109 protein-coding genes, 1 tRNA gene and 1 pseudogene (1 of these 111 running past the window's edge) are annotated in these 115,343 nt (G+C 37.8%); 39 read left to right on the plus strand and 72 right to left on the minus strand.

What is annotated here, in order from left to right:
• The first annotated feature begins 280 nt into the window (after positions 1–280).
• Positions 281–1,471, plus strand: coding sequence for a multidrug effflux MFS transporter (locus tag HCB45_RS05545; protein ID WP_185560808.1), 1,191 nt, complete (start codon positions 281–283; stop codon positions 1,469–1,471).
• Between the two features lie 61 nt (positions 1,472–1,532).
• On the opposite strand, the gene HCB45_RS05550 is transcribed toward HCB45_RS05545, so the two are convergent.
• From HCB45_RS05550 to mnmE, 31 genes and pseudogenes are all read right to left on the minus strand, one after another.
• Entirely contained in the window at positions 1,533–1,964 is a 432-nt protein-coding gene (locus HCB45_RS05550) for a hypothetical protein (protein WP_185314743.1), read from the minus strand.
• 91 nt (positions 1,965–2,055) lie between these two features.
• The gene (locus HCB45_RS05555; protein ID WP_185314742.1) at positions 2,056–2,565 is read right to left on the minus strand and encodes a hypothetical protein; all 510 of its coding nucleotides are present in this window, start codon (positions 2,563–2,565) and stop codon (positions 2,056–2,058) included.
• Between the two features lie 293 nt (positions 2,566–2,858).
• A complete protein-coding gene (gene ychF / locus HCB45_RS05560) occupies positions 2,859–3,959 on the minus strand; it encodes a redox-regulated ATPase YchF (RefSeq protein WP_003722138.1) in 1,101 nt (366 codons plus the stop codon).
• Between the two features lie 149 nt (positions 3,960–4,108).
• On the minus strand, positions 4,109–4,417 hold the full coding sequence (locus HCB45_RS05565) for a PTS sugar transporter subunit IIA (RefSeq protein ID WP_185319676.1): 309 nt from the start codon (positions 4,415–4,417) through the stop codon (positions 4,109–4,111).
• 6 nt (positions 4,418–4,423) lie between these two features.
• Positions 4,424–6,694 (minus strand): glycoside hydrolase family 3 N-terminal domain-containing protein, encoded by a 2,271-nt coding sequence (locus HCB45_RS05570; RefSeq protein ID WP_185619164.1) that lies wholly within the window; start codon positions 6,692–6,694, stop codon positions 4,424–4,426.
• 32 nt (positions 6,695–6,726) lie between these two features.
• Positions 6,727–7,026 carry a PTS sugar transporter subunit IIB gene (locus HCB45_RS05575; protein WP_185319674.1) on the minus strand — a complete coding sequence of 100 codons (300 nt, stop codon included), beginning with the start codon at positions 7,024–7,026 and terminating at the stop codon, positions 6,727–6,729.
• A 14-nt stretch (positions 7,027–7,040) separates the two neighbouring features.
• Positions 7,041–8,336: a PTS sugar transporter subunit IIC gene (locus HCB45_RS05580; protein ID WP_003768711.1), complete on the minus strand. Its 1,296-nt coding sequence runs from the start codon at positions 8,334–8,336 to the stop codon at positions 7,041–7,043.
• A 146-nt stretch (positions 8,337–8,482) separates the two neighbouring features.
• Positions 8,483–10,399 carry a BglG family transcription antiterminator gene (locus HCB45_RS05585; RefSeq protein WP_185619175.1) on the minus strand — a complete coding sequence of 639 codons (1,917 nt, stop codon included), beginning with the start codon at positions 10,397–10,399 and terminating at the stop codon, positions 8,483–8,485.
• Between the two features lie 178 nt (positions 10,400–10,577).
• A complete protein-coding gene (locus HCB45_RS05590) occupies positions 10,578–12,044 on the minus strand; it encodes a catalase (protein WP_185607941.1) in 1,467 nt (488 codons plus the stop codon).
• Between the two features lie 147 nt (positions 12,045–12,191).
• Positions 12,192–12,395 (minus strand): DUF951 domain-containing protein, encoded by a 204-nt coding sequence (locus tag HCB45_RS05595; RefSeq protein ID WP_077904843.1) that lies wholly within the window; start codon positions 12,393–12,395, stop codon positions 12,192–12,194.
• A 6-nt stretch (positions 12,396–12,401) separates the two neighbouring features.
• On the minus strand, positions 12,402–13,253 hold the full coding sequence (locus HCB45_RS05600) for a ParB/RepB/Spo0J family partition protein (protein WP_185619177.1): 852 nt from the start codon (positions 13,251–13,253) through the stop codon (positions 12,402–12,404).
• Entirely contained in the window at positions 13,246–14,007 is a 762-nt protein-coding gene (locus tag HCB45_RS05605; RefSeq protein ID WP_003722150.1) for a ParA family protein, read from the minus strand. Before HCB45_RS05605 ends, HCB45_RS05600 begins: the two co-directional genes overlap by 8 nt.
• A 223-nt stretch (positions 14,008–14,230) precedes the next feature.
• On the minus strand, positions 14,231–14,989 hold the full coding sequence (locus HCB45_RS05610; protein ID WP_185619179.1) for a helix-turn-helix domain-containing protein: 759 nt from the start codon (positions 14,987–14,989) through the stop codon (positions 14,231–14,233).
• 165 nt (positions 14,990–15,154) lie between these two features.
• The gene (locus tag HCB45_RS05615) at positions 15,155–15,454 is read right to left on the minus strand and encodes a hypothetical protein (protein WP_003725338.1); all 300 of its coding nucleotides are present in this window, start codon (positions 15,452–15,454) and stop codon (positions 15,155–15,157) included.
• A gap of 11 nt (positions 15,455–15,465) precedes the next feature.
• Positions 15,466–16,320, minus strand: a complete 855-nt coding sequence (gene noc / locus HCB45_RS05620) for a nucleoid occlusion protein (protein ID WP_185319669.1) — start codon at positions 16,318–16,320, stop codon at positions 15,466–15,468.
• 180 nt (positions 16,321–16,500) lie between these two features.
• The gene (locus tag HCB45_RS05625) at positions 16,501–17,307 is read right to left on the minus strand and encodes a MurR/RpiR family transcriptional regulator (RefSeq protein WP_003772775.1); all 807 of its coding nucleotides are present in this window, start codon (positions 17,305–17,307) and stop codon (positions 16,501–16,503) included.
• A complete protein-coding gene (locus tag HCB45_RS05630) occupies positions 17,291–18,196 on the minus strand; it encodes an ROK family protein (RefSeq protein ID WP_185619181.1) in 906 nt (301 codons plus the stop codon). Before HCB45_RS05630 ends, HCB45_RS05625 begins: the two co-directional genes overlap by 17 nt.
• Before the next feature lie 24 nt (positions 18,197–18,220).
• Positions 18,221–18,667, minus strand: coding sequence for a PTS sugar transporter subunit IIA (locus tag HCB45_RS05635; RefSeq protein WP_185319667.1), 447 nt, complete (start codon positions 18,665–18,667; stop codon positions 18,221–18,223).
• A gap of 12 nt (positions 18,668–18,679) precedes the next feature.
• Entirely contained in the window at positions 18,680–19,336 is a 657-nt protein-coding gene (locus tag HCB45_RS05640; protein WP_185619184.1) for an HAD family hydrolase, read from the minus strand.
• A 63-nt stretch (positions 19,337–19,399) separates the two neighbouring features.
• Positions 19,400–20,806 carry a PTS mannitol transporter subunit IIBC gene (locus tag HCB45_RS05645; protein WP_010991455.1) on the minus strand — a complete coding sequence of 469 codons (1,407 nt, stop codon included), beginning with the start codon at positions 20,804–20,806 and terminating at the stop codon, positions 19,400–19,402.
• Between the two features lie 33 nt (positions 20,807–20,839).
• Positions 20,840–21,841: a Gfo/Idh/MocA family protein gene (locus tag HCB45_RS05650; protein ID WP_070778494.1), complete on the minus strand. Its 1,002-nt coding sequence runs from the start codon at positions 21,839–21,841 to the stop codon at positions 20,840–20,842.
• 19 nt (positions 21,842–21,860) lie between these two features.
• Positions 21,861–22,556: an N-acetylmannosamine-6-phosphate 2-epimerase gene (locus HCB45_RS05655; protein WP_070024037.1), complete on the minus strand. Its 696-nt coding sequence runs from the start codon at positions 22,554–22,556 to the stop codon at positions 21,861–21,863.
• A gap of 201 nt (positions 22,557–22,757) precedes the next feature.
• Positions 22,758–23,474, minus strand: a complete 717-nt coding sequence (gene rsmG / locus HCB45_RS05660) for a 16S rRNA (guanine(527)-N(7))-methyltransferase RsmG (protein WP_185619186.1) — start codon at positions 23,472–23,474, stop codon at positions 22,758–22,760.
• Positions 23,475–23,626: 152 nt separating this feature from the next.
• Positions 23,627–23,893 carry a hypothetical protein gene (locus tag HCB45_RS05665; protein WP_003764445.1) on the minus strand — a complete coding sequence of 89 codons (267 nt, stop codon included), beginning with the start codon at positions 23,891–23,893 and terminating at the stop codon, positions 23,627–23,629.
• A 1-nt stretch (position 23,894) separates the two neighbouring features.
• Positions 23,895–24,260, minus strand: a complete 366-nt coding sequence (locus tag HCB45_RS05670; RefSeq protein WP_185619188.1) for a hypothetical protein — start codon at positions 24,258–24,260, stop codon at positions 23,895–23,897.
• Positions 24,253–25,536 (minus strand): Mbeg1-like protein, encoded by a 1,284-nt coding sequence (locus HCB45_RS05675; RefSeq protein ID WP_185619190.1) that lies wholly within the window; start codon positions 25,534–25,536, stop codon positions 24,253–24,255. Before HCB45_RS05675 ends, HCB45_RS05670 begins: the two co-directional genes overlap by 8 nt.
• Entirely contained in the window at positions 25,533–25,925 is a 393-nt protein-coding gene (locus tag HCB45_RS05680; protein ID WP_185319662.1) for a DUF1310 family protein, read from the minus strand. The genes HCB45_RS05675 and HCB45_RS05680 overlap by 4 nt, the downstream gene beginning before the upstream one ends.
• Positions 25,926–26,053: 128 nt before the next feature.
• Positions 26,054–26,443, minus strand: a complete 390-nt coding sequence (locus HCB45_RS05685) for a DUF1310 domain-containing protein (RefSeq protein ID WP_185319661.1) — start codon at positions 26,441–26,443, stop codon at positions 26,054–26,056.
• Between the two features lie 24 nt (positions 26,444–26,467).
• Positions 26,468–26,847: pseudogene (locus tag HCB45_RS05690) on the minus strand (DUF1310 domain-containing protein).
• A gap of 158 nt (positions 26,848–27,005) precedes the next feature.
• On the minus strand, positions 27,006–28,895 hold the full coding sequence (gene mnmG / locus HCB45_RS05695; RefSeq protein WP_185319660.1) for a tRNA uridine-5-carboxymethylaminomethyl(34) synthesis enzyme MnmG: 1,890 nt from the start codon (positions 28,893–28,895) through the stop codon (positions 27,006–27,008).
• 24 nt (positions 28,896–28,919) lie between these two features.
• Positions 28,920–30,293 carry a tRNA uridine-5-carboxymethylaminomethyl(34) synthesis GTPase MnmE gene (gene mnmE / locus HCB45_RS05700; protein ID WP_185319659.1) on the minus strand — a complete coding sequence of 458 codons (1,374 nt, stop codon included), beginning with the start codon at positions 30,291–30,293 and terminating at the stop codon, positions 28,920–28,922.
• A gap of 357 nt (positions 30,294–30,650) precedes the next feature.
• On the opposite strand from mnmE, the gene HCB45_RS05705 reads away from it, so the two are divergent.
• Positions 30,651–31,469, plus strand: a complete 819-nt coding sequence (locus HCB45_RS05705; RefSeq protein WP_185319658.1) for a D-alanyl-D-alanine carboxypeptidase PBPD2 — start codon at positions 30,651–30,653, stop codon at positions 31,467–31,469.
• A gap of 55 nt (positions 31,470–31,524) precedes the next feature.
• On the opposite strand, the gene HCB45_RS05710 is transcribed toward HCB45_RS05705, so the two are convergent.
• On the minus strand, positions 31,525–32,232 hold the full coding sequence (locus tag HCB45_RS05710; protein WP_185607946.1) for an SMUG2 DNA glycosylase family protein: 708 nt from the start codon (positions 32,230–32,232) through the stop codon (positions 31,525–31,527).
• A 19-nt stretch (positions 32,233–32,251) separates the two neighbouring features.
• Positions 32,252–32,779 (minus strand): TetR/AcrR family transcriptional regulator, encoded by a 528-nt coding sequence (locus HCB45_RS05715; protein WP_185319656.1) that lies wholly within the window; start codon positions 32,777–32,779, stop codon positions 32,252–32,254.
• A gap of 152 nt (positions 32,780–32,931) precedes the next feature.
• On the opposite strand from HCB45_RS05715, the gene HCB45_RS05720 reads away from it, so the two are divergent.
• Positions 32,932–33,663, plus strand: coding sequence for a 3-oxoacyl-ACP reductase family protein (locus tag HCB45_RS05720; RefSeq protein ID WP_185319655.1), 732 nt, complete (start codon positions 32,932–32,934; stop codon positions 33,661–33,663).
• A 46-nt stretch (positions 33,664–33,709) separates the two neighbouring features.
• Here the strand turns inward: HCB45_RS05720 and HCB45_RS05725 are convergent, their stop codons facing one another.
• From HCB45_RS05725 to HCB45_RS05780, 12 genes are all read right to left on the minus strand, one after another.
• Positions 33,710–34,915, minus strand: a complete 1,206-nt coding sequence (locus HCB45_RS05725; protein ID WP_185319654.1) for an MFS transporter — start codon at positions 34,913–34,915, stop codon at positions 33,710–33,712.
• Between the two features lie 88 nt (positions 34,916–35,003).
• The gene (locus HCB45_RS05730) at positions 35,004–36,194 is read right to left on the minus strand and encodes an amidohydrolase (protein WP_185319653.1); all 1,191 of its coding nucleotides are present in this window, start codon (positions 36,192–36,194) and stop codon (positions 35,004–35,006) included.
• Positions 36,195–36,209: 15 nt separating this feature from the next.
• Positions 36,210–37,610 (minus strand): MFS transporter, encoded by a 1,401-nt coding sequence (locus HCB45_RS05735; protein WP_185619192.1) that lies wholly within the window; start codon positions 37,608–37,610, stop codon positions 36,210–36,212.
• Positions 37,610–38,812: a M20 family metallopeptidase gene (locus HCB45_RS05740; RefSeq protein WP_185319651.1), complete on the minus strand. Its 1,203-nt coding sequence runs from the start codon at positions 38,810–38,812 to the stop codon at positions 37,610–37,612. Before HCB45_RS05740 ends, HCB45_RS05735 begins: the two co-directional genes overlap by 1 nt.
• Before the next feature lie 194 nt (positions 38,813–39,006).
• Positions 39,007–41,349: a helix-turn-helix domain-containing protein gene (locus HCB45_RS05745; RefSeq protein ID WP_185619194.1), complete on the minus strand. Its 2,343-nt coding sequence runs from the start codon at positions 41,347–41,349 to the stop codon at positions 39,007–39,009.
• Positions 41,350–41,527: 178 nt separating this feature from the next.
• A complete protein-coding gene (locus HCB45_RS05750) occupies positions 41,528–41,851 on the minus strand; it encodes a hypothetical protein (RefSeq protein ID WP_185619196.1) in 324 nt (107 codons plus the stop codon).
• A gap of 7 nt (positions 41,852–41,858) precedes the next feature.
• Entirely contained in the window at positions 41,859–43,100 is a 1,242-nt protein-coding gene (locus HCB45_RS05755; protein ID WP_185619198.1) for a DUF1015 domain-containing protein, read from the minus strand.
• Between the two features lie 88 nt (positions 43,101–43,188).
• Positions 43,189–44,376 carry a phosphoglycerate dehydrogenase gene (locus tag HCB45_RS05760; protein ID WP_185319647.1) on the minus strand — a complete coding sequence of 396 codons (1,188 nt, stop codon included), beginning with the start codon at positions 44,374–44,376 and terminating at the stop codon, positions 43,189–43,191.
• Entirely contained in the window at positions 44,369–45,460 is a 1,092-nt protein-coding gene (serC, locus tag HCB45_RS05765; protein WP_185319646.1) for a 3-phosphoserine/phosphohydroxythreonine transaminase, read from the minus strand. The genes HCB45_RS05760 and serC overlap by 8 nt, the downstream gene beginning before the upstream one ends.
• Before the next feature lie 371 nt (positions 45,461–45,831).
• Entirely contained in the window at positions 45,832–46,980 is a 1,149-nt protein-coding gene (locus tag HCB45_RS05770; RefSeq protein ID WP_185319645.1) for a lmo2826 family MFS transporter, read from the minus strand.
• Positions 46,981–46,993: 13 nt separating this feature from the next.
• Positions 46,994–47,416 carry a MarR family winged helix-turn-helix transcriptional regulator gene (locus HCB45_RS05775; protein ID WP_185319644.1) on the minus strand — a complete coding sequence of 141 codons (423 nt, stop codon included), beginning with the start codon at positions 47,414–47,416 and terminating at the stop codon, positions 46,994–46,996.
• Positions 47,417–47,517: 101 nt separating this feature from the next.
• The gene (locus HCB45_RS05780; protein ID WP_185319643.1) at positions 47,518–47,871 is read right to left on the minus strand and encodes a hypothetical protein; all 354 of its coding nucleotides are present in this window, start codon (positions 47,869–47,871) and stop codon (positions 47,518–47,520) included.
• Positions 47,872–48,064: 193 nt separating this feature from the next.
• Here HCB45_RS05780 and HCB45_RS05785 point away from each other — a divergent pair, with 193 nt between their 5' ends.
• A complete protein-coding gene (locus tag HCB45_RS05785) occupies positions 48,065–48,664 on the plus strand; it encodes a nitroreductase family protein (RefSeq protein ID WP_185607949.1) in 600 nt (199 codons plus the stop codon).
• Positions 48,665–48,721: 57 nt separating this feature from the next.
• Here HCB45_RS05785 and HCB45_RS05790 read toward each other — a convergent pair whose 3' ends face one another.
• The 11 genes from HCB45_RS05790 to HCB45_RS05840 form a co-directional block, all read right to left on the minus strand.
• Positions 48,722–49,042 (minus strand): thioredoxin family protein, encoded by a 321-nt coding sequence (locus HCB45_RS05790; protein ID WP_003727589.1) that lies wholly within the window; start codon positions 49,040–49,042, stop codon positions 48,722–48,724.
• A gap of 122 nt (positions 49,043–49,164) precedes the next feature.
• Positions 49,165–49,827 (minus strand): beta-phosphoglucomutase, encoded by a 663-nt coding sequence (gene pgmB / locus HCB45_RS05795; protein WP_185319641.1) that lies wholly within the window; start codon positions 49,825–49,827, stop codon positions 49,165–49,167.
• Positions 49,824–50,945 (minus strand): glycerate kinase, encoded by a 1,122-nt coding sequence (locus HCB45_RS05800; RefSeq protein ID WP_185619200.1) that lies wholly within the window; start codon positions 50,943–50,945, stop codon positions 49,824–49,826. Before HCB45_RS05800 ends, pgmB begins: the two co-directional genes overlap by 4 nt.
• Positions 50,942–53,119, minus strand: coding sequence for a glycoside hydrolase family 65 protein (locus tag HCB45_RS05805; protein WP_185619202.1), 2,178 nt, complete (start codon positions 53,117–53,119; stop codon positions 50,942–50,944). Before HCB45_RS05805 ends, HCB45_RS05800 begins: the two co-directional genes overlap by 4 nt.
• Positions 53,116–54,147 carry a Gfo/Idh/MocA family protein gene (locus HCB45_RS05810; protein WP_185319638.1) on the minus strand — a complete coding sequence of 344 codons (1,032 nt, stop codon included), beginning with the start codon at positions 54,145–54,147 and terminating at the stop codon, positions 53,116–53,118. Before HCB45_RS05810 ends, HCB45_RS05805 begins: the two co-directional genes overlap by 4 nt.
• Positions 54,148–54,203: 56 nt before the next feature.
• The gene (locus tag HCB45_RS05815) at positions 54,204–54,998 is read right to left on the minus strand and encodes a sugar phosphate isomerase/epimerase family protein (protein ID WP_185319637.1); all 795 of its coding nucleotides are present in this window, start codon (positions 54,996–54,998) and stop codon (positions 54,204–54,206) included.
• 12 nt (positions 54,999–55,010) lie between these two features.
• Positions 55,011–56,063 carry a zinc-dependent alcohol dehydrogenase gene (locus HCB45_RS05820; RefSeq protein ID WP_185319636.1) on the minus strand — a complete coding sequence of 351 codons (1,053 nt, stop codon included), beginning with the start codon at positions 56,061–56,063 and terminating at the stop codon, positions 55,011–55,013.
• A gap of 18 nt (positions 56,064–56,081) precedes the next feature.
• Positions 56,082–56,933, minus strand: coding sequence for a carbohydrate ABC transporter permease (locus tag HCB45_RS05825; RefSeq protein ID WP_185309442.1), 852 nt, complete (start codon positions 56,931–56,933; stop codon positions 56,082–56,084).
• The gene (locus HCB45_RS05830) at positions 56,920–57,801 is read right to left on the minus strand and encodes a carbohydrate ABC transporter permease (RefSeq protein WP_185319635.1); all 882 of its coding nucleotides are present in this window, start codon (positions 57,799–57,801) and stop codon (positions 56,920–56,922) included. Before HCB45_RS05830 ends, HCB45_RS05825 begins: the two co-directional genes overlap by 14 nt.
• A gap of 77 nt (positions 57,802–57,878) precedes the next feature.
• Positions 57,879–59,171, minus strand: a complete 1,293-nt coding sequence (locus HCB45_RS05835) for an ABC transporter substrate-binding protein (protein ID WP_185319634.1) — start codon at positions 59,169–59,171, stop codon at positions 57,879–57,881.
• Positions 59,168–60,868 (minus strand): sugar phosphorylase, encoded by a 1,701-nt coding sequence (locus HCB45_RS05840; RefSeq protein ID WP_185619204.1) that lies wholly within the window; start codon positions 60,866–60,868, stop codon positions 59,168–59,170. Before HCB45_RS05840 ends, HCB45_RS05835 begins: the two co-directional genes overlap by 4 nt.
• A 222-nt stretch (positions 60,869–61,090) precedes the next feature.
• On the opposite strand from HCB45_RS05840, the gene HCB45_RS05845 reads away from it, so the two are divergent.
• Entirely contained in the window at positions 61,091–62,116 is a 1,026-nt protein-coding gene (locus HCB45_RS05845) for a LacI family DNA-binding transcriptional regulator (protein ID WP_003764667.1), read from the plus strand.
• A 21-nt stretch (positions 62,117–62,137) separates the two neighbouring features.
• A tRNA-Val gene (locus tag HCB45_RS05850) sits at positions 62,138–62,210 on the plus strand.
• A 48-nt stretch (positions 62,211–62,258) separates the two neighbouring features.
• On the opposite strand, the gene HCB45_RS05855 is transcribed toward HCB45_RS05850, so the two are convergent.
• Positions 62,259–64,253: a DUF3857 domain-containing protein gene (locus HCB45_RS05855; protein ID WP_185619206.1), complete on the minus strand. Its 1,995-nt coding sequence runs from the start codon at positions 64,251–64,253 to the stop codon at positions 62,259–62,261.
• Between the two features lie 135 nt (positions 64,254–64,388).
• On the minus strand, positions 64,389–64,928 hold the full coding sequence (locus HCB45_RS05860; protein WP_185619208.1) for a GNAT family N-acetyltransferase: 540 nt from the start codon (positions 64,926–64,928) through the stop codon (positions 64,389–64,391).
• Between the two features lie 154 nt (positions 64,929–65,082).
• Between HCB45_RS05860 and HCB45_RS05865 the strand changes: the two genes are divergently transcribed.
• Positions 65,083–66,495 carry an MFS transporter gene (locus HCB45_RS05865; protein ID WP_185319630.1) on the plus strand — a complete coding sequence of 471 codons (1,413 nt, stop codon included), beginning with the start codon at positions 65,083–65,085 and terminating at the stop codon, positions 66,493–66,495.
• A 39-nt stretch (positions 66,496–66,534) separates the two neighbouring features.
• Here the strand turns inward: HCB45_RS05865 and rhaM are convergent, their stop codons facing one another.
• The 5 genes from rhaM to HCB45_RS05890 are packed head-to-tail and all read right to left on the minus strand — an operon-like array spanning position 66,535 to position 71,709.
• Positions 66,535–66,849, minus strand: coding sequence for an L-rhamnose mutarotase (gene rhaM, locus HCB45_RS05870; RefSeq protein WP_185619210.1), 315 nt, complete (start codon positions 66,847–66,849; stop codon positions 66,535–66,537).
• A gap of 12 nt (positions 66,850–66,861) precedes the next feature.
• On the minus strand, positions 66,862–67,683 hold the full coding sequence (gene rhaD / locus HCB45_RS05875) for a rhamnulose-1-phosphate aldolase (RefSeq protein WP_185619212.1): 822 nt from the start codon (positions 67,681–67,683) through the stop codon (positions 66,862–66,864).
• Between the two features lie 12 nt (positions 67,684–67,695).
• On the minus strand, positions 67,696–68,958 hold the full coding sequence (gene rhaA / locus HCB45_RS05880) for an L-rhamnose isomerase (protein WP_185619214.1): 1,263 nt from the start codon (positions 68,956–68,958) through the stop codon (positions 67,696–67,698).
• A 12-nt stretch (positions 68,959–68,970) separates the two neighbouring features.
• A complete protein-coding gene (rhaB, locus tag HCB45_RS05885; RefSeq protein ID WP_185619216.1) occupies positions 68,971–70,422 on the minus strand; it encodes a rhamnulokinase in 1,452 nt (483 codons plus the stop codon).
• Between the two features lie 18 nt (positions 70,423–70,440).
• Positions 70,441–71,709, minus strand: coding sequence for an MFS transporter (locus HCB45_RS05890; RefSeq protein ID WP_185319625.1), 1,269 nt, complete (start codon positions 71,707–71,709; stop codon positions 70,441–70,443).
• Positions 71,710–71,831: 122 nt separating this feature from the next.
• Here HCB45_RS05890 and HCB45_RS05895 point away from each other — a divergent pair, with 122 nt between their 5' ends.
• Positions 71,832–72,812: a helix-turn-helix domain-containing protein gene (locus HCB45_RS05895; RefSeq protein ID WP_185619218.1), complete on the plus strand. Its 981-nt coding sequence runs from the start codon at positions 71,832–71,834 to the stop codon at positions 72,810–72,812.
• Positions 72,813–72,862: 50 nt separating this feature from the next.
• Here the strand turns inward: HCB45_RS05895 and HCB45_RS05900 are convergent, their stop codons facing one another.
• From HCB45_RS05900 to HCB45_RS05925, 6 genes are all read right to left on the minus strand, one after another.
• Positions 72,863–73,324 carry an ASCH domain-containing protein gene (locus tag HCB45_RS05900; RefSeq protein ID WP_185607957.1) on the minus strand — a complete coding sequence of 154 codons (462 nt, stop codon included), beginning with the start codon at positions 73,322–73,324 and terminating at the stop codon, positions 72,863–72,865.
• Positions 73,325–73,378: 54 nt separating this feature from the next.
• Positions 73,379–73,999: an RNA-binding cell elongation regulator Jag/EloR gene (jag, locus tag HCB45_RS05905; RefSeq protein ID WP_185319622.1), complete on the minus strand. Its 621-nt coding sequence runs from the start codon at positions 73,997–73,999 to the stop codon at positions 73,379–73,381.
• Entirely contained in the window at positions 73,996–74,859 is an 864-nt protein-coding gene (gene yidC, locus HCB45_RS05910; RefSeq protein ID WP_185319621.1) for a membrane protein insertase YidC, read from the minus strand. The genes jag and yidC overlap by 4 nt, the downstream gene beginning before the upstream one ends.
• A 40-nt stretch (positions 74,860–74,899) precedes the next feature.
• Complete coding sequence (rnpA, locus tag HCB45_RS05915; RefSeq protein WP_185607958.1) at positions 74,900–75,259, minus strand: ribonuclease P protein component; 360 nt, start codon at positions 75,257–75,259, stop codon at positions 74,900–74,902.
• A gap of 89 nt (positions 75,260–75,348) precedes the next feature.
• Positions 75,349–75,483 carry a 50S ribosomal protein L34 gene (rpmH, locus tag HCB45_RS05920; RefSeq protein WP_003718062.1) on the minus strand — a complete coding sequence of 45 codons (135 nt, stop codon included), beginning with the start codon at positions 75,481–75,483 and terminating at the stop codon, positions 75,349–75,351.
• A 167-nt stretch (positions 75,484–75,650) separates the two neighbouring features.
• The gene (locus tag HCB45_RS05925) at positions 75,651–76,121 is read right to left on the minus strand and encodes a hypothetical protein (RefSeq protein WP_185319619.1); all 471 of its coding nucleotides are present in this window, start codon (positions 76,119–76,121) and stop codon (positions 75,651–75,653) included.
• A gap of 504 nt (positions 76,122–76,625) precedes the next feature.
• Here HCB45_RS05925 and dnaA point away from each other — a divergent pair.
• From dnaA to HCB45_RS06010, 17 genes are all read left to right on the plus strand, one after another.
• Positions 76,626–77,981, plus strand: coding sequence for a chromosomal replication initiator protein DnaA (gene dnaA, locus HCB45_RS05930; protein WP_003759425.1), 1,356 nt, complete (start codon positions 76,626–76,628; stop codon positions 77,979–77,981).
• A 193-nt stretch (positions 77,982–78,174) separates the two neighbouring features.
• On the plus strand, positions 78,175–79,320 hold the full coding sequence (gene dnaN / locus HCB45_RS05935; protein WP_185319618.1) for a DNA polymerase III subunit beta: 1,146 nt from the start codon (positions 78,175–78,177) through the stop codon (positions 79,318–79,320).
• Between the two features lie 108 nt (positions 79,321–79,428).
• Positions 79,429–80,772: an MATE family efflux transporter gene (locus HCB45_RS05940; RefSeq protein ID WP_185319617.1), complete on the plus strand. Its 1,344-nt coding sequence runs from the start codon at positions 79,429–79,431 to the stop codon at positions 80,770–80,772.
• 179 nt (positions 80,773–80,951) lie between these two features.
• The gene (gene yaaA / locus HCB45_RS05945) at positions 80,952–81,170 is read left to right on the plus strand and encodes a S4 domain-containing protein YaaA (protein ID WP_185319616.1); all 219 of its coding nucleotides are present in this window, start codon (positions 80,952–80,954) and stop codon (positions 81,168–81,170) included.
• 6 nt (positions 81,171–81,176) lie between these two features.
• The gene (gene recF / locus HCB45_RS05950; protein ID WP_185619220.1) at positions 81,177–82,289 is read left to right on the plus strand and encodes a DNA replication/repair protein RecF; all 1,113 of its coding nucleotides are present in this window, start codon (positions 81,177–81,179) and stop codon (positions 82,287–82,289) included.
• Between the two features lie 48 nt (positions 82,290–82,337).
• Complete coding sequence (gene gyrB / locus HCB45_RS05955) at positions 82,338–84,278, plus strand: DNA topoisomerase (ATP-hydrolyzing) subunit B (protein WP_185319614.1); 1,941 nt, start codon at positions 82,338–82,340, stop codon at positions 84,276–84,278.
• A gap of 94 nt (positions 84,279–84,372) precedes the next feature.
• Positions 84,373–86,901, plus strand: coding sequence for a DNA gyrase subunit A (gene gyrA / locus HCB45_RS05960; protein WP_185319613.1), 2,529 nt, complete (start codon positions 84,373–84,375; stop codon positions 86,899–86,901).
• Positions 86,902–87,034: 133 nt separating this feature from the next.
• The gene (gene cls, locus HCB45_RS05965; RefSeq protein ID WP_185619222.1) at positions 87,035–88,549 is read left to right on the plus strand and encodes a cardiolipin synthase; all 1,515 of its coding nucleotides are present in this window, start codon (positions 87,035–87,037) and stop codon (positions 88,547–88,549) included.
• Between the two features lie 15 nt (positions 88,550–88,564).
• Positions 88,565–89,083 carry a spermidine N1-acetyltransferase gene (speG, locus tag HCB45_RS05970; RefSeq protein WP_185319611.1) on the plus strand — a complete coding sequence of 173 codons (519 nt, stop codon included), beginning with the start codon at positions 88,565–88,567 and terminating at the stop codon, positions 89,081–89,083.
• 141 nt (positions 89,084–89,224) lie between these two features.
• The gene (gene mvk / locus HCB45_RS05975) at positions 89,225–90,193 is read left to right on the plus strand and encodes a mevalonate kinase (protein WP_185619224.1); all 969 of its coding nucleotides are present in this window, start codon (positions 89,225–89,227) and stop codon (positions 90,191–90,193) included.
• Positions 90,150–91,121 (plus strand): diphosphomevalonate decarboxylase, encoded by a 972-nt coding sequence (gene mvaD / locus HCB45_RS05980; protein ID WP_185619226.1) that lies wholly within the window; start codon positions 90,150–90,152, stop codon positions 91,119–91,121. The genes mvk and mvaD overlap by 44 nt, the downstream gene beginning before the upstream one ends.
• The gene (locus HCB45_RS05985) at positions 91,102–92,181 is read left to right on the plus strand and encodes a phosphomevalonate kinase (protein WP_185319608.1); all 1,080 of its coding nucleotides are present in this window, start codon (positions 91,102–91,104) and stop codon (positions 92,179–92,181) included. The genes mvaD and HCB45_RS05985 overlap by 20 nt, the downstream gene beginning before the upstream one ends.
• Positions 92,182–92,524: 343 nt before the next feature.
• Positions 92,525–93,631 carry a cytochrome aa3 quinol oxidase subunit II gene (gene qoxA, locus HCB45_RS05990; protein ID WP_185619228.1) on the plus strand — a complete coding sequence of 369 codons (1,107 nt, stop codon included), beginning with the start codon at positions 92,525–92,527 and terminating at the stop codon, positions 93,629–93,631.
• A 16-nt stretch (positions 93,632–93,647) separates the two neighbouring features.
• Positions 93,648–95,627 carry a cytochrome aa3 quinol oxidase subunit I gene (qoxB, locus tag HCB45_RS05995; RefSeq protein WP_185319606.1) on the plus strand — a complete coding sequence of 660 codons (1,980 nt, stop codon included), beginning with the start codon at positions 93,648–93,650 and terminating at the stop codon, positions 95,625–95,627.
• On the plus strand, positions 95,615–96,226 hold the full coding sequence (gene qoxC / locus HCB45_RS06000; protein ID WP_185619230.1) for a cytochrome aa3 quinol oxidase subunit III: 612 nt from the start codon (positions 95,615–95,617) through the stop codon (positions 96,224–96,226). The genes qoxB and qoxC overlap by 13 nt, the downstream gene beginning before the upstream one ends.
• 1 nt (position 96,227) lies before the next feature.
• Positions 96,228–96,560, plus strand: a complete 333-nt coding sequence (gene qoxD, locus HCB45_RS06005; protein WP_185619232.1) for a cytochrome aa3 quinol oxidase subunit IV — start codon at positions 96,228–96,230, stop codon at positions 96,558–96,560.
• A gap of 163 nt (positions 96,561–96,723) precedes the next feature.
• The gene (locus HCB45_RS06010) at positions 96,724–98,157 is read left to right on the plus strand and encodes a 6-phospho-beta-glucosidase (protein ID WP_185319603.1); all 1,434 of its coding nucleotides are present in this window, start codon (positions 96,724–96,726) and stop codon (positions 98,155–98,157) included.
• 46 nt (positions 98,158–98,203) lie between these two features.
• Here the strand turns inward: HCB45_RS06010 and HCB45_RS06015 are convergent, their stop codons facing one another.
• Positions 98,204–99,025 (minus strand): C39 family peptidase, encoded by an 822-nt coding sequence (locus tag HCB45_RS06015; protein WP_185319602.1) that lies wholly within the window; start codon positions 99,023–99,025, stop codon positions 98,204–98,206.
• A gap of 243 nt (positions 99,026–99,268) precedes the next feature.
• Between HCB45_RS06015 and HCB45_RS06020 the strand changes: the two genes are divergently transcribed.
• From HCB45_RS06020 to HCB45_RS06065, 10 genes are all read left to right on the plus strand, one after another.
• Positions 99,269–100,009: a GntR family transcriptional regulator gene (locus tag HCB45_RS06020; RefSeq protein ID WP_185319601.1), complete on the plus strand. Its 741-nt coding sequence runs from the start codon at positions 99,269–99,271 to the stop codon at positions 100,007–100,009.
• A gap of 15 nt (positions 100,010–100,024) precedes the next feature.
• The gene (locus HCB45_RS06025) at positions 100,025–100,426 is read left to right on the plus strand and encodes a PTS sugar transporter subunit IIA (protein WP_185619234.1); all 402 of its coding nucleotides are present in this window, start codon (positions 100,025–100,027) and stop codon (positions 100,424–100,426) included.
• Positions 100,426–100,917, plus strand: a complete 492-nt coding sequence (locus HCB45_RS06030) for a PTS sugar transporter subunit IIB (protein WP_185319599.1) — start codon at positions 100,426–100,428, stop codon at positions 100,915–100,917. The genes HCB45_RS06025 and HCB45_RS06030 overlap by 1 nt, the downstream gene beginning before the upstream one ends.
• An 18-nt stretch (positions 100,918–100,935) precedes the next feature.
• Positions 100,936–101,739, plus strand: a complete 804-nt coding sequence (locus tag HCB45_RS06035; RefSeq protein WP_185319598.1) for a PTS mannose/fructose/sorbose/N-acetylgalactosamine transporter subunit IIC — start codon at positions 100,936–100,938, stop codon at positions 101,737–101,739.
• Positions 101,714–102,541 carry a PTS system mannose/fructose/sorbose family transporter subunit IID gene (locus HCB45_RS06040; protein ID WP_185319597.1) on the plus strand — a complete coding sequence of 276 codons (828 nt, stop codon included), beginning with the start codon at positions 101,714–101,716 and terminating at the stop codon, positions 102,539–102,541. Before HCB45_RS06035 ends, HCB45_RS06040 begins: the two co-directional genes overlap by 26 nt.
• A 27-nt stretch (positions 102,542–102,568) precedes the next feature.
• The gene (locus HCB45_RS06045; protein WP_185619235.1) at positions 102,569–103,273 is read left to right on the plus strand and encodes an SIS domain-containing protein; all 705 of its coding nucleotides are present in this window, start codon (positions 102,569–102,571) and stop codon (positions 103,271–103,273) included.
• Positions 103,274–103,326: 53 nt separating this feature from the next.
• Entirely contained in the window at positions 103,327–103,968 is a 642-nt protein-coding gene (locus HCB45_RS06050) for a copper homeostasis protein CutC (RefSeq protein ID WP_185619237.1), read from the plus strand.
• Positions 103,969–104,172: 204 nt separating this feature from the next.
• The gene (locus HCB45_RS06055) at positions 104,173–106,074 is read left to right on the plus strand and encodes a beta-glucoside-specific PTS transporter subunit IIABC (RefSeq protein WP_185319594.1); all 1,902 of its coding nucleotides are present in this window, start codon (positions 104,173–104,175) and stop codon (positions 106,072–106,074) included.
• Positions 106,075–106,154: 80 nt separating this feature from the next.
• Positions 106,155–107,030: a S66 family peptidase gene (locus HCB45_RS06060; protein WP_185619239.1), complete on the plus strand. Its 876-nt coding sequence runs from the start codon at positions 106,155–106,157 to the stop codon at positions 107,028–107,030.
• Positions 107,031–107,263: 233 nt separating this feature from the next.
• Complete coding sequence (locus HCB45_RS06065; RefSeq protein ID WP_185319592.1) at positions 107,264–107,602, plus strand: DUF4064 domain-containing protein; 339 nt, start codon at positions 107,264–107,266, stop codon at positions 107,600–107,602.
• A gap of 36 nt (positions 107,603–107,638) precedes the next feature.
• On the opposite strand, the gene HCB45_RS06070 is transcribed toward HCB45_RS06065, so the two are convergent.
• Both HCB45_RS06070 and HCB45_RS06075 read right to left on the minus strand, forming a co-directional pair.
• A complete protein-coding gene (locus HCB45_RS06070; protein ID WP_185319591.1) occupies positions 107,639–108,448 on the minus strand; it encodes a Cof-type HAD-IIB family hydrolase in 810 nt (269 codons plus the stop codon).
• 16 nt (positions 108,449–108,464) lie between these two features.
• Positions 108,465–109,520 (minus strand): LacI family DNA-binding transcriptional regulator, encoded by a 1,056-nt coding sequence (locus tag HCB45_RS06075; RefSeq protein ID WP_185619241.1) that lies wholly within the window; start codon positions 109,518–109,520, stop codon positions 108,465–108,467.
• A 201-nt stretch (positions 109,521–109,721) separates the two neighbouring features.
• Between HCB45_RS06075 and HCB45_RS06080 the strand changes: the two genes are divergently transcribed.
• The 4 genes in view from HCB45_RS06080 to HCB45_RS06095 are tightly spaced (at most 12 nt apart) and all read left to right on the plus strand, a layout consistent with a single transcriptional unit that may run on beyond the window.
• On the plus strand, positions 109,722–110,687 hold the full coding sequence (locus HCB45_RS06080) for an ROK family protein (protein ID WP_185607962.1): 966 nt from the start codon (positions 109,722–109,724) through the stop codon (positions 110,685–110,687).
• Positions 110,684–113,086 (plus strand): glycoside hydrolase family 9 protein, encoded by a 2,403-nt coding sequence (locus tag HCB45_RS06085; protein ID WP_185619243.1) that lies wholly within the window; start codon positions 110,684–110,686, stop codon positions 113,084–113,086. The genes HCB45_RS06080 and HCB45_RS06085 overlap by 4 nt, the downstream gene beginning before the upstream one ends.
• 12 nt (positions 113,087–113,098) lie before the next feature.
• Positions 113,099–114,457: a PTS sugar transporter subunit IIC gene (locus HCB45_RS06090; protein WP_185619245.1), complete on the plus strand. Its 1,359-nt coding sequence runs from the start codon at positions 113,099–113,101 to the stop codon at positions 114,455–114,457.
• 1 nt (position 114,458) lies between these two features.
• On the plus strand, positions 114,459–115,343 hold the 5' portion of the coding sequence (locus tag HCB45_RS06095; protein WP_185619247.1) for a glutamine--fructose-6-phosphate aminotransferase. Its footprint extends 201 nt past the window's final position; the window shows 885 of its 1,086 coding nt (coding positions 1–885); its start codon is at positions 114,459–114,461; the stop codon falls past the right edge of the window.

Raw genomic sequence — 115,343 nt, forward strand, 5'->3', positions numbered from 1 at the left:
TTAGATACCTTTAAACTAGGATTAAATTTAATTTTTTAACATAATAACTTATATTTTGTTAATTTCCATGTATATTTATCCAAAATATCAATCATCCCTTTATCTTTCTTCCCATCTATACTACAATAACCTTTAAAGGATAAACGGAACTATTCTCCGTTTAAAATAGAAAGGGGTGACTGCATGCTTTTTTATGAGCGTATAAAAATCATGGTCCCACCATTTCCCTGTGAAGGATGTTTTTTTCCCAGATAAATAAATCATACAGGAGAGATTTTTTATGGAAAAAAACATCGAGACAAAGAAAATCAATTTGGCATTACTTGTTTGCCTTGTAGGGTTTCCGCAAATTAGTGAAACTATTTATACACCTTCTTTAACCGAAATTGCTGAGGGCTACGGGGTATCGTTAAATCTGGCTCAGATGACTTTAAGCATTTACTTTCTTGCTTTTGCAGTTGGCGTGTTCTTTTGGGGTGTTAGTTCGGATTATTTAGGGCGACGTAAAGCAATGAATTTTGGGATATTCATCTATATTCTTGGTTGCCTAGTTTGCCTTCTTTCAAATAATATTACTATGCTCTTTATCGGACGATTTGTTCAAGCATTCGGGGCAAGCACGGGTTCCGTTACAACACAGACAATTTTGCGTGACAACTACCACGGCAATGATCGCCACCATTTATTTGCAAAAATATCAGCCGCTTTGGCATTTTCACCGGCAATTGGGCCATTAATTGGTGGATTTATCGGACAATATTACGGCTTTCGTGTGGTATTTTTATTTTTAGTAGTTATGGGAATGGTATTGCTGTTCTGGAGTTTAAAACGACTACCAGAAACAAGAACAGCGAATTCGACCTCCTTTAGCGTGCAGAAAATGGTAGTAATTGGTAAAAAAATGATATTTGATCGCTATACAATTGCTTTTGGGGCGTTAATTGGTATTTTTAATGGAATATTGTTTAGTTACTACTCTGAAGCTCCCACTATTTTTATTGAGAGGTTTCATTTTAATCAGAGTCAGTATGGCTTTATGGGGTGCGCAGTGGCTACGGCAACTATTTTAGGGGCTTGGCTATCTAACTGGCGCTTAAAACATAAGTCGCCACATAAAATTATTAAAGAAGGGATATTGTTAGCTCTTATTAGCACTTTATTTCTTAGCACCGTTGCCCTATTCCCGCTCACTATCCAAGTTATATTCTACATCTTCTTCATTTCTATTATCTTAGTAGGAATTGGCATGGCCTTGCCAAATTGTTTAAGCTTAGCATTAGTAAAATTTCAAGAAGTCGCAGGTACGGCTGGGGCCTTTTTAAGCTTAGGTTATTATGTAATTGTCAGTATTTGTACGTTTTTAATTGGGGTTTTGCATACAGGCTCAATGCTAGTATTTCCAATGTTTTGCACAATACTTCTTCTGATTGCGCTTGTTTGTATAAAATTAGCAACTCGAAAAAATAGCTAACAAAAACAGGAAACTTCTTTTAGCCTCCGTTTTCGCAAATGGCTATAAATAGTTTCCTGTTTTAGATCAAACTTAGACTAGTTGGATTATTTACATCTATTCTCACCTTAAAGTTTGCACTTGATTCTGCGACTACAATATTCTCGTACTCTTCCGTAATACGCACAAACGGATTCGATGCTTCCGAATATAGAACCCAAAGTAAATTCTTATCCGCATCAAGGTAAGCAACAAATCCTTCCGAACCATGGCTTCCCTCTCCTATACAACAATAACAACCACTTGCTAACTCCATTTCATTAAAAATATCTATATGTGTAACATTTGTATAATCCTTTTTATAGACTTCTAAAAAATCAAAATAACTGCCTATCTTGATACTTGGAGTAGGATAATAGTTAATATCAACTTCTAACCCCGTCCCACTTGAAAAATGAATACCGTTTTTAATCAGTAGCTCTTCTCTATCCCATAAATTACTTATCCGTTCCATTAAAATTTCTCCTCTCCTTATATTTCCCGGGTAATAATCTCCTGTAATAACAAAAAAGCATCAAACTCCTGAGAGCTTAATACTTATTTGGTTATGCTAATTGTTCGTTCATACTTTCCATTTGAGCAAGGAAGGCTTTTTGCCATTTTTTCTCGTTTAGGAATTCAATTGGAAACTGAGGGTCGATTGTAGTTAGGATTTTAGCCCATGCATCTGTACGTAATGAAGATGCTTGACGAATCGCGATAACAAACATTACTATTGTCCCAGCAATCAAAAATAAAATTAAAATAATACCTACAATGATTGCAGCTGTGATATTTTGGTTTATTGCAAAAAAGTACGTTAGATAACCTAAAATAAATGCTATTACAAAGAAACTACCGATAAAAATAAAGGTTTTCTTACGGCTACCTCTATAAGTAGAAATACCTAGTGCTGCTTCCAGTAATGCCATTTGACGAACAGGATTATTCTTCTTTGCAACTTGAATACCATATTTATCAATTAGTAAATGCGCTGCTTTTCTTTCCTCTTTGTTATTTTTTGGCATAATTACTAGAAGAACAACAAAAAATGCTATAACCATTAATTGTATCAAAAAAAACACTCCTATAATAAAATTTATAATTAATTATAGCATTATTGCACTCTCTGCAAATTGTATATTTTGTGAATTAATTAGCAAAGGCAATTTAACCAAATTCGTTTATATATTGACAAAACCGCTTCATATGGTACTTGTTTCACTTGAAATGCATTTATTATCATCCTCGATTAATATATTCAAAATATAAATCTCCTCAAATACTAGCTTGATACTTTTTGAATTAACTTAAAAAAACAATCTTTTGACACCCTTGCTCGTCAAAAGATTGTTTCACGTGAAACATATTAAACGTTAAAGCGGAAATGAACGACATCCCCATCTTTCATTTCGTATTCTTTACCTTCTAAGCGTACTTTACCAGCTTCTTTTGCTGCTTGCTCTGAACCATATTCAAGCAATGCGTCATAGGCAACAACTTCAGCGCGAATGAATCCACGTTCAAAATCAGTATGGATAATTCCGGCACATTGTGGTGCTTTCATGCCTTTGATAAAAGTCCAAGCGCGAACTTCTTGAACACCTGCTGTGAAGTAAGTTGCTAAGCCAAGTAATGTATACGCGGAACGAATTAATTGGTCTAAGCCGGATTCTTCAATTCCAAGCGCTTCTAAAAACTCGAGCTTATCTTCATCTTCTAACTCAGCAATTTCTTCTTCGGCACGAGCACAAACAACGATAACTTCGGAGTTTTCACTCGCAGCGAATTCACGCACTTGTTGGACATATTTGTTATCGTCCGGGCTAGAAACGTCTTCTTCACTTACGTTAGCTACATATAAAACAGGCTTTCTTGTAAGCAAGAAAAGATTGCGAACGATTTTTTCTTCTTCTTCGTTAAATTCAATTGCACGAGCTGGCTTGTCATTTTCGAAAGCCTCGCGTAATTTAACTAAAACATTATATTCAGCGACTGCATCTTTATCTTTTTGTTTAGAAAGCTTCTCCACACGCCCAATACGCTTCTCTACGGTTTCCAAATCTGCTAAGATAAGTTCTAAGTTGATTGTAGAAATATCGTCTAGCGGGTCTACTCGGCCTTCTACGTGAGTAATGTTTTCGTCATCAAAACAACGAGTTACATGGCAAATCGCATCTACTTGGCGAATATGGGATAAGAATTTGTTTCCAAGTCCTTCGCCTTTACTAGCACCTTTTACAATTCCAGCGATATCTGTAAATTCAAAAGTTGTTGGAACGGTTTTTTTCGGTTTTACAAGTTCCGTTAGTTTGTTTAATCTGTGGTCAGGAACTTCAACAATTCCTACGTTCGGGTCAATCGTCGCAAACGGATAATTCGCAGCCTCTGCTCCTGCTTTTGTGATTGCATTAAAAAGTGTCGATTTCCCAACATTAGGAAGCCCGACAATACCAGCTGTAAGTGCCATTATATATAAACTCCTTTTCATTAACTTCATTTTGAAACGCCCGTTAAATGGACATTTTTTCACTAACGTATATTATAAAGGTTTTTCAAATAAAAAGCCACCCACCAAAAAACGAAAACCCTTTAATCAGTAAAGGGTTTTCGTTTTCATTATTTCATTTCTTTCCAAATAGCAATCATCTCATAAGCTACATCGCGTAATGTATAGGTCGTCATAAATTGATCTTCCGCGTGCATGAAGAGGATGGAAATTTGTACGTCTCCGCCATCTGCCTCTTTTTGAATAAGCTGTACATGGTTTTTGTGACCTTCACTAAGAAATTCATTGGCTTCGTCTATTTTTTTATATGCCTCTGTAAAATTTCTTTGTCTTCCCAATTTCATTGCCTCAATAATACAACTTCTTGCGGCGCCAACAGAACTAATTATTTGAAATGATGCGAGTTCCATTCCTTCCATTTTTGCTTAACCTCCTATGATTGAAACTCGCCCTACTAACTTAGTATCAGAACTTCCACCCACGAAAATTTCTATACCACCGGGCTCCACCTCATATTTGTTGTTAATCGACCATATTTCAAAGGCTGATTTATCCAACTTAAATGTGACTGAAGTTGTTTCATTCTCTCTAATTCGAACCTTTTTAAAAGCTTTTAGTTCTTTTTTCCTTCTAGTAATGCTTGCTTCCATATCATGGATGTAAAGCTGAATTACTTCCTCACCGACCAAATCGGAAGTATTTTTCACATTTACTGTTACCTCGACGTTTTGTCCGCTAAGTAGTTCCGATATTTTTATCGTATTTTGTTTTATTTGTAAGTCTTGATATTCAAAAATGCTATAACTTAAGCCATAACCAAACGGATAAAGTGGCTTACCAGTTAAATCAAAATAATCTTCTTTGTACTCCACTGCCTTTTGATTATAGTAAATTGGTATCTGCCCAGATGACCTTGGTATACTGACAGGCAATTTACCCGAGGGATTGTAGTGACCAAAAAGAACTTCAGCAACTGCCGTCCCGCCCATGCTTCCTGGATACCAAGCAGTAAGAATGGCATCTGCTTGTTGATCAATTTCGGGGATAGCAATTGATCTTCCTTGAATCATAACAACAATTACTGGTTTTCCAGTGCGTTTCATCGCGGAAAATAAATCTAGTTGGGCTTTCGGGAGAGTAATATCAGAAACATCGACATTTTCACCAGCATCCATGTTAGGCCCTTTAGAGCTAACCGCACCATTATTTAAAAATTCCATATCAAAATTTCGTGCACTTGAACCGCCAAGAACCATAACAATCGCATCAGCATCTTTAGCAATTATCTCTGCTTTTTGAACCCCACCATCAAGTTCTTCGCGAATTTCAGCACCTTTTTCAGAAAGAATTTCCCAATTTTTTGGAAGTAATTTTTTCATTCCTTCTAAGACTGTGACACATGCAGATTCATTTTGCGGAGCTGTATAGTCACCTAATTGGTTATAAAGGGCATCTATGCTAGGCCCGACAACAGCTAATTTTTTTCGTTCACCAACAAGCGGTAAAGTAGCAAAGTCATTTTTCAAAAGACAAATACCTTCTCTAGCTGCTTGTAAATTTAGTTGTCTCCAATCAAACTTCGGTTCTTGAATGTCTTCTTCCACAAATGGTTGTTCAAATAGACCTAATTGGAATTTCACTTGGAGCACTCGCCTTACAGCGTCATCAACAATCTTTTCATCAAGGATTCCTTTTTCCACGCTTTCTTCAAGAAATGGAAACACTTCATCCCACAAACTCAAATCCACACCGGCTTCAAGAGCCATTTTTGCGGCTTTTTTTGGATCAGGATTTAGTTTTAATAATCTATCAAGTGCACAGCCATCTGCCATAACAATTCCGGAAAAACCCATTTCTTCTCGCAAAATAGTTGTTAAAAGCTCTTTGTTCGCGTGGCATGGCACTCCGTCAATCTCGTTGTAAGCTGCCATGACGCCAAGAGCGCCACTTCTAATCCCTGCTCGCATTGGATCCAAGAAAATTTCTCTAAGTTCCCGCATGCCAATAGAAACTGGTCCAGAATTATGCCCACCAATAGGCTCTCCTTGTGCTGCAAAATGTTTTAAAATAACAGCAATTTTCCCGCTCGCTTGAAATCCTTCTGTAATTGCCGCTGTTAATTCCGCTGCAAGGTATGGATCTTCACCGTAACACTCTTCAGCGCGTCCCCAACGTGGGTCTCGAAGTATGTCTAATGCTGAAGCGAGCGCTAGATGAACTCCCTTTTCGGAAATTTCTTCAGCAATCGCACAAGCGACCTGTTTTTGCAACTCTGGATTAAAAGAAGCAGCTCGAGCTAAATTTACCGGATAAGACTCGCTATCTAAGGCTTGATGTCCATGTGGAACTTCTTCAGCCAATAAAACCGGAATCCCCAGACGCGTATTTTCCATCACATAACGCTGGATTTTATTGGCTACTTTACCAGCATTTTTCCGACTTACTCCTGTATCTTTATTCATTTTCGACCATGAATCAGCACGAAACAGTCCGTATAGAGCACCTATTCCTTCAAAACGAGCCACTTCATCTTTAAACTTTTCTGTGAGTTGAAATGTTTCACCATCGCGCAAGAAAGCTTCCCAGCCATACATACGCTGGTTTAATTGACCACATTTTTCCGCCAGAGTCATTTTGGAAAGTAAGTCTTCTACCCGCTCTGAAACAGATTTAGTCTTATCCAAATAAATCACCATTTTTTCTCCTCCTTGCTAAAAAACTAGGATTTTTATAGTAAACTAATTGCTAAATCTAATACTTTTTCCCCGTTCATACGACCATAATCGACTATATCAATAACTGCTACTGATACATTATCACCAACTGTGTCTATGACCTTATCTTTCATATAATTCACTTGAGGTCCAAGTAAAATCGCATCTGCTTTCCGCCAATTTTTTTCAAAATCTGTTTCTGAAATGGCCCAAATAGTTAATTCTAAATGACGTTCTTCTACAACGCGTTCCATTTTTCTTACTAAAACGCTTGTAGACATTCCCGCGTTACACATCAGCATAATATTTTTCATGAAAACTCCTCCAATTAGGCTTTAATTCGATCATTGGCTTTTAAGAATGGCAGGTAAAGAAGTACGCAGACGCCAATCAAGAAAATTTGGAATACTGCAGCGCGCCAGTCCCCACCTGTCGCAAGGAATCCCGAAGCAACAACAGGTGTCGTCCATGGAACCATTACGACTACTTCTGAAATCATATGCAGTTTTGTCGCGAAGTAGGCTAAACATAAGCAAAGCGGTGTTGAAATAATGAACGGAATCATTAAACTCAAGTTATATACAATCGGAAGGCCAAATACGACAGGTTCATTGATATTAAACAGACCCGGAGCCGCAGATAAAGTAGCTATTTCGCGATAATCTTTTCGTTTTGACCAAATAAAAATTGCTATTAATAGCGCAATGGTATTTCCGCCCCCTCCCATTACACCAAACACATCACGGAAAGTAGTGTTAATGATATGCGGAATTTCTGTATGATTTGCAAATGCTGTCATATTTTCTTGCATATTTGCCAAAAGAACTGGGTCCATAATTGGTCCTAAAATCCCACTCCCAGCAATACCGATAGAATAAAGCATTTGTGATATCGTCATTAACGTTAGGAACCCTGGAACACTTGTAACAAGGAACGTTAACGGCTTTTGAATAATTGCGCTGATCAAAGAATATAGATTCAAGTTGAATAATGTCACGACTAAGAATGAAATAAACGCAAAAATAAGTATTGTTAACATTGTCGGAATAAGCACATTGAACGATTTAATTACTGCTGGCGGCACGCTATCCCCAGAAATATGAATTTTCATTTTTTCACTCTTAGAAAGACGAATAAATACTTCTGTTGAAAGTAGTGCTGTTACAATCCCAACAAACATCCCCGCCGAACCCATTAAAGCTATTGGCAAGACTCCTGTAACTTCAACAGATTTTTCTGCACCAATAGGAATCACGTCTGTCACTGCCGGAATAAAAATAACAATCAGGGCGATCGTCATTAGAGCTGGGGCAAAAGGATTTTCAAACTTCCGGTTTTGCGCTAAAAAGTAAGCAACCGAAGCTCCAATCAAAATAGTAATAATTCCTAAAGTCCCGTTCACAATACTGTTACCTAGCCCCTGCCAAGTCGTAAGTGTTTCAGAACTAATAATTGCGGACATAAAACCATCCGGCTTGATAATAACGTTATTAATTAAAACCATAAATCCTGCTAACATAATAAAAGGTAAGATAGTAGCAAATGCATCACGCATAGACTTTAAATGAATTTGATTTCCAAGTTTCTGCGATAACCAACTTAATTTCTCGATGAATTTTTTCAATTTATTATACCTCCTTTGATATTACAATAAGTGTAGCGCTTTCTTTTTATTAAATAAATCTAGTCTTTTTCCGCATCTATATATTATATGCGGAAATAAAAAAGACTCGCCAACTTTTTATCAAAAAAGTTTAACGAGCCTCTTTGTCATAACGTTTGTAACACGCGCATAAATTCATCAAATTGAGTTACACGTTTTAGCTCTCCCATCGCTTTTGGACTTTCCACTAAATTACTAATAAGCTCATAGACTGTTGCAAGCTGTTCTTGTTGTTTATTTTTCACCGCCAACATAAAAACAACTTGTGCCTTATCTTCCTCATTCCACTCGACTCCTCCACCATTACAAATGCAAACTGCAATAACTGTTTCTTCTACATTCGCTTCAATGGGATGTGGTGCCGCAAGCCCATTACCTAAATAAGTCGGCACAATTTCCTCCCGCTCCAAAAGTGATGGTAAATAATCTTCGCCAACTATTTTATTTTCCAACAAAAGATTCGCTAAATCAATCACTACTTGTTCTTTATTCTTCTTATCACTAATTAAAAAAAGCGATTCCTTAAAAACCTTATCCACTTCAAATTGGTCCTTTGCCTCACTTTGTTTCATTAATACAGTAATATTACGAATATCTGCTTTCGTCAAAAATGGTGAAACTTGGATAAAAGGATGTAACTTCTTTCGCAGTGGCACTGTAGAGATAACAAAATCACATGCCACTTTGCTCTGTTCATATTCTTTAAAGGAGTATACACCAACTATTTCAAGCGTATTCTCAAACTCTTTTCGAACTTTAGATTCCAAAAGTTGCGACGTCCCTAAACCAGAAGCGCATACAATTAACACTTTTTGCTTCTCCGTCTCTATTTCTTTATCTAAGCCATATAAAAAATGAATAGCTAAATATCCTACTTCGGCTTCGTCCACGTTTGTTTTCAACTCTTGCTCAAGCACTTCCTTTGCAACCAATCCGAGTTCAAAAGCTAACGGATAATTAGCCTTTAGATTCTTCAAATAAGGGTTTTGTATATTCATATTAAATTTAATTCGATTAATAGCCGGTTTTAAATGCAGTGCAATATTTGAAATCATTTTTTGATCTTGCCTGAAATCATAACCATAAAGCTCTTTAATTTTCGCCAAGATTTTATCAACAACGATATATTCTCGGTAATTATTAAAATCACTTTTTCTATTTTTAGAACTAAGATGTAATAGCATATAGGAAATTTCGCTTTCCGGAAAACAAATGCCTTCTGAGCGATCAATTTCTTTTATAATACCTTGAGCCGCTCGTAATTCCGGCATACTAAACTCAACATCTTCCAAATCTGTAGCAGTCACATAACAATTATCTTTCACGCGACATACCGCAATGGCAATGTGTATAATCAAATTTTTAACGGAAATATCCGTCATATGAATATTGTATTTCGCTATATTAGAAAAAACAATTTGTTCAATCATTTCTAAATTAACTTCTTCAAAAAACTTCTTTTCCGTTTCTGTAATAAGTGGACTTGTAGACTCCACTAACAAATATTTGGAAAAACAAAAACGAATAGCAAGCTCCGCGCCAGTGATTCTAATTCCATAGCCAGCTCGTTTTTCTAATTTGAGCTGGTTATCTTTTAGTTTTCGTTTCACTTCTAAAATATCTAGATTTATCGTAGACTTACTAACAAACAATTCGTCTGACAACGTTTCTAGTTTTACATAGTCATTTTTTAATAATAGATATCGAATAATGTAATCTGCTCTATCCTCTGCAAACATCGGCACAATATTCATGTTAGCTCTTCCCACCGACTCATCCAAAAGGGTCTCTCTAAGTGTTTTTTCATCACTAAGAACCAGTCGATACCCTACACCGGGAAGTGATTCAATCTGATTTCCACCTGAAGCTAGTATTTGATTAATTGCTTTAATATCATTTCTAATTGTCCGAGGATTAACAGTTAAAGCTTCTCCTAATTCTCTTCCGCTAATAAATTCCATCTTTAAGTAAAGCATATGAACTATCTGTTTCCACCTTGGTAATGATAACTTTGAAGCACTCACGCAGCTCCACTCCTCACGGCAATTAATTTAAGCTATATAATTCTGATTATAAGCCTATTGCCCAAGAACAACAAGCTTTCCAAAAAAAATACAGATACAATTAAGTTATTAGCTTAAAATGTTTCACGTGAAACACTAAAAAACGAAAACCCTAAAAGGATTTTCGTTTTAATTTTACTTATTTTAAATCTACCACATGTTCTTCAAGATCAATACCCGTTCCAGCAGCCACTCGACTAGCGAATTCTGGCTCTATTTGATAAAAGTTTCGTAAGTTACGAATTTTAATATCATCGCGCACACCAGACCAATCGTCGACAATATTTTTCACAAGAGCTGTACGTTCCGCATCTGAATAGCGATCCCACACTTCTTTTGCATGACCAAAGTTATTTGGTTTTTCAGCAATAAGTCGCCCAGAAATATCACCGCGAATGTCTTGTTCTTGTTCAATAAAAGCTGGATTTTCTTTTGGTTCAGTCTCATAACTATTTGGCTCGTAATTAATTGAACTCGTTTGTTGTTTAAACGGCATATTACCATCACGTTGGTTGTTTGCAACAGGTGTTTTCGGGCTGTTAATAGGCAGTTGCAAGTAGTTAGGGCCTACGCGGTGTCTTTGGGTGTCGGAATAAGAGAACAATCTTCCTTGCAGTAAACGGTCTTCAGAAGGAAGCATACCGCGAACAAGTACCCCTGGATTAAATCCAACCGATTCAGTCTCTGCAAAAATATTATCTGGATTCCGATTAAGCGTCATTGTCCCTACAAGTTCATACGGGAAAACGTCCTCAAACCAATCTTTTGTTGCATCTAGTGGGTTAAAGTCAAAGCTGTCTAAGTCTTTCGGGTCTAACACTTGCACATATAAATCCCATTCAGGATAGTCTCCATTTTCAATTGCTTCATACAAGTCGCGACTCGCATGGTTAAATTCTTTTGCTTGAATTTGCGCAGCTTGTTCGGTTGAAAGGTTTACAATTCCTGCTTTTGGTACCCAGCGCAATTTTACGTAAACCGTTTTCCCCTCTTCATTAATCCATTTAAACGCATGAACACTTGAACCACGGATTTCACGATACGAAGCCGGAGTTCCTTCATCACTAAATAAATACATAATCATGGTAGTAGCTTCAGGACTTAAACTAAAGAAATCCCAGTAGCGGTTACCATCTTGAATATTCGTGCGTGGGTCAGGTTTTAAAGAATGAATAACATCCGGAAACTTAATCGCGTCACGAATAAAGAATACCGGCAAGTTATTTCCAACAAAGTCATAATTTCCCTCTTCCGTATAAAACTTAACTGAGAAGCCACGCGGATCACGCAAAGTTTCTGGTGAATGCTGACCATGAATTACCGTTGAAAAGCGAGCAAAAACCTCTGTTTCTGCCCCTTCTTCTTGTAAAAAATTAGCGATAGTATATTTTTTCATACTTTTTTTAGTAACAAATTTCCCATGAGCACCAGCACCTCGAGCATGCACAACTCGCTCTGGTACACGTTCTCTATCAAAATGCGCTAATTTCTCAATTAGCACATAATCTTCTAATAAAGTTGGTCCCTTAAGTCCCGCAGTCATCGAATTTTGGTTATCGCCAACCGGTGTACCTTGGTTTGTTGTTAAATTTTTTCTCTCTGTCATATGTAAATACCTCCATTAGAATACTATATCATTTTATTTATAATTATTATCAAATGATACTATTTATATTCTAAAGAAGAGGACGATAAACTTCAACTAAAAGGCTTAAAAAAAGAACAGACGACTTTATTCATCGTCTGTTCTCTATTATTCTTCAGCCTTAACTAAAATTTTCTTTACTTTTCGTTCAAATTCACGCCGAGGAATCATGACGCTATGGCCGCAACCTTCGCACTTAATCCGAATATCCATCCCCATCCGAATAATCTTAAATCGATTGGTACCACACGGATGAGGCTTTTTCATTTCTACTATATCATTTAAATCGAAATGCTTTTTTTCCATAAACATCACAACCTATTCATCATCAAACTGAATATCTAAAATTTCTAAAATACGGTCTAAATCATCGTCTGATAAAAATTCAATTTCAATTTTACCTTTTTTATCACGACGTTTAATCGAGACAGCCGTACCAAATTTATCTCTTAACTGGCTTTCACTCTCACGAATAAACAGAGGAATTCTAGCTGGCTTGATTGTTTCACGTGAAACATTTTCGTTTAAGTTATTCACAACATCTTCCAATTGGCGAACTGTTAAACCTTGAGTTGCAGCCTTTTTAGCGGTCGGGATGATGTTTTTCTTAAGTTTCAAACCTAGCAACACGCGGCCATGTCCGGCTGACAATGATCCATCGCGTAACATTACTTGAACTTCTTCAGGCAATGTCAAAAGACGAACAAAGTTAGCGATATATGGTCTGCTTTTCCCAACTCGTTCTGCTAATTTGGCTTGCGTTAAGCCTAATTTTTTCATAAGGAACTGATATGATTCAGCTTCTTCAAGTGGAGATAAATCTTCACGTTGTAAGTTTTCAATGACGGAAAGCTCCATCATTTCTTCTTCAGTTAAGTCACGAACAACTGCTGGAATTTCTTTTAATTTAGCTTCTTTTGCTGCACGGAATCTACGTTCACCTACAACAATTTCATATCCTTTTTCAGCATTTCTTAAAATAATTGGCTGTAAAACTCCGTGAATTTTAATGGAATCACGTAATTCATTGATTGCTTTCGTATCAAAAATTTTACGTGGTTGATATGGATTTGGCTTAATTTCTTTGATAGCGATATTTTGTACTGTTTCTTCATTCGTATCGACATTGTTAAATAGCGCATTAATTCCTTTACCTAGACCTTTAGCCATGTGCAACCACTTCCTTTGCTAATTCTAAATAAACTTCTGCCCCTTTTGATTTTGCATCGTACAACAAAATCGGCTTTCCGTGGCTAGGTGCTTCACTTAAACGAACATTACGTGGAATAATTGTATTAAATACTTTGTTTTGGAAGTATTTTTTCACTTCTTCTATTACTTGAATACCTAGATTTGTTCTAGCATCAAGCATTGTTAGTAAAACACCTTCAATTTGTAAATCTTCATTAAGATGCTTTTGGACGATTCTTATTGTATTTAGTAACTGGCTTAAACCTTCTAACGCGTAATACTCACATTGAACAGGAATTAAAACAGAATCTGCGGCTGTTAAAGCATTTAAAGTCAAAAGCCCAAGTGATGGCGGACAATCAATAATTACATAGTCATAATCATCACGAATTGAGTCGATTGCTTTTTTCAATCTGATTTCACGTGAGATAGCTGGAACTAGCTCTACTTCAGCCCCTGCAAGTTGAATTGTAGCTGGGATAACATTTAGATTATCTAAATCTGTTTTTTGTAACACATCTTGAATCGCCACATCATCAACCAATACATCATAAATGCAGTGTTCGATTTCACCTTTATTTACACCAACACCACTTGACGCATTTCCTTGTGGGTCAATATCTACTAGTAATACTTTTTTACCTAAAAAAGCTAGGCTAGAGCTTAAATTAACGGATGATGTCGTTTTACCAACCCCACCTTTTTGGTTTGCTAGTGCAATCACTTTGCTCAATCTTTTTCACCAACCCTTATTTTGTACCGAGATTTCCGGTTCTTTTATCTTCTATTCTACCAAAAGATTTTCATTTAGTCTTACAAAAAGTAAAAATAAATTAAAATTCATATTTTGAAAGCTTAAAAATGGTGAAAATGATATTCTTAAAACCTAGAAATGTTTCACGTGAAACATTTTAAATAAAAAAAGCAACCAACCTAAGCTGATTACTTTTCAATCTTCATTCTACGGAGAATGTTGTCTTAACACCTAGAACCGTGCAGACTTTTTGATACATTCGCAGAGTCAAATCTGGATCCCCTGCTTCTAAACGCCCAATAATAACAGGAGATAAATCTGATTTAAGCGCTAAATCTAGTTGCGACCATTTCTTCTCCATTCGTTTAGAGAAAATATATTTACCAAGGCTTGCTGAAAAACTATCTAAGTAATGAGCAATGCCTTCATTTGCTAAAGCTTTATTTTTTAGTGTTTCAAATTGATAATCTGCATGACCAATACTTGTTTCCGCTTCGATACGGCGTAAGAATATACGCTTAGCTTCCTCCCGATATGAGCCCATTTGATCTGTGAATGGATTTTTATCTTTAAAATAGCCTTTTACGAAGCAATAATAAGTTTCATCTCCACTAAAAGCAGTGAAGTAAATTAAACGACAATTTTTATCTTTAAAATGCGCTTTCATCTCTTGAATTGGCTGGTCTATAGTTGTTTCGACACGCGTGGTTTGCAATGAATACGCTTGACTTTTACCGATAATTAAATGGACATCGGGCAGAATTTGCTTACCAGTGCTAAGTTTTCTTGTTTCTGCTGTTTCTAGTTGTAACAGGCCTTGAAATACTAAAGTGGCCATTAGTGGTTCTTCCACAATTAAATTTTGTAAGAAATCATACGCTTGGAACTCATTTTGTTCGTCTTTCACAAAAATGATTTTTGCCATTCGTTTCGTGATTCTACCCTGGGTTGAGTGAATCACTCCCTCCTTTACAACTTTACCTAATTCTATTGTACTTTTTTCTGCTCAAAATTGCACTTATTTTCTCTAATTTTTGTAAAACCGTAAGAAAGTTTATATTCCACTCAAATTGAGTTGTTTTGAATTTAAAAAGAAAAACCCTGCTTTAGTAAGCAAGGTTCGCAACTATTTTTTCGCTTCTTTCGCGATTTGGTACCAACTGTAAATCTTCACTATCGCAAAGAAAGTATAGCCAAACGCGATGAGATATGCCCCGTAATTAATTAATAGAATGTTGAAGCCACTTCCCCAACCAGACTCTTCTGCTACGGCTACTGCTCGGGCATAGGGGCTGGTGAAAAAGTAGGTAATATATAGTGGATTAAAACTTAAAATAGCACTTGTAATGGCTATTACGAAAGATGGAAGTACCATCAAACAACTAATGACACCAACTGCATGTCCAATTATCTTCAAAAACCTCACTGCTACACCTCTTATTTCTTTTTAGGAATTTGAATGGTAATTTGATAAAAATCATCTGTCTCTTCTTCGGTGAAATCTAGGTCCATTCCGTTATCTTTAACCATTGTCACCGACTGTTTAATCGTGTTCATAGCGATACGCACGTCACGACTAATAGCTTGGCGTTTTGGTTTGGTTTTTTTAGTAGCTACTGGTTTTTTCACGCCTAAAATTTCTTGAATTCTTGCTTCGGTTTGTTTGACGTTCCAGTGATTTTCTTCTATTTCTTGTAAAAGGTTCACTTGCTGTTCTTCCGTTTCTAATGCGAGTAAAGAACGAGCATGGCGCTCTGAAATTTGTTTGTTAAGAACGGCTTCTTGGACAGTTTCTGGTAGTTTTAGAAGACGCATTTTGTTTGCGATGGCAGACTGGCTTTTCCCGACACGTTGCGCAAGGGCTTCTTGTGTCACGTCCTGCATGTCTAGTAAACTCCGATATGCTTTTGCTTCCTCAATTGGCGTTAATTCCTCGCGTTGTAAGTTTTCAATTAACGCTATCGCAGCTACTTCTTCATCATCTAAATTCTGAATAATTGCTGGGATTTTTTCCAATTTCAAAGAAAGTACAGCACGAAAACGGCGCTCTCCTGCAATAATTTCATAATAATCCGGTTCCATTTCTCTAACCACTATCGGCTGAATAACACCATGAATTCGGATAGTGCGAGCAAGCTCATCAATTTTATCTTGATCAAATACTGTCCGTGGTTGGAATTGGTTCGGGAATATTTTATCCATAGGAAGTTCTAGTACGCGTTGTACTCCTTCTTCTACTATATCATCCATTTGATTCTTATCTTTTTTGCCAAATAAACGTGAAAAAGGCATCTGGGTCCTTCCTTTCCGGAAAATCTTGGGCGCTTCTTTAAATAGGTTACTTATCCGCAAGTCTCTTAAACTATTTTAGCAGAAATGTCAGAGAAAAACACGCTTATTCTACAGTTTAAATGCGAAAAAATAGACAGAGCTGCTAAAATTCCCCAGTTCCATCTATTTTCCTAATTTATCTTAATGAAATTCGTCAGTTACCGTATTGATAGTTTTTTCCATATTTTCTCGGTAAGATTCATTTTGTAGTAGCATCATGGAAATAATGTCCATCACATACATAATCGAAAACTGGCTGTTGGCGAAATATCTTTTACTTACGAATAAAGTATTGTAAACCGGGATAGTGACGTCGCTGATTTCGGTCATTTCACTATTTTCAAAACTTGTAAATGTAGCGACTTTACTTTTGTTTTTCTTAGCGATTTTTAGTGCGGTGACTAGCTCTGGGGTGTTACCTGAATTGGAAATGCCGATAACGAAATCTTCTTTTGTTGTAATCGAGCTGGTGATAATCATCATATGCGGATCGTTGACACTGATGACGTTTAACCCCATTCGAATAAGGCGCTGCGACATTTCAACGGCAGTGAGTCCAGAACTCCCGACGCCGCAAATATAGACTCGTTTGGCTTCTTGAATATACTGTACAACCTCGCGGATTTTGGCCGGCTCAATCAACTTCACCGTGTTATCAATCACTTTATGGTAAAACGAATAAACTTCTTCAAAAAGATCATCGTAGCCAAGTGATGGAACCATAGTTGCTGCCGTATTCACCCGCATTTTCAAATCCACAAAACTATCACAACGCACATGGCGACAAAATCTCGTTATCGTTGAAATGGATGTGCCGGTCTCTTCAGCTAGCTCTTTAATATTAATATTCTTGAGTTCATCACTTTTTTCTAAAATATATTTTGCGATTTGCTTTTCTTTATTCGGTAATCGATTGTAATTTTGCTGAATTTCATTTAAAATCGTCATCTTTTTTGGCCTCTTTCTGGTTTAAGAAATGATAGAGCGCGCCAATCATCCCTGCTTCATTTCCCAGCTTTGCAAAAGTAAGATCTGCTGTATCGAACATTGGTGAGATTAATTTAGCTGAAATAGCTTTTTTTAGGCGAGGTTTGAAGAATGACTCTTCTTCCATTAATCCTCCACCAAGCACAATCACTTCTGGGTTGAAAATATAGATTAAGTTTACTACACCTTCGACTAAATTCTCAATCCATTGCTCTATTTCGATTAGTACATCCGCATCTCCGTTATAGGCCCACTCCATTATTTGACGGCCGTTCAACGCATTTTCCTCGATATTTTTTCGCGAGGCAACTTGTTTAATTAATGCTTTTGTTGAAGCCACATCTTGAAATTTCCCTTTCGAAAGCTGCATATAACCCACTTCACACGCTGTAAAAGAGTAGCCATTTATTAATTCATCATTTAGTAACATTGCTCCACCGATTCCGGTTCCAATTGTCAAACAGAGCACGCTCCCACGTTCCCGTGCTCCACCCAACCAAGACTCGCCAAGACAGGCTGCGTTTACGTCATTTTCAACTGCGCACGGAAGATTAAATCGGTGCTCTAGTTCTGCTTTTATTTCAGTTCCAGTGTATTTAGGAATCGTGTAGCCAGCATAAATAATTTTGCCTTTCACGGAATCTACAACACCTGCAGAGGCCACACAGATGCCCGCTACATCCGTTTTTTCTTTATTGACAATCCGAATAAGCGCGGGCATGATTTGATTCGCTCCGCCAGTTATAGGGGTCGCACAAGACATAAGCTCGCCCACCCGCTTACCTTCTTGATTAAATTTAGCATATTTGATACTCGTTCCACCAATGTCGACACAAAGATAATTTTCCATTTCTTCACCTCTTTAGTGAAATTATTATCCTTCTTTTGTTAACTCATCGTAAAATGCCTGCTCCGAGTTCGCTTCAATCAAACGAGCTACTTTTTCCTCGTCCATGAGCACCTCAGCAAGCTCTGACAACACTTCTAAATGGCTTTCTGAGTCCGTTGCCGCAAGCGTAATAACTAGTTTCACCGGGTCGAACATGTCGCTTCCAAAAGCCACGCCATCAGCCAGCGTTGCAAAAGTTAGGCCACCGCGAATGACGCCGAATTCTGGTCGTGTGTGCGCTAACGCGATATGTTTAGCAATCACTATATATGGTCCATTATTTTCTACACTTTGAATCATTCCGTCAATATAACTTTCTTTGATGGCACCTCGCTCTAGTAGAAGTCTCGCAGATGTTTGGATGGCTTCACGCCAGTCTTTTGCTTTTAAATTTACCTCAATATCATCTAAAGTAACTCGGTCTAATAACATGCTCGCGCCCCCTTATTTGTTATATTTAGCTATTATTTCTGTTAAATCTACATCCGCCAGTGACTCTCGTTCCATATAATTCGGTGTTAAATCGCTATGTTTCGTTACTTCATTTGGGATGACAAGAACATTTACACCCGCACTATTCCCCGCCAAAAGGCCATTTCGCGAGTCTTCTACGATAAGAGCCTCCGAGGGTTTTACATTAAGCGCTCTTAAAGCTTCTAAAAACAAGTCCGGTTCCGGCTTGATTCGCGTAACATCCTCCGCCGTAATAATCGCATCAAAATATCCGAGCAAGCCAAGTCGTTCCAAATGATAGAGTGGTTTTGGTCGCTGCGATGATGTCGCAAGTGCTAACTTTAAGCCGCGCTCTTTTAACCCACGAATAAAGCTTTCCACGCCTTCTTTGGCTGGTAAACTTTTGCTATTTTCAATGAAAGTTGCTTGTGTTTCTGCTTCAAATGCTTGGCGATTAATATCCATTTGCTGCGTCTCATTTAATTCACGGAATAAATCGTCCACATTAGATCCGACGCACTGTAAAAATTCCTCAATAGAAAGATCATAATGTTGTTTTGTTTTAAACCAATCTTTAAAAATTTCGTACCAAACTACTTCTGTATCAATAACAATTCCATCAAAATCCATCACAATTGCTTTTAACATCCTCTTCCTCCTTACCCACTTTACTATTCAAAGCGCTCCTAAAAAGAAGCGCTTACAAATAAGTTAATTCTTTTGTTCTCGGTCTGCAACTATTTTATCTATTAGTTCTTGATATTCTGGTGCACCGAGGTAATCTGTTATTTCCACATAATACGCATCTGGTTGCTTTTCTTTGGCTCGGTCGATAAGGGATTTATGCGTTACGACCACATCGCATTCAGTCGGCAATTCGTGGATGGCGATATGGAACACTTTAATATCGTCTAAGCCAGCATTTTTAATTTTTTTCTGCAGCACAGTCGCGCCCATCGCACTGGATCCAAGCCCCGCATCACAAGCATAAGCGATTCTTTTAACATTTTTAAAATTAAAATCATCTACTGGAGCTTCAAAAACAGAGGAAATGCTACTTTTTTTACCTTTAAGACCTTCCATTTTCTTCGCCGCGTCTTGTAGTTCTGAATCTTTGTTCCCCATGCGTTTAATAAATGGTATGGCAGTAATGAATGTAACAAGTGCCGCACATAGCACCGCGATTATAATTTTAATATGGTCGCCGGGTGCTGCCATCATCATAATGGTGATAATACTACCAGGAGAGGCTACACCAACAAGCCCCGCATTTGTCATTGTTAAAATAAATGTTCCTGTCATACCACCAAGAATTAGCGGTAAGATAAGAATTGGGTTCATTAAAACAAACGGGAAGTAGATTTCGTGAATACCACCAAATAAATGAATAACACTTGCCCCGTAGGAAGATGCTTTTGAGTTTCCTTTTCCAAAGAACATATAGCCAAGTAAAATTCCAAGACCTGGTCCAGGATTTGATTCTAGTAAGTAAAGCACCGATTTTCCTGTTTCGGCGAGTTGTAAGGTGGCTAGCGGACTAAGAATACCTTGACCGATCGCATTGTTCAAGAATAGTACTTTAGCTGGCTCAATAATTAAAGCCGTTAGCGGGAGCAAATGATTGTTAATTAACACATCCACGCCACTTGCTAATACCTTTGTTACAGTTTCAACCATTGGAGCAATTGCCACATAAGAAAATAGCGCTAACCCCGCTCCAATAATCCCAATCGAAAAGTTATTAACTAATAGTTCAAATCCAGCTGGAATTTTTCCATCAATACGTTCATCAAATTTTTTAAGTACCCAAGCAGCAAGCGGACCCATTATCATTGCGCCGATAAACATGGTTATATCCGAACTAATAATTGCACCCATTGTTGCAACGGTACCAATAACTCCTCCTCGGTAACCGTGAACCGCTCGACCTCCAGCAAAGGCAATAAGAAGTGGTAACAAGTAATTAAGCATTGGTGCGATAAAGCCTTTTAACATCTCAGAGCCTGTTGCTACCCCAATCGCCGTTAAAATCCCCCAAGCCATAAAAGCTCCCAAATTCGGAATGACCATACCACTTAGCTTACTCCCAAACTTCTGTACATGTACCCGAATAGACATATTTCCCCCTCCAATCATATGTGTGGCGCTATTTTATAGTGATACTTCTTTTCCTTCAGCAATGGAACGTTCAATCGCATCTACTACTCGTAAGGAATCATATGCTTCTTTTGGTGTAATAATTGATTTTGTGTTATTCGCCACGTTATTAATAAATGCCATTACTTCTTCTGCCAAATCGCCGGAAACTTCCCCATTTGTATAATACCAATGCCTTGAATCCGGATAAGATACCCCTTTTTCACTAACAAAGCGAACGCCGTGATCACATGAGTCTACATATGCCACACCTTTCGTTCCGACTAATTCAAGTTTGTCATCAATGATGGTTGGCGAGTTTTCTGGTAGCACCCAGCAAGCTTCAAGACAAGCAATTGCGCCATTTTCATACGTAACAATGGCATAAATTACGTCATTCATGCCGTATTCTTTAAGTAAGACACTGCGGCTTTTGGCGATAACTTTGACTGGCTCGCTATTCATGTACCAGTTAATATAATCAATATCGTGAATCATTACGTGCATACTTAAATCAGAGGCACCTATGTAACGCTTTGGCCCGGTAATTGGACTGTTACGACGACAATAAAGATGAATAATATCACCCAATTCGCCGTTATCTAGGCGCTGTTTAATCATATTAAAACGCGGATCAAATCTGAGTAAAAAGCCAACTGTAAATACTTTATCGTAGTCTTTTGTCAGTTCATACATTGCTTTGCCGTCTTCTAATTCTTTTGCGAGTGGTTTTTCGAGTAAAATGTGTTTTTTGTATTTTACGGCTTCTTCCACACAATCACGGTGCATATTATCCGGTAAAACAATGCTCACAGCTTCAATCTCCGTATTTGCTAGGAGTTCGTGGTAGTCTTTATATGCTTTACACTGAAATTTTTCTGCCATTTCTGCGCGTCTTTCATCGTTATACTCACAAATTGCCACTAACTCAACTTGCGGAAGTTTTTGATAAATTTCTGCATGATACTGCCCCATTTGCCCAACACCAATTACGCCAACTTTGATTTGCTTTGTCATGTCACTTACCTCTTTCTTCTTAGATTTTTTTAATTTCATTTGTAAAGCGGGTGGTTATTTCCTGTGGCCGAGTTACTGCGCCGCCAACAACGACGGCATAACAACCTAACGTAAGAACTTGTCGTGCTTTACTAGGCGAGTCGATTTTCCCTTCTGCAATTACTGGGCGCTTCGTACTTTTCAATACTTCTTTCATATGGGAGAAATCGTGGTCGCTGATATTTTTATTCACTGTTTCCTCGGTATAGCCGTAAAGTGTCGTGCCAATTAAGTCAAAGCCAAGGGAATCAGCGTAATAAACGTCTTCAATACTACCTGTGTCTGCCATGAAAAGCGTATCTGGAAACTCTTTTCGAATGGCGTCTAGGATGTCTTTGAGGTCTTCGTTATGTGGCCTTTGTCTTGTCGTCGCATCCATCGCAACAATTTCTGCTCCCGTTTCACATATTTCTCTGACTTCTTTTAAGGTTGGTGTGATAAATACGTCCGAATCATCGTAATCTTTTTTGTAAATACCGATAATGGGGACGTCCACCTCGCTTTGAATTGCTCGAATATCTTTTGCGGTATTTGCTCGGATACCAACAGCACCACCTTGAACTGCGGCCAGAGCCATTTTCGACATAATAAATGCACTATGAAGTGGTTCGTCTTCTAAAGCTTGGCAGGAAACCACTAACCCGCCTTTGATTTTTTCCATAACAGAATTACCCACTGATACTCCTCCTCTATACTGTGTTTCAGTGTAAAGTATGCGTTTTCAAACAGACTATATCACAAGAAAATGATTTTATCAATATCAATTAAATGAAAATCATTTTCATATCCGGGTGTGGTTGCTTATGGAAACTAGCTTTAAAAAATGACATTGCTGTTAAAAATAAAAAATCCTTTCGTTTGAAAGGACTTTGTTAGCTTATTCGATTGGTAATTTGTTGGGTGTTCCGGGTTTGCGCGGATATTTGTTAGGTGTTTCTTTTGTTTTAGTGATGACGTAGATATTGCGCTCGCTTTCTTCTACTGGTAATGCGAAAGAGAAATGCTCCTCGACTTTTCCGCCGAATAGTTTGATGGCTTTTTCGGCTGTTTGTAGCTCTTGTTCGGCTTGGGCTGCTTTCATTACTAGGAACGAACCGCCTTTTTTAACAAGTGGCATGCAGAGTTCGGATAATACGCTCATTCTTGCTACGGCGCGTGCGGTTACAAGGTCGTATTTTTCGCGGTGTGCTTTATTTTGGCCAAATATTTCGGCGCGGTCATGGTAGAAATGCACATCGGTTAGGCCTAATTTTTCTGCTAGCGCGTCAAGGAAAGTCATGCGTTTTTTCAAGGAGTCTACGATGCTTACTTTTAGATGCGGAAAGCAGATTTTAATTGGGAGACTTGGAAAACCAGCGCCAGCCCCGACATCACAAATAGTATCGAATTTAGTAAAGTCTACATAAAACGCGGCAGAAATAGAATCGTAAAAGTGCTTTAAATACACTTCTTTTTCGTCGGTAATAGCTGTTAAATTCATTTTTTCATTCCATTCTACTAACATTTCGAAGTAATCGTGGAATTGTTTCATTTGGTCGTCGCTTAGTTCTATTCCTTTTTCAGCGAGCGCCATTTGGAATTGCTCTGGATTCATATTTTTTCCTCACTTTATTTTCGCGATTTTTGCCGTGTTTAGGATGTTGGAACATCTCGGTTTATACTTTTAAACAGGCTTGTACCGTATATTTTAGCTCATTATTTTCAAGTATAAGTATTTTCGTGCTATTTAGCAAGTTCGTATTACGTTTAACAATTATCAAACTTATTGGCATTCTCTTTAAAACTTTTTTTGGCTTGATTTACCCATTTTCCTTTTGCTGTGGTGGAAAGTCCATCTATGTAACCCTGACAATTGCTTTTGATATCGGCTATTTTGTCCCGCTTGATCATTTTTAACATTCGTTTGCGATTTTCTGATGTTGCATGAGTTTGACTCGCCACAAACATCCCAATAAGATTTTTTTCTAGATTTCTGCGTGACTCTAATAATTCTGCTTTTAGTTTATCTATCATGTTATAAATCACGTTCCTTTTTTAGCTGATGTAGTTCTTCTTCATAAGAATTCGCTTGTTTCTTATAAAGTGCTTGATGCTCTTCGTGTTCATTTTCTAGTTTTGTTAGTGTGTTTTTTACTGTCCAATCGCCTTCTTCTTGGATAGAACTGATTAAATGGTAGGCTTTTTGCAAGTCTTCAGATGTTTCGTAAGCTCTTTTTTGATGGATGTACCTGATTTGTTCAGAAAGATTTTCTAGTTCTTGGTGAAACCGCCATTTTTCTTCGGATGCATCGTCCATCGCTTCGTCCAATTGCCGTCTTTTTCTATTATAATCATCATCCAAATTCTCGATTTTTAGCAATAGTTGTCTTTGTTTATCCATACATGCTCCCTATTTGTTTGGCTAATTCTTGGTCGGTTTTTAGCTGGCTTTTTATCGCTTCGTTGATTTGTTCTAGCAATTTATCATATTCTTGTTCTATTTTGGTTGCTTCGACTAAGGAGTTTTCGCAGTCTTGCACTGTGTCTATCACTATTTTCGGCTCAGTCGCCCCGCCCCAAGCAAGTGCGGCGAGTATTTCTGACTCAGATAGATTGGAGCCGATATCCCTTGCATCTGAAAGCGTATCGCGCCACAACTCTTCAGCATTCTCGATTTCTTTATCAAAAACATCTTTTAAAGCTCTAATTTCGCCTTGAATCGTTTGTTTCATCCCTTGCGTAATTGCTAGTGCTTCCGCTGCATCCAAGAATATTTCTTCGGATGAGGATAGGCCACCACCGCTTTTTGTAAAACTGGTTCGCATGATGTTGATTGCTGCTAATTGTTGCGCTGTTGCGTATTTAGCTAGTTGAAGGCTGCCTTCTTTATTTGTTAGGATGTTTCCTTCTTTGTCAAACTGATAACCACCCCACATATGCTGCTCAACCAAACCAGCTTTTTTCGACTCAACCTCTATTAAATGACCAATTATCGGGTCTCCAATACCATAACCAATTGCCACATAATCCTTCCTATCAATAAAATTAAATAATCTATCTAAAGCGTTTATTACTTTTACTGTATCTTGTTGTTTTGGCGTTAGGTTGGAGTAGATATTCGGACCTTGGTAGAAGAAACCGCCGCTGATGCGGTTGATGTCTTTTTTATCTAAGTCTGCGATAGCGTACTGGGCGTTCATGGAGCCTAGAGAATGACCGTATACGTAAATTTGAGCGTTTGGGTAGAATTTCATGGTTTGTTTTAAGGTTTCTGCGGAGGTTTTTAGTTGAGGTGTTACTGTGGAGCCTCCGCCATGTGTAATTTGGATTGCGGTTGGAATATCATTATCCAGCCAATCTTCCCTTACATCTCGATAATCCGGGTGTTTTGGAACATTAAAGTTTCCATTAGCCGGTGCCGTAGAGCCTTTGTAAAGGATTGTTAGTTCTTTTACTTTGTTTCTTTCGCTGATGGAAGCCGTGGGTGGTGTGTATTTGTCTGTGATGATGTAGGTTTGTTCTCCGGTTGGTTTGTTGTTGATTTTTTGGGATACGATTCCGATGGTTTTAATCCCTCCATTAGTTGCGGGAATATTTACTGCTTCACCCGATTTCATTTTATGATATTCTTTTTCTGCTAACTCAACTCTTTCTTGATCTGTATGAAATTGACTCATTTGTATCCCTCCAAAAGCCCTAATCTTCTTGTAAGCTCTTTAGAAATACTAGCGCCACCACCTTTTAGACTTCCGTTACGTTTGTTCAAAGTGTATGTTAACTTCAAAGCAGGATCCTTGTTAATAACTAATGTAACTATAATTCCGCCCATTGGATTAGACTCTATACTTTCCTCCTCAACTTCATATGACTGAATTATCCCTTCTTTTGTGAATGCTTTTGTATCAATAAGTTTTATATCATCATTGAATACTTCTTTTGCTTCATCACTATAAACCACTTTCTTCATTTCTTTATTTAATTTCTCTTCATCCATATAGAATTTCACTCCTAAACCCAAAATGGTTATTACTGTAATTCCTAGTATTATTATCCATCTCTTTTTCAACTCTACACCTCAGTATGTATGACTTTTTATTTGTAGGTCTATTTTATCACATGTTAGAAATTTTCACTTTCTTTTTTTTCAGTCTTTTAACGTTTGTTTAATTTCTTAGTTAGTATTGGCTTGACTCATTAATATTCCTCCCAACGACCTAGTAATTTAGACAGCTTTTCTGATATACTTGCTCCTCCGCACTCTAATTTTCCAGAATAATTATCCATCGTATATTCTATATCCATTTCTGAGTCTTTATTTATTACTAACGTAACATTGATTCCACCCATTGGATTTCGCTTTATACTTCCCTCATCAATTTTGTACGATTGAATTATGCCTTCTTTCGTAAATGCTTTTGCATCCAGATTTGTTAATCTTTTTTCGAATACTTCTTTTGCTTCATCACTATAGATTACTTTCATCATTTCTTTATTTAATTTCTCTTCATCCATATAAAATTTTATCCCTAGACCGAAAATAAGCATTATTGCAATTCCAAATAGTACTATCCATCTCTTTTTCAAACCTTCACCTCTGTTTTTATTTTCTTAGTTGTCTAATAATTTTTCTAATTTTGCAGAATTTCCGCCGCCATCATCAATCAGTTTTTTGTCATCAGCTTTATTCAATGTAAAAAAAACATATAACTCAGAATCTCCATTAACATGCAAAGTAACATTTATTCCTCCATAGGATTTTGTTTGATACTTTTCTTATCAATTTCATATGTGTTAATTACACCCTTCCCAGTCAATGCTTTAGCATCCAGACTTTTCAACCCATTTTCAAAAACGCTTTTCGCTTCATCACTATAAATCACATTCATCATTTCTTCGTTTAATTTCTCTTCATCCATATAAAATTTTATCCCTAAACCAAAAATAATCATTATTACAATTCCAAATAGTATTATCCATCTCTTTTTCACACATTCACCTCTGCAGTATGTCTTCTTCTATGTAATCCCATTCTACCCTAATTAAAAACAAGAAAAAACCACATTATTCAGCGGAAACTTTCAACTTAGATGGTAAGTTTGAAGTTTCCGTGAACATGTGGTTTCAGTTATTATAGTAATCTGTGTTCTTATTTACTTATTTTCGCGATTTTCCCTTGCTCAATATAAACTAGCAAAATAGATATATCGGCTGGGTTTACTCCGCTGATACGGCTCGCTTGGGCGATGGAAAGGGGTTCGATTTTCTTTAATTTTTCTAGGGCTTCTGTTGCGAGGCCGCTGATTGCATCATAATCGATGTTTTCTGGGATTTTTTTGTCTTCCATGCGCTTCATTTTTTCTACTTGAAGGTTTGATTTTTGGATGTAGCCTTCGTATTTAATTTGAATTTCTACTTGTTCAGCGATTTCGTCAGTCACAAATGTTTCACGTGAAACAATTTGGGCGATTTTGTCGTAAGTTATTTCGGGACGGCGAAGTAAATCTGCTGCTAGAATTCCGTCTTTTAGCTCTCCAGAACCGATTTTTTTTAGCATTGCTTGGACTTCAGCAGTTGGTTTAATTCGTGTTTTTTGTAGTCTTTCTTTTTCTGCTTCAATGGCTCTTTGTTTTGCTAAAAAGCGTTCATATCGTTCGTCGCTAATTAAGCCGATTTCATGACCGATTTCTGTTAAACGTAAATCTGCATTATCATGGCGTAATAGTAAACGGTATTCGGCACGAGATGTAAGTAAACGATATGGTTCTTCAGTTCCTTTTGTTACTAAATCGTCAATTAAAACGCCAATATAAGCTTGATCGCGACCGAGGATAACTGGTTCTTTTTCAAAAACTTTGCGTGCTGCGTTGATTCCTGCCATTAAACCTTGTCCAGCTGCTTCTTCGTAACCACTTGTACCATTAATTTGGCCGGCTGTGAAAAGACCTTCAACTAATTTAGTTTCAAGTGATGGCCACAGTTGGTCTGGCATTACTGCATCATATTCGATAGCGTAGCCAACACGCATCATTTCTACATTTTCAAGTCCAGGAATAGTTCTTAACATTTCACGTTGCACTTCTTCTGGTAAACTGGTGGAAAGACCTTGGACATATACTTCTTCGGTATTTTTGCCTTCTGGTTCCAGGAAGATTTGGTGTCTTGGTTTGTCGCTGAAACGAACAATTTTATCTTCAATGGATGGACAATATCTTGCACCAGTGCCTTTTTTCGTCGCTGTAAACATTGGTGAACGGTGTAAGTTCGCTTGGATTATTTCATGGGTTGTTTCGTTTGTATAAGTTAACCAACACGGTAATTGTTCTAGCATCATTTCTACTGTATCAAAACTAAATGCTCGCGGAAGATCGTCACCTGGTTGTTCTTCTGTTTTTGAGTAGTCAATCGTACTTGATTTTACGCGCGGTGGTGTTCCTGTTTTAAAGCGGCGCAGTTCGAAACCTAGTTCTTCCAGATGCTCTGAAAGTTTCACAGAAGGTTGTTGGTTGTTTGGACCGCTGGAATAGCGCAGTTCACCGACAATAATTTCGCCACGTGAGAAAGTTCCGGTAGTAATAACGACTGTTTTCGCATAATAAATTGCGCCACTGTTTGTAATAACGCCTTTACACACGCCATCTTCAATCACTAAACGGTCAACAAGTCCTTGGCGCAAAGTGATATTTTCTTCTTTTTCAATTGTGTGTTTCATTTCGTGTTGGTAATCCCATTTGTCTGCTTGAGCACGTAATGCGCGAACAGCCGGGCCTTTACCTGTATTTAGCATCCGCATTTGGATGTACGTTTTATCCGTGTTGCGACCCATTTCGCCACCAAGAGCATCGATTTCGCGCACAACTACGCCTTTTGCTGGCCCTCCAACAGAAGGATTACATGGCATAAAAGCGACCATATCTAAATTTATCGTTAACATCAGCGTTTTGGCGCCCATCCGGCCACTGGCAAGACCTGCTTCTACTCCCGCATGGCCTGCACCAACAACGATGACGTCAAAAGTTCCTGCATCATAGGTTTGCATTTTATAAAAACATCTCCTAAAAAATCATTTTCCAAGGCAAAATTGATTGAATAACTGATCGAGTAATTCATCCTGGACAGAATCACCAGTAATTTCACCTAGTAAATCCCATGCACGAGTCATATCAATCTGGACAATATCCACTGGCATACCGAGCTGAATTCCTGTTGTAACGGCATTTAAAGCTTCAAGTGCTTGGTGAAGTAAGGCAATATGCCGAACGTTTGAAACATAAGTGGCGTCACCTGCATCAATGTCCCCAGCAAAAAACAGTGCTTTAATTGCTTCTTCCAAAGCCTCTAAACCTTCATCGTTAACTAGCGAAGTAGCGACGATTGGATTTTCTCCCGCAAGTTCACGCACTCTATCTATATCAAGCTTTGTTTCCAAATCTGTTTTATTTAAAACGACCACATAATTATGACCCGCAGCTGCTTCAAATAACGCTTCATCTTCCACTGTCAGCTCTTCGTTTTGATTTAATACTAGCAGGATAAAATCGGCATCCGCCAAGGCTTTTCTTGAACGTTCTACACCAATTTTTTCAACAATGTCTTCTGTTTCGCGAATTCCGGCCGTATCAATTAAACGCAGCGGAACACCGCGAACATTCACGTATTCTTCTATAATATCTCGCGTCGTCCCAGCAATATCAGTGACAATCGCTTTTTCTTCTTGAATTAATTGGTTAAGCAAGGACGATTTCCCAACATTTGGTCGACCGATAATAGCCGTTGCCAATCCTTCGCGGAGAATTTTCCCTTGGTTTGCTGTTTGTAAAAGTTGCTCGACGGAAGCGCGAACTAGCTCTGTTTTCTCCAGTAGCATTCGCTGGGTCATTTCCTCCACATCATCGTACTCCGGATAGTCGATATTTACTTCGACTTGCGCTAAAGCATCCAAAATTTCTTGACGCAAATTGCGAATCAACCGCGAAAGATTCCCGTCCATTTGCCGAATTGCAACGCCCATCGCCCGGTCTGTTTTAGCGCGAATTAAATCCATCACAGCCTCCGCTTGCGACAAATCAATTCTTCCATTTAAAAATGCTCGCTTTGTGAATTCACCTGGTTCAGCTAAATTGGCCCCATTTCGTAGTAATAGTTGCAAGACGCGATTGACCGAAACGATTCCGCCATGTGCATTTATTTCCACCACATCTTCCCGTGTAAAAGTACGCGGGGCACGCATAACCGTGACCATTACTTCCTCAATTACTTCGCCGTCTTCTTTTATATGACCGTAGTGAATTGTGTGACTGTCTGCTTCACTTAAGCTATTTTTGGCATAAAAAATACGATCCGCTATCTGAATCGCCTCTGGACCGCTTAATCTAATAATAGCAATGGCCCCTTCTCCCGGCGGTGTTGAGATTGCAGCAATAGTATCAAATTCCATTCTTTACTCATCCTTTCTCATTAGAAGTTAAGCTCAAATAAGCCTTATCCTATTTTGAATAAATTTTGGCACGTGATTTTGTGCATTTTCAACAACTTACGCTCCGCTTTGACCAAAGCAATTAAATTGTTAGTATTTGGAAGGTTATCCATAGATTTATTAACATATCCACAGAAAAACCATTAATAAAAATTCATCCCTACTATTTTAACTTATCCACATGTGAATAACAATAGTTTTATCTCTACTAGTTAAGAAAACTTAAATTTTCTCGTTAAAGCTTTAACATATCCTTCCACTTCCTTGGATTTAACTCAACTCTTTTACTCTATACTAAAGTCAAAAGGAGGCAAAATAATGAAATTACATAAGCTAACATGGATACTACTAACGGGTCTATTACTACTCTCAGCGTGTTCCGCGAAGCAACCAACTGTATCTTTATCATCAAATGCTGCCGCGGTTTATTCAGTCGAAAATGGCATAGCGGTTTACGAAAAAAATGCCGATAAAGTCATGCCAATCGCGAGTTTAACAAAATTAATGACTGCTTTTTTAGTTTTAGAGGCTGTGGATAACAATGAATTATCGTGGGATGAAGAGCTCGACCTTGTTCGGCTAGATGATCCTTCCGCGGTTTCGCTTTACGCAATTACACAAAAAAGAACATGGTCAGTCCGGGACTTATATAACGCTATGCTCGTTATGTCAGCAAATGATGCCGCCGAGACACTAGGTAACCGTTTAGACGATGCTAATTTCCCCCAAAAAATGAATAATGAGGCTAAAAAATTAGGATTATCGAATAAAACCAAATTTGTCAGTGCCAGCGGACTCGATGTTGACGGTAAAATGGCTGTTTCTACCACAAAGGACTTATTTTTGCTATCATCTAAATTAATTTCCACTCATCCTGAAGTGTTAGAGACAACTTCCAAATCTAGCATCATAACCGACAAAGGGGCAAAACTTGAATCTACCAATGACTCACTCGGTTCAATACAAGGGTTAGATGGACTGAAAACTGGTTTTACGGATGAAGCTGGTTATTGCTTCATCGGAACAGCTGAACGCGGAGGAAAACGTGTGATTTCAATTGCTTTGGATGCGGGTACTGCGGAGAAACGATTGAAAGATACAGAGAAATTGATGGAGATTGGATTTAAGGAAAATTAGCGGAAAGAAAAAGAACTTCTTTATCAAAGAGAAGTTCTTTTTATATAGTTCACCTTCACCTCTTTAAAGCCGAAAGATACTTTTTCATGTAAATATCTTTATTTTTAGAATTATACTGCATAATAAAACGTGGATGTTCTAAAGGTATAATTGTCTCAAAAAAATGATGTTCTTCATTTATTCGAGATAAAAAATTAAAATTCTCTCCGCTACCAATGCAGTAACAAACCGAAATATCCATTCCAAAGTCTATTTGATTACGAATCGACTCTAAAATAAACGGCATTAGCGCCTCTCGTAATTGCTTATTCTCGTAATAGTTACAATTGACTTCATTACCTTTTGCGTTTATACGAACAATCCCAAGCGGACAGACAAAATTCATATAAAAGTCACTATAAAATTGCTCACAACCCCCGTATTCATTCATAACATCATATAAAAAATCTGATGAAGACTGGTTTATATAAAATGTATCCATAAAAATGCCTGTTTCACTTTGGAGATGTTTGGCATCTTCAAAAGGAACGCCTGTCACAGCAGAGCCTCGGCGAGCAGGTGAACTTCCGAATATTATTCGGCGTGGTTTCATATCATTGTAGTATTTCTGATAAAACCTAGTCGTTATATTTCGCACTAGTTCTTTTTGATCGCCCTCATATGGATTAATTACGCGATACCCGGCCGGCAAAGCCATTAAGTTACTCGAAAGTGTTTCGTTAAAATGTAATATTTGTTTAGCCAAAGTTGTTTTTTCTGTCATGTAGCACTGTCCTCTCTTCCTATCTCACAACCTGCCAAACACGCTCAAATAATTCCGCGTATCCCGCTTGCTCCCAGCGGCTCGCAAAATAAGGGTTGTGAAAATAAATAAATGCCGTTATAATCGCGTCGCCTTGGTTCGACCGGCCACTAACTTCCTCTGCTTTTTGCGCTAAATGTGCTACGTGATTCTTCACTAACTCTTCCTTTTGTTCAATATAATCTGTGTAAAGTAAAAACATTTTCCGATCAGTTTTATATAGTTTTTTCTTGGTATCCGCTAAAAGCCAAAGCCAGTCGTGAAGCGCATCATCTAGTGTTTGCTCCGCATTCGGAGCCCAGGCAAAAATCTCGCGTGAAGTTTCCTCTAGCCACCGTAACGCTAGTTTTTGAAATAAATCTTCCTTGTTTCGATAATGCTTATAAAGTGCCGCATGCGTGACGTTCAAATTTCCCGCAATATCATAAAGTGTCGTTTTTTCCATCCCTTTTTCATAAATAATTTGTTCTGCCATATCTAAAATAATTTCTTGGGATAATCTCGCCATTGTAATACCTCGATTCCACTCATTCTTTGTTTCTAATTATACAGGAAAATAAAAAGGTTACAAATCCTTGACAAAGTAACCAAAAGGAGTATACTTCCAACTATAAAGTTACTTATAACAAAAAAAGTAACTAATGAAGGAGCGAATAGATTATGACTAATAAACGTGTCGCATTTATTTTAGGGGGATCTGGCGGTATTGGGAAAGCCATTGCCGAAAAGTTAGTCGAACAAAACTTTACGGTTGCTGTTCATTATTCAGGTAATAAAGTAAGAGCAGAAACACTTGTCGAAAAAATAGTAAAAGCTGGTGGGGAAGCGATTAGCGTTGGTGGTGATGTGGCTGACGAAGCGCAAATGATTGACGCATTCGAATTAATTACAGCCCGTTTCGGTGGGGTAGATGTTGTAATAAATACGGCAGGCATTATGAAATTAAGTCCTATTGCCACTTTAGATATGGAAGATTTTGATCTGGTTCAACGTACCAATGTGCGAGGAACTTTCGTTGTTTCCAAACAAGCAGCCCTAAGAGTTCGAAAAGGGGGCGCGATTATTAATTTCTCCACTTCGGTAACGCGCACCAGTTTTCCGGCATACGGGGCTTATGTTGCTAGCAAAGCCGCTGTCGAGTCGCTCACTTTAATTTTAGCGCGCGAACTTCGCGGAAAAGATATTACTGTTAACACCGTCGCTCCCGGACCAACCGCTACCCCGCTATTTTTAACGGGGAAAGATGAAAAAACAATTGAAAACTTAGCAAAAGCAACTCCGCTAGAACGTTTAGGACAACCTGATGATATTGCAGAAACAGTAGCTTTTTTAGCTGGACCGGCACGCTGGGTAAATGGTCAAACAGTTTTCACCAATGGCGGATTAGCTTAATTAAAAAAGGAGGAAAACCTAGTCTACCTGGTTTTCCTCCCATTTTTTATTCGCTGATTACCGAACGTTTTTTAATTGCTAGAACAATAATTCCTGATATTAAGAAAGTGAGCGCTAAGAAGAGAAAAGCGGATTGATAAGAGTTTGTCGCATTTACTAAATCCCCAATAATCATCGGTGCGAAAAAGCCACCTAAAACCCCACCCGAGTTAATAGCTGCATATTTTGTCGCAATGTGGCTCTGTTTAAATAATTTGTGCGGCAACCCCATTAAGGTAGTAAAGGCCATAATTAGAAAAATATTACATAAACACAAACAAACAATTGAAAGCATTAACTGATCAAACAAGTATACCCCGTACACCGTAAACGCTCCGAGTACACTAAATGTAAAAATGACAATTGGCTCTTTCCCTTTGAAGAATCGACTAATAAAATAGCCCCCAACAACACCCGCAATTAAAATACAAAGCCCTGCTAAAGAACTAATGTAACTCACTTCGCTAATAGAGATTCCTCTCGCCTCATTCAAATAAGAAGCCAGCCAACTTGTTAAACCGTAGTTCGCTGCATTTATAAAGAGTGCCGATAATAAAAGAATCCACAGCTGTTTATCCTTTAAAAGTTCAGAGAGCGGAACTTTGATTTTTTCTTTTTGCATGCTTTTATCGATTTTTGGCGCTTTTGGAACTACTAATAAAATTAACAACCCGATGAAAATCACCACAATACCAATCCAATAATAAGTATTACGCCAACCGACTGATAGCAATAGTTGCGCAATTAAAAGTGGACCAATAAATGCCGCAAAACCAGAGGAAGCGAGCATTGCTGACTGCGCAAAACCTCGCTTGTTTAATGGAATATGAAGAGAAATATAATTGCTGACAGATGGTGGATAACCCGCATGTCCGAGCGCTCCAGACAAGAAACGAATCACAACCAAAAACAGCAAGGAATAGCCAAAACCAAAAATAATAAGAAACAACCCAACGATAATGATTGATATAGCAAGAACAGGTCGAGCACCAATCCGATTATTTAAATACCCCATTGGAATTTGAAAAAGCGTGTAACCTAGAAAGAAGGCACTTAAAATCAATCCCTTTTGACTTGGGTCAAATCCTAAATCCTGAGAAACAGTCACAAGTGAAATTCCAATAGTGTATTTATCCACGTATACACTGGTATAGCCTATAAATAAAACAAGTAATACCATTAACGATTGCTTTTCTCCTTTTACCTGACTCATTTGACTTCACTCCACTCTTCTATAGTCCCACCACTTAAGAAAAGAGCATACCCAGAGTTTTTTTCTGACTATGCTCTTTTCAAAGCTATTACCCATTCAATTTAAAATAAGCTAAAACGACGTCGGCAACTGATTTAGCAGCAACTAATAACGCATCTTCGTCAATATCGAATTTCGGATGATGGTTAAAATAAGCATGCGCGGTATTTTTTGGTTTTGCACCAATATAGAAAAATACACCCGGAATTTTTTGTAAATAATAAGCAAAATCCTCTGATCCGGAAAGCATATCATACGGAGAAATGTCCGTTAAGTACTCTCCTAGACCTTTTTGTAGACTAGCTACCACTTGTTCCGTCACTGCTGGATCATTGTATAGCGGCGGGTAATCGTTCGTATAAGTGAGTTCCACGCTCACGCCAAACATCGCTTCAATACCAGCCACAATCCGGTGAATTTCTGCGTCTATTTTATCACGATTTTCCGTGTTCATATAGCGCACATCACCTTCTAATTCCACCGCATCCTTAATAACATTAAAACTACCTTTACCATCAAATGAACCAATCGTTATAACGCCAGTATCAAATGGATTTAAGCGGCGGCTCACCACTGTTTGAATGGCTGTCACAAAATAAGCACCTGCGACAATCGCATCATTCGCCATGTGCGGAGACGAACCATGCCCGCCAACACCTTGAATTTTAAGTTTAAAATAAGTGCGACCAGCCATCGCGTAGCCACTATGATAATAAACTTGCCCGCTTTCACCAAATGGAAATACATGAATACCAAAAATTTGATCAACATCATCTAAAATACCAGATTCGACAACGCTTTTCGCTCCGCCGGGTGGTGTTTCTTCGGCATGCTGATGCACAATTTTAATCGTTCCTGGAATGTGGTCTTTTAATTGGATTAAACAATCTGCCAAAACGAGTAAATAAGCTGTATGTCCATCATGTCCACAAGCATGCATCACGCCTGGATTTTTGGATTTAAATGGCAATTCAGTTTGCTCTTCAATCGGAAGAGCATCAAAATCAGCACGTAATGCAATGGTTTTTCCTGGTTTACCACCTTTAATCGTTACTACAACTGCATGGCCATTTCCCACTTCTGTTGCCACTTCCACGTCTTTTCCTTTGTAAAAATCTTGGATGAATTTTGCTGTTTTTGCTTCATGAAACGATAATTCAGGATGTTCATGTAAATGCCGTCTAATCTGAGTGATTTCATCTTTTCGTTCTTGGAGCATGTTCATTAACTGAGTACGCATAATTAATACAACCCCCTATTCTTTTGCAGCTTTTAATTCAAGTGCTTTTTTTGCTGATGGTGTTGTTACAACCACAGAAATAAGTGAAACAACACAAAAACCAACATTTGTTAAAAGCCCTACCATTGCTGCTAAATCAATATTTCCTGAAAGTGCAATCACCCCATAAATTGTAGCAGAAATCGCGACACCAAATGAACCACCTAGCGAACTTGCCATTTTGTAAATACCAGAAGCTACTCCGACTTTATCTTCAGGAGCATTAGAAATAGCTGTGTCAGTTGAAGGAGTTGCATACATACCAAGTCCGATACCAAATAAAGCAAATCCAATAAATACTAATATTGTATAAAGTATGCCTGGAATAAATGTTAGCGCCATTAATGCGATACCAACAGCAGTAATTCCAGAACCTAAAATCATAGGTCTACGTGCACCAACTCGTTGAAGAATTTTTTCACCAATACGAATCATTCCAAGCACACAGACAAGGTAACCGATAGAAAGTAAACCGGATTGGAACGCCGTAAAACCGCGACCAATTTGTACATAAGTATTTGCAACAACCAGTGTTCCAGCAGCTGCATTTAACAAGAAGTTGGAAAGTGTCGCACCTGTATAAGCTTTATTTTTAAATAACGAAAAATCAATAAATCCATTTGCTTGTCGAAGCTCCACCCGGAAAAATAATCCCGCCGAAATAAGAAATACAACGAGCATAGTAATAGTAATCGGGCTTGTCCACCCAAATGTAGAGCCACGAGTAATAATAAGGTTTAAGCAAACCATCGCAATAACAAAAAGGACCAGTCCAAATGAGTCAAATTTTGCTTTTGTATTTTGAACAACTTTACTTTCTGGAGTACCTTTAATAAGTAGCATTCCAAGCAGTGCGAATACGATGGAAATAATGAAAATCCAGCGCCAACCCATGTATGTTGCAATAGCGCCACCTGCGAACGAACAAATACCTGATCCGCCCCATGAGCCAATCGACCAGTAACTAAGTGCCCTTTGTCTATCTGCCCCGTCAAAATAAGTTTTCATTAAGGCAAGGGTTGCTGGCATAATACAAGCAGCTGAAAGACCTTGAATAATCCGGCCGATAATAAGTAGCGTTGACCCTTGAGTGATAACAAGTAGCAGTGAACCGATAATACTAAGAACAAGTCCGATATAAGTTAATTTCACACGGCCAAATTTGTCAGCCATACCACCCGCTACAACAATAAAAATACCTGAAAATAGCGCGGTTAAGCTGATGGCAATACTAAGTAAATCAGAGGAAATACCAAGGTCGGCTTGTACTGCTGGAACAATATTCACCATTGATTGAGCAAATAGCCAAAACGTGATAACACCAAAAACAATTCCAACGATTAGTTTATTTGTGCCTTTATACGCTGTTGAAGTCATTAGTTTTTCTCTCCTTTTAAGTAATCTACCACACAAGCTCCCATTGCTTTTGAGGCAATTAATAATGAATCTTCATTGATGTCGAATTTTGGATGATGGTGCGGATAAAAATGCCCATCTGCTGGCATTGCGCCCACATAGAAAAATGTACTTGGTCGCTCTTGTGCATAATAAGCAAAGTCTTCTGATGGTGGTTGCGGTTCACAACGTACAACATCCGTAATTTCTGGAATTTTCGCCCCTTTAATAGATTTAACAACAAAGTTAGTCAAAGCTTCGTCATTATTTAAAACAGGATAATCATTTTTGTAATCAAGTTCACAAGTAACGCCAAACATTGCTTCTATGCCGCCAACAATACGCGTAATTTCTTTTTGAATAATGTGACGTGTTTCTTCAGACATCGAACGCACATCACCTTCAAGCTCAACAGCATCTTTAATGACATTGAAACTACCTTTCCCATCAAAAGAACCAATCGTAATCGAACCAACATCAAATGGGTTTAAACGGCGACTAATTACTGTTTGCACAGCTACTACAAATTCACTCGCAGCAACAATTGCATCATTTGCTAAATGCGGAGATGAGCCGTGTCCACCTTGACCTTGCACTTTAAGTTTGAAATAAGAGCGACCAGTTTGAATTGCACCCTCACGGTAGAAAACTTCGCCCGTTTTCATTGTAGACATCACATGAATTCCAAGCACATTATCCACACCATCCAGCGCCCCGTCTTGAATCATTTGAATCGCGCCACCAGGAGGAGTTTCTTCCGCATGTTGATGTAAAATAACAAGTTTCCCTGTTAATTCTTGTTTCATTTCAATAAGAGTTTCGCCCAAAATAAGCATATAAGCAGTATGACCGTCGTGACCACAAGCATGCATTACACCAGGGTTTTTAGAAGCAAAAGCTAGACCTGTTTCTTCCGTGATTGGAAGAGCATCAAAGTCAGCGCGAATAGCAAGCGTCTTACCCGGCTTGCCTGTATCAATTGTTACAACAACGCCATTTCCACCCACGTGTGTCCGCACATCGCAGTCCATTTCTTTATAAAAATCCGCAATATACTTTGCCGTATTCTCCTCATGAAAAGAAAGTTCAGGGTGTTCGTGTAAATAACGGCGAATTTCTATCATTCGATCTCGTTTTTCGTTTAGTTTTTGAAATAATTTCTCTTTCATTGTCCAAACCTCCATTTTTAATACTTCTGCTGGCCAGAACATCCGTATCTTTAACTACACCTTTATTATAAAAAAAAACAAACAAAAAGAAGTTTGCTTTTTTGCTTAGTTTTAGCTTGAAATTTTCTTCTTTTCTAAACCGAGTTAGCCAATGTCAAAAATTCGGTGTTAAGGGCATGAAAAAAGTTCAACCAAAAGGGTTGAACTTGTTAAATCGTACTTCTAAACTCATAAAAGTGAATCGCATTAATATCTAAATAAGCATAAAACGACCAATCTTCCGTAATCGTTTCATCACTCACAGTAAGCGTCGGCTGAGAGGCATCAACAATATAATCCAAAATCTCTTTATCCAGACCATATTTACTATTAAGCTGCCAATACTTCGAATAAAGCGCCCCATTATCGCGGTCGAATTGCCATTTGCACACTTGGTACTCACCAGCTTGAAGTCCCATTATTCGAATATGAAGTTCTTTCTGTTCTTCTTTAGTAAATCTTTCCTCTACAGAATATCTCGGGTTAATATTCACACAGTTCATCAAAATAAGCTGATATCCGTCTGCATGCTTCGTCATAATAAAATCCGCACCTTCAGCGACCACAACACCTTTGAGCCTTCTCAAAAACTTCACCGCATAAAACGCCGGTCTTTTTCCGTTAAAAAAGTGGAACATTTCAATCCCATCTAAGCTAATATTCAGCTGGCTATCGTCACCTTCATGTAGTTCCGTATTAATCCAGAACCCTAACGCATCTACTTCAGGTGCTAAATCTAGCATTGTTTTTAAAACTAAAGCACCGCGGAAAAATGTACCATTCGTATACCGCGTATTTCCTGTGAGCGTATTCCAATTCACTAGCATAAGTGGTTTATTAATATGATGATGTTTCAAAAAAGCCTTCAATTTCAGTGTTTTTGACAAACAATAATCTTCTGAAATCATAAACGACTTCATATCTTCCTTCGAAAAATCCACTGCTTCATTTTGATTCGCATTGTAGGCAATAAAATCCATTTCATCAGCCACATCTAAAAACCAAGTGTGTCGCTTTGAAACTTCATTTTTCGACAATGAAAATGGGACAAAATTTCCGACTTGGATAGAGAGAAAGCGTGATTTTATTAAATGATGCACTCTCAAATAAATCCTTTTTAATTCCTCTTTGTCTGCATAAGTATTTTTTGGTTCAAAAAACATAAAATGCCATTTAGAAACAAATTCTCGACCAAAAACTTGCATCGAATGCCTTAAAAAATGATCCAATCGTTCTAAAACGACATCTTCATCTCCCAAAATATCTTGGTATTCCAAGCGAATAAACAATTGCAAGTTCTGCTCTTTTAAAAAGGTAAGCGCCAAATCTGCATTCGCATAAGGGGAAGATGTTGGCACTAGCTCATCTGTCTCTGTTTCAGGCAAAAATGTTGTTCCTCTAAACAAATGACGTATACCAATATAATTAATCCCAATTTCATCCCGTGTCGTAATAATCTGCTTTTGCACGTTATCTTGGAGTACTTCTTTCAATTCGCCAATCGTTAAAATATTCATATTTTTACTAAGGGAACGAGTGGTTTTCTCCATAATATCAATTTTCTTTTTTTCAAAAGGAGCCTTATTTAGTTCCTTACCTGACTCTACGTCATGATACAGGCGTGCTAGTTTCACTAAAATTTCTGGTGATGGCGTAATTTGTTCTATACTATTAGCAAGTTGCGACGCCTTCTTCTCTACTAGCAAATTAGTTTCCGAATGATGCTCCACTCGATATTCAGTAGGTGTTAACTCAAAATGAAATTTAAACACTTCCGAAAAATGCTTTTGACTCGAAAAACCGTTTTTTAGCGCTATTTCCGTGATACTTTCTGCAGAATGGAGCAAATCTTGAGTCGCATGCTTCAAGCGGACCTCTGTTAAATACTGCAAAAAACCGAGCCCAGTGGTCTTTTTAAAATAACGCGATAAATACGCCTCACTTAAAAACTCTTTTTGCGCAAACTCACGAAGCGACAAAGCTTCATCAAATCGTTCTTCCACTTCTCGAATAATTCGTGAAATACGTTTGTCATTAACCTCTTTTCTACCAGAAGATGGAATTCCTCTTTTTAAAAAGCGTGTAAGTAACAACAAAACCTGGAATAAAGCTGACTGCGCCTCTAATTTATTCACTCGTTTTTTTGTAGCCGAAGCAATCAATAGTTCACTAACAGACTTCCTCAAAGAGGCAACAACCCGCTCTCTCCCAGGGTCACTTTCCTTTGAGAAAAATTTAAAAGAATGCTGAAAATAATCCTCATAATAATGCGCAAAAAAAGTATCCGAAATGGTTAAATCAATTATTAAATTATCTTCATTTCCTTCGATTGTATAAAAAGTATTACGATCAAGAACTAAAATATCACCTTCTTGCAAGTAAAATTTTTGTTCTGAGATTTTGATAGTTAATTGACCAGAAATGGCGAATACTAACTTTGTACCAAGTGAAATTTCCGACGTTAGCTGTTTTATATGTTGAATACCAATCGTATAGTCTTTCAAATGAGGCATTTTATTCACTCCTTCGTTTAACTTAATCGGACACTTTTATATTATCATAAATAGCAAAAATTAATCGCTTTGTTTTGAAATTGATTCTTTCTTCTATGTTAAAAATTTTTCATTTGTTTTTTAAGAATAATGAAATTAAAAAAGCCAGTCGGAATTACTCCCGACCGACTTTTTGATCTCAATCTTCTTCCACTTGAATAGAAAGACCCACATCCAGTAATTCCTCAACCGTATCAATCACAGAAAACTCCCCATAATTGTATACTGCCTCATTTACAACTAAAATTGGCAAAACTTCCATCCCATTCTTATCAATTAGCGCTTGAACCGACTCTGGCATGTCCACTTTCCCGACTTCTCCTAGCTGAATATCAAACACGATACCTGTATAATCAAAATGGATTTTTCGCTCAGCTTCACTTTGATTCATAAACACTTTCCATATCTCTAGGTTAATCTCAGACTCAATTTCCGCAGAATAAAAATAACTAATTCGCTTCATCTTAAAACTACTTACTTTCTAAATCATGGACAAACAGCCCGCTTAATAATTTCGGTTCAAACCAAGTCGATTTTGGTGGCATAATCTCCGCGGCATCTGCTACATTAAGTAAATCATCCATTGTCGGCGGGTACATCGCAAATGCCACCGAATGACTGCCATTATCCACTAAACGAGTTAACTCTTCTAAGCCGCGTATTCCCCCAACAAAATCAATGCGGTTGTCGCGACGAATATCTTCAATTCCAAAAATCGGCGTTAAAATTTGCGATTGTAATATCGAAACATCCAGCTGACCGATAACATCACTTGGAATCACATCGCTTTTCGCCGTAAGTTTGTACCAATTTCCGTCTAAATACATCCCTACTTGTTTTGGCTTCTCTGGTTTAAAGGCTTCTTTTCCAACCTTCTCCACATCAAAACTAGCCTCTACTTTGCTAAGGAAATCTGCTTCCATTGGCACATTCACAACCCGATTATAATCAAGAATTTCTAATTGATCTTCTGGAAAAACAACTGATAAGAAGAAATTAAATTCTGCTTCTGGTCCGGCGTCTGGAAATTCCTCACGCCGTTTCAAGCCGACTTTTACAGCAGATTCCGTTCTATGGTGACCGTCTGCGATATATAGTGCTGGGACTTCCGAGAACGCCGCTGACAGGTCTTCTAGAATATGAGCGTCTGTAATTGCCCAAGCCTTATGAGTGACCCCGTGGAAGCTCTCAAAGTCGTATTCAGGTTCATTTTCATTCACCCAAGACTCAATAAGTGTATTAATCGCTTCTTTCCCACGATAAGTAAGGAAAATGGGACTTGTATTTGCATCACAAACATCTACATGACGAATCCGGTCTAACTCTTTTTCCTCACGAGTCAGCTCATGTTTCTTAATCTTTCCGTTCAAATAATCATCAATCGACGTACAAACAACCAGTCCCGTTTGCGGACGGCCATCCATCGTCAGTTGATAAATATAAAATGCCGGGTTCGCTTCTCTTCCAAGCCATCCGTCCAACTCAAATTGCTCCAAATTATCAGCCGCCTTTTGATAAACAGCTGGGTCATACGGGGAAATTGCCGGATCTAAATCAATTTCCGCTTTATCAATATGTAAAAAAGAATACTTATTAGCATCACCAAGTTCACGCGCCTCTTCCGAATTAAGTACATCATATGGCAACGAAGCTACCTTTTCCGCTAGATTTTTAATTGGACGTAATGCTTTAAATGGACGTATATTTACCATTGTTATCCTCCTTTTTAGTAAAAGAGCATGAACCCGTCTGGCAATAACCATAAAGTTTCATGCTCTCATTATTTCCCGGGTAATAATTTTAAACTGTCACACCTAATGGTTCAATAACTCGAACACGCAAAACCCCTTGGACAGCCAATAAATCACTTTTCAGTTGTTCCAAATTAGCTTGCGTTTCCTTATCAATATCAATTAAGGTATAGGCATATTCGTTTTTACTACGGTTGATCATGTCTAAAATATTTAGGGAATACTTCCCAAGCTCCGTCGTGATTTGCCCGACCATGTTCGGAATGTTTTTGTGGCAAATACCAATTCGCGGATGCCCGTTATAAGGCATTTCCACATTTGGATAGTTAACAGCGTTTTTAATGCTACCAGTTTCAAGATAATATTGTAATTCTTTTGCAGCCATTTTAGCACAGTTAGTTTCGGCTTCTTCTGTTGAAGCGCCTAAATGAGGAAATACATGCACTTTTTTATGATTTAATAATTCTTTTGTCGCAAAATCTGTAATATATAAACGTAAAAGTCCATCATCTAAAGCTTCTTTCACAGATGCTGAATCCACTAACTCACCACGTGAAAAGTTTAGTAAGACCGCATTATCCTTCACTAATTGTAACGTTTCTGCATTGAACATGCCACGAGTTTTATCCGTTAATGGCACATGAACCGTCAAATAATCACACGTTGCTAAAACTTCTTCAATCGTCATCGCACGTTCCACTTCTTTAGAAATTCTCCAAGCAGTGTCCACCGAAACGAATGGATCATAACCGACCACATCCATCCCAAGCGATAAAGCGTCATTTGCTACCAATGCACCAATTGCACCTAAGCCAATAATCCCAAGTTTTTTGCCCGCAAGTTCTGTTCCCGCAAAAGCTTTCTTTCCAGCTTCGACTTTCTGTTCCACATCATCTTCGGCCGGCAGTTCTTTCACCCATTCCGTACCTTCCAAAATTGGACGCGCCGAAACGAATAAACTTGCAAGAACTAGTTCCTTTACAGCATTGGCATTAGCACCAGGTGTATTGAATACAACAATCCCTTTTTCAGAACAATTTTCTACTGGGATATTATTAACTCCTGCACCAGCTCTAGCCACTGCCTTCACTGTTTCTGGAAAGTCAAAATCGTGTAAGTTATAACTCCGTAGTAAAATCCCGTCTGCTGGCTGATTTGCATCAATCACATATTTTTCAAGATCAAATGTCTTTAAGCCTTCTTTTGCGATAGCATTAAACGTTTGGATATTAAACACGTACTTCTCCCCCTTTTCTTGCATTTGCAAATTTTTCCATAAAGGCGATTAGTGCTTCAACCCCTTCAATTGGAAATGCATTATAAAGACTTGCTCGCATCCCACCCACAGAGCGATGTCCTTTCAAGTTTTTAAAACCATTTGCTTCAGCTTCTTTGACAAAAGCTTTATCAAACTCTGCAGAATTCGTCACAAAAGGAATATTCGTGAGTGATCTTGCAGAAGGTTCGACCGGTGAAGAAAAGAAATCCGATTGATCAATATAATCATATAATAATGCCGCTTTTTTGCGATTTAGCGCTTCAATTCCAGCAACACCACCTTGTTCTTTAATCCATTCGAATACTAATTTTGCTACGTAAACAGCAAAAGTTGGTGGTGTGTTGTACATAGAACCATTTTCGGCTTGTACTTTAAAATCTAACATAGAAGGAAGCCCCTCTACTTTCCCGATTAAATCTTCACGGATGATAACAAGGGTTAAGCCAGCAGGACCAATGTTCTTTTGCGCTCCTGCATAAATCAAACCGAATTTTTTCACATCATAAACGCTTGATAAAATATTAGAGGACATATCTGCAACGACCGGGACAGCTGAGTCTGGCACATCAAACATTGCCGTTCCTTCGATGGTATTATTTGTGGTTACATGTAAGTAAGCCGTGTCACTAGAAACTGTAGGAATTTCAGGAATATAGCTGAAATTGCGGTCTTCCGATGAGGCAATTACTTCCACCTCAACACCTTGAATTTTTTTAGCTTCAGAAATTGCCTTCTTCGCCCAAGATCCAGTGTTTACATAGACTGCTTTTTTACCATTTGCAAGATTCATCGGCACCATATCAAATTGCAAACTTGCGCCACCTTGCAAAAATAGTACTTTGTAATTTTCTGGAATCCCCATCAATTCTCGAATTAAACTCTCCGCATCGTCTATGATGTTTTGAAATAATTCTGACCTGTGACTCAGCTCCATTACTGACATTCCTGAACCATTATAAGAGAGTAGCTCCCTTTGAACCTTTTCAAGTACCGGTACTGGTAAAACTGCCGGACCTGCCGAAAAATTATAAACACGTTCCACTCAACATCTCTCCTGTCATCAAATTTCCCCGATTACTTACAAAAATTTTCACCAATAATAGAATAACTTATTGGTCAGATATGAGCCTTCCTCGTTACACTTATGCTTTTCGAAGTTCTGTTCTTAAGAAATAAAAAAGCCGAACCTGTGATATTCTACACAATATTCGGATTTTTCAGCGCTTAAAAGTAAACACTGCCTTTTGTACTTTTGTATATTATAGCAGAAACAAAGCTGTTTTTCAGAAAATTTATACTAAATCTCCAAATAAATGTGATGTTTAAACATTCTGACATTAAAAAAGCACGAGAATCCGCTATTTGAAGCAATTCTCGCGCATATAAAATTTGAAAACAGCTTCACAAAAGATGTTAGCTATTTTTCACTTTTCGCCCTAAAGTTAACCAATACACCACAAAGAATACAACAAGCGCAATAATTGCTGTGCGGTACATAATGGCATAATTGTAGTAAGTCGCAACAATACTTAAACCAAAACTACCAACAGCCATTCCAATGTCCATCCCCGAAAGAAAAGTACCATTCGCTGTCCCTTTATTATGAGGTGCAGCCCTGTCAACGGCAAGTGCTTGGAGTGCAGGTTGCGACATGCCGTAACCTAGCCCAAAAAACAGTGATGCGATAAATAAGCTGATTGCTCCAGTTGCAAAAGAAAGGATAAGTATCCCAATGATCATGGCAAATGCTCCCGGAATAATAACAAATCGATGTCCTTTTGTATCATAAAGCTGTCCAGCAAACAAACGGCTAACAAGCACCATAATAGCTTGCCCTATAAAGTAAATCCAAGTTGTTGAAATCCCAATTTCTGTCCCGTAGACCATCATAAACGTCTGGATTCCACCAAGCGGAATAGCCATTAATAAACATAGTCCAGCTGGAAGTAGCGCCGTTTTCTCAAATAATTTCATTTTTTGATGTACGATTTTTTCTGACTTTGGAATTTTCACTTGTGTCATTAAAAGTAAAATAAACACCATCAAAACAAGCGAAAAAGTCACTAAAACATCGAAAGAAAAATAATTCATAATTAAAATAGCAATAATCGGCGCTAGTGACATTCCAAGCGCAGTCGTAAGCCCATAAAAGCCAATTCCTTCTCCCGTTCTGCTCGGCGGTACTAATTTAGATACCCCTGTCGCAATTGACGTTGTGCCGATACCCCAGCCAGCTCCGTGAAAAAGCCGTAAAATAAGAAGGGCAGCAACCGCTGTCGACCAATAAAAATTAACTGTTGTTAAAATTAAAATCAAAAAACCTGCAATAATTAATACTTTAGGTCCTAATTTATCATTCCAACTTCCCGCAATCGCCCGCATAAGTAAGGCGACAATTGAAAATAGCCCAACCGCTAAACTAGCTTCCATTTGAGTCCCGCCAAGTTCAATAATACGGGCTGGTAAAGTTGGCATAAACACCATAAACCCAATATATAAAAGCACGCTACCTAACAATAAAAATACGTAGTCCTTCGTCCAAAGTCTTGTCTTCTTTTCCAAAATTTATCCCTCTTTACTCTATATTAGTAGAAATGTTCTTTAAAATAGCCGTGAATTGCTCCAAATCCGCGCGAGTAATCCCAGCAAACATTTTTTCACAACTTGCCTCCACAATATCTCGAAGTTCATTCGTTTCTTTTTTTCCTTTATCTGTTAATGACAAAAGCGAAATCCGTCTATCTTCTGTGCTAACTTCCCTTAAAATAAGCCCTTTTCTCAGTAAAACATCGACAATCCGATTCACTGTTGGCGTGTCCTTTTTCGTCCAAAGTGCAATCTCTTTTTGTGAAATCGGCTCGTTCGCTTCAATACCCTCTAAAACAGACCATTGTTCAGGTGTCACATCATAGCTTGCAATCGAACGCAGCAAAAATAAATGCATTTTCTTCGCTGTCGTATTTACATCAAATGAGATTTCATCATAATATCCGCGCATATTTATCTCCTTTTCATTGTCTTAACAATAATTGTCATAACAACCATTATACATATTGATTGTCTATTTGACAAGAAAAACAGCCGAATAAACGACTGTCTCTACAATAATTCCACATCTATAATATCTCTAAATTCAATTACATATTCATACCCAACAATGTCTTTAAAAACAACTTCTTCTGTTAACATATCTATTTCAAGCGGCACCAAATCTTGCGTTTCAACCTCTCCAAATCCAAGGAAGGCAGCAGGATATTCAAATCGAGTTAGACGTAAAGAAGAAGTATCTACTTCTTGAAAATATTTTAAACGAACGAGCCATTCTCGCTTCGTGGCGTCTTTTAATGTAATGAAAAAGCTCTCGCGTTCTAAAAAATCCACTTCTGGCCGACTCGTCAAAAAAGCAGCATTCTTCTCTGGTTGCACTTGCTCTTTCCGGATTGCCGTAACCATAACTATCACCTCTTAAATTCATTATACGAACAAACGTTCTCAAAATCAAGTATTTAGCTAAAAAAGTTTTTTTATAAGAGCCCGAAACGGTTTAGCGCTTACATAATCTTTTTCCGACAAAAACGCTTGCAAATTAATAAATAGTTGCTATACTTATGTAAGTAAATAACATTAACAGAGGAGTTTTATTATTATGACTAATACATTTTTAGATTCTATTAAAGTTCGTCGTTCCATTTATGCACTAGACAAAAACGTTTCCGTAGAGGATTCCAAAATTGAAGAAATTATTAAAGACGCAGTTAAATACAGCCCATCTTCTTTCAACTCTCAAAGTTCTCGCGCTGTTATTCTTTTAGGAGAAAACCATGAGAAACTTTGGAATATTGTAGAAGATACATTACGTGCTATCGTACCTGCTGAAAACTTTGCAGCTACTGAAGAAAAAGTTGGTTCTTTCCGTGCTGGATACGGAACAGTTCTTTTCTTTGAAGATACAGCTGTTATTGAAGGTCTACAAGAAAACTTTGCGTTATATGCAGATAATTTCCCTGTATGGTCTGAACAATCTTCAGGTATTGCACAACATTCAGTATGGGTTGCTCTTGCAAACGCTGGAATTGGCGCATCTCTACAACATTACAACCCACTAATTGACGATGCCGTTAAAGCTGAATGGAATATTCCTGCAAGCTGGAACTTACGCGCGCAAATGCCGTTTGGTAACATCGTTCAAGAAGCTGGCGAAAAAGAATTCATCGATGACGCTGATCGTTTCCGCGTTTTCAAATAATAAATGTTTCACGTGAAACAAAAAATTCCGCGACCATTAACTGGTATCGCGGAATTTTTATTTTGCCAAACTTTTAAATCTGCTTCTAAGTTCATCACAACTGACAATACCAGCAATCCCGCCTTTAATTTCTCCATCAACAAGAACAAGCGAATTTGGTATTCCTTTTACATCAAATTTCTGAGCTAATGCGCGTTGTTTATCTACATTAATTTTCACAACTTGGACATTACCTTCTTCCATCTCAGCGAATTGCTCAAGTGTTGGCCAAAAGCAGCGACACGGTGCGCACCACTCTGCCCAAAAGTTAAGTAATATTTTAGGATGGCTACTAATAATCTCTTCCAAGTCATCTTCTTTTGCAAAAATAATCGCCATACATATCCACCTCACATTCAGAATATTCCAAAGTTGTATCTTGGTCAAGTAAAGGGTTTTAGAATAGCAATATATCTTGCTTTTTGTTCATTTTTTGACACTTTTGTTTCACGTGAAACATTTTATTTGCTATGTAAGATTTCTAAAATGCGTAAATCTAGCAAACCTGTACTCTTCACTGTCATATCCGCATCACGAAGTCCAGAACCAACACCCACGCTTACAATTCCAGCTGCGTTAATTGCTTCAATTCCAGCTTGGGCATCTTCAATCCCAACTACTTCTGATGTTTCCAAGGCTAAACCGCGACATGCTTCTACAAAAATTTCTGGATCAGGTTTTGATTTAGTGATTTTAGCAGCATCAACAATATAATCAAATTCTTGTTCCATTTCAAGCGCACTCAATACTGTACGAGCATTTTTTGAAACAGAAGCAATCGCGCATTTAAGATTTTGCTTTTTAAGAGCTACTATAAGTTCTTTAATTCCTGGCAAAACATCCGCTGGCGTAATTTCTTTTAGCAAGCTCACATAGAAGTCGTTTTTATCTGCCGCAAGAGCCTCAATCTGCTCTTCTGTAAAATCATTTTCTCGCCCATCTTTCTTTAAAATAAGAAGTAGGGAGTCAATTCTGCTTACTCCTTTTAAATTCTCATTAAATGCTTCATCAAATTCGATTCCAATACTCTCAGCTGTTTTTTTCCAAGCTAAGTAATGATAATGCGCTGTATCTGTGATGACTCCATCCAAATCAAATACTACTCCTTTTAATGCTATTGTCATTCTACTCGTCCTTTCCAAACTGCCGCAACATTTCGTGCGGTTCTTCTTAAATTATTTGGTGTTTCTTTAAGGATACTTTCTAAAGATGCTGGTTTGGCAATGGATGGAAATACTGCGCTGATTCCGACTTCATATACTGCTTCAAGACCCTCACCAACACTTCCACAAATTGCAAAAACTGGTGTTTCTTTCGGCACTACTTTCGCAACGCCAACAGGAGCTTTCCCTTGTGCGGTTTGCCCGTCCATTTTCCCTTCGCCAACAATGACCAAATCAGCATCTTCGCAAACGGTTTTGATTTGAAGAGCTTCAATGACAAAATCAATTCCCGATAAAAGGTTAGCTTTTGCAAACGTCATAAGTCCAGCACCAATACCGCCCCCAGCACCAGCGCGCGGCATTGTAATCATCGCTTGGTTTGCTAATTGATAAAAATGGCGCATTGCTTTATCTGCTGTGGCTAAATCTGCTGCTGCCAGCCCTTTTTGCGGACCAAACACATACGATGCCCCCGACTCTCCACAAAGCGGATTTTCGACATCCGTCACAATATTTACTGTGATGTTTTCTAGTTCAGCTGGAACCTTTTCAGAACGAATGGTTGCTATATCAGCTAAATTTGCGCCAATCGGGTTGACGATATTATTTTCCGCATCTAAAAATTCATAACCAAGTGCACTGGCCATACCAATCCCGCCATCGTTTGAAGCGCTTCCACCAATTCCAATGATAATTTCGGTCGCACCTTGTTTTATCGCATGCAAAATTAGCTCTCCCACTCCTTTAGTACTTACTTGAAGTGGGTCGCGCTTATTCGTTGGAACCAAGTGTAAACCACAAACCTCTGCCATTTCTATTAAAGCTTTTTTGTTTCCATCCGTAAAAGCAACTTGCGCTGAAACCGGGTCACCAAAAGGGCCAGATACATCGATTTTCATTTTTTTCGCGCCTAAAGCATTACTCAAAATCTCTAGTGTGCCTTCCCCGCCATCACTGACAGGGAGTAAATGGTAATCAGCGTCTGGGTAAATTTCTTGAAAGCCCTCTTTAATATACTCTGCCACCTCATGTGCCGTCAAACTTTCTTTAAATGAATCTGGTGCAATAACAATTTTCATAAAGACACATCCTTCTGATCCAGCTCAATGATTAATGTATCCGTTAAATGCTGTTTTTTTCCGTAGATAACTAATTCTAGCACGCTTTTTGTATTTTTTGAAAGTTGTAAAGTGTTTGGTGCGATTTTCACTGAGATTTTTTCGCCTTTCCAGAAGAATTTAAATGCAACAGATTGCCACGCGTCTGGTAAGTTTGGTGCCATTTCAAGTAATTCCTCACTAGTATCCATACCAGCAAAGCCGAAAACTACCGCCAGCCAAATTGCGCCGAGTGATGCAGCATGAAGCCCATCATCTGATGAATGTGGCTCACTTCCAAGGTCAATTAAGCAAGCTTCTTGGAAAAATTGATAAGCTTGCGCACGATTTCCAGTTCGATTTTCTACAATTGCATGGATTGCTTTACTTAAAGAAGAATCATGAATTGTTCGTTTTTCATAGTAATCTAGGTTTTTCTTCACAGCATCTGGCGCAAACATCTTCGGAAACAGGTAAAATAACATCACTAAATCCGCTTGTTTTAAGATCTGTAATTCGTTCACTTCTTGACGAGAATAATCTAGTAAAATTCCTTGTGTTCCTTGTGCAGCCTTATATTTATCTAAGTTTATCCAGTCTTTCTCTAAGAAAGTATCATCTTGCGGGATTAAGCCGGACTTACTAGCGACAGGTAAATAGATTTTTTCAAGAAAATCTTCTGCACGAGCCACAAAATCTGTTTTGTCTTTATTCCATTCCAGCGCTTTTTTCACATTATAGTGGGCCATATAATTCGTATAAGTATTATTATCGATATGCTCCGTGTACTCATCTGGTCCAATCACATCAAGGATTTCCAAGCGTCCATTACGATTAGTTACGCGACTGAGCCAAAATTCTGCTGTTTCAAGGAGTAATTCCGCACCACATTCTGCCATAAACTGCGCATCGCCCGTTGCAGCCTCATATTCACAAACTGCATAAGCAATGTCTGCCACTAAATGATGCTCCGAAATCGCCGAAGCTACCTTTTGGCGTGTTCCAGTCCGAATATTAATTGCTGCAAATTCCGGTGTCTCTTCTTCGCCAGAGAATGCACTTTCCCATGGGTAAAGTGCACCGTTATAGCCGTTTTTCAACGCTTTTTCTTTTGCCTCTTTCAAATGAAGATAACGATATTGCAGTAGTTGTTTGGCAATTCCCGGCTGGTTATAAAGAAAAAATGGCATAATGAAAATTTCTGTATCCCAAAAAACATGCCCTTTGTAACCTTCCCCAGTTAATCCTTTAGCACCAACACTACAGCGAAAATCATCTTTTGGCGTCATAATTTCTAAATGATAGCACGCAAAATCTAGCGCAAACTGGTCAAAATCATTCCTGCTCTCAACTCGAACTCCTGCATCTTTCCAAAAATCCGCCCATAGTTCCTCCGAAGCAGATTTCAGTTCTGCGTAGGTCGCCTTTGGAAGTTCCGCATCCGCTTGATCAAGCGACGTTTGAACCAAACTTATTTTCTCCAAAGTAAATAGTTGATTTTCCGCAATTTCTTGCTCTACTTCCGTCATCAATTGCCGATTTTTCGCAGTGAAAATCCCTTTTTCGTTTACTTTTGTGGCTATTGTAATTCGTTGTTTACTCTCAATAGTCTCATATTCACCAACCATTAGTGCTTCATCAAAAATCCGCAAACTCGACTCCGCTAGCTGCTGTGTTCCAAAATTGGTTTGCTGCGCATCAATCCCCGTCTTTACTTTGACTAGCGCGGCCCCGCTCAAAGGCATTATCTCCACTTTAGCCGCAATAACGTGCTTTACTGCTTTGGAAACAAATCTGTAAAAATTTAGTTGGTATTTTTGGCCCGCGCTACTTTCCCAAGTGATTTTTCGCACTAATTCTCCTGTACTCATATCTAAATAACGTTCGTACACATGCACTTTCCCTGCTTGCATCGAAAAAGTTTCTCCATCGAGCATCACTTGGAAACGCGTCACATCTGGCAAATTCACAAGTTCCGAACTCATCGAACCGCTCGGACGATTGTAAATCCCCGCCACGTACATACCTCGCACTTGCTCAGGATACTCTTCTTCAAGAGCACCGCGAACGCCCAAAAAGCCATTGCCAACAGTCATCTGGCTACCATATTTATTTAGATAATTTAATGCAAATTCCTTCTCGATTATTTTCCTCATAAAGAAACACTCTCACCTTTTTCTGCCGATTCGTATAAACTTTCAACAATTTTTTGTATTATATAACCTTGTTCCGCTCCAGCAAGCTCTATTTTTCCAACACCAAGAACACTATCCACAAAAGCTTTCATACTGTTTTCATGTTTATTCTCGTCCAATTGTTCTAACTTCTCTAACAACTGAAATTCACCTGCATTATCTGTATAAATTTCAGCCGGATATAAACTGCCTCCTGCTAAATCTCCAAAAAAAGCAACATTTAGCATATTTTCCGGTTTAATATGGAGTGCAAAAGAAGTATCAATCTCAATCAATCCGCCATTTTCCAGTTCAATAAAGCCGAATAAAGAATCCTCCACTGTATATTTTTCCGGATCCCACGAACCAAATGTCCCCGCACTTTTCTTGGTTCCGATTTTTTGAAAACTTTTTGCCGTTACTTTCTTCACTTTTGGGAAACCAAGGACAAACATCGCTGCGTCAAGCATGTGAATTCCCATATCAATCAGCGGACCCCCGCCTTGCATTTCTTTATTCGTAAAAGTTCCCCAACCTGGCACGCCAGAACGACGAAGCGCAGTTGCTTTCACACAATAAATTTCCCCTAAAAGCGCTGAATTTCTCTTCAAAAACTGCGCTTCACTGGAAAAACGATGATGAAAATCATATGCCAAAATCGCATCCTTCTCTTTCGCCAGATCCCACATTGCTTTCGCTTCCGCTGCACTCATTGCAGGTGGCTTTTCACACATAACAGCTGCACCATGCGACAGTGACAACATCACATTGTCAAAATGGAAGCGATTGGGTGTACAAATACTAACAATATCGATTTTCTCAACCGCAAACATCTCTTCTGCGGTAGCATAATGTTTCTCGAAGCCATTGTTCACACGGAATGCTTCGCCCCGTTCCATACTTGGATCACAAACAGCTACAAGCTCCAGCTCATTTCTTGTCTTATAATACGCAGCGTGGACTTTCTCGGCGACTTGTCCAGCTCCTATGATTGCAACTCTTTTCTTCATATCCGAAACTCCTTTTAGAAAAATCCGTCCGCTTTAATTGGGACGGATTTTCTATTTTAAATTAAACAGCTTTTTAAGTGTTCTAAAGCATCTTTATAAGCTTGTTCTGGATTTTCACTGCGAACACGACATTCAAAAGTTAAAAATCCGTTGTAACCATTCTTTTTCAGTTGATCAAAACTTGTTTTAAAATCAAGGCTACCGCTTCCTGGTTGATAGCGATGATTATCAGCAACATGAATATGACCAATCGAATCTTTATACCTCTCAAGTGCAGCAGGAATGCTATCTTCTTCAATATTCATATGATAGAAGTCAGCGATAATTTCTACATTTTCAAGATTATTTTCATCAATATATTTCTGCGCATCACTTAGCAAATTAATCATATGGTCTTGGTATCTGTTAAGTGGCTCAAGATAAACTTTCGTGTCAGTTTCTCCAGCAATTTTATCCAAATAAATTAATGATTCACTTACTGCTTTGAAATCACCAGCTTGACTTCGCGGTGAAACCATTGGCGGAAGACGATAAGTGAACATCCCCCACGCCGCTGGAACGACAATCCCTTGCCCACCAACTTCTGCTAAAGCTTCTAAAATCGCCTTAATTTCTTCTAAACCGTTCAATCTGCGCTCTTCAATGAAGTCACCAATCCAGCCGTCATAGCCACCACATGCAGTACTAACAGGTAGCCCCGTTTTTTCGATAGCTTTCTTCACTTCGTCCAAATTTTCAACAAGTAATTTACCATCAATTTCAAAACCTTCAAAGCCCATTTCTTTTACATAAGCAAATTTTTCTTCTATATTTTCCGGGAAAAATGCTTGGTTTTGTGTGCCTAATTTCATTATTATCGCTCCTTAAAGGGTAATTCCCATTTTAATACTCAAATCAGGTTGTTGGTCGACATATTTCATGTAACTCTCCGCCGAATCAGCGAATGGAACAACTGGATCAATAATATCCGAGCAATCTAAGTAGCCATTCATCAGTAGTTCCCAACAAGTTTCCTCGATACGTTTGCGGTCCCAGCGCGGATAATCCGGGTTTGGCTCACTAGCCGCACGTGAAAAGACGATTTTTGCATTGTTAAAATGTGCTTCTCGTCCAAGATTAAATCCTTCTGGGAAAGGTTTCGCGAATGCTACATAAGAAATCGTTCCACCATAAGCAATACCGCGAAGTGCTGCTTGAAGTGCCGCTGCGTTTCCGCTTGTTTCAATGATAGAATCAGCGCCAAGCTTACCAGTAAGGCGTTTCACTTCTAAGCCAACATCTGTCGTAATCGGATCAAACGTAGCATCTGCTCCATGTTTTTCAGCGATTTCACGACGATGACTAAGAGGATCGACCCCGATAACAACACTTGCGCCCGCTTTTTTCGCTAGTTGAATTGCAATTTGACCAATCGCGCCAAGTCCAACAACGACAACGTAATCCCCAGCACGAACATGTGCATCTCTCACGCCACTCATCGCAAATTGAGCCGGATCATAGCACACTGCATTTTTCCAATTAGCTCCTTTTGGCAATTTACGTAATTTATAATTATCGACAGCTTTCACAATAACGGTTTCCATAATCGGTCCATACGAACAAACCGTGTCCCCAAGCGCATATTCCGTCACTTTGCTCCCACATTCAACTACTTCACCAACGACCATGTTGCCTAGCTGAAACTCGCCAAACACAATGCCTCGCGCACTATTTGTTTCACGTGAAACAAATAAGTTCCATTCAGGCGAAAATTCTTCATCAATAAAAGGACTAATTCCTCTAAAATCAACCACTTCTGTACCATGTTTTGGCGAAGCGAACTCCACTTTAATTTTTACTTCATCTTCTAAAACTTCACGATCATGATATTCTACTAATTCCGCCACACGAGGGGCAGTCGCTACTAATTTTTTCATGTTAAATTACTTCCTTTCTTATCCTTTAACTCCACCATCAGTTAAGTTTCCTTTGATAAATCGTTCTGAAATTGCGTACATAATAACAACTGGTAGCGCCGTTACAAGCGATGCCGCCATCATTCTACCCCAAATATAATCTGGTGTACTAAATAGTGTGTTTAAGCCAATTGGTAACGTGAATTTCTCTGAGCTAGATAGGAAAATCGAAGCAAACAGATAATCATTCCAAGCTACCATGAAGCAATATACAAATACAGAAACAATACCTGAAATCGCAAGCGGAACGATAATCCGTAAAATAATCTGGAAGCGATTCAACCCATCCATCATTGCTGCTTCTTCAATATCAGAAGGGATTGTGTCAAAATAACTTTTTAGCATGAATACCGCGGTAGGTAGTGTTTGTACAACCATCGTGATAATTAAAGCTGTTTCTGTATCATACAATCCCAAACTCGAAATTATTTTGAACAATGGAACGATTAACAAGATTCCAGAGAACATGTAAACCGTATAAAAACTTGCATTAATCGTCATCCGCCCTTTAAAGCGTAATTTCGACAACGCATAAGCGCCTAAAATTCCCAAAACGACCGCAATTCCCGCCGCAAAAACCGAAACCACCAAGCTATTTTTAAAATACGTTAAAAACGGAAAAATATCTGGATTAAAAATATCAATATAATGCTGGAATGTAAAATCTTTCGGGAAAAATGTTGGATGCGTAGAAATGGCTTCTTTGCTGCTCTTAAATGAAGTCATTAACATAATCGCAAAAGGGAACAACGTGATACATAAAAATGCAACCATCGTCACATAAAACGCGATTTTCTTCGTTCTTTTTGACTTTTTACTACTTACCGCCATTCAAATCCACCCGCTTTCTTGCAAAAATAATCACAACAAAAATAATGACAAATAATATGACAGAAATCGCTGCTGCTTTTCCTAAATCATTGAATGCAAATGCTGTTTTATATAAATAAACTCCAAGGATATTTACTTTATTCGTGAGTAAGTATACATCGGTGAACATATAGAACATCCAAATCGCCCGAAGCGTAATAACTGTTGCGAGTACCGGCATAATCGCTGGCAAAGTAACGATTTTGAATTTATCCCAAATGTTCGCTCCGTCCATATCAGCCGCCTCATAAAGCGACTTATCCACCGTTTGCAAAATCGCCAAAAACGAAATAAATGCATACGGGAAATAACGCCATATCGCAAAAAAGGTTACTAAAAAGAAACTAGAAACTGGATTATCAAACCATAACGGCGCTTCTTTGAACATATGAAGCACATCTACAGTCATAAAGTTTATCACACCATAACCATTATTAAACATATACTTCCATGCAAAAATAAGAGAAATAGATGGTGTTACATAAGACAAGATAATAAGCGACCTAGCCGTTCTTCTAAAGCGGAATTCGCGGTTAAAAAATATCGCCACAAGTAGTCCCATCCCGGTGCTTCCAACTACTACAAGTGCCGTATAAGCCACTGTAAGACCTAGTGATTTATAAAACTCTGGATCTTTTAAAATATCTATATAGTTTTGTAAACCAACAAAGACCGATTTAATGTTGGGGTTAAGCGGCATATCTAAAAAACTAATCTGGATATTTGAAATCATCGGATATAAAACAAGTGCTGCCAGTAAAACAAAACTTGGCGCAAGTAAAATCATAGCTAACTTAAAGTCGGATCTTTTATATACTTTTGTTTTCATAATGCCTCCTTAAATCAAAAAGCGACGTGCTAAACTGTTAAAAAAGACGGGGAGACTCAACTCTCCCCGCTATTTGATTATTTACCTTCTTCAGCTTTCTTCTGCGCTGCTTTTAAGTCCGCCGAAACATCACCGCCACCAACAGTTACGTTATTAACCATTTGTGCGATAATTCCTGAGCTAGTAATATCTCCCATTTTTGTAAGATTTTTACCGTCAACAAGCCCGAAAACTTGGATGTCATTGAATGATGCTGCAATTTCATTTGGAAGTTCACCAAATGATTTGATTACTTCATTTTCTTTATATGCTTTTTGTTCTACTACTTCTTTATTTACTGGTTGCGCACCACCTGGGGACATTAATACCCACGTTGCCATATTTTCTGGCTGCGATAAATATTCAACAAATTTCTTCGTTGCTTTCTTTTGCTCATCATCAAGCCCTGCTGAAATAGTTAAACCAGAAACTGTACCATAAACCGCTTTTTCTTTTTCTTCCGGAATTGCGAATCCAATGTTAGACGGATCGCCTTCTTCATAAACAGAAGGAAGAATATACGTAGAATACATTGCCATTGGAACAGTTCCATTCATAAATGCATCTTTAATTTCAGTTACATCATTTGAACCAGGCATTGTATATGCTGAAAGATCTTTATAATATTGAAGCGCTTGTTTCATTTCTGGTGTATCAATCGTTACATTACCTTTTGCATCTAAAACATTCGCTTTGTTAGAAAGTGCGAATTGAGAAAATGCTTGCTCACTCATTGTGCTTTCTGCTGTTGGAATAGCAATCCCATATTTTTTATCTGCTTTATTTGTGAATTTTTTCGCTACTTTTTCAATATCCGCCCAGTTTTTTGGTTCTTCAAAACCAGCATCGGCTAAAGCTTTTTTGTTATACCAAATACCTTGAACCCAACCGCTTAGTGGTGCAGCGATATAGCTTTTACCATCTTCAGAACGTACTAAGTTTGTTGCTCCTTCGTAGTAGTTATCCGCTCCAATAGAGTCAATAACTTCTTTCACTGCATCTTGATCAATTAACTCATCTTTATCCATTACTTTGGCAAAATCTTGGCTGACTTCCATGATTGCTGGCAATTTACCAGAACGAGCAAGTGTAACTACTTTTGTATTAAAAGCATCTTCTTCAACTGGAATTTGTTTAATCTTGATTGTTGGATTTTTTTTCTCAAAATCAGCAATTAATTTTTTAATAACATCTAAACGCTCTTTTTCAACGGATGAATGCATAAATTCCACTGTTACTTCCTTACTACTAGACCCTTTTCCCCCACATGCAGCTAGAACCGCACTTAGAACCAACACAACAACAAGTAATACAAGACTCTTTTTCTTCATTTTTGTTCCTCCCTGTAATTTTTGGTTTTTAGCCAGCAGAATTCATAGCCACTAAGCTTTATGGAATCGCTCCCAGTTACCGTGGAGCCCGTATAAAGATTTGTATAAACACCGCTGTCTAGTGAATACTTCACTTCTTTTTCTGATAAATTATGAATCAATATAATCGATTCCGCGCCAGATGATCGCTTAATAACAAACAATTCCGCCGTGGATTCTAAAACTTCCATCGGTATTTCTGGATGGAAAAGTGATTCCGCTTTTCGGGTGCTAATTAATTTTGTTAACGCATCATAAGTTTCTTTTCGTAAGGAGCCAGCTTTTTCTAACTCAACTGCAATTTCCTCCAAATCATATTTCTTTCTATTAATGGAGCGATTGTGGCCAGTTATTTCTACGCCTGAATAATCATTGCGGCTTCCTAAAATACTTTGAATATACACTGCTGGGACGCCTGGGATAGACATTAATACCGCATGAGCCACAAGGAATCTCGCCAGTCTCAAATCATCTGTGTCCGCCTGTTTACTTAATGCATCCATGTAAGTCACATTAATCTCATAAGGACTCATAGAACCATCTGGATTTTGCTTATATGAAACGAGCGCGCCTTCTTCCTCCAAATCATTCACTAACGCCAAAATTTCCGCTTCTGGGATAATGCCGCGTACTGGATTTAATCCAATTCCATCATGTGAGGCAAGGAAATTAAAGAATGTCCGCTTGCCTTCTGGTAACTCTAAATTCTTCGCCCAATTACTTAAAAACTCCGCATTGCCATGGTGTATCGCATGGAGCACAAGTGGCGGAAGTGGGAATTGATAAACCATATGCGCTTCTTTTTCACCATTTCCAAAATAACTGATATTATCAGCATGTGGCACATTAGTTTCCGTTATAATAATTGTCCCCGGTGCTGCAATGTCTACTAGGTCTCTAAATAATTTCACGATTTCATGCGTCTCTTCCAAGTGAATCGAGCTTGTTCCCGGCACCTTCCACATAAATCCAACCGCATCAAGTCGCACATATTCTGCTCCTTCTTCTAGATAGAACATTAAAACATCAATCATCTTATAAAGCACTTCCGGACAAGCAAAGTTCAAATCAATCTGATCCTCACTAAACGTCGTCCAAATATAACCCTCTTTACCAGAAGCAAATTGAAATGGCGTAAGCACTGGTGTGGCGCGTGGTCTTGTAACCGAACTAAGGTCAGCATCCGGATCCATCTCCACAAAGAAGTTCTGAAACTCTTCGTCACCCGCCAAATACCGCTTAAACCAATCACTTTTTGCAGACATATGATTACAAACAAAATCAAACATCAAGCGCGCCGATTGTTCCATTTCCTTAATATCTGTCCAATCACCAAGCTCCGGATTTACTGCCTTATAATCAATAACCGAAAACCCATCGTCCGATGAATAAGGATAGAAAGGTAAGAAATGCACTACTTCAAAAGTCGATTTTAAATAACGATCATACATTTTCTTAAATGTTGGTAACGTTTTTTTGGATTCCTCTTTAAACTGATCTCCATATGTAATTAAAACAATATCCTTCTCGTCCCATTTATCTTTTCGTACTAACTTTCTTTGTTTCGTTTGGTTTACCCGTTCTTCAATTCTCGTTGCTAAATTCTCAACCACATCTTCAGAATATAACCGCGAAAGTCGTTTTCTTAAATTCGTCATCATTTACCTCCTAACCGGGAGCGCTCCCACAAAAAGAATTATAGTATGGAAAGCGCTTTCTGTCAAACAGAATTTTAAATGAGTTTTCTAATGTGTTGATAGTATTGGGTTTTTATCTCTCCATTACATCTAGTTGGACATTTAGCGTAAAATTGAGTAATATAAACATGGATGATATTGACCGGAACCGATACCGGAAACAATAGAGAAAGGAAGATTACCTTGGCAGCTACCATTTATGACATAGCAAAACACGCGGGAGTTTCAAAATCAACGGTATCTAGAGTACTTAACAATCAAGCTAATATTTCCAAAGAATCTAGGCAAAAAGTATTAGAAGCGATTGATGAACTCAACTACCAACCAAGCAAACTAGCTCGCGCACTTACTTCTTCTGGCTTTGATGCTATCATGGTTATCTCAAATCGCTCAACAACAACTACAGCAGGGAACCCATTTTTTTCCGAAATAATTCAATCCATATCCACTCAAGCTGAGTTGGAAAATTTTGACCTCATCCTTCAGACTGCCAAAAACAGTGAAGACGAACTCAAAAAATGTCTCTCGAAAATCCAAGAAAAAATGATTAAAGGCATAATTATGTTAAGTTCCCCAGCTGATGAAGATTTTTTTCATCAATTAGATCCTTATAATATACCTATTGTTGTTACTGGAAAAGTAGAAGGCCATTACAAAAATATTTATTCTGTTGATACAGATAATTTTGGTGATAGTTATGCTCTAACTAAACATTTAATCACACAAGGTCATAAAAAAATTGCTTGTATTCACGCACCACTTGATTATCATGTTTCGATTGATCGGCTCGCTGGATTTCGAAGTTGTCTATTTGATCACAAATTAGATCTTCGTAACGACTGGATTATTGATAGCGGCTATAACATTGAAGACAGCTACAAAGCCGCACTACGCCTAATGGAAGGTTCGGATAAACCAACCGCCGTTTTCGCAACTGATGATTTAAAAGTCCTTAGTATCTATAAAATGGCCGCGGACAAAAATTTGCAAATTCCTGCAGATTTTTCCGTTATCGGCTATAATGATAAAGTAGCATCGTCTTTCCTATCACCACCGCTTACTTCTATTGACATTCCTATTAACAAATTAGGAAAAAAAGCGACTAACTTATTATTCCGCTTAATCCACCAAGATAAAAATGTCCCAAAAACAACCATTATCCAAACCGAAATGATTGAACGTGAATCCATTCAGAAAATAAACTCCTAAGCTTATTTTCTGAATTTACTTGGTCCTGTAGCTCAGTTGGGAGAGTATCACCTTGACATGGTGGGGGTCGCTGGTTCGAGACCAGTCGGGACCATTTAACAAAAAAAGCATTCCTTTGACGAAAAGGAATGCTTTTTTGATTTTATTTAAATAACTTACCTAACTTCTTAAACAACCCATCCTCAATGATATCAATACCGATACCCCAGTTACTTTTGAGGATTTCTTTATTAGCTTTAATATATTCTTCCAAGTCTTTACCTTTAATAGCAAGGTTATGATATGGACGATACTCTAAATAACAAGATGCACCATTTTTGTGGATTTTCTTCGTCATACGATGTTTCAAATACTTAGATTTAATGTCACATTCTTGACATGTGTAGCTCTCTTGTTGGTCAATTGACTTATCTGTCGTCAAATGTATCTCTGTTTTAATTTTATTCCGATCAATCCAATACGGGAAATCTTTATGGAAATGTTTTTCAGCAGTATCATCGATAAAGTTGCCATAGTTCCAGTAGTGTAAATAACGTTTTTTCTTTTCAACTTCATATGGATCCGTAATAGTCGCTTTATACACTATAGAAAGTTCATTTAAATCCTTATTATCTTCAACTATTTGAACAGAAGTATTACTAAAATGCTGTTCAATTTCATTTTCTTCAAAGTTTTTATACAGCGTCATACACTTATACGTTGTAAAATTGTAACGGCTGATAATCTCTTTATTAGACTCATTTTTAAACATATCACGCGATCCGTTCGCCATTCCTCCACGTAACTTTCTTTCAAAGACAACCTCAGCCACATTCCCTTTCACATCACAACGGAAAATTTCTTCCACAGCTGGCTCTTCATCTTCAAATGGTTCTTGTTTTTGTAATTCCGTACCAGCTTTAATTTCCAAATAATACATAAAACTATTTTTTTGACGATTAGCTAAAAATCCTTGGTCATTACTCATCGTCGCATCAACAAAGTAAACTTGACCTTCATGTGTTATTTTTAAAATCGCATGGTTAAAGTTGAATGGTGATGGCGTATAAACTGACAAGAATACATCACTATCATAGTTAACTAGAATAAGCTCCGAGTTCACGCCTAAATAGTCTAAAATCACTTTCAAAAGAACTGTTTTCGCTTTGCAGTCCCCTTGTTTTGTATTATAAGTTACTTCAGCAGCTTGCGGCTCGTGCCCATCCATCTCTGCTTCATTGTACAAATAGTACACTTCTTTTTGAACAAAATCGATGGCATGCTTGATTTTATGGTCTAAAGACGGAAGCGCATCTAACTCAGTCACTAAATCAGCCGCAAAATCAGCAAGATTTACTTGATAGAATTTTTGATAAATGTCACTGATTGTTTTGGTGATTTCCGGATACGTCTGCTCTGTAACAAAATCAATGAAAGGTACAATCTCAAGCTCTTTCGGGTCTTCTCCAATATAATTTTCTTTTTCAATTGTATAAGATTCATTATGCGGAACCATCACTTTATCTTTTTCTAAAATAGTGCCCGCTTCATCTCGGAAATAATGGAAATTCGCTTCTAATTTTTTCTCCGTTTCATTTTTCAATTCAAAACGGTATTTCCCGTAAGCCCAGTAGGAATTTGGTGCCGAATAAATCCAGCGGAAAAAGTCATTTCGAATGCTGCTTTCTTCATATTTACGCTCGATTGTTGTCTCCATAATAAAAATATCGTTTAAATGTAAGTCGCGAATAAGCACCGTTACTTTTTTCTCATCATTAAAACTTGCTTGATTTTCATCACGCACATAGTCCAGTACTTTTACATTAATGTCATCCAACTTATCAATTACTTTACCCTCACGAACCACAGATAAAGTGTGAATATTTAATACTTCTTCTTCTGATAAAACAAAGCTTGTTTTAGCGGTCGAATTGAGCATATTTGGTTCATTTAATGTATATGCCATCGAAGTATAACTCGTACGCGAATTTGGTTTAGCCGTTTCTACAATATTACACCAGAAACAGTAATCACGTTCTTGCGCAATTTGTGCATCATAAAAAGTTTTATCTTGTGTCTTTAACCAAGAATCAATGTTTTCTTGTTTTGTTTCTGGAGAACTTAACTCTGGTTTGATAAAGTAATATTCTTTTGTCATTGTGTAATCTCCTTAACTATTTTAGATAACTTCATTCTAGCAATAACTAAATAGAACAAACAAGAGCAAATCTTTTGGATATAACAATTTTTGGTTTATCTACACTATTTAGTAAAAAATTCGACACATTTACTGCTAATTTCCATTTATCCATGAAAACAATTGCACATCTTGGTATACCTCACCAATTTTTTCATAATCTCGCAGTAAACCTTCCTTCGAAAAACCAAGCTTTTCTAACAATACTATAGAAGCTGTATTTCTTGGGTCTACTTTTGCTTCAATACGATGTAATTCAAAAGATTCTTTTCCCCATTCCATCAACGCTTTCACTGCTTCCGTCGCATAACCTCTTTTCCAAAAACGTGTCCCTAAATCATAGGCAATTTCTGCCCGATGGTTTTCATGATCAATGTAATTAAAGCCACATGTACCAATAATTTCCCCTGTTGCTTGCAAAATAATCACACAGCGAAGTGCTTTTCCTTCAATTTCTAATTGTCTCAGCATTCGAATCATTTCTTCTACAGGCTGCAAACTTTGAAAAGGTTCAATGTTCATATATCTAGTAACCGAATCATCCGACCAATAACCGAACAAAATTTCTGTATCAGCCAATGTCATTTCGCTTAAAAAAAGTCGTTCTGTTTTTATCATTTGCTTCCGATTTTCCATATGTTAACCCCCGCCTTTTTAATAAAAAAAGCTTATCAAATCTCCCTCTCAAAGTAAAATGTTTCACGTGAAACATTTGCTCTTTCTTTATCATCAGAGTTATTAGGTTTATAATGAAAAATATCTCAAAAAGCTTCAAAAAGGAGAATGATTCATGGAACAGACGGATAAACGTAAAACTTTAGCACTTATTTCAATTATGCTTGGAGCTTTTATTTCATTATTAGATACAACCATTGTCAACGTTGCCCTACCCGATATTACGACTGCTCTACATGCTACAAGTGAAACAATTGAATGGGTTATTTCAGGTTATGCACTCGCTTTTGGCCTCGTTCTTATTTTAGCTGGTCGGCTTGGCGATAAATTTGGGCGAAAAAACATCTACATTATCGGGATTACGCTCTTTCTAATTATGAGTGTAACTGCAGGTTTCGCTAGTTCGGAAAATAGTCTCATTATTTCCCGGGTAATACAAGGACTTGCTGCCGGGTTATTTTTCCCACAAATCAATGCCACAATTATGGATATGTATTCTGGAAAAAGTCTTGGGAAAATTTTCGGAATTCTTGGCTCTGTTATTGGTGTAGGAACTGCTATCGGACCTCTTACAGGAGGACTTTTAATTGAACTTTTTGGAGCTACAAACGGTTGGCGCGCAGTTTTCTTCGTTAACGTACCTTTTGTGTTAGTAACACTTGTCTTAGCAATGCTTTATCTCCCTAAAAGAACTGTCTCCACGAAAAAAATCAGCTTCGATTTGCCTGGAGTTGGGCTACTGACAATCGCACTTTTACTATTACTTTTCCCACTTATTTCAAATGGTGCAAATGATTTTAAACCAATCGACTATCTTTTAATGGCGCTTTCTATCCCACTCTTCATCATTCTTTACAAATGGAGTGTTTATCAAGAAAAGAAAGGCAACCAACCATTAATTGCGCCAAACTTACTTAAAAACAATCAATTTGTCTCAGGAATGCTCTTATCTCTCGTATACTTTGCTGCATTTACTAGTATTTTCTTCGTTCTATCGCTAACTTGGCAAACTGGTTTCAATCGTTCAGCTATTTTATCTGGACTTGCAATTAGTCCCTTTGCATTAGGTAGCGTACTGGCAGCGTCCAATAGTTACCGATTTATCCCGCTACTAGGAAGAAAACTGTTAATGCTAGGGGTCTCGCTTGTTATTGTCGGTCTTGGCACCGTCTCTATAGTTTTTCATCTCAATGACGGCGCTTTTTCTGCTTGGCTCTTATTCCTACCACTTTTCATTTCTGGGCTTGGTAGTGGTTTGACTATTGCACCATTGAATAGTTTTACCCTTTCCACAGTGACCGGTGTAGATCGCGGCGGAGCTAGTGGTATGTTTAATACAGCGCAGCGAATTGGTTCTTCCTTTGGGATTGCTGTGGTCGGTTCGGTCTTTTTCCGTACATTAGGAAATACAACAGCCACCTCAAAAGCAAGCGCCTTTTCAGACAGTTTGCAAATGAGTATGTACGTCAATATTTTTCTACTCATAGTTTGTTTCCTACTCATATTCCGCTTACCAAAAAATATCTAAAAAGAGACATGACTTTGCATTAAAGTCATGTCTCTTTTCTTATGCTAAATAGAAAACTTCTTTTAAATCTACCGCGACCGGGCTATGATTAGGATTTGATTTCATGATTGGAGCCATATATTCCCACCACTTTTGACAAATTTCCGTTTCTGCTATTTTGTCATAAACAGCTTTATTCTCAACTTCCACATAAGCAAATAACGTGTCCGTTTTTTCTTCTAAAAATATCGAATAGTTAGATGCTCCATGTGCTTTTAAGGCCTCTTTCATTTCTGGCCAAAGTTCATCATGTCTTTTTTTATATTCTTCTTGATTACCAGGATATAAATACATAATAGATGCCACTCGTTCCATTATTCTTACCTCCTAATTATTTAAATAACCGGCTTTTGCTTCAACGCCAAATCTTTCACCTAGTGCTTTCAATTGTTCATCTGTAATCGCTTGTTTAATACCGCCTTGTGACATCACAATAGTATAAACTTCTGCTGCTTTCTCGGCGGTTTCAATTAATCCAAATGTTTCATCCATTGATTGCCCCGCACCATAAATCCCGTGATGTGGCCAAACAATTAAACGATTTTCCTTCATTTTTTCAGATGTAGCTTCTCCAATTTCATTCGTACCAGGAACCAGCCAAGGAATAATCCCAACACCTTCTGGAAAAACGACTAAACATTCCGTACACATTTGCCACAAAGTTCTTGTAAATGCTTGTTCCGTTAGCTCGTGTGTAAATGTCATCGCGAGCAAATGCGTAGCGTGACAATGCATAATAACACGGTTTTCCGGATCAACAGAAAGTCTTGCAATATGACTCATAAAATGCGCTGGAAGTTCACTCGTTGGTAGTCCACCGTCTGTGTAGCCCCACAGCAAATGAACTGCTTTTCCATCTTCACTTACTTGAATTACACCTAAATTCACAGCTGGAGCTTCTTCAACATTTTTAAAATATTTGCCCGAACCAGTTACTAAGAAAAATTTACCAGCGAGCTTTTCACCATCAAAGTCCATTGGAATTGTGCGGATAATTTGCTTTACATCTAAGTATTCTGCAACTTCTTTTTCATCAAGCAAATAAGTGATATTGCCACCGTTTCTTTCGTCCCAGCCTAACCGATATAAATTTGAAGTAGTTTTTGCCATTTCCTTAATAAAAACAGCATCAAGTATATCCTTTGTCATCGTCACTATCTCCTATCTTTTTAGTAATACATCTTCTTCATAAGCTTTTACTTCTTTTAACCAGTCAAGGCCAACTGGGACACCATTAATTTCACAGAAGTAGTTCCATACATCGCCAAATGGAAAGTCTTTTAACTCTTCGGTAATTGCCATACGAGATGTAAAATCATTTTCCAGTTCCATTTCTTTCAAATCGGCTGTAGGTTCTAAAAGAGCTTTAAGCAATGATTTTTGGGTATTTCTAGTCCCAACAACCCATGCAGCAATCCGGTTGATTGTTGCGTCAAAGAAATCAAGACCAATATTTGTAATTCCAAGTAAATCATTGCGCACCAATTCCCGACCAATTTCAATTAATTCATCATCCATAATCACCACATGGTCACTATCCCAGCGGACCGGACGGCTCACATGCAACATTACACCTTTACTGAAAAGCGCCAAAGAAGACAATTTATTAGAAATAACTTCTGTTGGATGGAAATGTCCCGCATCTAAGCAAATCAGTTTATCTCGCGTAATTCCATAACCCATATAAAATTCATGCGAACCAACTGTATAAGCCTCTGCACCCAAACCAAACAATTTACTTTCTACAGCTTCTTGTGTATATTTTTCATCTAGTTTTTCTGCAAAAACTTCATCTAAAGCCTCCATCAAACGTTTTCTCGGGGTGTAGCGATCAATCGGACAATCTTTTATACCATCAGGCACCCAGAAATTATTAATACTTGTTTGGCCAAGTTCTTTTCCAAAATACTCGGAAATTTTCCGTGAACGTTTCCCGTGCTCTATCCAAAAATCACGCACTTCTTTATCGGGTGAAGCTAATGTGTAATTATCTTTAAACATTGGATGTGAAAAGAAAGTTGGATTGAAATCCAGACCCAAACCTTGCTCTTTCGCCCATTCTACCCATGGAGTAAAATGCTTAGGTTCAATTTCATTTAAATCTACTTTTTCATCTGTATCTACATAAATCGCGTGCAAATTAAGTTTATGTTTTCCAGGAATAAGTGAATAAGCTTTTTCCAAATCTTGGCGTAATTGTTTAGGAGTATGAGCAGCACCCGGATAATTCCCGGTCGCCATGATTCCACCAGTAAGTTCACCGTCCGGATTTAAGAAACCTTTAACATCATCACCTTGCCAACAATGCATCGAAATTTTAATGTCTTTAAGTGTTTCCAAGGCTTTTTCCGTATCAACGCCAATTGCTTGATAACGTTCTTTCGCCACTTGATATCGTTTACTAACTTCTGTTTCTTGTCCCATTCTAAAAGCCTCCTAATTAAATTCAAGTACCTTAGTAAATCTTTCTTTTATTTCCTCAAACCTCACATCGCCACAAGAAAATTCGCCAATTTCAAATGAATTTCGAATAATTTTTCTTCCCGCACGCATAGATTTGATTTCACCCTGATTAATCATTTGTACAACTAAATTTCCAATTGCTGTTGCTTCTGAAGGCCCCGCAAACACTTCTATCCCTGCAAGTTTAGCTGTTAATTGATTTAGCATAGCCACATTACTTCCACCACCGACAATATAAAGTTTTTCAATTTTCTTACCAGTAATTTCAGCCATTTTTTCTAATTCTAGCGCATAATAAAGCGCTAGGCTTCCATACACACAATTTGTCAGCTCACCAATCGTCTCTGGTACAGTTTGTCCAGTTTCTTGACAATACAATTTAATCTCATCCACCATGTTTTCCGGATTATTAAATCTCGCATCATTGACATTAATAATTTGCTTGAAATAAGGATAATTACTCGCTTCCTCAGCCATCTCAGCAAAACTATGCTGATAGTCGTCCATGCGCGCAATTTCTTGCACAATCCAAAGTCCCATAATGTTTTTTAAAAAGCGATAAGTTCCATATGCGCCCCATTCGTTCGTGTAATTTTCTTTAAAAGCTGCTTCGTTATTAATTGGCGCATTTAGTTCCATCCCTATTAGCGACCATGTTCCACTACTCAAGAATGCCCAATTTTCTCCTTCTGCCGGAGTTCCCACCACTGCCGAAGCTGTATCATGTGTTGCCACTGTTACTACATCACAATTAGGGATATCGTACATCTTGAGCCAATCTTCTTTTACTTCACCTAAATATGTCCCTGCATCCGTCAGTGGCGCAAATTTTTCCACATCAATGTTCAAATGCGAAAGTAAATCCTTATCAAATAATTGTTCTCGCAAGTTAAGCATTTGGGTAGTCGATGAATTTGTTGTTTCTGCCACCTTAACCCCCGTGAGCACATAACCAATATAATCAGGAATCAACAAAATTTTCTCCGCTCGTTCTAGCAAATCTCGCTCTTCCACATACAGCTGATATAGAGTATTTAATTCCATAAACTGAATACCTGTTTTTTTATAAATATATTCTCGTGGATACTCACTCGTTAAGTTCTGCACCGCATTTAACGTTCGTTTATCGCGGTAACTAATTGGGTCTGCCAACTTTTCTCCAGAATCCCCTATCAAAACATAGTCAACGCCCCACGTGTCAATACCAAGCACACATTCCGAAATTCCCAGTTGCTTAACTTTTTCCAAGCCAATAAAAATTTCCTGTATCAATTGATCAATTTCCCAGCGTTCATGCCCATCTCGGTACGTAAAGCCATTTTTAAAACGGTGAATTTCTTCTAATTGTAATTTTTCATTCACCAGTTTCCCTAGAATTAATCGACCACTTGATGCACCAATATCTACTGCAACATAATGTTTCACTGGTCTAGCTCCTTTTCTTTAATCAATTGTATTTCCGTAACGTTCCTTCGTAATATCATCAAGTGATCTGCCACGTGTTTTCGGCGCCCAGATTACACCGATTAAAAGCGACACTGTAAGTAAACCAATCATAATTGTCCCCGCCACAGTAAAGCCAAGATTTGCCAAGATTACTGGGAACACAATCGACCAGACACCTGTACTACCACGAACTAAGAAAAACATCACGCCTTGAACCCCACCACGATATTTTGTTGGAAAAAGTTCTGTTGACCAAAGTGCGTAAAAAGCTTGTGCACCAATCCCTGCTGAAATACCCCATAAAATAACAAATGTCCATAAACCAACCCAAGACATTCCAACAAAAGTAAGTACAACCCAAGAAGCAACTGCCATTAAAGCCCCTACAAAAAACAACCCACGATGACTTACTCGATCACCAAATTTAGCAAAGCCAAAGTATGTAGAAGCTGCTGTGAGTATCCATAATACAGCTTGCAATAAATTCGCTTGTGTATTAGAAAGACCACCGACCGTTTCATATACAAACGGCATAAAGAATCCCATTGCACCCGCTACTAAATTCCAAAACAAGTACACACCCACTAAGAAAAGTACTGATTTTACATTTACTATACTAGAAAATGCTGTTTTAAAAGGATGTTCCAAACGATTACCACTTTCTTTCAATTTCACTTGCTCCGCTTCCCAGTCCTTCGACTCCTCTAGTTTGCGCTGCAACTGCCAAGCCACAAAGGCTACAATCAATAAAGATAAGAAAAGTAAGCGGTTACCTAAAAGCCCAAGTGGAGATACAATAATTCCTAAAGTAAAGATAATTGCTGGCCCACATGACCAAGCAAATTGAGATATACCAATATTTCTAGCTCTTATACTAGGATCCGCCATTTCAGAAATATATGTCCACGAAGCCGGCACCCCAGCCCCAACTGAAAGGCCTGTAACTAAAAATCCAATTAATAACATTGGGAAGTTCATTGCAAACATAATGATTGTAACCCCAAGCATATACACTAACATGTTATACGTATAAATAAATTTCCGTCCATATTTATCTGCTAAATGACCACCAATAAGCGCGCCAATTGCAGAACCAAACGCATTCGCACTCACCGCCCCAAGTAATCCCACTGCAAAACTGTTAAGTCCGAATTGTGTTGCCCATAAAGTTAGTCCACTTGCTCCCGCTACAATACATCCAGAATCTAAATAGTTCGTCAAAGATACTGCTATCGTTCCTTTTTTACTTGTACTCGATCCAGCCATTCTTTTAACCCTCCTACTCATTTTAGTTAAGCGCTTACTTTATATTAAACAATTAATGATTGTGCTTTACAATATCCTGTGTTTATAATTAAAGTATCAAATTTACAGAAGGAGATTGTGAAATGGAAGCGCTTAATAAAAAATTGTTCCGTCTAAATTCAAAAGAAAAAATTCAAAAAAGCACTGGTACTTTTGTCCCCGATTTACCCAATGGCTCCTTTTTAAAAGAGAACGGCAGCATGGAATTATTAAACGATTATTTCTTCAAAAATAAAGACATTTATATAAGCAAACACAACCGATTTGCAGACTACCCGTACCATACACATCAATTTCTTGAACTAAATTATATGTATTCAGGAAGCTCTGAACAGATCATTGAAGGAAATCAAGAAACTTTACATGAAGGAGAACTTTTACTTTTAGATAGCGGCTGCCATCATTCCATCAAAGCAACAGGCGAAAATGACATTCTCATCAACATCCTTTTTCGTGACCAACAAATTAGCCTAGAATGGCTAACTAGTATTAAGAAAAAAAATAGCCTTCTATTCGACTTTCTTCTTCATTCCAGCGTAAGCGAGCAATCTTTAAAGAAATATATTATTTTTCAAAGTGCGCAAATTCCGCATATCCAACAAATTTTAAACCAAATTATCACAGAATATTTTCTAGAAGAAGAATTTTCATCACGAATTATCACTCTTTATTTACCAATTCTATTCACTGAACTGGTACGTAAATGCGATACATATTTAGCTGATGATCTTACTAACACACAATCAAGCACTACTTCCACCATGCTCGAAGTTATCAAGCTGATAGAATCCAACTATCGGACAATCACATTAACAAGTGCCGCCGATACATTAGGTTACAATAAAAATTATCTCAGTAACTTTATTAAAAAAAATACCAATTTTACTTTTACAGAACTAGTCAATAAACAAAAAATGCTCGCAGCAAATCTTTTAATCGAAACCACTTCCACTCCAATCGAGTTGATTATTGAAAAAGTTGGCTTTAGTAATAAGACTTACTTTTACTCCTTATACAAAAAAACATTTAATCTCTTACCCAATGAAGTGCGCAATAAAAAATAAGAGTACTGCATGAGTCGCAGTACTCTTTCTATTGTTTCACGTGAAACATTCTACTTATAAACAACCTCAAACTCTTCACAAACAACCAGAGCATCTTCTTCAAAAGGAATTCCAAGTTCCAGACATTCATTAGTAAAAAAGGAAGTATGTACTTTACGCCAATATTCCAGCGTCCGGTCTCCCTCTCCTTCTAAGTAAGCAAACGTTTCCGGCACTTCATTAAAAGGCATAATCGTTACACCTATTAACTTGATAATTCCCATCGCTTCTTCATTACCATCTAAAAGCACTACATGTGAACCAACAGATGGCATTGTTTCCCCGCCTTGATCATACCAATAGAACAAGCTACTCGTGCCGGTTTTTATTCCGTCAATAACAAGTCCACCAAGCTCATTCGCCATCTGAGCTGAGTTACCAAAAGCCCATGCCTCAAACTTATTGGAAATCATCGGATGCTCAGTTCGATATTTTTGCCACATTTCATGAACCGAATCTTTATAAACTACCACTTGATTCTCCTCCTAAAAAAAGACTGAGGTTCGTTAAAACCTCAGTCTAAGAATTTATTTTCGAACTGGCTTAATCACAATATAGCGATAAGGGTCGCGTCCTTCAGAATGCGTTTCAATTTGTTCATTCTCGCTTAAAATAGCATGAATAATTTTTCTTTCAAATGAAGGCATTGGTTCTAAATGAACTGCACGTTTCGTTTTAAGCGCTTTATCTGCCATTTTATTTGCTAAAATTACTAACGTTTCATGACGTCTTTCACGATAATCCCCTACATTAACAATAATGTTTTTGTATTGGCTCGTTGTTTTATTCGCAATTAATTGTGTTAAGTATTGAAGAGCATTAAGGGTTTGACCATGTTTGCCGATTAACATACCTAGGCTATCACCTTTAATTTGCAACTTCACATCTTTACCAACTTCTTCAACATCAATCGTGATTACTGCACCCATCTTGGTAGCAACATCTAAAAGATAATCAATCGCTACTTGGATACCATCTTCTTTTTCAATTACTTTTACCATAGCTAGTCTTGAACCAATTCCGAAAATACCTTTTTTACCTTCATCTAAAACTTCAACTTCGACCTTGTCGCGTGTTGTTTCTAAAGTGGCTAATGCATTTTCGATTGCTTCTTCCACATTTGAGCCTTGCGCAGTTATATCTCTCACTTTCTTTTCTTACCTCCTTTTTTGGAAGCTTTCATGTTAGCTGCTTTTTTCTTCAAGCGTTCTTCTTCAAGTTGAGCAGCCGCCAGCGCCTCCTGTTCACGTTTGTTTTTAAAAGGATTATTTATTAAAAGTGTTTGGAATACGGTGAAAATGTTACCGATAATCCAGTATAGAGCAAGTGCAGAAGGTAAAGTAATACCCATAAATAGAATCATTACTGGCATGATATAAACAATCATCGCCATTGATTTATTTTGCTGTGTTTGCCCCATCATAGAAATTTTTGATGATAAGAATGTTGTTAATGCCGCAACAACCGGTAAGATGTAATATGGATCTGGATTTCCCAGTTGCATCCATAAGAATGAATCTGTTTTGATTTCTGCTGTTCTACTAATCGCTTGGTAAAATCCTAGTAGAATAGGCATTTGGATTAATAATGGTAAACAACCCATCATTGGATTTACGCTATTTTCTTGATATAGACGCATTGTTTCTTGTTGTAGTTTTTGTTTTGTTTCATTATCTTTAGACGAGTATTTTTCTTGTAGTTCTTTGATTTTCGGTTGTAAGTTTGTCATGGCCTTTTGGCTTTTCAGCTGTTTGATCATTAAAGGCATGATAAGTAGACGGATTAAAATTGTAACAACGATAATTCCGACTGCATAACTTCCACCGAATAAATCGGAAAACCAAGTAATAGTCCAGGACAATGGAAATACAATGTAGTGACTCCAAAATCCAGTTGATTCTGATGTAATTGGATCAGTTGAATAGCCACAACCCGAAAGCACAGCCATTAATCCGATTACAAGACTTGCGATGAGCAACTTCTGTTTGAATCGCTTTTTCTTCTTCAAATTGATGTAACCTCCAATTTCGCCTTTTTCAAATTTCCACTCATTTTGAATTGTTTGGTTTTTGCTTTAAAACACGCCCTACTTTTAAAACATGAATCAAACTTTTCTTCACTTCATGAAAATCCATATTGGCCGCCGGTTTTCTGGCGATGATAATATATTCATTTTCAGGATTGATTTGGCTTTCTAGTTCATGGAATGATTGTCTTATGTATCGTTTAATTCTATTCCGACAGACAGCGTTTCCAATTTTTTTACTAACCGATAAACCAATTCGAAAATGATTTGATCCTTCTTGCCTTAAAGTATATACAACAAATTGACGGTTAGCAAAAGATTTTCCTCTTCGGAATACTTTTTGGAAATCGTCATTTTTTTTAATTCTATATTTTTTTTTCATACATTCTCCATCTTCTTACATATCTTAGTATAAGGCCGTTTGACTCAGTGATTTTTCAAAAAAAAAACCACTGAGTCGTTTTCAGTGGTCTACGCAGATAAAACTTTTCTTCCTTTACGACGACGACTTGCTAAAACTCTACGTCCGTTTTTAGTACTCATACGCGTACGGAAACCATGTACTTTTTTTCTTTTACGTTTACTTGGTTGATATGTTCTTTTCATTAATTACACCTCCCATGAAAGGGTCCAATCGAATTTATCTATTAGACAGTCTTAGATATTATACGTGAACTGGTCATTTTTGTCAATACTATTTAGACGAATTTCTATTTAGACTCCGTTCACTATCATATCATATTTTTATAGAGAGAAAAACCATTTTTCAAAATTTATTGAGTCAAATAGATATATTTTTCTCTAGTAGTATCTGGAATAATTATTTTACGTCCAGAAACCTCTACTAAATATCGTGCGAATTCACCAATTTTCTCAAATTCAGCCGGATATTCAAAAACTAGTTTCTCCTTTATTAAATAGTTATCAACGTAATGACTCGTTTCAGGCTGAAAAGATAGAAGTCCTTCAATAAAACGAATTACTTTGGTAAACTTTGGAATTTCCTGCTCTTCTTCTAAATCGGTAAAATGAAAAAACATCGTGTACACATGATTTTTTTTTATATTTACTGAAAAAGCTTCTTTATTTATATTACTTTTAGCAAATACTGTAAAATCATCAATTTCTGCTGGTTCCCGTTTGTCGTGAATAAGTAAATAACCAAACACATCATCAATGTTCCCGTTTTGTATAACTCGATAAAACTCTGTATCTCTTGTTTTCAAAAGCCGTTGAAATATCATTTTTCACAACCTCATCTTTTGTCTTTTTTCGTATTCTGCTAAATAGTTTAACACATTGGCACAATGAATTCCTTTCCCAGAAAATGTGGATAAGTAGTTAATATAAGCTTTTTATTGTGGATAACCTTTTAATTAAGTTCAAACTTATACACAATTAGTGGTTACTTACACACATTGACTTGTGGATAATTAATTCTAACAATTTCGTTACAGATTTCTTTACACACAAGTTATACACAAGTTAACTAGCTGTGGACAACCGTTTTTCACATCTGGACAGTTTTGTGGATAGATTTTGTAAGTCCTTGCTATCAGAGTGATTTTCTGATATTATAATTCCTGTCGAATAGAAATATAGCTGGGGAAAAATAAAGTTATCCACAAAACAATTTCACTTTGTGGATAATTTTTTAACAGTGTTTGGATAACCTTATCCATGGCTTTTTCTATCTGTGGATAACTTTAGATCATCCATTTACTTTACATAAAAAAGGGGGGTTACTAGTGCAATCAATTGAAGACATCTGGCAGGAAACACTGCAAATCGTTAAAAAAAATATGAGTAAACCTAGTTATGACACATGGATGAAATCAACAACCGCTCATTCACTTGAAGGTAACACGTTTATTATTTCAGCGCCTAATAATTTTGTTCGCGATTGGTTAGAGAAGAGCTACACTCAATTTATCGCTAACATTTTACAAGAAATAACTGGTCGCTTATTTGATGTCCGCTTTATTGATGGCGAGCAGGAAGAAAACTTTGAATACACTGTTATCAAGCCAAATCCAGCATTAGATGAAGATGGCATTGAAATTGGAAAGCATATGCTTAATCCAAGATATGTTTTTGATACATTTGTCATTGGTTCAGGGAACAGATTTGCTCATGCAGCATCACTTGCAGTAGCCGAAGCACCAGCAAAAGCATATAACCCGCTTTTCATTTACGGCGGAGTTGGCCTCGGTAAAACACATTTAATGCATGCAGTTGGTCATTACGTTCAACAACATAAAGATAATGCCAAAGTAATGTATCTTTCCAGCGAAAAATTCACTAATGAGTTTATTAGCTCCATCCGAGATAATAAAACCGAAGAATTCCGTACAAAATACCGGAATGTCGACGTCTTACTTATTGATGATATTCAATTTTTAGCTGGTAAAGAAGGAACGCAAGAGGAATTTTTCCATACATTTAATACGCTTTATGACGAACAAAAACAAATTATTATTTCTAGTGACAGACCACCAAAAGAAATTCCTACACTGGAAGATCGGCTTAGATCCCGCTTTGAATGGGGCTTAATTACTGATATTACGCCACCAGACTTAGAGACACGGATCGCCATTTTACGTAAAAAAGCAAAAGCAGACGGACTTGATATTCCAAATGAAGTCATGCTTTACATTGCAAACCAAATTGATTCGAATATTCGCGAGTTAGAAGGCGCACTCATTCGAGTAGTTGCTTATTCTTCTCTCGTTAATAAAGATATAACAGCTGGACTTGCGGCTGAAGCTCTAAAAGATATTATCCCCTCTTCAAAATCACAAGTCATTACGATTAGTGGGATTCAAGAAACAGTCGGCGAATATTTCCACGTTCGCTTGGAAGATTTTAAAGCAAAAAAACGGACGAAAAGTATTGCTTTTCCCCGCCAAATCGCTATGTATCTTTCAAGAGAGCTTACAGATGCCTCATTACCAAAAATCGGTGATGAATTTGGTGGACGCGATCACACAACCGTCATCCATGCACACGAAAAAATATCGCAGCTACTAAAAACCGATCAAGTGTTGAAAAACGACCTTGCTGAAATTGAAAAAAATTTAAGAAAGTCACAAAATATGTTTTAATAGATCTGTGTATAATGTGGATAACTGGAACATACTTACCCACAAGTTATCAACATGTGGAAAACTCTATGTCGCATGGCTTACAACCTACTTATCCACAAATCCACAGCGCCTGTTACTATTACTACGATTTTTTATTAATTAATTAAAGGTTTTTGAGATTTTACAAAATATAAAAAAATGGGGGATACTCATGAAATTTGTTATTGAGCGTGATCGTCTTGTCCAAGCAGTCAATGAAGTTACTCGTGCCATCTCTGCAAGAACAACGATTCCAATTCTAACGGGGATAAAAATAGTCGTAAATGATGAAGGTGTAACCCTTACTGGTAGTGATTCTGATATTTCTATCGAAGCATTTATTCCATTAATTGAAAATGATGAAGTAATTGTAGAAGTCGAAAGTTTTGGTGGTATTGTTCTTCAATCCAAGTACTTCGGAGATATCGTGCGTCGTTTACCTGAAGAAAATGTAGAAATTGAAGTTACAACAAATTATCAAACGAATATTAGTTCTGGCCAAGCATCCTTTACGTTAAACGGCTTAGATCCAATGGAATACCCAAAATTACCAGAAGTTACAGATGGTAAAAATATTAAAATTCCTATTAATGTCCTTAAAAACATTATTAGACAAACTGTTTTTGCTGTTTCTGCTATCGAAGTTCGCCCAGTACTTACTGGGGTAAACTGGATTATTAAAGATAACAAACTTAGCGCAGTTGCGACCGATAGTCATCGTTTAGCATTACGTGAAATTCCACTTGAAACAAACATTGATGAAGAATACAACATTGTTATTCCAGGAAAAAGCTTAGCTGAACTAAATAAAATTTTAGACGATGCAAGTGAATCCATTGAAATGACCCTTGCAAACAACCAAATTCTTTTTAAATTAAAAGATTTATTATTCTACTCTCGTTTACTTGAAGGTAGTTACCCAGATACATCACGCTTAATTCCAACTGATACTAAATCAGAACTTGTCATTAATTCCAAAGCATTTTTACAAGCAATTGATCGTGCTTCCCTACTTGCTCGCGAAAATCGTAATAACGTTATTAAATTAATGACACTCGAAAATGGTCAAGTAGAAGTATCCTCCAATTCTCCGGAAGTTGGGAATGTTTCTGAAAATGTCTTCAGCCAAAGCTTTACTGGCGAAGAAATTAAAATATCTTTTAACGGTAAATACATGATGGATGCCCTTCGTGCTTTCGAAGGTGATGATATTCAAATTTCCTTCTCTGGTACAATGAGACCTTTTGTACTTCGACCAAAAGATGCAGCCAATCCAAATGAAATTTTACAATTAATCACGCCGGTTAGGACTTACTAATCTCGCAAAAAAGCACATCCGTCTTGGTTTCAAGGCGGATTCTTTTTTTGTTATAGTACAGTTTTTGGATAGAAATGTATATTTATGCAAATGGAGGTAATTCTTAGCATGATGAAAGATATGACAACAGGTAATCCGACAAAATTAATTTTTTTATTCGCAATGCCAATGTTGATTGGAAACTTATTTCAACAATTTTATACGATGATTGATGCAGTTATTGTTGGAAAATTTGTTAGTGTGGATGCGCTGGCTGCTGTTGGTGCGACAAATTCGGTCAATTTTTTTATGATTTCTTTGATTATTGGACTTATGAGCGGGATTTCCGTTGTTGTTGCGCAGTATTTTGGATTTAAAGATTATGATCGTTTGAAAGATGTTATTGCTACGGCGACTTATGCAGTGGTTTTTTCAGCGATTATTTTAACCGTTGCAGGAGTTTTACTTGCAAAGCCACTACTAATTTTACTTAGAACACCAGCTAATATTTTAGATGATTCTACTATTTTTTTAACCACCCTATTTATTGGGATTTTACCGATGAGTTTGTATAATGGGATGGCGGCGATACTTCGAGCACTAGGAAATTCGATTACACCACTGATTTTTTTAATTTTATCGTCTTTAATGAATATTGCATTAGATTTTTTATTTGTTGTTTATATGGATATGGGTGTGCGTGGTGCTGCTATTGCGACGGTGCTTTCTCAAACTGCAGCAGCAATCGCAGTTATTTACTATGCTTATCGTCATGTTCCATTTATGCGAATAGAGCGTGCAAAATTCAAGTTGTCCACCCCACTACTTAAAGAAATGGTGCGAATTGGTCTTCCTTCTGGGTTACAAGGATCCTTTATTTCTATCGGAAATATGGCCCTTCAAAGTTTAATTAATGGTTTTGGTTCATCGGTTGTGGCGGCTTACACGGCGGCGAGTCGAATTGATTCACTTACATATCAACCAGGAATCGCTTTCGGAGCGGCTTCCTCCATGTTTGCTGGTCAGAATATTGGTGCTGGAAAAATTGATCGTGTGCGCGAAGGCTTTTGGTCAGGAATTAAAGTAGTTACAGCTATCAGTATTGGAATTACAATTTTAGTTCAGCTTTTTGCGCGTCAGTTTTTATTATTATTTGTAGATTCAAGTGAAACAGAAGTTATTAATATTGGTGTGAGTTACTTACTTATAGTGTCGCTATTTTACGTCGTTGTAGGGATTTTATTTGTTGTAAGAGAAACGCTGCGTGGCACTGGAGATGCGATGGTACCTTTAGCAATGGGGATTTTTGAGTTAGTTTCTAGGCTTGCTATCGGATTTATTTTATCCCTTTATATTGGTTATGTTGGGCTTTGGTGGGCGACCCCAGTGGCTTGGATTACTGCGACGATGCTCGGAGTATGGCGATATAAATCAGGAGCCTGGCAAAAAAAAGCAGTTATCCGACGAAAATAGCAATTTAAAATAAAAAACGCCACAGAAGCTCATATTTTCTTTTTTTGAATAAATAATATCCCCCCATTAGTTTTACTAAAAAAAGCTGAAAAACGAATATATGAAAATATTCTTTGTATTATTGGCAAAACTTTAGTAAAATAGAAGGTAGTGATAAAAAAAGATTGGGCGTGAAATTTTTGGCTGAAACAGTAAAGATAAATAGTGAGTTCGTAACGCTTGGTCAACTTTTACAAATGATTGATGTAGTTTCAACTGGAGGAATGGCAAAAGCGTACCTTAGTGAAAATACGATTTACATCAACGGAGAAGAAGATAATCGCCGGGGGAAAAAGCTTCGTAATGGTGATATAATCTTAGTTCCTGGTGTTGGAAAAGTAAAAATTGAGCAAGGATAATAGCAGATGCATTTAGAAAGCATTGTTTTAAGAAATTTCCGTAATTATGAAAACTTAGAACTAGAATTTTCCCCGTCTGTGAATGTTTTCCTTGGAGAGAATGCACAAGGTAAAACCAACCTTTTGGAAGCTGTATTAATGCTTGCTCTTGCAAAATCACATCGGACAACCAATGATAAAGATTTTATTATGTGGGAAAAAGAAGAAGCCAAAATGGAAGGACGAATAGTAAAGCGCGGGCAAACAGTGCCTTTAGAGCTTGCTATCACTCAAAAAGGCAAGCGAGCTAAGGTCAACCATCTGGAACAAAAGAAACTAAGTCAATATGTTGGTAATTTAAACGTGGTTATTTTTGCCCCAGAAGATTTATCGCTTGTGAAAGGTGCTCCAGGAGTTAGGCGCCGATTTTTAAATATGGAAATTGGGCAGATGCAGCCGATTTATTTGCATAATTTGAGTGAGTATCAGCGGATTTTACAGCAACGAAATCAATATTTGAAGATGTTACAAATGAAACGCAGAGTTGATCCAATGTTGCTGGATATTTTAACAGAGCAATTTGCAGATGTCGCTATTAACTTGACGAAAAGACGAGCTGATTTTATTCAAAAATTAGAGGCATATGCAGCGCCGATTCATCACCAAATTTCACGAGGATTAGAAACGCTTAAAATCGAATATAAAGCTTCTGTTGTGTTAAATGGAGAGAACCCTGACACATGGAAAGCGGATTTACTTCAAAAAATGGAATCAATCAAACAAAGAGAAATCGACCGTGGTGTCACACTTATCGGGCCACATCGGGATGATTCTCTGTTTTATATTAATGGGCAAAATGTACAAGATTTTGGTTCGCAAGGCCAGCAACGGACAACAGCGCTTTCTGTAAAATTAGCAGAAATTGACCTAATTCATGAAGAAACTGGGGAATATCCGGTTCTGCTTCTTGACGATGTACTTAGTGAACTGGATGATTACCGTCAATCGCATTTGCTCGGGGCTATTGAAGGGAAAGTACAAACCTTTGTAACAACCACAAGTACGAGCGGAATCGATCATAATACGCTCAAACAAGCAACGACATTTTATGTAGAAAAAGGTACAGTAAAAAAATCCTAATTTAGGTTAATATAATTTGATGAATAAGAAAGTGCGGTGGAATAATTAATGTCAGAAGAAAATATCACAAATGTACATGAAAATGCTTCAGATTATAACGAAGATCAAATACAAGTACTAGAAGGTCTAGAAGCTGTAAGAAAAAGACCTGGTATGTATATTGGTTCAACTAGCCAACGTGGGCTCCATCACCTTGTATGGGAAATTGTTGATAATGCAATTGACGAGGCTCTTGCTGGTTTCTGTACAGAAATTGAAATTACAATTGAAGCTGATAATAGCATTACTGTTCGCGATAATGGACGCGGAATTCCAACTGGGATTAACGAAAAAATTGGTCGCCCAACAGTAGAAGTAATCTTTACGGTTCTTCATGCTGGTGGTAAATTTGGCGGCGGCGGATATAAAGTATCTGGTGGACTTCACGGAGTTGGTGCATCGGTAGTTAACGCTCTGTCAACTTCTCTTGAGGTATACGTTCACCGTGAAGGTCAAAAATATTACCAACGTTTTGAACGCGGTGATGTAGTGATGGATATGGAAGTACAAGGTGAAACAGATTACCGTGGAACTATTGTTCACTTTACGCCAGATCCGCAAATTTTCACTGAAACAACAGAATTTGATTTTGATACGCTTCGTACTCGTACACGCGAACTTGCTTTCTTGAATCGTGGTTTAACAATTTCGATTGAAGATAAACGTGAAGAGCACAAAGTTCGTAAAGATTTCCACTATGAAGGCGGAATTCGTTCTTATGTGGAGCATTTAAATAAAGCAAAAGATGTTATTCATGAGCCACCAATATATTTGGAAGGTGAACGTGATGACATTATGGTTGAGATTTCCATGCAATATAATACTGGATTCTCAAGCAATATTATTTCATTTGCGAACAATATCCACACGTATGAAGGCGGAACTCATGAATCTGGATTTAAAACAGCATTAACACGTGTTATTAATGACTATGCGCGCCGTAATAAAGTATTTAAAGATAGTGATGACAACCTTTCTGGTGAAGATGTACGTGAAGGCTTAACAGCGATTATTTCCATCAAACATCCGGATCCACAGTTTGAAGGACAAACAAAAACAAAACTTGGAAATTCAGAAGCTCGTTCTATCACGGATAAGCTGTTTTCTGAGGCTTTAAATAAATTTATGATGGAAAACCCAGACGTAGCTAAAAAAATCGTTGAGAAGGGCGTTGTGGCTTCTCGTGCACGTTTGGCTGCTAAGCGCGCCCGTGAAGTTGCTCGTAAAAGCAGTGGTTTAGAAATTTCTAGTTTACCTGGTAAATTAGCTGACTGTTCTTCACGGAACCCTGAAATTAGTGAACTTTACATTGTTGAGGGTGACTCAGCTGGTGGTTCAGCTAAACAAGGTCGTGACCGTTTATTCCAAGCGATTTTGCCAATTCGTGGTAAAATTTTGAACGTGGAAAAAGCTCGTTTAGACCGTATTTTAGCTAACGAAGAAATTCGAACTATTTTTACAGCGATGGGTACCGGTTTTGGAGGAGATTTTGATGTTTCTAAATCTCGATACCACAAATTAATTATTATGACTGATGCCGACGTTGATGGTGCACATATTCGTACATTACTTCTTACGCTATTTTATCGTTATATGCGTCCTCTGCTTGATGCAGGTTATATTTATATTGCACAACCACCGCTTTATCAAATTAAGCATGGTAAACAAATCGAGTACGTATATAGTGACGGACAATTAGAAGATTATCTAGCAAGCCTTGATGGAGACACTAAATACAGCATTCAACGATATAAAGGTCTTGGAGAAATGAACCCAGAACAACTTTGGGATACAACCATGAATCCAGAACACCGTACACTACTTCAAGTGAATATCAAAGACGCTATTGATGCCGATGAAACTTTTGAAATGTTGATGGGTGACCGCGTGGAACCTCGTCGTAAATTCATTGAAGACAACGCGCAATACGTTAAAAACTTGGATGTTTAATAAATATTTCCCGGGTAATATTTGGGCTATTAATTGTTTTTAAAAGGTATGAACTAGATTCAGCCTTACTTTTGAAAGGGAGGTTTCTCTAACAATGGCAGAAACACCAAATCAACGAATAACAGAGATAAACTTAAATAAAGAAATGCGGACATCATTCTTAGACTATGCGATGAGTGTAATTGTTGCCCGCGCCCTACCAGATGTTCGTGACGGATTAAAACCAGTTCACCGTCGTATTCTATATGCGATGAATGACCTAGGTATGACTTCTGATAAAGCGTACAAGAAATCAGCGCGTATTGTTGGGGAAGTTATTGGTAAGTATCACCCCCATGGCGATACAGCGGTTTATTTTACAATGGTTCGGATGGCGCAAGATTTTAGTTACCGTAATATGCTAGTTGATGGACATGGTAACTTTGGTTCGGTCGATGGTGATATGGCAGCAGCAATGCGTTATACAGAAGCTCGTATGTCAAAAATTTCGATGGAATTACTTCGTGATATTAACAAAGACACCATTGATTACGCTGATAACTATGATGGTTCTGAACGTGAGCCAGTTATTTTACCGGCGCGTTTTCCTAACTTACTTGTCAATGGTTCGTCAGGTATTGCGGTTGGTATGGCTACGAATATTCCTACCCATCATCTGGGTGAAGTAATTGACGGCGTTTTAGCGCTTAGTCATGATCCAGAAATTACTATTCGTGATTTAATGGAATATATCCCAGGCCCTGACTTCCCAACTGCTGGGATGATCATGGGACGCAGTGGAATCCGTCGCGCTTATGAAAGTGGCCGTGGTTCGATTACTGTTCGTGGTCGTGTCGATATTGAAGAAAAGAAAAATGGTAAAGAAACCATCGTAATTACCGAAATTCCTTACCAAGTGAATAAAGCGCGCCTAGTTGAGCGTATTGCTGAATTAGCTCGTGAGAAAAAAATCGATGGTATCACTTCCCTAAATGATGAGTCTGACCGTTCAGGAATGCGGATTGTTATTGAAGTTCGTCGTGATATTAGTGCAAGTGTTATCGTGAATAATTTATTCAAAATGACAGCACTTCAAACTACTTTTGGTATTAATATGCTCGCACTGGTCGATAACCATCCAAAAGTACTTAATTTAAAAGAAATACTTTATCATTATTTAGAACATCAAAAAGTAGTTATTCGACGCCGTACGGAATTTGAGCTTCGTAAAGCAGAAGCACGCGCTCATATTTTAGAAGGTTTACGAATTGCACTTGATAACATTGACGCGATTATTAAATTAATTCGTGGATCAAAAACTTCCGATGTTGCTAAAGAGGGCTTGATGACACAGTTCAACCTTTCTGATAAACAAGCGCAAGCCATTTTAGACATGCGTTTGCAACGTTTAACAGGTTTAGAACGTGAAAAAATTGAAGAAGAATATCAAAACTTAGTGGCATTAATTAACGATTTAAAAGCTATTTTAGCTGATGATGAACGTATTCTTGAAATTATTCGTGAAGAATTAGAAGAAATCAAAGTTAAATATGCGGATAAACGTCGTACAGAAATCTTGGCTGGTGATTTAGTGAGCCTTGAAGATGAAGACTTAATCCCTGAAGAAGAAGTGGCGATTACGCTAACTAAACGTGGCTATATTAAACGTTTGCCACTGTCGACGTATCGTAGTCAACGTCGTGGTGGTCGTGGTATTCAAGGAATGTCTACACATGAAGATGACTTCGTAGAACACCTTGTCGCAACGAGCACGCATGATACATTACTATTTTTCACTAATACGGGTAAAGTTTATCGTTCAAAAGGTTATGAAGTGCCTGAATACGGTCGTACCGCGAAAGGTATCCCAATCATCAACTTACTTGGAATCGAAAGCCAAGAACAAGTGAATGCGGTGATAAATCTATCCGAATTCACTGATGACAGCTACCTATTCTTCACTACTAAACATGGTGTTGTGAAGCGTACAACCCTTTCTCAATTTGCGAAAATCCGTCAAAGTGGTCTTCGTGCTGTAGAACTTCGCGAAAACGATGAACTAATTTCCGTTCAAATGACAGATGGTACTAAAAACATGATTATCGCAACGAAACATGGACAATCTATCTACTTCCCAGAAGAAAATATTCGCGTAATGGGCCGTACAGCTGCCGGTGTCCGTGGTATTAGACTTCGTGAAGATGATGAAGTTATTGGTATGGAAGTACTTGAAGATAATGAAAAAGTACTCGTTGTAACAGAAAAAGGATATGGTAAACAAACCCCAGCTTCCCAATATCCACTTCGTAATCGTGGTGGTATGGGTGTTAAAACTGTTACAATTACAGAGAAAAATGGTAATTTAGTAGCAATGAAAACTGTTACTGGTGAAGAGGACTTAATGCTAATGACCGTGAGTGGTGTATTAATTCGTTTTGAAATCGATACTGTTTCTCAAACTGGTCGTAGTGCAATGGGTGTTAAACTCATTCGTCTTGATGAGAATGAAAAAGTAGCCACTGTTGCAAAAGTGCCAAAAGAAGAAGATGAAGTAGAGCTTGAGGAAGAAATTGACGAAACATTAATCACACAAGTTCCTGATGAAAGTTTTGAAGATACCCCTGGAAGCGATATAGAAGAATAAAACAAAGCTGGAAATGACTCTAATTTACGAATTAGAACGATTTTCCAGCTTTTTTTAATGCAAAAAGCGCTTTTTGATTATATTTTATGTATAATATCCTTAATACGTCTAAAAAAGGGAAGAGTTGAAAAAAATGCGCAAACTGTTTCAATTTCTGTTTATAGCAGTAGTTTTATTTTTAGTGGAATATGTTTTAATCAATCAAGCAGCTATATTATTTATAGCAACAAGCGGGATTATCCAATTATGCGGGGTTATTATTGCAATTCGACTACTACTGTTTGATCAACGGAATACTAGCTCAAAAGTCGCCTGGATTGCGGTTATTTTCTTTTTACCTGTACTCGGAACTATTAGTTACCTTGTGTTTGGTAGAAATCCAGCAACGAGAAAATTCAGCACAGCTCAAGTAATGGAAAAAGCTAAACTAATTAATGCGATTCATGCAATTCCAAATAACACCAATGAAAAGTTACCACAGCTATCTAAAAGAATTGCGCATTTAACATCCATAGAGCCAATTAAAGGAAATAAAATTGAAATACTAACAAATGGTGAAGAAACTTTTCCAGTGCTCTTAGACGCGCTGAGAAAAGCAGAAAACCACATCCATATTCAATATTACATTTTTAAAACAGATGCGATTTCTACCGAGATTCGTGATATTTTGGTGGAAAAGGCGAAATCTGGTGTGGAAGTTAGATTTATGTTTGATGGACTAGGTTCAAGTAAACTTCATAAAGCATTTCTAGCTCCTCTAAAAGAAGCTGGAGTTAGTATTCACGCGTTTGATCCAATTGCTTCACCGTGGATTGTAAGAACTGTCAATTTAAGAAATCACCGTAAAATTGTAGTGATTGATGGCCAAATTGGTTTTACAGGTGGGCTAAATATTGGGGAAGAATATCGTTCTAATACGCCCGATTTTCGTGTGTGGCGTGATACACATATTAAAATAACAGGACAAGCTGTTATCGAACTACAAGAATCTTTTCTAAATGATTGGGTTTACATGGAAAATAAGGCTGGTGCTGCTGATGAGTTTATTAGCGAAACTGGTTTAAAACAGTACTTTTCACCTGATGATGTGGGTGATGAATGGGCTCAAGTTATCTACGGTGGACCATATGATAAAGAAAAATGGGTTCGTGATTCGATGCTTGATTTGATTGATTCCGCTAAAGAATCAGTTTGGATTGTATCGCCTTATTTTGTTCCAGATGAGGAGTCGCTTGCGGTTATTCGCCGGGTTGCGATGAGTGGTGTTGACGTGCGAGTAATTATTCCTGGTAAAGGAGATCGCGGGATTTCATTTCACGGAAGTAATGCTTACGTAAAAACAATGATTGAAGCAGGCGCGAAAATGTATGCTTATGCTGATGATTCTTTTGTTCATGCGAAGGCTATGTTAGTGGATGGGACACGTGCAGCTATTGGGACTGCCAATTTTGACGTGCGTAGTTTTAGATTGAATCATGAATTAATGGTATTCTTATATGATGAAAGCGAGGCTATGCATCATTTAAAACGAGATTTTGAGAAAGATTTTGAAGATAGCCGACTATTTACGATGAAAGATATGGAAAATAAACCTTTATTGACTCGTATAAAAGAAGTTCTATCCAGTTTACTATCACCAATTTTATAATTTAGGAGTGGAAAAATGAGTGGAGATTTAAAACTTAGACCGCTTGAACGAGAAGATTTAAAATTTGTTCACCGGTTAAATAATGACGCGAAAATAATGTCTTATTGGTTTGAAGAGCCATATGAGGCGTTTGTGGAGCTTCAGGAGCTATATGATAAGCACATTCACGACCAATCAGAGCGCCGTTTTATTTTAGAATTAGATGGTCAAATGGTTGGATTAGTTGAGATAATGGAAATTGATTATATTCACCGAAGAGCGGAATTTCAAATTATTATTGATCCTAAGTTTCAGGGACATGGTTACGCTGTTTCTGCCACAAAACTCGCGATGAAATACGCTTTTCACGTACTAAATCTGCATAAACTATATTTAGTCGTCGATAAAGTAAACGAAAAAGCAATTCATGTCTATGAAAAAGTTGGTTTTATTCGTGAAGGCGAGCTAATTGATGAATTTTTTGTTGATGGAACATACCACGATGCAATTCGGATGTGTATTTTCCAACATCAATATCAAGAAATGGATATTTAAAAGGTGATTGGCGTGGGAAAAGTTGCGCCAGTCATTGTTTTGGGTCAAAAAAAGTTCTATAATAAGGTTTTAGTGAAAAAATTATGGTATCATGAAGTATTAAAGTTTGTATTATTTTGATGGAGAAAGGATTGGCGTGCATTGGCTACAGGCATTGGGACAGCTAAAATGATATTATGCGGAGAACATGCAGTTGTATACGGAGAACCGGCGATTTCAGTCCCATTTACACAAGCAATAGTAACGACAAATGTAGAAACTTCTACAAAAACCAAATTTTCTTCGGCATTTTTTACAGGTGATTTAGACAATATGCCTGATTTCTTAGCAGGAATCAAAGCATTAGTAGTAGATGTTTTAAACGAAATTGGTAAAGGTGAATGTGTATCTATTCATGTAACTTCAGGCGTTCCAATTGGCCGAGGTTTAGGTTCAAGTGCCGCTGTAGCAACGAGTATTGCTCGCGGGTTATATAAATATTTTAAGCAAGAATTAGACCCGAAAAAATTATTAGCTATTGTAAATGCAGCAGAAAAAATTGCCCATGGAAATGCTAGTGGAGTTGATGCGATTACAGTCGTGAGTGAAAAGCCCGTCTGGTATGAGCGAGATCGAAAACTAGAAATTATGCACTTTCCCCAAAAAATAACATTCGTAGTAGCAGATACTGGAGTTCCAAGTGAAACTAGAGATGCGGTAAAGGATGTTCAAATTTTATATAAAGAAAATCAAGCGCAGATTGGGAAAATAATTCACCATCTTGGCGATATTTCCCGGGAAATAAAGACTCATTTAGAAGGCGATGCAGATACTATGAAAATAGGTGCTGCAATGAATAAAGCTCAATCTTATTTGGAAACTTTGACAGTTAGTGACAGCAGTTTAGAGAAATTAATTAAAGTAGCTAGAAGTAGTGGTGCAGACGGGGCGAAACTTACAGGTGGCGGTAGAGGCGGATGTATTATCGCTGTAGCAAAAAATCAAGAAATCGCTGAACAAATAACGAAGGCGCTTCATAATGCTGGAGCTGCACAAGAATGGATTTTTACGATTGGAGAAGGTAGCTATGAGAGCGACAGCCATCGCACACACGAATGTGGCGCTAATTAAATACTGGGGAAAACGCGATGAACACTTGATTCTACCTGCAAACAGTAGTTTATCCTTCACGGTAGATAAATTTTATACAAAAACAACGGTAGAATGGGATGAAAACTTAGCCCAAGATACATTTATTTTAAATAATGAACAAAAAACGGATACAAAAGTAGCTCGTTTTATAGATAAAATGCGTGAAGAATTCGGTATTTCAGCAAAAGCAAAAATCACTTCCGAAAATCACGTCCCCACCGCGGCAGGACTTGCTTCATCAGCTTCTGCGTTTGCAGCTCTTGCGCTTGCAGGATCTAGTGCAGCTGGTAGGAAAGACTCAAAAGAATATATTTCCAGGCTGGCTCGTTTCGGTTCTGGTTCTGCTTCTCGTTCCGTATTCGGCGATTTTGTTATTTGGGAAAAAGGAGAGCTTGCTGACGGTAGTGATTCTTTTGCCGTTCCATTTACGAATAAACTATGTGACAAAATGTCGCTTGTAGTCGCAGTTGTTTCTGACAAAGAAAAGAAAGTTTCCAGTCGGGATGGAATGCGCCTAACTGTTGAAACATCCCCGTTTTTCGAAAAATGGGTTTCTGCTGCTGAAACAGACTTGGAAGAAATGAAACAAGCTATTTTAGATGAAGATTTCATCAAAGTTGGTGAAATTACAGAACGAAATGGAATGAAAATGCATGCGACAACGCTTGGTGCAGAGCCTCCTTTCACTTATTTTCAACCTCTGTCGCTAGAAATAATGGATGCTGTTAGAGAATTACGCGAAAATGGCATACCGGCCTATTTTACAATGGATGCTGGACCAAATGTTAAAGTTATTTGTGAGCGTGCAAATGAAAATATTGTAGCAGAGAAGTTGTCAGGTTTGGCTAAAAACGTTCTAATTTGCCACGCTGGTAAGGAAGCGAGTGTTGTATCAGATGAAAAATAAACTACAGGTTAAAATACCCGGAAAATTATATGTTGCTGGTGAATATGCGGTTGTAGAATCTGGTCATACAGCCATTCTAACCGCAGTTAACCGTTATATAACGCTGACACTTGAAGATAGTGAACGCAATGAATTATGGATTCCACACTATGAAAATCCAGTTTCATGGCCAGTTGGTGGCGAACTTAAACCTGATGGGGAACATTGGACTTTTACAGCTGAAGCAATTAATATCGCGACAACTTTTCTAAAATCAGAAGGAATCGAGCTAACTCCTGTGAAAATGGTTATTGAAACAGAGTTAATCGACCATTCTGGCGCAAAATATGGACTAGGTTCAAGCGCAGCGGCAACAGTTGCTGTAATCAACGCGCTAATGACGAAATTTTATCCAGAAATATCAATGCTTAAAAAATTCAAACTAGCTGCCCTTTCACATTTAGTTGTGCAAGGTAATGGTTCTTGTGGTGATATTGCTTCTTGTATGTATGGTGGCTGGATTGCTTATACCACGTTTGATCAGGAGTGGGTGAAGCATCGTTTAGCTTATAAATCGCTCGAATGGTTTATGAAAGAACCGTGGCCAATGCTTCAAATCGAAACATTAGAAGAACCAGTACCGACTTTTTCTGTAGGTTGGACGGGCACACCTGTAAGTACCGGAAAACTAGTTTCGCAAATTCATGCATTTAAGCAAGAAGATAGCAAGAATTATCAACATTTTTTAACTAGAAATAATGAGATTATGAAGCAAATAATTCAAGCTTTCCATACGAAAGATGAGGAATTGCTTTATTCATCTATTAAAGAAAATCGTCGCATTCTCCAAGAACTCGGAACAAAAGCTGGCGTAAATATTGAAACCAGCTTATTAAAAGAACTAGCGGACTCAGCCGAAAACATGGGTGGTGCAGGAAAATCATCTGGCTCTGGTGGCGGCGACTGCGGAATAGCTTTCTCGAAAACGAAAGAACTAGCCGAAAAACTCGTAAATGAGTGGGAAAAACTTGGTATTAAGCATTTACCTTTCCATACGGGGAGAGTACAAATTACTGAATAAAATTTAAGCAACAAACTAAGATAAATTGTTTGTTGCTTTTTTTGTTTTAAATTTCACAATCAAGGGAATAGTGAACAGAATAAAAGTTTGTGAAATATTTAATATATCAGGTTTTTGAACTAAGGTATTAAATCAGATATAATGAGTTAGAGTATGAACATAGTGATTCTGAAAATGCTAATCAATTCAGAAAAAGTTTGTGAGCTTTTTAAAAGAATCACATAGAAAAAGCATTTTTTCAATTACATAGGAGTTTTAACAAGCTTCTTTCAGCACTCCGGTAATGGTATTTTTGCGCAAAAATACACATTAGAAAACATCAAAAGGAAAAGAGGGGATTCGGGTGTCAAAGGTACTTAAATCTTTGCTGCTTACGGCACTACTTGGGGTTACCGGCCTTATAAGTGGTTGTGGTGACTTGACGGTACTTAATCCAAAAGGGCCAGTTGCTAAAGGTCAGTCGGACTTAATAATTTATTCGATTATATTTATGCTGGTTATTGTTTTGACGATTTTTGTATTATTTACAATTATGTTGGTTAAATACCGCGAACGGAAAGACATTTCAAACTATGAGCCAGATATGCATGGTAGTAAAAAACTAGAAATTTTTTGGACATTGATTCCAGTTGCTATCGTTATTGCTCTAGCTATTCCAACTGTAAAAACAATTTATGCAGGAGAAGAAGCGCCTAAAGTGACTTCGCATAAAGATCCAATTGTTATTTATGCGACAAGTGCAGACTGGAAATGGATTTTTAGTTATCCAGATGAGTCAATTGAAACAGTGAACTATGTAAACATTCCAACAGACCGTCCTGTATTATTCAAATTAACTTCTGCAGATACGATGACAAGTTTTTGGGTACCACAATTAGGTGGACAAAAATACGCGATGTCAGGAATGACAATGAGTTTGTATTTACAAGCAGATGAAGTTGGTACGTATAAAGGTCGTAACGCAAACTTCAACGGTGAAGGTTTTGCGGATCAACGCTTTGATGTAATAGCTCAATCTGAAAAAGATTTTAAAAAATGGGCAAAAGAAACGAAAGCAAGCTCACCAGTTATTACACAAGACATATATGATCGTCTTTTAATTCCTGGAAGCTCTAAGAAAAAAACTTATTCTGGTACGCATTTAGCATTTGTTGATGTAGCAGCTGATCCAGAGTATGTTTTCTATGCCTACAAACGTTTTGGTTATGAGATGACAAATCCACATAATCCAAACACAAAATCAACCATTTCTGATGAACCTATGCTTCCAGTTCGTCCTGTTACAGTAACTAATCCACAATTTGAGCGACATGATATGAAGCCACAAATTATTAAAAACGGCGAAGGTTACCATGAGGACAAACACCGCGAAGACGAAATGAAGAAAATGGAAGAAGATATTCAAACAAATGAATTTAATAAAAAAGAATCGGATGACGCAGGGAACTAAAGGGGGGACATAAGACATGAAATGGAATGAGTTTATCGTAACTGGCGACCCAATGATTTTAGGTGCACAGATATCTATCGTACTGGTAAGTATTGGTGTTGTTGCGTTACTAACTTATACAAAAAAATGGAAGTGGCTCATGAAAGAGTGGATTTCTTCCGTTGATCATAAAAAAATTGGTATTATGTACTTGCTTGCTGCTGTCTTAATGTTTTTCCGTGGTGGTGTGGATGCGCTAATGATGCGTACCCAGCTCGCTTTACCGGACATGAAATTTTTAGACGCACAGCATTACAATGAAGTATTTTCTACACATGGAACGATTATGATTTTATTTATGGCGATGCCGTTTATTATCGGATTGATGAACATTGCAGTACCACTTCAAATTGGTGCGCGCGATGTAGCATTTCCATTTTTAAATAACTTGAGTTTTTGGACGTTCTTTATGGGAGCGATGCTATTTAACTTATCATTCGTAATTGGTGGTTCGCCAGATGCTGGTTGGACAAACTATGCGCCACTTGCGACAGATTTTAGCGCTGGATATGGAATTAACTTCTATCTTCTAGGTGTTCAAATCGCTGGTATTGGTACGCTGATGACGGGGATTAACTTTTTCGTCACGATTTTACGAATGCGTACAAAAGGTATGACTTTGATGAAAATGCCAATGTTTACTTGGTCTTCATTAATTACAAGTTTGATTATTATTTTCGCTTTCCCAGTTTTAACAATAGCGCTTGCACTAATGTCATTTGACCGATTGTTTGGGACAGCATTCTTCACGCTCACGAATGGCGGGCTCCCAATGATGTGGGCCAACTTGTTCTGGGTTTGGGGACATCCGGAAGTTTATATTGTTATTTTGCCAGCTTTCGGTATTTTCTCAGAAATTATCTCTACGTTCTCCAGGAAAAAATTATTCGGTTATCCGGCAATGGTTGCTGCGATGGTAGTTATTTCTTTACTAAGTTTCCTAGTTTGGGTCCATCATTTCTTTACAATGGGTTCAGGAGCGCTTGTTAACTCCTTCTTCTCTATTACAACGATGATGATTGCGATTCCGACGGGGATTAAAATATTCAACTGGCTCTTTACGATGTACAAAGGGCGAATAACCTTCACAACGCCAATGCTTTGGTCGCTTGCCTTTATCCCTAACTTTGTTGTTGGTGGGGTAACTGGTGTTATGCTTGCGATGGCTGCGGCCGATTATCAATATCACAATACGTATTTCTTAGTATCCCATTTCCATTACGTATTAATTGCTGGAACCGTGTTCTCCTGCTTTGCCGGGCTTACATACTGGTATCCAAAAATGGTCGGTTACAGACTGAATGAAAAAATTGGTAAATGGTTTTTCTGGATTTTTGTTGTTGGGTTTAACGTTTGTTTCTTCCCACAATATTTCTTAGGACTAGATGGTATGCCTCGTCGTATTTACACATACGTACAAGGCGATGGTTGGACAACGCTTAACTTTATTTCCACAGTGGGTGGATTCTTGATGGGTGTAGCATTCTTAGTTCTTTGCTACAACATTTACTACAGCCACAAAAATTCTAAACGTGAAGTTACTGGTGATCCGTGGGATGCTCGTACGCTTGAGTGGGCTACAAGTTCTGCAGTTCCTCCAAAATATAACTTTGCTGTTTTACCAGAATGGAATGACTTGGATGATTTCTGGAATAGAAAACAAAATGGTAATCCATATGTAAATGATAAAAATTATAAACCAATCCATATGCCAAGCAATACAATGGTCGGGTTTGTAATGTCTGTCTTCTTCTTCATTGCAGGTTTCGGTTTAGTCTTTTACTGGTATTGGTTAGGAATTATTGGGCTTATTGGTATTTTAGGATGTATGGTTTATCGTTCGTTCCAAAATAATGATGGCTACCATGTTGAAGTGGATGAAATTAAAGAAACAGAAGAACATAATGCGCGCGAACTTGCGACTGGTGTGAAGGAGGGGAACCCATGGAATCTGTAGAAACAAATAAAAATCTACCAATTGAATATAGGTCTGAACAAGGTCGATTAAATATTCTTGGTTTCTGGATTTTCCTTGGCGCCGAAATCGCGCTGTTTGCGACGTTGTTTGCGACATACTTTGTTATGAGGAAGGCTGGCTCAAATGCGGGTCATCCACCAGCAGAAATGTTTGAGCTTTGGCTTGTCTTAATAATGACGTTTTTACTTTTAACAAGTAGTTTTACGTGTGGTCTAGCAATTGGTGAGATGCGTAAAGGTAATGTGAAAATGTTGACGATTTACTCGATTATCACATTGATTCTTGGTGCTGGATTTGTTGGTTTTGAGCTGTATGAATTTGCGCACTATGTGACAGAGGGTGTTACGATGCAAGTTGGTTCTTATTGGTCGGCATTCTTCGTTCTGCTTGGGACACATGGACTTCACGTAACAATCGGGATTTTCTGGATTAGTTTTATTTTAATTCAAATTAAAATGCATGGTTTGACGCCAAAAACAGCATCAAAAGTATTTATTTCCAGTTTATACTGGCATTTCCTTGATGTTGTGTGGATTTTCATTTTCACCGGTGTCTATTTGCTAGGGATGGTGAACTAATATGACACAAAATAATAAACCAAATGCAGCACATGCTGAAGATGGCATTCCTTGGAAACATATTATTGGCTTTGCGCTATCTGTTATTTTAACGCTTCTAGCAGTCTGGGTGGCTCTTTATTCAACGCTAACAACAAATGTTAAGGTAGTTATTATTTTCATCTTTGCGTTCATTCAGGCAGCCCTACAGCTTCTGATGTTCATGCACATGACAGAAGGCCGCGATGGCAAAATTCAAATTGGTAATATTTTATTCGCAGCTCTTATTGCGATTATCGTAGTTATTGGTTCTTATTGGGTAATGGAAATTGGCCATATGAATCACTTGTTATAGTTTTTTAAAACTGGTATGGAATTCATTTTCTGTGCCAGTTTTTTTCATTTTTAAAGGGTTTAGGGGCTCTTTAAAAAAAATTTCAAATTATTGCTTGCTCTGTAATGCATTACATGTTCTATAGTAAAGAAGTAAATTATATTTGTGAGAGGAGATACACAAAATGACAGAATCAAAATTTCCTAAAGACTTTTTATGGGGCGGAGCAGTTGCTGCCAACCAATGTGAAGGAGCTTATCTTGAAGACGGTAAAGGACTTTCACTTGTTGATATCCTTCCAACAGTAGAGGATGGACGTTGGGAAGCTTTATTCAATCCTTCGAAAGCGCTTGCTACTGATTATGGTTTTTATCCAAGTCACGAATCAATCGATTTTTATCATCGTTATAAAGAAGACATTAAATTAATGGCAGAAATGGGATTCAAATGTTTCCGTATGTCTATCAGCTGGCCACGTATTTTCCCAAATGGTGATGAAACGACACCAAATGAAAAAGGATTAGCATTTTATGACAAAGTTTTCGATGAATGTCACAAATATGGCATCGAACCAGTTGTTACAATCAACCATTTTGATACACCCTTAGAAGTTTTCAAAAAATATGGTGGTTGGAAAAATCGTAAATGTATTGATTTTTATTTAAATTTCTGTGAAGCTATTTTCACACGTTATAAAGATAAAGTAAAATATTGGATGACATTTAATGAAATTAACATGATTCTTCATCTTCCATACATTGGCGGGGGGTTAGATGTTACTAACGAAGAGAATCCAGAAGAAGTTAAATATCAAGCGGCTCATCACCAATTAGTTGCATCTGCTCTTGCAACAAAACTTGGCCATGAAATCAACCCAGAAAACCAAATCGGTTGTATGCTTGCAGCGGGTAACACATACCCAATGACTTGTAATCCAAAAGATGTCTGGAAATCTATCGAGGCGGATCGTGAGGGTTATTTCTTCATTGATGTTCAAGCACGTGGTTACTATCCAAGCTACACTAAACGTTTCTTCAAAGAACACAATATTAACATCAAAATGGAAGATGGCGACTTAGACGCATTACGCGAGCACACAGTTGATTATGTCGCATTCAGCTACTATTCTTCTCGTCTAACAAGCGCAGATCCAGAGAAAAACAAAGAAACAGAAGGCAATGTTTTCGCAACACTAAAAAACCCATACCTAAAAGCAAGCGAGTGGGGTTGGCAAATTGATCCGTTAGGTCTACGTATTACGATGAATACTATTTATGACCGCTACCAAAAACCACTTTTCATCGTTGAAAATGGCTTAGGTGCAGTGGATACTGTGGAAGAAGACGGCTCAATCACTGATGATTACAGAATTGACTATATGCGTGAACATGTTCGCGAAATGGGCGAAGCAATCGAGGACGGCGTGGAACTTCTTGGTTACACACCGTGGGGCTGCATCGACCTTGTCAGCGCTGGCTCTGGCGAAATGAAAAAACGTTATGGCTTCATCTACGTTGACCGCGACAACAAAGGCAACGGAACATTAAACCGCTCGAAGAAAAAATCATTCGACTGGTACAAAAAAGTAATTGAAACAAATGGTAAAGATATCGACTAATATATCAGAAACCCCCACTTTCATCATCGAAAGTGGGGGTTTTATTTTAATATGAAATCGCACGTTTAGCTTGTTTGCTCCAACAAGTATTAAAATAACTTTGCGAAATTCGCGCATTTTTTTGACCAGACCAGCTGTCATTATAGTAAAAATTGTTTTTATCATAACCGGTAATAGTGATTGCGTGAACGGAAAAACCATGAAAATTACTAACCCAAGCTACAACCGGACGTTTTTTATTCAGCTGATTTTTAATACCAGACAAATTCGTTCCGGTCATATTTTTTGCTGAACCAGTATATTTTTTTACTTGATTCACTAAAGCAGGAGGATAAATCGTCCAGCCACTCTTAGAAAAAGGATTCCCAACAAAACCATAGTTTGGGTTGGATTTATGACGTTTCATTTCTTTAGCAAGTTTGACTTTATCGACATTTTTCCCAGCATAGCGTAGCATCATCGCAATATTTGTGATTTCGCAGCCAGTTGGTAATTGTGGGCGCTGAACGATTAAAGGTACGTTCATTTGCACAATTTTTGATGTGGTTGGCGTTTTAGCTGGTGCTCCAGTGGCAGCTTTTACGTATTTCCCAGATACATAGCCGTTTTTCCCTTTAAAACTAAATCGATACCAGTTGTTAGATGTTTTTGCGATTGCTTTGAATTTTGTATTATTCTTTAGCCAGCCAATAACTTTCCCAGAAGTCGCATTAGTCGAACGAACATTAAGGCTTGCAGTTGTTACCATTTGCTTATTAATCACAGTCTCCTTTGCCGCCGCCTGACCAGCTGTAGAAACACTAAATACACTGAATACCAAACCAAGAACAAGTATCCATTTCCCCCATTTACTAAAAAAAGTCCCCATTATATCCCCCTTTGATACAGATTACTTATGTATACCCTGTTTTAGAAAAAATAAAAAAAGAAAACGCTTGCATATATGTAATGACCGTGGTACTATAAAAATGAACTTAACGTGTTAACCGGTTATTAATAAAAAGTTCAGTGATAGCAAGTAAATTCTTGTTTGCAATCAAAAAATTATCATGGTACCATTAACCTAAAACTTAACGTGTTAACGCGCGGGATGCTTTAGGGGGAATTTGTTATGGCAGAACCAAAATACGCAATTATAATCAATGATATTAAGCGATTAATTAATGACGGAACTTTTAAGCCAGGAGAAAAAATTTATTCAGAAGATGAACTAAAAAAGAAATACAATGTTAGTAATACAACGGTGGTTCGCGCTTTACATGAATTAGTAAGAGCCGGGATTTTAGCTCGTTACCAAGGAAAAGGCACATACGTGAGTAAGTCTATTATTAACGAAGAAGTTATTTTTAATGAATATACGACAGTGCCAAACGGAAGATTCAATCGTAAAACAAAAATTACTAACGAACATACAAAAGTAGTTGCAATAAATGAAATTCAGGATGCCCGAATTGCTAAAAAATTGCAAATCTCCCCTGAAAATATGATTGTTCATTTTCAACGAATCCGTCTTATTGATGATGTACCTTGGACAGTACAAAACAACTATATGGCAAAATCCAATTTAATCAACGTAGACTTAACGAATCTTGAGAGGTTTAATTCTTTATCTGAAGTTATTAAAGAGCTTTATGGTATTAATATACTGCATGAAGCGATGAAAGAGAGAATTCAAGTCGAATTTCCCGTAAAAGACAAAAATAATTTCAAATTACTCGAAATTGACTCCGAATTACCACTTTATCACATTGAAAGAATAACTTATGTGCCAGAGGGACAACCTTATGAATATATTGAAAGCTACTTACGGCATAATTTTTACTCTATTGAAATTGAAAAGAAAAAACAATAGAAGGGAGTTAATTACTTGGAATATATTATCGCAGCTCATGGCCGGTACGCGCAGGAAGTGAAAAATAGCTGTCAAATGATTACCGGTCAAACAACCAATATTTCACCTATTACTTTTACTGAAGAAATGGGGGTGACGGATGTATTAGATGCCTACACGGCTGTTTATTCACCTGGAAATGAAACCGCTATCATAGTTGATATTGTTGGTGGGACACCGTGTAATGCGGCTCAAATATTTAGTGCGCAACATCCAGAAGTCAAAGTTATATCAGGTTTGTCGCTAGGATTAATCATTCCACTTAGCCTTGGAGAAAGTTTGGAGGGAGCGATGCTTGGTGCAAAAGAAAATACTCAATTTGTGGAATTAAAAGCGAGTCATACGATAGTAAGTGACGATGGGGAGGAAGAGGACTGATGGGAAGCAACGGAATTAAACACGTACGCGTAGATGAGAGACTAATTCACGGACAAGTAGCAACAATGTGGACCAATACTATAAAAGCAACGCGAATCATGATTGTTGATGATGCGGTTGTGAAAAATGAAATGGAAAAAATTGCCTTAAAAACCGCAGTGCCAGCTGGTGTTAAATTAAGCATTTTGACAGTAAAAGGTGCAGCAACTAATATTAATAACGGCAAATATGTAGGTCAACAAGTTTTCTTAATTGTAAAATCACCTCGTGCTCTTCGCGGATTAGTGGATGCGGGCGTAGAACTTTCCCAAATCAATGTTGGAAATATGTCGACTAAAGCAGGGAGCCATCAAATCAAAAAATCAGTAAGCGTGACAGATGAAAATTTGGAAGATTTTGATTATTTATCTCAAAAAGGCATAAAAATCACTGCTCAAATGGTTCCGAGTGAAGATGCGGTCGAATTTGCAAGTTTATTAAAAAATAAGTAATAAGAAGGGAGAACTACAATGGATTTAGCAGTTTGGCAGATTATATTGTTAGTTATACTCGCAGCTTGTACCATTCTTGATGCTTTAACTTTAGTAATTGGGCTTAATTTCCCTGTAATAACAGGAACGCTCGCTGGAATCATTATGGGTGACATGGTGCTCGGACTTGCGATTGGGGCAACTTTACAGCTGATGGTTCTAGGTGTCGGTACATACGGCGGCGCGTCGATTCCTGACTTTACAACAGGAGCAATTGTAGGAACAGTATTTGCTGTTTTATCTGGTCAAGATGCGGAATTTGCAATTGGACTTGCAATTCCAGTGGGGCTTTTAATGGTTCAATTAGATATTTTAGCAAGATTTACTAATACGTTTTTCTTGCACCGGATTGATTCGAACATTGCTTCGGGAAATATCTCAGCAGTTAAAAGGAACATTTGGTATGGGGCGCTACCATGGGCTTTATCACGGGCTGTTCCAGTATTTATCATGTTGACTTTCGGACAAAGCGTAGTTGATTTCATTCTTAATGAGATTCCAGAATGGCTGATGGGTGGACTTCGGGTAGCTGGTGGTATTCTTCCGGTAGTTGGTATCGCGATTCTCCTTCGTTACTTACCGACAAACAAATTCGTTGCCTATTTAATCATTGGTTTTGTAGCAGCTGCCTATCTAAAAGTACCAATGCTAGGTGTCGCACTAATTGGTGTAGCTTTGGCAATCATCTACTTCAAACAAAATTTCAAAAATCCAGTGGCTGTAGGGGCAAATGGCGCAGCACTAGTTGGGGAGGAGAATGAAGATGGCGAATACGAAGACTGAGCAGGATTTTGAGAAAGTCCTCAAAAGACGCGATTTAATAGCAGCAAACTTTCGTTGGTTGTTTGCCAGCCAAATCTGTTGGAACTATGAACGTATGATGTCGACTGGATATCTTTATAGTATTTTGCCAACGCTTCGGAAGCTCTATAAAACGGATGATGACTTAAAAGATATGATGAATATGCATAACCAATTTTTCAATACGAATCCTATGGTCGGCGGTTTGATTCTAGGGATGGATATGGCGATTGAAGAACGAGAAAAGAAAGCAGCAAAAGAAGTTGTAACTGGATTGAAAACTGGTTTAATGGGACCTTTTGCTGGTGTTGGTGATACGATTTTTGGTGTTATTTTGCCAACCATTTTTGGATCAATTGCAGCGTATATGGGGCTTCAAGGTAATGTGACGGGTGTGGTTATTTGGGTATTGGTTAATATTTTAGTTGTAGGAGCTAGATTCACCTTACTTCCATTAGGTTATAAGCAGGGTGCGAAACTAGTAACCGAATTCGCGGACAGACTTAACGCGTTAACCGATGCGGCAATTTTACTGGGAGTTACAGTCGTCGGAGCGTTAATACCAACCGTAATTAAAGCAACTGTTCCTTTCGTTTATAAGTCAGGGAAAGTAGAACTTAAAATGCAAGATATGCTCGATCAAATCATGCCTTCCCTCGTTCCAGTTTTACTCGTGGCTCTAATCTATGCACTTTTAGGCCATAAAAAAATGACATCTACGAAGGCAATATTATTAGTAATGGTTATCGCGATTATTTTATTTAACCTAAAAATTCTAGGTTAAAATATAAAAATTGGAGGAATAGACAAAATGGGCTTAACATTTTTTGACAAAGCACGTGAATTAACAGAGGAACTAGAACAAACGCAGGCAAAAAGTATTCATCAAGCGGCAAAACTAGTGGCAGACAGTATTATGAATGATGGGATTATTCAAGCATTTGGTAGCGGGCACTCTTATGCAGCAGCAATTGAAGTATGTGGAAGAGCTGGAGGACTTATTCCGTCAAAAGTTATTATGGATCCCGCGGGTGGCTACTATGAATCTATTGAGGGCGTTGGTTCCTTGCTTACTCATAGATTACAAGCAAAACCAAATGATATCTTCTTTCTTATCTCTAATTCGGGGCGTAATCCGATGGGAATCGAGCTTGCAGAATGGATTAAATCACAGGGTTGTAAATTAATTGTTGTAACAGCGCTTGATGCCTCGCAAACAGCAACTTCAAGACACTCTTCTGGGAAACTGTTGTACGAGTTTGCGGATGTTATTTTAGATAATCGTTCGGTCCAAGGGGATGCGGCACTTGAACTAGACGGTTTAGAAGGAAAAGTTTGTGGCACATCATCATTCTCAGCTGTTCTGCTTCTTCAACAGACAATCTATGAAGCAGTGGAACTTATGCTTGAAAAAGGCTATACGCCCCCTGTTTATCGTAGTGCAAATATTGATGGTGGCTACGAATACAATTTTGCGATTGAAGATAAATTCGCTGATCGGATTTTCCATTTATAATAAAAATGGGCGCGAAAATAAATATTATTTTCGCGCTTTTTGGAGGGTAGATGATGGTTTTAAAAGAAGCATGCATTGAAAACACTACTAACTTAGAGAAGGTTATTGCGGCTGGAGCGAATCGAGTTGAGCTTTGTGATAATCTAGCGGAGGGCGGAACTTCGGTTAGTTACGGGGTTACGAACTATGTGGCGCAAGTTTGCCATGAAAAAAATGTAAGTGTAATGGCAATGGTCCGTCCCCGAAAAGGAAATTTTATCTATACAAAAGAAGAAATTACGATTATGATTGAGGATATTTTGATGTACAAGAAATTGTCAGCTGATGGCGTGGTTTTCGGCTGTATTACGGATGCGGGATTATTAGATAAACCAGCCATAAATGAATTGTTGAAAGCCGCAAAAGGTTTAGAAGTGACTTTTCATATGGCATTTGATGAGTTAGTAGAAATAGAAAAATTACCGGCAATAGACTGGTTAGCTGAGCAAGGCGTTACGCGAATTCTCACGCACGGTGGTGACGGTGCTAAACTTCCCGAAGAAACTTTTGTTCACTGGCGAAAATATATTGATTACGCAGCAGGACGAATCATTATTTTACCAGGTGGAGGAATTAAATCGCACAATATGGAATGGATTACAAAAGAAACAGGAGCGACTGAAATACATGGCACTGACTTGTTTGGGGAGCGCTAAAACTCCCCAAATAAAAAAAATTTAAAAAAAGGCTTGCAACCGTTTTCTTTATATGATATATTTATCTCATCACAAAGGATTGTTACCAATTCATTGGGCAAAACCTAAGCTGATTTGTAGGACACGTGTATGCGTGGAGTCCTCGAATGAGCTTAGGTTTTTCTTTTTGCCCAAAAAACCAAAAAGAGGAAGGAAGTCGTCAAAATGAAATATGAACAGTTAGCAAAAGACATCTTGAAAAATGTCGGCGGAAAAGAAAATATTAATAGTGTTTTCCATTGTATTACCAGACTTCGGTTTAAACTGAAAGATGAGAATATTGCGAACACAAAAGAAATTGAAAAGCTTGATGGAGTAATCTCCGTAATTAAAAGTGGTGGTCAATATCAAGTAGTTATTGGTAACCACGTACCAGACGTATTCAAAGCAGTATTAGAAGTTGGTGGTATTTCCGCTGAAGGAGACGATAGTAATGTTCCGGCAAGTGGTAATATCTTCAACCGTTTTATCGATATGATTTCCGGCGTATTTACACCAGTTCTAGGTGTATTAGCCGCAACAGGTATGATTAAAGGTTTCACAGCAATGTTTGCAGCATTTGGTTGGATTACAGTTACTTCAGGTACTTACCAACTACTTTATGCAATTGGGGATTGTTTATTCTACTTCTTCCCAATCTTCCTAGGTTTCACAGCGATGAAAAAATTCGGCGGAAACATATTTATAGGGATGGCAATTGGTGGTGCCCTAGTTTATCCGACGCTTGCAGGTATTTCAGCAGGTGACCCAATTTACACACTTTTTGCAGGAACAATTTTTGAATCTCCAATTCACGTAACTTTCTTAGGAATTCCAGTTATCTTGATGTCTTATGCATCTTCTGTTATTCCAATTATTTTAGCAACATATTTTGGTTCAAAAGTAGAAAAAGGCTTCAAAAAAATCATTCCCGATGTAATTAAAACTTTCGTAGTTCCATTCTGTACACTATTAGTAGTAGTTCCAATTACTTTCCTTGTAATCGGACCAATCGCAACTTGGGCTGGTCAATTACTTGGAGCAGGAACAATTTGGATTTATAACTTAAGCCCAGTTGTTGCTGGTTTAATCTTAGGTGGTTTCTGGCAAGTATTCGTTATCTTTGGACTTCACTGGGGTCTTATTCCAGTGGCAATCAACAACTTAACAACGCTTGGTTCAGATCCAGTGCTTGCAATGATGTTCGGTGCTTCTTTTGCCCAAATCGGTGCAGTATTAGCAGTATTCTTCAAAACTAGAAACAAAAAAATCAAATCTCTTAGTATTCCAGCATTTATTTCCGGTATCTTTGGTGTAACTGAGCCAGCGATTTACGGGGTTACTTTACCACTGAAAAAACCATTTATCATGAGCTGTATCGCAGGTGCTGTTGGTGGTGGAATCATTGGTTTTGTAAGTGCAAAAGTTTATATCATGGGTGGACTTGGAATCTTCGGTCTTCCTAACTTCTTCCAACCAGGCGCTGGTATTACAAGTGCATTCTGGTGGGTAGTTATCGCAATTGTTATCAGCTTCATCCTTGGTTTCATCTTAACTTATGTAGCAGGATTCAAAGATCCAGTTGAAGCAGTTGTAGAAGAAACTAACGTAACAGAAGGCGAAACTTTAATCGAACGTGAAACAATTCCAGCTCCAGTAGTTGGCGAAATCGTAACTTTAGCAGATGTAAAAGACGAAGCATTTTCATCCGGTGCACTTGGAAAAGGTGTAGCAATTATCCCATCTGTTGGACGTGTTGTAGCTCCAGCAGCGGGAACAGTAACAACTATTTTCCCAACTGGACATGCGATTGGTATTACAACTAAAGACGGTGCAGAAGTATTAATCCACATCGGTATGGATACAGTTCAATTAGAAGGTAAATTCTTTACAGCACATGTTAAACAAGGTGATGTAATTGAAAAAGGTCAACTATTAGTCGAATTTGACATTGAAAGTATTAAAGAAGCTGGATATGATGTAACAACTCCAGTAGTTATCACAAACTCAGGTTCATATTTAGACGTAATGATCACTGATTCTAAAGAAGCTAAATTAGAAGATCGTTTAATCACATTAGTGATCTAAAATCCATTAAAAACAGCTTGGGCAAACATCTGCTCAAGCTGTTTTTATGTTATACTGAGGTAAAAATAGGTGGTGAGCGGATGTTAGTAAAAGGTGACTTGATAGGGATAATTTGTTGTTCTGATGGCCGAAAAAAGGAAGACAAGAAGGATCTGAAGCGTCTTAAACAAGTCTTAGAAAAGGAATTTGGACTTCAGGTGATTTTTGCGAAGACTATTTTTCAAACAGATAGTTCGCCTTTTAGTGGTACTCCTGAGGAACGAGCAGCTGAATTAATGAAACTATATCAAAATCCGGATGTGAAAATGATTTTTGATTTTTCGGGCGGGGATGCGGCTAATCAAGTATTACCATACCTTAACTTTGACATTATACAAAAAGCAGACAAGCCTTTTATCGGTTATAGTGACTTAACCGTGATATTAAATGCAATTCTTGCGAAGACGAAACGGCCTGGCTTTAATTACTTACTGCGAAATTTAGTAAGTGAAGCTAGCGAGATACAACGAGCTCAATTCAAAAACGCGTTTTTCGAGAATCAAATTGCGATAAATGGGAATTCCCTTACTGATTTTGAATGGAGCACGGGTGAGATCGTGGGTGGTAATATCCGCTGCTTTTTGAAACTAGCAGGAACGGAATTTATGCCTGATGTCTCGAACAAAATAATTTTGTTAGAAAGTTTAGGTGGAAAAGAGGCGAAAATTGCTTCTTACATAGCGCAATTAGAACAGTTAGATGTGTTTTCGAAATGCTCAGGAATAGTTGTGGGAGAACACACTGAGGCTGAGAAAAATGGGGAATACGACAGAATAGGCACTTTATATCAACAGATTGGATTAAAATATAAGTTGCCTGTTTTTCGAACTAAGGAAATCGGTCATAGTATCGAAGCAAAACCATGCATAATTGGAACAAAAATTAATGTTTCACGTGAAACATTAACAAATTTTTAATATTTTTATTGCGAAATATTCATAATTGACCTTTAATATAGAACTTGTAAGCAAGGAATACAATTAGTTTTACTCCCTTTTTGCTAATTGTAGAATTCCTTAAAATCCTAAACTCCCTTTTTGGACCGACTTGATTGTCGGTCTTTTTTTTATTTTTCTAAGCTGAAAACTATTCAATTTTTTGTTAAAATGATAACATAAAAGAAAATGCGTATGAAAAAGGAGTTTTTATCATGAAAGTTGAAGGATTACTTGGCTTTTTAGGGGCGGCAATGGGTATTGGATTTAGTTTGATGGTTCTTGTTATTCCTGATATTTCACAGGCTTTAGAAGAGGAATCGTTTTTCTTCTATATGTTAACGATTGGTTCGCTTGTGCTTTCAGGGGTGGGGCTTGCAGGCTCGTTTGTTGTTTCGCATAAACCTCGTCTTGGTGGAGCAATGATGGTTGCAGCTGCAATTGGTTGTACCATGTCGATTTCCATCATGTTCTTACTACCAATCGTGTTACTAGCTGTTGGTGGATTAATTGCACTAATTAACTATGAAGAAGCTGCTTCAATAGAAGAATAAAACAAAAACGCTGTCCATGTGGGTAGCGTTTTTGTTTTAACATGAAAGATATTTTTTTAAAAAGTAGTAAATTCCGTCGGCGTCATTGGCTGTTGTTACATAATCGGCGCTTTTTTTCACGAGTTCGCTCGCGTTTTCCATTGCGACCCCAGCACCAGCTACTTCAAGCATTCCAATATCGTTTTCACCATCACCAAAAGTAATGACATTTTCTGGTTTGATGTCTAAATGAGCAGCGAGATTTTTCACGGCATATTTTTTATCCATATCTTTGGGCAAAATTTCGATATTATTTGCATGAGAAGAAAGAATAGAAACATCAGATAGTTTTTCTAATTCGTTTCGAAGGATTGCAAGTTTATCGAAATCCTCTTCTTCAATGACAATGCCGTTAATGAACTGGTCAGCATGTTCCAAGAAGGTTTCTTTTGTTTTAATTGCAACGAGTTTTGTTGCATTTACGCGACCTTTATCCTCTTCATCAGTAAAATAATAAGGTGGATTTTTAGTGTAGTAAACGGTGTCAGTCGAGAAGAAAAACACGGGTAAATCATGGTCTTGGCATAATAAAAATGTTTCTAGTAATGCAGATTGTTTCATTTTTTCTTGTTGAATGATTTCGCCGGAAACTGCCACTACGCCACCATTTGAGGCGATAACGTCTGCTTTTGGATGAACGAGTTTGGCAAAGTCTGTTGCGGAATTATACATTCGACCAGTGGAAACGGCAAAATGGTGACCTTCTTCTATTAGTTGTTGCAATAAGTTTAGTGTTTTTGGTGAAATTGTTTGATTTTTTTGTAGTAATGTTCCGTCTAAATCAGAACAAATTAAGTATTTTTCCAAATGGACCTTCCTTTCGTTATAGCTTAGAGCCGCATGATTCACGGATAATTAATTCTGGATTGTGATTAATTATCATTGGCTCGACTTGACCGTTAATCGCGCTAATTAGTTGTAAAATAGCCATTTTACCAAGATATTCATTGTGTTGATCCATGGAAGTTAAACGCGGAGTTTGGTAATCGCCATTCATAAATTGATCACAGCTAACAATTGCGATGTCTTCAGGGCAAGAAAGTTTCGCGTCATTAATCGCCCTAATCGCCCCAATTGCAACATTATCATTGATTGCTACAAGAGCGGTAGGTAAAGTAGGACTATTCTCCAGAAGTGTAGTCATCGCCGCATAACCATCGGCTGTATAGTAATCAGAAAGAACAATCCACTTTTCATTAACCGGATGTTTGTAATTAGCCATAGCAGCCTTAAAAGATTCCAATCGGTAGGAGGTGATTTTTACACCAGCTTCTCCGCCAATAAAACCAATATTTTTATGACCAAGTGCAGTTAGATGGCTAACTAAAGTTGTTACGCCTTTTTTTAAATTACGCTCAATAAATAAACAGTTGAGTTCAGGAATTTTTGACCCGATAACAACAACGGGAATTTCTTTGTTTAGTTGATTTAAAGCATTGATGTAGTTTTTTGGAACAACTTCTTTATCAATTTCGCCACCTAAAATAAGTAAACCATCCACTTGTTTTTCTAAAATAATTTTCAAGTAATCTTCTTCAGTTAGGGAATGTTGATTATTTTTATTATTTGGCTCCGCAAGCATTGTATTGAACAGAATCGTTGAAAACATATAATCTAGTGCGAATTTTTGAATTTGCGTTATAAGTGAAATGAAATAGGGATTAGAAATATCTGGTAAAATAACGCCTATATTCTTTGTCTGCTTATTAACCATTCCACGAGCAAATACGCTAGGTGTGTAATTATGTTCATCAATGATAGCTTGGATTTTTTTGCGTTTCACAGCTGAAACCGAGGGGCTATTATTGATGACTCGTGAGACAGTAGAAACAGAAACACCACTAAGTTTCGCAATTTCTTGTATAGTTATTTTTTTCATTAGGAATATTCACCTCGTAAGCGTTTTTAGCTATTTTAAGTGTAGCCTATTTATGTCTAAATAACAAGCGAAATTTGGTAACGTTATCAAAAATAAGCAAAAAAGGGTTGACATATCAAAATTATCCGGTTATTCTATGTTAGAAAGCGCTATCAACAAATGTTTTAATTTGGTAACGTTACCAAAAATGAGGTGGAATAGTTGAACATACAAGAATCTGTCATCGGCATTGACTTAGGTGGCACTAAAATTTTAATCGGTGAAGTAACAAAAGATGGGGAGGTGCTGCACTCCAAAAGCTACCCGAGCAATACAGAAAATCAAGCCAAAGCGGTAGAAGTTCTGCTAAATGCGCTAGATGATTATTCGGAAAATATTGGTTTTATAGCAACAAAACAAGTTGGGATTGGTGTGGGCCTAGTAGGACGCGTAAATTACAAGGCGGGCATTTGGCTAGAAATCGAACCAGGAAAAACAAATCCGACACCACTAGCGGAAATTTTAGAAACGAAAACGGGATTGCCAGTGAGGCTTGGTAATGATGTAGTTTGCGCAACAATGGCTGAAAAACAATTTGGTTGGGGGCGAGAAACAAACGATTTTATTTATTTAAATGTTGGCACTGGTCTTGCTGCTGGATTTGTGGTAGACGGACGGATTACACAAGGTGGGCACTTTAACGCTGGTGAAATTGGTCACGCCGTCGTAGATATTCATAGCGATGTACTATGTGGATGTGGCAGACGCGGCTGTGTGGAGCGTCTTGCTTCTGGCCTTGGAATAAAAGAAGAAGCGCTTAGACATTTAAATGAGTATCCTACATCCCTTCTTGCTGATAATAAAGCCGAATTAACTGGAAAAATGGTTCTTCATGCAGCAGAACAAAAAGATAAACTTGCTGAAAAAATCATTGATAACGCAACGCTTCAGCTAGCTAATTTAATTATGAATATGGTTCGGACGACAGATCCAGAATGTGTCATTCTAGGCGGAGGCGTGACAAGAAACGAGCTTTTTTTCCAAAAGATACTAGCTAATCTTCAAAGTAATACAATCCGTTTTGTTACAAAAGGCGTTGTTCGCTCACAGCTTGAAAAGGATAAAGTTGGTTTAATTGGGGCGGCAGTTATTGGAATGAGACTAGGAAATGAAGGAGGACAAGAATGAAGCCGAAAATGAAGCAACAAATTGTGCAAACAGGTATTATTCATCGACCACTTCCAATTGAAACAGAACATGCGCTAGAAACGATAGCGAAAAAGAAACAAGTTTTATCAAGTAGAACATTGTTTAGCTCTGAAAAACAGGTTTCCTTGGATTTTTCACATCAAGGTGCTGGAGAATTTATTATATCTGATCAAGGCGAGATTAAGTTGACTTCTCCAGTCGTTATGCCACATTGGCCAGCAGGTGCGCCAGATGACGGTGATTACACCAATTTTGGTAACGTTCTCATATATGCGCCACTCCAAAATGAAGATTGGAACAGCTTTAATCGGATGAGAATTCAAGTTTTTCCAGATTTTCCTGGTGTAACGAATCCATATTTAATGATTAGTTTTAAAAATGATGGAACCGTGAAAGTACCTGATATATATGGGCGCGAAGGTGTTCATGGCGTGAATTTAATTAACCAGGAATGGAACGATGTGATTTTTGAAATTGAAGGATTGCCACGGGATAAAATGACAGAAATTAGTTTTAGTTATTATTTGAATGGCCCGGAGCGACTGACTGCTGGAACAATGGAATTATTCATTAGTGAAATTAAACTAGAGCAAATTAGTGAGCCAGAAATCTCCAAGGGCTGGATTCCGCAAGATAATTCGCTAATTTATTCCCACAACGGTTATTCCAAAGATATGCCAAAAGTGGCGTTTTGTGCGAATAAACTAGAAACAACTAGCTTTACAATTCACGAAAAAGAAACGGATAAAGTAGTTTTCACTGGAAAAAGTTACCAAAATACCACAGAAACAGGAAATTTTCGTATTCTCGACTTTTCTGATTTACAAACTTTGGGTGAGTATTATTTAAAATTTGCTGATATGCAAACAGAAATTTTCCAAATTGGGACTTCCGAAGTGATTTGGGAATCTTCTATCTGGAAATCACTTAATTTTATTTTCTGTGAACGTTGTGGTTGTCCGATTTTTGGGAAACATACGACTTGTCACGCGGATATTATCGCTGAACATGATGGAAAACAGTTGTCTTTCAATGGTGGCTGGCATGACGCAGGTGATGTCTCACAACAACTTATTCAAACAGCGGAAGTAACGATGGCTTTATATGAAATGGCTGCGAGTTTATCTGAAAAAGATGAAATGTTGCGGATGCGCCTTTTAGAAGAAGGCGAGTGGGGATTAGATTTTATTTTGAAAACACGTTTTGGAGATGGTTTTAGAGCGACAAGTGCAGGTATGACGAGATGGACGGATGGCCTTGTTGGTGGCATGGATGACGCAATCGCGCGGGTTCATAATCAAGCTTATGAGAATTTTTATTGTGCTGGGATTGAAGCGTATATCGGCAATCAAATCAAGGATAACGCCACTATGCAGAATCATTTAATAAGAATTGCGGAAGAAGATTTGCTTTTTGCGATTGCGGAACTGGAAAAACATGGAACTGGGCAAAAACCGATTTTCTGGGAGCATACGTATCAAACCTCAGAAAGTCTATATTATGCGACTGCTTCGTGGGCGGCTTCGATGGTTTATCAATTAACAAACAAAGAAATATACGCAGAAAAAGCGGCCGAGTGGTTAGTTTTGATGTTAGAAGCGCAAGAAAAAGCTGGAATTAGGGACAGCGAGACGAATGAACTTTATAAAGGATTTTTCTACCGAGATAAATCACACAAAGTTATTCAGCATTTTAATCATCAAGCACGTGAACATCTTTATTTACTGGCACTTGAGGCGGCTCTTGAAACGCAACCAGATCACGCCGAAAAACAAACTTGGCTACAGGCGGTCGAAATGTATGGTGACTATTTGAAAAAAGTAACACGTTTCACTAAACCATATCCGCTCATTCCGGCAGGACTTTACAAAAAAGAGGAGTATTTAGACGAAGCAAGTTTTCACTTACAGCATTTACTCATTGATGAACGAGCGATAGAAGAATACCAATTGCAATACGAACAAGGTATCAAAATAAATGATGAGATAGCGTTGCGAAAATTCCCGATTTGGTTCTCGTTTAGAGGAAATAACGCCATTTTACTTTCGGCAGGAAAAGCGGCATCAATTGCTGGGAAGATTTTGCAAGACAAGGCGCTCTTAAATATTGCAGAAGGCCAATTGCAGTGGGTAATAGGAATGAACCCATTTGGACAATCAATGATGCACGGCGAAGGTTATCGCTACGCACAGCAATACAGTGTACTAAATGGCGAAATCACAGGAGAAATACCAGTTGGAATGGAAACTTTTAGAAATGAAGATGAACCATACTGGCCGGAGTTTAATAATGCAACTTATAAGGAAGTTTGGGTCGGTAATGCCGGCAAATGGATGTCAATTGTAGCAGATTTAAACAAAATAACAGGAAAGTTATAGGAGGACAAAAAAATGAGTTCAGAGAGAAGTTTATCTAGTCGATTTATTGAAGGATTATCAATTTTTGCCCAAAAAATTTCATCCCAAAAGCATATCATGGCAATTCGTGATGGCTTTGCAGCGATGATTCCGATTACGATTATTGCAGCATTTTTCTTACTTGTAAATAATGTGTTGCTTCAACCAGAAAACGGTCTGCTTAAATTCATTCCCAATGTAGAAAATTATTTGGGTGTAGGTATTCAAGTCTATAATGCAACACTTGGTATCATGGCGATTTTAGCAGCGTTCTTAATTGGTAACTTTTTAGCTAAATCATACGGAATGGAAGGTCGTACGGAAGGGGTTATAGCCGTAGCTGCCTATGTTGTCTTAATCCCAGCTTCTTCTCATTTAATGTCTGTTGACGGAAAATCCTTTGAAGCTGGCGGCGTTTTAACACAAGAAATGACAAGTTCAACGGGTATGTTCCTTGCGATTATCGCTGCTTTAGTCAGTATCACCATGCTTGCAAAATTCTCGAAAAGTAAAAAATTAAAAATTTCTATGCCAGAAAGTGTTCCACCAGCAATTGCAAAATCATTTAACATTTTAATTCCATCATTCTTAGTGCTAAGTATTTTAGCAATTATTGAAGTACTTGTAGTTAGTTTTGTATCAATGAGTATCCCAGAAATTATCGTAAAAGTTCTACAAATTCCATTAGTTGGTGGGTTCCAAACGTTACCAGGAATTCTACTTTATGTATTCTTAGCGGGATTCTTATGGGTCTTCGGTATTCACGGCGCGTTCGTATTAGGCGCGATTTCTGGACCAGTTCTTTTAACTTCTTTACAACAAAACATTGATGCGGTGAATGCAGGAACAACTTTACCGAACATCGTTACCCAACCATTTTTAGATGCTTTTGTATACATGGGTGGTGGCGGAACAATTATTTGTTTAGTTATCGCGATTTTCATTGCCTCAAAACGACCAGATCATCGCATGGTAACAAAATTTGGCTTAATCCCTAGTATTTTCAATGTCAGTGAACCACTTATGTTCGGTTTGCCAGTTGTATTCAACCCGATTTACGGTATTCCACTAGTTATCGCACCACTAGCTTCAACGGCAATGGCGTACTTCGCAACTTCATGGGGCTGGATTAGCCAGACTTATATTTTGATTCCTTGGGTAACGCCACCAGTACTTTCAGGGTATCTTGCAACAGGTGGGGACATTCGCGCTTCCATTTTACAAATCGCAATTATCGTCGTTGGAACGCTTATTTACTTACCATTTGTACTTGTAGCTAACCGTGCATATGTTTTAGAACAAAAAGCTGCTGAAAACATAGAAGCAGAAACAGTAACGAATGGAGAAGTTTAAAATGAAACCAACAATGATGACTTATATTAACGAAGAAGAAGGAATGTGTAAATCGATTTTAGCAGATTTCCAAACGAATGCAGAAAAACTAGAATCTCTTGTAAAAAAAGGCGCAAAAGAATGGTTGATTTTAGCAACTGGATCAAGTTTGAATGCAGCTCAAAGCGCCAAATATTACATTGAAAATCTAGCAGATGTCCGTATTACAATTGAAGAACCATTCAATCATCTATATTACGAAAAATTATCAAGTCACCTAGATTTAGTTATCGGTATTTCGCAAAGTGGGCAAAGCACGTCGACCATTTCCGCGCTAGAACGTGTGAAAAAAGAAGCTTCTGTACCAGTAGTGGCTCTAACTAGTGATGTAACGAGTGAAATTGCTGAATTTGCGGATATTACACTTGATATTGGCTGTGGAAAAGAACGAGTTGGCTACGTAACAAAAGGTTTTACAGCAACTGTGCTAACATTAATGCTAACAGGACTTCATTTCGCATATAAAACAGCGCAAATTGATGTAACTCGGTTTAACAGTGAAATCAAAGCATTTAGCCTAGCAACTGATGCGATTCCAGCAACAATTGCAGGTACAGAAGCATTTTATGAAAAATGGCAAGAAGAGTTTGCTACTGCACCGAAGTTCACAGCAATTGGATATGGTCCTACTGTTGGAACATGCAAAGAATTTGAAACAAAATTCTCAGAAACTGTCCGTGTACCGTCACAAGGACTTGATTTAGAGGCTTTTATGCACGGGCCATATTTAGAAGTTAACCCGCAACATAGAATCTTCTTCTTAGAGACAGAGAGCGCAGTTACCGAGCGTTTAGTATTGTTACGTGATTATGAATCTAAGTATACCCCGTTTACGTATACTATTAAA

The sequence above is a fragment of the Listeria farberi genome (assembly GCF_014229245.1).
Lineage (GTDB): Bacteria > Bacillota > Bacilli > Lactobacillales > Listeriaceae > Listeria > Listeria farberi.

Bases quoted from the DNA above. Each gene is read 5' to 3' on its own strand.
- HCB45_RS05705 (WP_185319658.1), top strand. From the start codon at position 30,651: ATGAAATTACATAAGCTAACATGGATACTACTAACGGGTCTATTACTA.
- speG (WP_185319611.1), top strand. From the start codon at position 88,565: ATGAGTGGAGATTTAAAACTTAGACCGCTTGAACGAGAAGATTTAAAA.
- HCB45_RS05665 (WP_003764445.1), bottom strand. From the start codon at position 23,893: ATGATAGATAAACTAAAAGCAGAATTATTAGAGTCACGCAGAAATCTA.
- HCB45_RS05565 (WP_185319676.1), bottom strand. From the start codon at position 4,417: ATGGAAGGAATGGAACTCGCATCATTTCAAATAATTAGTTCTGTTGGC.
- HCB45_RS05625 (WP_003772775.1), bottom strand. From the start codon at position 17,307: ATGACGATTTTAAATGAAATTCAGCAAAATTACAATCGATTACCGAAT.
- HCB45_RS05595 (WP_077904843.1), bottom strand. From the start codon at position 12,395: ATGTTTATGGAAAAAAAGCATTTCGATTTAAATGATATAGTAGAAATG.
- HCB45_RS05820 (WP_185319636.1), bottom strand. From the start codon at position 56,063: ATGAAAAAATTAGTAGCGACTGCCCCTCGTGTGGCGGAATTAGTAGAA.
- HCB45_RS05745 (WP_185619194.1), bottom strand. From the start codon at position 41,349: ATGCCTCATTTGAAAGACTATACGATTGGTATTCAACATATAAAACAG.
- HCB45_RS05590 (WP_185607941.1), bottom strand. From the start codon at position 12,044: ATGACAGAGAGAAAAAATTTAACAACAAACCAAGGTACACCGGTTGGC.
- noc (WP_185319669.1), bottom strand. From the start codon at position 16,320: ATGCCTTTTTCACGTTTATTTGGCAAAAAAGATAAGAATCAAATGGAT.
- rhaD (WP_185619212.1), bottom strand. From the start codon at position 67,683: ATGACAAAGGATATACTTGATGCTGTTTTTATTAAGGAAATGGCAAAA.
- cls (WP_185619222.1), top strand. From the start codon at position 87,035: ATGCGCAAACTGTTTCAATTTCTGTTTATAGCAGTAGTTTTATTTTTA.
- HCB45_RS06035 (WP_185319598.1), top strand. From the start codon at position 100,936: ATGGATTTAGCAGTTTGGCAGATTATATTGTTAGTTATACTCGCAGCT.
- HCB45_RS05755 (WP_185619198.1), bottom strand. From the start codon at position 43,100: ATGGTAAATATACGTCCATTTAAAGCATTACGTCCAATTAAAAATCTA.
- HCB45_RS05650 (WP_070778494.1), bottom strand. From the start codon at position 21,841: ATGACAAAGCAAATCAAAGTTGGCGTAATTGGTGTTGGGCAAATGGGG.
- HCB45_RS06040 (WP_185319597.1), top strand. From the start codon at position 101,714: ATGAAGATGGCGAATACGAAGACTGAGCAGGATTTTGAGAAAGTCCTC.
- HCB45_RS06015 (WP_185319602.1), bottom strand. From the start codon at position 99,025: ATGGGGACTTTTTTTAGTAAATGGGGGAAATGGATACTTGTTCTTGGT.
- mnmE (WP_185319659.1), bottom strand. From the start codon at position 30,293: ATGGAATTTGATACTATTGCTGCAATCTCAACACCGCCGGGAGAAGGG.
- mvaD (WP_185619226.1), top strand. From the start codon at position 90,150: ATGAGAGCGACAGCCATCGCACACACGAATGTGGCGCTAATTAAATAC.
- ychF (WP_003722138.1), bottom strand. From the start codon at position 3,959: ATGGCACTTACAGCTGGTATTGTCGGGCTTCCTAATGTTGGGAAATCG.
- dnaN (WP_185319618.1), top strand. From the start codon at position 78,175: ATGAAATTTGTTATTGAGCGTGATCGTCTTGTCCAAGCAGTCAATGAA.
- HCB45_RS05550 (WP_185314743.1), bottom strand. From the start codon at position 1,964: ATGGAACGGATAAGTAATTTATGGGATAGAGAAGAGCTACTGATTAAA.
- gyrB (WP_185319614.1), top strand. From the start codon at position 82,338: ATGTCAGAAGAAAATATCACAAATGTACATGAAAATGCTTCAGATTAT.
- HCB45_RS05635 (WP_185319667.1), bottom strand. From the start codon at position 18,667: ATGTTATTAGACCGAGTTACTTTAGATGATATTGAGGTAAATTTAAAA.
- HCB45_RS05640 (WP_185619184.1), bottom strand. From the start codon at position 19,336: ATGTTAAAAGCAATTGTGATGGATTTTGATGGAATTGTTATTGATACA.
- HCB45_RS05860 (WP_185619208.1), bottom strand. From the start codon at position 64,928: ATGGAAAATCGGAAGCAAATGATAAAAACAGAACGACTTTTTTTAAGC.
- HCB45_RS05890 (WP_185319625.1), bottom strand. From the start codon at position 71,709: ATGGCTGGATCGAGTACAAGTAAAAAAGGAACGATAGCAGTATCTTTG.
- rpmH (WP_003718062.1), bottom strand. From the start codon at position 75,483: ATGAAAAGAACATATCAACCAAGTAAACGTAAAAGAAAAAAAGTACAT.
- HCB45_RS05670 (WP_185619188.1), bottom strand. From the start codon at position 24,260: ATGGATAAACAAAGACAACTATTGCTAAAAATCGAGAATTTGGATGAT.
- HCB45_RS05785 (WP_185607949.1), top strand. From the start codon at position 48,065: ATGACTAATACATTTTTAGATTCTATTAAAGTTCGTCGTTCCATTTAT.
- recF (WP_185619220.1), top strand. From the start codon at position 81,177: ATGCATTTAGAAAGCATTGTTTTAAGAAATTTCCGTAATTATGAAAAC.
- rnpA (WP_185607958.1), bottom strand. From the start codon at position 75,259: ATGAAAAAAAAATATAGAATTAAAAAAAATGACGATTTCCAAAAAGTA.
- HCB45_RS05775 (WP_185319644.1), bottom strand. From the start codon at position 47,416: ATGCGCGGATATTATGATGAAATCTCATTTGATGTAAATACGACAGCG.
- HCB45_RS05725 (WP_185319654.1), bottom strand. From the start codon at position 34,915: ATGAGTCAGGTAAAAGGAGAAAAGCAATCGTTAATGGTATTACTTGTT.
- qoxB (WP_185319606.1), top strand. From the start codon at position 93,648: ATGAAATGGAATGAGTTTATCGTAACTGGCGACCCAATGATTTTAGGT.
- HCB45_RS05825 (WP_185309442.1), bottom strand. From the start codon at position 56,933: ATGGCGGTAAGTAGTAAAAAGTCAAAAAGAACGAAGAAAATCGCGTTT.
- HCB45_RS05895 (WP_185619218.1), top strand. From the start codon at position 71,832: ATGGAAGCGCTTAATAAAAAATTGTTCCGTCTAAATTCAAAAGAAAAA.
- HCB45_RS05865 (WP_185319630.1), top strand. From the start codon at position 65,083: ATGGAACAGACGGATAAACGTAAAACTTTAGCACTTATTTCAATTATG.
- HCB45_RS05805 (WP_185619202.1), bottom strand. From the start codon at position 53,119: ATGAGGAAAATAATCGAGAAGGAATTTGCATTAAATTATCTAAATAAA.
- HCB45_RS06050 (WP_185619237.1), top strand. From the start codon at position 103,327: ATGGTTTTAAAAGAAGCATGCATTGAAAACACTACTAACTTAGAGAAG.
- HCB45_RS05575 (WP_185319674.1), bottom strand. From the start codon at position 7,026: ATGAAAAATATTATGCTGATGTGTAACGCGGGAATGTCTACAAGCGTT.
- HCB45_RS05740 (WP_185319651.1), bottom strand. From the start codon at position 38,812: ATGGAGGTTTGGACAATGAAAGAGAAATTATTTCAAAAACTAAACGAA.
- rhaA (WP_185619214.1), bottom strand. From the start codon at position 68,958: ATGGGACAAGAAACAGAAGTTAGTAAACGATATCAAGTGGCGAAAGAA.
- gyrA (WP_185319613.1), top strand. From the start codon at position 84,373: ATGGCAGAAACACCAAATCAACGAATAACAGAGATAAACTTAAATAAA.
- HCB45_RS06075 (WP_185619241.1), bottom strand. From the start codon at position 109,520: ATGAAAAAAATAACTATACAAGAAATTGCGAAACTTAGTGGTGTTTCT.
- HCB45_RS05780 (WP_185319643.1), bottom strand. From the start codon at position 47,871: ATGGTTACGGCAATCCGGAAAGAGCAAGTGCAACCAGAGAAGAATGCT.
- HCB45_RS06010 (WP_185319603.1), top strand. From the start codon at position 96,724: ATGACAGAATCAAAATTTCCTAAAGACTTTTTATGGGGCGGAGCAGTT.
- HCB45_RS05710 (WP_185607946.1), bottom strand. From the start codon at position 32,232: ATGACAGAAAAAACAACTTTGGCTAAACAAATATTACATTTTAACGAA.
- HCB45_RS05830 (WP_185319635.1), bottom strand. From the start codon at position 57,801: ATGAAAACAAAAGTATATAAAAGATCCGACTTTAAGTTAGCTATGATT.
- HCB45_RS05925 (WP_185319619.1), bottom strand. From the start codon at position 76,121: ATGATATTTCAACGGCTTTTGAAAACAAGAGATACAGAGTTTTATCGA.
- HCB45_RS05835 (WP_185319634.1), bottom strand. From the start codon at position 59,171: ATGAAGAAAAAGAGTCTTGTATTACTTGTTGTTGTGTTGGTTCTAAGT.
- HCB45_RS06090 (WP_185619245.1), top strand. From the start codon at position 113,099: ATGAGTTCAGAGAGAAGTTTATCTAGTCGATTTATTGAAGGATTATCA.
- HCB45_RS05855 (WP_185619206.1), bottom strand. From the start codon at position 64,253: ATGACAAAAGAATATTACTTTATCAAACCAGAGTTAAGTTCTCCAGAA.
- HCB45_RS05730 (WP_185319653.1), bottom strand. From the start codon at position 36,194: ATGCGTACTCAGTTAATGAACATGCTCCAAGAACGAAAAGATGAAATC.
- HCB45_RS05600 (WP_185619177.1), bottom strand. From the start codon at position 13,253: ATGGCTAAAGGTCTAGGTAAAGGAATTAATGCGCTATTTAACAATGTC.
- HCB45_RS05570 (WP_185619164.1), bottom strand. From the start codon at position 6,694: ATGGTGATTTATTTGGATAAGACTAAATCTGTTTCAGAGCGGGTAGAA.
- HCB45_RS06045 (WP_185619235.1), top strand. From the start codon at position 102,569: ATGGGCTTAACATTTTTTGACAAAGCACGTGAATTAACAGAGGAACTA.
- HCB45_RS06085 (WP_185619243.1), top strand. From the start codon at position 110,684: ATGAAGCCGAAAATGAAGCAACAAATTGTGCAAACAGGTATTATTCAT.
- HCB45_RS06055 (WP_185319594.1), top strand. From the start codon at position 104,173: ATGAAATATGAACAGTTAGCAAAAGACATCTTGAAAAATGTCGGCGGA.
- HCB45_RS05675 (WP_185619190.1), bottom strand. From the start codon at position 25,536: ATGAGTCAATTTCATACAGATCAAGAAAGAGTTGAGTTAGCAGAAAAA.
- HCB45_RS05840 (WP_185619204.1), bottom strand. From the start codon at position 60,868: ATGACGAATTTAAGAAAACGACTTTCGCGGTTATATTCTGAAGATGTG.
- HCB45_RS05545 (WP_185560808.1), top strand. From the start codon at position 281: ATGGAAAAAAACATCGAGACAAAGAAAATCAATTTGGCATTACTTGTT.
- rhaM (WP_185619210.1), bottom strand. From the start codon at position 66,849: ATGGAACGAGTGGCATCTATTATGTATTTATATCCTGGTAATCAAGAA.
- HCB45_RS05735 (WP_185619192.1), bottom strand. From the start codon at position 37,610: ATGACTTCAACAGCGTATAAAGGCACAAATAAACTAATCGTTGGAATT.
- HCB45_RS06060 (WP_185619239.1), top strand. From the start codon at position 106,155: ATGTTAGTAAAAGGTGACTTGATAGGGATAATTTGTTGTTCTGATGGC.
- HCB45_RS05810 (WP_185319638.1), bottom strand. From the start codon at position 54,147: ATGAAGAAAAGAGTTGCAATCATAGGAGCTGGACAAGTCGCCGAGAAA.
- HCB45_RS05715 (WP_185319656.1), bottom strand. From the start codon at position 32,779: ATGGCGAGATTATCCCAAGAAATTATTTTAGATATGGCAGAACAAATT.
- HCB45_RS05815 (WP_185319637.1), bottom strand. From the start codon at position 54,998: ATGAAATTAGGCACACAAAACCAAGCATTTTTCCCGGAAAATATAGAA.
- HCB45_RS05800 (WP_185619200.1), bottom strand. From the start codon at position 50,945: ATGAAAATTGTTATTGCACCAGATTCATTTAAAGAAAGTTTGACGGCA.
- qoxD (WP_185619232.1), top strand. From the start codon at position 96,228: ATGACACAAAATAATAAACCAAATGCAGCACATGCTGAAGATGGCATT.
- rsmG (WP_185619186.1), bottom strand. From the start codon at position 23,474: ATGAATCCAGAGCAATTCCAAATGGCGCTCGCTGAAAAAGGAATAGAA.
- mnmG (WP_185319660.1), bottom strand. From the start codon at position 28,895: ATGCAAACCTATGATGCAGGAACTTTTGACGTCATCGTTGTTGGTGCA.
- HCB45_RS06065 (WP_185319592.1), top strand. From the start codon at position 107,264: ATGAAAGTTGAAGGATTACTTGGCTTTTTAGGGGCGGCAATGGGTATT.
- pgmB (WP_185319641.1), bottom strand. From the start codon at position 49,827: ATGACAATAGCATTAAAAGGAGTAGTATTTGATTTGGATGGAGTCATC.
- HCB45_RS05630 (WP_185619181.1), bottom strand. From the start codon at position 18,196: ATGGAAAATTATCTTTGTGTCGACATTGGTGGAACGAGTATCAAATAT.
- HCB45_RS06030 (WP_185319599.1), top strand. From the start codon at position 100,426: ATGGGAAGCAACGGAATTAAACACGTACGCGTAGATGAGAGACTAATT.
- HCB45_RS05790 (WP_003727589.1), bottom strand. From the start codon at position 49,042: ATGGCGATTATTTTTGCAAAAGAAGATGACTTGGAAGAGATTATTAGT.
- HCB45_RS05940 (WP_185319617.1), top strand. From the start codon at position 79,429: ATGATGAAAGATATGACAACAGGTAATCCGACAAAATTAATTTTTTTA.
- HCB45_RS06020 (WP_185319601.1), top strand. From the start codon at position 99,269: ATGGCAGAACCAAAATACGCAATTATAATCAATGATATTAAGCGATTA.
- qoxC (WP_185619230.1), top strand. From the start codon at position 95,615: ATGGAATCTGTAGAAACAAATAAAAATCTACCAATTGAATATAGGTCT.
- HCB45_RS05720 (WP_185319655.1), top strand. From the start codon at position 32,932: ATGACTAATAAACGTGTCGCATTTATTTTAGGGGGATCTGGCGGTATT.
- HCB45_RS05645 (WP_010991455.1), bottom strand. From the start codon at position 20,806: ATGTCTATTCGGGTACATGTACAGAAGTTTGGGAGTAAGCTAAGTGGT.
- HCB45_RS05750 (WP_185619196.1), bottom strand. From the start codon at position 41,851: ATGAAGCGAATTAGTTATTTTTATTCTGCGGAAATTGAGTCTGAGATT.